The 110,787-nt window shown below is 63.4% G+C and carries 122 protein-coding genes and 3 pseudogenes (1 of these 125 only partly in view); 39 read left to right on the forward strand and 86 right to left on the reverse strand.

What is annotated here, in order from left to right; translation table 11 throughout:
• A pseudogene (locus tag JI739_RS18640) lies at positions 1–147 on the reverse strand (IS3 family transposase); the annotation flags it as partial.
• Here JI739_RS18640 and JI739_RS18645 point away from each other — a divergent pair.
• Positions 146–889 carry a TIGR04255 family protein gene (locus JI739_RS18645; RefSeq protein WP_236589872.1) on the forward strand — a complete coding sequence of 248 codons (744 nt, stop codon included), beginning with the start codon at positions 146–148 and terminating at the stop codon, positions 887–889. The pseudogene JI739_RS18640 and the gene JI739_RS18645 sit on opposite strands and share 2 nt — an antisense overlap.
• A 285-nt stretch (positions 890–1,174) precedes the next feature.
• Positions 1,175–1,738, forward strand: coding sequence for a hypothetical protein (locus JI739_RS18650; protein WP_201685458.1), 564 nt, complete (start codon positions 1,175–1,177; stop codon positions 1,736–1,738).
• Positions 1,739–1,975: 237 nt separating this feature from the next.
• Here the strand turns inward: JI739_RS18650 and JI739_RS18655 are convergent, their stop codons facing one another.
• From JI739_RS18655 to JI739_RS18700, 11 genes are all read right to left on the reverse strand, one after another.
• The gene (locus tag JI739_RS18655) at positions 1,976–2,614 is read right to left on the reverse strand and encodes a GIY-YIG nuclease family protein (protein ID WP_201685459.1); all 639 of its coding nucleotides are present in this window, start codon (positions 2,612–2,614) and stop codon (positions 1,976–1,978) included.
• Positions 2,615–2,667: 53 nt separating this feature from the next.
• Positions 2,668–3,876: a site-specific integrase gene (locus JI739_RS18660; RefSeq protein WP_201685460.1), complete on the reverse strand. Its 1,209-nt coding sequence runs from the start codon at positions 3,874–3,876 to the stop codon at positions 2,668–2,670.
• Between the two features lie 71 nt (positions 3,877–3,947).
• Positions 3,948–4,373 (reverse strand): hypothetical protein, encoded by a 426-nt coding sequence (locus JI739_RS18665; RefSeq protein WP_201685461.1) that lies wholly within the window; start codon positions 4,371–4,373, stop codon positions 3,948–3,950.
• Positions 4,374–4,536: 163 nt separating this feature from the next.
• Positions 4,537–5,943: a DNA primase family protein gene (locus JI739_RS18670; protein WP_201685462.1), complete on the reverse strand. Its 1,407-nt coding sequence runs from the start codon at positions 5,941–5,943 to the stop codon at positions 4,537–4,539.
• Between the two features lie 242 nt (positions 5,944–6,185).
• Positions 6,186–6,602 carry an antirestriction protein gene (locus JI739_RS18675; protein ID WP_201685463.1) on the reverse strand — a complete coding sequence of 139 codons (417 nt, stop codon included), beginning with the start codon at positions 6,600–6,602 and terminating at the stop codon, positions 6,186–6,188.
• A 118-nt stretch (positions 6,603–6,720) separates the two neighbouring features.
• Positions 6,721–6,852 (reverse strand): hypothetical protein, encoded by a 132-nt coding sequence (locus tag JI739_RS24735; RefSeq protein ID WP_255520287.1) that lies wholly within the window; start codon positions 6,850–6,852, stop codon positions 6,721–6,723.
• 195 nt (positions 6,853–7,047) lie between these two features.
• Positions 7,048–7,557, reverse strand: coding sequence for a hypothetical protein (locus JI739_RS18680; RefSeq protein ID WP_201685464.1), 510 nt, complete (start codon positions 7,555–7,557; stop codon positions 7,048–7,050).
• Between the two features lie 306 nt (positions 7,558–7,863).
• The gene (locus JI739_RS18685) at positions 7,864–8,274 is read right to left on the reverse strand and encodes a hypothetical protein (protein ID WP_201685465.1); all 411 of its coding nucleotides are present in this window, start codon (positions 8,272–8,274) and stop codon (positions 7,864–7,866) included.
• Between the two features lie 113 nt (positions 8,275–8,387).
• Entirely contained in the window at positions 8,388–8,696 is a 309-nt protein-coding gene (locus tag JI739_RS18690; protein ID WP_201685466.1) for a hypothetical protein, read from the reverse strand.
• A 413-nt stretch (positions 8,697–9,109) separates the two neighbouring features.
• Positions 9,110–9,835, reverse strand: coding sequence for a hypothetical protein (locus JI739_RS18695; RefSeq protein ID WP_201685467.1), 726 nt, complete (start codon positions 9,833–9,835; stop codon positions 9,110–9,112).
• 267 nt (positions 9,836–10,102) lie between these two features.
• Positions 10,103–10,453, reverse strand: a complete 351-nt coding sequence (locus tag JI739_RS18700) for a hypothetical protein (RefSeq protein WP_201685468.1) — start codon at positions 10,451–10,453, stop codon at positions 10,103–10,105.
• A 131-nt stretch (positions 10,454–10,584) separates the two neighbouring features.
• On the opposite strand from JI739_RS18700, the gene JI739_RS18705 reads away from it, so the two are divergent.
• Entirely contained in the window at positions 10,585–10,818 is a 234-nt protein-coding gene (locus tag JI739_RS18705) for a helix-turn-helix domain-containing protein (RefSeq protein WP_201685469.1), read from the forward strand.
• Between the two features lie 78 nt (positions 10,819–10,896).
• Positions 10,897–11,364 carry a hypothetical protein gene (locus JI739_RS18710; RefSeq protein ID WP_201685470.1) on the forward strand — a complete coding sequence of 156 codons (468 nt, stop codon included), beginning with the start codon at positions 10,897–10,899 and terminating at the stop codon, positions 11,362–11,364.
• 266 nt (positions 11,365–11,630) lie between these two features.
• Here the strand turns inward: JI739_RS18710 and JI739_RS18715 are convergent, their stop codons facing one another.
• The 4 genes from JI739_RS18715 to JI739_RS18730 form a co-directional block, all read right to left on the reverse strand.
• Positions 11,631–11,900, reverse strand: coding sequence for a hypothetical protein (locus tag JI739_RS18715; RefSeq protein ID WP_201685471.1), 270 nt, complete (start codon positions 11,898–11,900; stop codon positions 11,631–11,633).
• Positions 11,901–12,003: 103 nt separating this feature from the next.
• A complete protein-coding gene (locus tag JI739_RS18720; RefSeq protein WP_201685472.1) occupies positions 12,004–12,477 on the reverse strand; it encodes a thermonuclease family protein in 474 nt (157 codons plus the stop codon).
• A 397-nt stretch (positions 12,478–12,874) separates the two neighbouring features.
• Positions 12,875–13,162 carry a hypothetical protein gene (locus JI739_RS18725; RefSeq protein ID WP_201685473.1) on the reverse strand — a complete coding sequence of 96 codons (288 nt, stop codon included), beginning with the start codon at positions 13,160–13,162 and terminating at the stop codon, positions 12,875–12,877.
• Between the two features lie 119 nt (positions 13,163–13,281).
• A complete protein-coding gene (locus JI739_RS18730; protein WP_354003756.1) occupies positions 13,282–15,000 on the reverse strand; it encodes a recombinase family protein in 1,719 nt (572 codons plus the stop codon).
• Between JI739_RS18730 and JI739_RS18735 the strand changes: the two genes are divergently transcribed.
• The 3 genes from JI739_RS18735 to JI739_RS18745 all read left to right on the forward strand — a co-directional run bounded on the left by JI739_RS18735 (position 14,999) and on the right by JI739_RS18745 (position 16,421).
• On the forward strand, positions 14,999–15,391 hold the full coding sequence (locus JI739_RS18735; RefSeq protein WP_201685475.1) for a hypothetical protein: 393 nt from the start codon (positions 14,999–15,001) through the stop codon (positions 15,389–15,391). The genes JI739_RS18730 and JI739_RS18735 overlap by 2 nt on opposite strands.
• Positions 15,392–15,483: 92 nt before the next feature.
• Positions 15,484–15,960, forward strand: coding sequence for a hypothetical protein (locus JI739_RS18740; RefSeq protein ID WP_201685476.1), 477 nt, complete (start codon positions 15,484–15,486; stop codon positions 15,958–15,960).
• Positions 15,961–16,034: 74 nt separating this feature from the next.
• Positions 16,035–16,421, forward strand: a complete 387-nt coding sequence (locus JI739_RS18745) for a hypothetical protein (RefSeq protein WP_201685477.1) — start codon at positions 16,035–16,037, stop codon at positions 16,419–16,421.
• A 301-nt stretch (positions 16,422–16,722) separates the two neighbouring features.
• Here the strand turns inward: JI739_RS18745 and JI739_RS18750 are convergent, their stop codons facing one another.
• Positions 16,723–18,480 carry a DNA methyltransferase gene (locus tag JI739_RS18750; RefSeq protein ID WP_201685478.1) on the reverse strand — a complete coding sequence of 586 codons (1,758 nt, stop codon included), beginning with the start codon at positions 18,478–18,480 and terminating at the stop codon, positions 16,723–16,725.
• A gap of 332 nt (positions 18,481–18,812) precedes the next feature.
• On the opposite strand from JI739_RS18750, the gene JI739_RS18755 reads away from it, so the two are divergent.
• Positions 18,813–19,052: a response regulator transcription factor gene (locus tag JI739_RS18755; protein WP_201685479.1), complete on the forward strand. Its 240-nt coding sequence runs from the start codon at positions 18,813–18,815 to the stop codon at positions 19,050–19,052.
• Here JI739_RS18755 and JI739_RS18760 read toward each other — a convergent pair.
• Positions 19,045–20,112 (reverse strand): helix-turn-helix domain-containing protein, encoded by a 1,068-nt coding sequence (locus JI739_RS18760; RefSeq protein ID WP_201685480.1) that lies wholly within the window; start codon positions 20,110–20,112, stop codon positions 19,045–19,047. The two genes, JI739_RS18755 and JI739_RS18760, sit on opposite strands and share 8 nt — an antisense overlap.
• 6 nt (positions 20,113–20,118) lie before the next feature.
• Entirely contained in the window at positions 20,119–20,802 is a 684-nt protein-coding gene (locus tag JI739_RS24575) for a hypothetical protein (RefSeq protein WP_236589873.1), read from the reverse strand.
• A 381-nt stretch (positions 20,803–21,183) separates the two neighbouring features.
• On the opposite strand from JI739_RS24575, the gene JI739_RS18770 reads away from it, so the two are divergent.
• Positions 21,184–21,531 (forward strand): Bug family tripartite tricarboxylate transporter substrate binding protein, encoded by a 348-nt coding sequence (locus tag JI739_RS18770; RefSeq protein WP_201685481.1) that lies wholly within the window; start codon positions 21,184–21,186, stop codon positions 21,529–21,531.
• Between the two features lie 58 nt (positions 21,532–21,589).
• On the opposite strand, the gene JI739_RS18775 is transcribed toward JI739_RS18770, so the two are convergent.
• The 4 genes from JI739_RS18775 to JI739_RS18790 form a co-directional block, all read right to left on the reverse strand.
• Positions 21,590–21,916 carry a hypothetical protein gene (locus JI739_RS18775; protein ID WP_201685482.1) on the reverse strand — a complete coding sequence of 109 codons (327 nt, stop codon included), beginning with the start codon at positions 21,914–21,916 and terminating at the stop codon, positions 21,590–21,592.
• Between the two features lie 82 nt (positions 21,917–21,998).
• On the reverse strand, positions 21,999–22,937 hold the full coding sequence (locus JI739_RS18780; RefSeq protein WP_201685483.1) for a dimethyl sulfoxide reductase anchor subunit family protein: 939 nt from the start codon (positions 22,935–22,937) through the stop codon (positions 21,999–22,001).
• A complete protein-coding gene (locus JI739_RS18785) occupies positions 22,934–23,689 on the reverse strand; it encodes a 4Fe-4S dicluster domain-containing protein (protein ID WP_201685484.1) in 756 nt (251 codons plus the stop codon). The genes JI739_RS18780 and JI739_RS18785 overlap by 4 nt, the downstream gene beginning before the upstream one ends.
• Positions 23,686–26,595 carry a molybdopterin oxidoreductase family protein gene (locus JI739_RS18790; protein WP_201685485.1) on the reverse strand — a complete coding sequence of 970 codons (2,910 nt, stop codon included), beginning with the start codon at positions 26,593–26,595 and terminating at the stop codon, positions 23,686–23,688. Before JI739_RS18790 ends, JI739_RS18785 begins: the two co-directional genes overlap by 4 nt.
• 53 nt (positions 26,596–26,648) lie before the next feature.
• Between JI739_RS18790 and JI739_RS18795 the strand changes: the two genes are divergently transcribed.
• Positions 26,649–27,545, forward strand: coding sequence for a LysR family transcriptional regulator (locus JI739_RS18795; RefSeq protein ID WP_201685486.1), 897 nt, complete (start codon positions 26,649–26,651; stop codon positions 27,543–27,545).
• 595 nt (positions 27,546–28,140) lie between these two features.
• Entirely contained in the window at positions 28,141–28,749 is a 609-nt protein-coding gene (locus JI739_RS18800; protein ID WP_201685487.1) for a tripartite tricarboxylate transporter substrate binding protein, read from the forward strand.
• 261 nt (positions 28,750–29,010) lie between these two features.
• Here the strand turns inward: JI739_RS18800 and JI739_RS18805 are convergent.
• Both JI739_RS18805 and JI739_RS18810 read right to left on the reverse strand, forming a co-directional pair.
• Positions 29,011–29,172: pseudogene (locus JI739_RS18805) on the reverse strand (IS3 family transposase); the annotation flags it as partial.
• Positions 29,173–29,207: 35 nt separating this feature from the next.
• Entirely contained in the window at positions 29,208–30,308 is a 1,101-nt protein-coding gene (locus tag JI739_RS18810; protein ID WP_201685488.1) for an ornithine cyclodeaminase family protein, read from the reverse strand.
• A gap of 68 nt (positions 30,309–30,376) precedes the next feature.
• Here JI739_RS18810 and JI739_RS24875 point away from each other — a divergent pair, with 68 nt between their 5' ends.
• The gene (locus JI739_RS24875) at positions 30,377–31,204 is read left to right on the forward strand and encodes an NAD(P)-dependent oxidoreductase (protein WP_354003757.1); all 828 of its coding nucleotides are present in this window, start codon (positions 30,377–30,379) and stop codon (positions 31,202–31,204) included.
• 2 nt (positions 31,205–31,206) lie between these two features.
• Complete coding sequence (locus JI739_RS18820; RefSeq protein ID WP_201685490.1) at positions 31,207–32,184, forward strand: Bug family tripartite tricarboxylate transporter substrate binding protein; 978 nt, start codon at positions 31,207–31,209, stop codon at positions 32,182–32,184.
• 360 nt (positions 32,185–32,544) lie between these two features.
• Here JI739_RS18820 and JI739_RS18825 read toward each other — a convergent pair whose 3' ends face one another.
• Positions 32,545–32,799: a DUF2798 domain-containing protein gene (locus tag JI739_RS18825; protein WP_236589874.1), complete on the reverse strand. Its 255-nt coding sequence runs from the start codon at positions 32,797–32,799 to the stop codon at positions 32,545–32,547.
• 100 nt (positions 32,800–32,899) lie between these two features.
• Between JI739_RS18825 and JI739_RS18830 the strand changes: the two genes are divergently transcribed.
• Positions 32,900–34,219: a Rieske 2Fe-2S domain-containing protein gene (locus JI739_RS18830; protein ID WP_201685492.1), complete on the forward strand. Its 1,320-nt coding sequence runs from the start codon at positions 32,900–32,902 to the stop codon at positions 34,217–34,219.
• Between the two features lie 10 nt (positions 34,220–34,229).
• Positions 34,230–35,219, forward strand: coding sequence for a substrate-binding domain-containing protein (locus JI739_RS18835; protein ID WP_201685493.1), 990 nt, complete (start codon positions 34,230–34,232; stop codon positions 35,217–35,219).
• A 130-nt stretch (positions 35,220–35,349) separates the two neighbouring features.
• On the opposite strand, the pseudogene JI739_RS18840 reads toward JI739_RS18835, so the two are convergent.
• From JI739_RS18840 to JI739_RS18850, 3 genes and pseudogenes are all read right to left on the reverse strand, one after another.
• Positions 35,350–35,854, reverse strand: a pseudogene (locus JI739_RS18840) (MarR family winged helix-turn-helix transcriptional regulator).
• Positions 35,851–37,068, reverse strand: a complete 1,218-nt coding sequence (locus JI739_RS18845) for a Gfo/Idh/MocA family protein (protein WP_201685494.1) — start codon at positions 37,066–37,068, stop codon at positions 35,851–35,853. The pseudogene JI739_RS18840 and the gene JI739_RS18845 overlap by 4 nt, the downstream one beginning before the upstream one ends.
• A 385-nt stretch (positions 37,069–37,453) precedes the next feature.
• A complete protein-coding gene (locus tag JI739_RS18850; RefSeq protein ID WP_201685495.1) occupies positions 37,454–37,942 on the reverse strand; it encodes a MarR family winged helix-turn-helix transcriptional regulator in 489 nt (162 codons plus the stop codon).
• A gap of 136 nt (positions 37,943–38,078) precedes the next feature.
• Between JI739_RS18850 and JI739_RS18855 the strand changes: the two genes are divergently transcribed.
• The 5 genes from JI739_RS18855 (at position 38,079) to JI739_RS18875 (ending at position 43,265) form a co-directional block, all read left to right on the forward strand.
• On the forward strand, positions 38,079–39,041 hold the full coding sequence (locus JI739_RS18855; protein ID WP_201685496.1) for a PDR/VanB family oxidoreductase: 963 nt from the start codon (positions 38,079–38,081) through the stop codon (positions 39,039–39,041).
• 135 nt (positions 39,042–39,176) lie between these two features.
• Positions 39,177–40,415 carry an aromatic ring-hydroxylating oxygenase subunit alpha gene (locus JI739_RS18860; RefSeq protein ID WP_354003758.1) on the forward strand — a complete coding sequence of 413 codons (1,239 nt, stop codon included), beginning with the start codon at positions 39,177–39,179 and terminating at the stop codon, positions 40,413–40,415.
• A 1-nt stretch (position 40,416) separates the two neighbouring features.
• Positions 40,417–40,941, forward strand: coding sequence for an aromatic-ring-hydroxylating dioxygenase subunit beta (locus tag JI739_RS18865; RefSeq protein ID WP_201685498.1), 525 nt, complete (start codon positions 40,417–40,419; stop codon positions 40,939–40,941).
• Positions 40,942–41,259: 318 nt separating this feature from the next.
• Entirely contained in the window at positions 41,260–41,943 is a 684-nt protein-coding gene (locus tag JI739_RS18870; RefSeq protein ID WP_236589875.1) for an SDR family oxidoreductase, read from the forward strand.
• A 251-nt stretch (positions 41,944–42,194) separates the two neighbouring features.
• Positions 42,195–43,265, forward strand: a complete 1,071-nt coding sequence (locus JI739_RS18875; protein WP_201685500.1) for a YeiH family protein — start codon at positions 42,195–42,197, stop codon at positions 43,263–43,265.
• A 422-nt stretch (positions 43,266–43,687) separates the two neighbouring features.
• Here the strand turns inward: JI739_RS18875 and dmpG (JI739_RS18880) are convergent, their stop codons facing one another.
• From dmpG (JI739_RS18880) to JI739_RS18920, 9 genes are all read right to left on the reverse strand, one after another.
• On the reverse strand, positions 43,688–44,749 hold the full coding sequence (gene dmpG, locus JI739_RS18880; protein ID WP_201685501.1) for a 4-hydroxy-2-oxovalerate aldolase: 1,062 nt from the start codon (positions 44,747–44,749) through the stop codon (positions 43,688–43,690).
• A gap of 10 nt (positions 44,750–44,759) precedes the next feature.
• Positions 44,760–45,710 carry an acetaldehyde dehydrogenase (acetylating) gene (locus JI739_RS18885; RefSeq protein WP_201685502.1) on the reverse strand — a complete coding sequence of 317 codons (951 nt, stop codon included), beginning with the start codon at positions 45,708–45,710 and terminating at the stop codon, positions 44,760–44,762.
• Positions 45,711–45,724: 14 nt separating this feature from the next.
• The gene (locus tag JI739_RS18890) at positions 45,725–46,498 is read right to left on the reverse strand and encodes a 2-keto-4-pentenoate hydratase (RefSeq protein ID WP_201685503.1); all 774 of its coding nucleotides are present in this window, start codon (positions 46,496–46,498) and stop codon (positions 45,725–45,727) included.
• Entirely contained in the window at positions 46,495–47,289 is a 795-nt protein-coding gene (locus JI739_RS18895) for a 2-keto-4-pentenoate hydratase (RefSeq protein ID WP_201685504.1), read from the reverse strand. Before JI739_RS18895 ends, JI739_RS18890 begins: the two co-directional genes overlap by 4 nt.
• Positions 47,286–48,755, reverse strand: coding sequence for a 2-hydroxymuconic semialdehyde dehydrogenase (locus tag JI739_RS18900; RefSeq protein WP_201685505.1), 1,470 nt, complete (start codon positions 48,753–48,755; stop codon positions 47,286–47,288). The genes JI739_RS18895 and JI739_RS18900 overlap by 4 nt, the downstream gene beginning before the upstream one ends.
• A gap of 398 nt (positions 48,756–49,153) precedes the next feature.
• Positions 49,154–49,612: a cupin domain-containing protein gene (locus JI739_RS18905; RefSeq protein WP_201685506.1), complete on the reverse strand. Its 459-nt coding sequence runs from the start codon at positions 49,610–49,612 to the stop codon at positions 49,154–49,156.
• A gap of 43 nt (positions 49,613–49,655) precedes the next feature.
• Positions 49,656–50,636 (reverse strand): Bug family tripartite tricarboxylate transporter substrate binding protein, encoded by a 981-nt coding sequence (locus JI739_RS18910; protein WP_201685507.1) that lies wholly within the window; start codon positions 50,634–50,636, stop codon positions 49,656–49,658.
• A gap of 41 nt (positions 50,637–50,677) precedes the next feature.
• Positions 50,678–51,643, reverse strand: coding sequence for a Bug family tripartite tricarboxylate transporter substrate binding protein (locus tag JI739_RS18915; protein WP_201685508.1), 966 nt, complete (start codon positions 51,641–51,643; stop codon positions 50,678–50,680).
• Between the two features lie 61 nt (positions 51,644–51,704).
• Entirely contained in the window at positions 51,705–52,409 is a 705-nt protein-coding gene (locus JI739_RS18920) for an FCD domain-containing protein (protein WP_201685509.1), read from the reverse strand.
• 342 nt (positions 52,410–52,751) lie between these two features.
• Here JI739_RS18920 and JI739_RS18925 point away from each other — a divergent pair, with 342 nt between their 5' ends.
• The 4 genes from JI739_RS18925 (at position 52,752) to JI739_RS18940 (ending at position 55,633) form a co-directional block, all read left to right on the forward strand.
• The gene (locus JI739_RS18925) at positions 52,752–53,162 is read left to right on the forward strand and encodes a 2Fe-2S iron-sulfur cluster-binding protein (RefSeq protein ID WP_236589905.1); all 411 of its coding nucleotides are present in this window, start codon (positions 52,752–52,754) and stop codon (positions 53,160–53,162) included.
• Between the two features lie 4 nt (positions 53,163–53,166).
• On the forward strand, positions 53,167–54,111 hold the full coding sequence (locus JI739_RS18930; RefSeq protein WP_201685511.1) for a catechol 2,3-dioxygenase: 945 nt from the start codon (positions 53,167–53,169) through the stop codon (positions 54,109–54,111).
• 103 nt (positions 54,112–54,214) lie between these two features.
• Positions 54,215–54,406: a 2-hydroxymuconate tautomerase gene (gene thmT / locus JI739_RS18935; protein WP_201685512.1), complete on the forward strand. Its 192-nt coding sequence runs from the start codon at positions 54,215–54,217 to the stop codon at positions 54,404–54,406.
• Positions 54,407–54,706: 300 nt separating this feature from the next.
• Positions 54,707–55,633 carry a DMT family transporter gene (locus JI739_RS18940; protein ID WP_201685513.1) on the forward strand — a complete coding sequence of 309 codons (927 nt, stop codon included), beginning with the start codon at positions 54,707–54,709 and terminating at the stop codon, positions 55,631–55,633.
• A gap of 33 nt (positions 55,634–55,666) precedes the next feature.
• Here JI739_RS18940 and JI739_RS18945 read toward each other — a convergent pair whose 3' ends face one another.
• Genes JI739_RS18945 through JI739_RS18980 form a run of 8 tightly spaced genes read right to left on the reverse strand, consistent with a single transcriptional unit; the run spans position 55,667 to position 63,091 of the window.
• Positions 55,667–56,644, reverse strand: a complete 978-nt coding sequence (locus JI739_RS18945) for a Bug family tripartite tricarboxylate transporter substrate binding protein (RefSeq protein ID WP_201685514.1) — start codon at positions 56,642–56,644, stop codon at positions 55,667–55,669.
• Between the two features lie 38 nt (positions 56,645–56,682).
• A complete protein-coding gene (locus tag JI739_RS18950; protein WP_201685515.1) occupies positions 56,683–57,642 on the reverse strand; it encodes a DMT family transporter in 960 nt (319 codons plus the stop codon).
• Between the two features lie 6 nt (positions 57,643–57,648).
• Positions 57,649–58,389: an SDR family NAD(P)-dependent oxidoreductase gene (locus JI739_RS18955; RefSeq protein WP_201685516.1), complete on the reverse strand. Its 741-nt coding sequence runs from the start codon at positions 58,387–58,389 to the stop codon at positions 57,649–57,651.
• 27 nt (positions 58,390–58,416) lie between these two features.
• Positions 58,417–59,391, reverse strand: a complete 975-nt coding sequence (locus tag JI739_RS18960) for a PdxA family dehydrogenase (protein ID WP_201685517.1) — start codon at positions 59,389–59,391, stop codon at positions 58,417–58,419.
• A 13-nt stretch (positions 59,392–59,404) separates the two neighbouring features.
• Positions 59,405–60,229, reverse strand: a complete 825-nt coding sequence (locus JI739_RS18965) for an alpha/beta fold hydrolase (protein ID WP_201685518.1) — start codon at positions 60,227–60,229, stop codon at positions 59,405–59,407.
• Positions 60,230–60,251: 22 nt separating this feature from the next.
• Complete coding sequence (locus tag JI739_RS18970; protein ID WP_201685519.1) at positions 60,252–60,755, reverse strand: aromatic-ring-hydroxylating dioxygenase subunit beta; 504 nt, start codon at positions 60,753–60,755, stop codon at positions 60,252–60,254.
• Between the two features lie 18 nt (positions 60,756–60,773).
• Entirely contained in the window at positions 60,774–62,090 is a 1,317-nt protein-coding gene (locus JI739_RS18975; RefSeq protein ID WP_201685520.1) for an aromatic ring-hydroxylating oxygenase subunit alpha, read from the reverse strand.
• Between the two features lie 20 nt (positions 62,091–62,110).
• Positions 62,111–63,091, reverse strand: a complete 981-nt coding sequence (locus JI739_RS18980) for a Bug family tripartite tricarboxylate transporter substrate binding protein (RefSeq protein ID WP_201685521.1) — start codon at positions 63,089–63,091, stop codon at positions 62,111–62,113.
• A gap of 257 nt (positions 63,092–63,348) precedes the next feature.
• Here JI739_RS18980 and JI739_RS18985 point away from each other — a divergent pair, with 257 nt between their 5' ends.
• From JI739_RS18985 to JI739_RS24880, 8 genes are all read left to right on the forward strand, one after another.
• Positions 63,349–63,960, forward strand: coding sequence for a MarR family winged helix-turn-helix transcriptional regulator (locus JI739_RS18985; protein WP_201685522.1), 612 nt, complete (start codon positions 63,349–63,351; stop codon positions 63,958–63,960).
• A gap of 24 nt (positions 63,961–63,984) precedes the next feature.
• Positions 63,985–65,052: a DODA-type extradiol aromatic ring-opening family dioxygenase gene (locus JI739_RS18990; RefSeq protein ID WP_201685523.1), complete on the forward strand. Its 1,068-nt coding sequence runs from the start codon at positions 63,985–63,987 to the stop codon at positions 65,050–65,052.
• 2 nt (positions 65,053–65,054) lie between these two features.
• A complete protein-coding gene (locus JI739_RS18995) occupies positions 65,055–66,680 on the forward strand; it encodes an FAD-dependent oxidoreductase (protein WP_201685524.1) in 1,626 nt (541 codons plus the stop codon).
• Positions 66,677–67,702: an amidohydrolase family protein gene (locus JI739_RS19000; protein WP_354003759.1), complete on the forward strand. Its 1,026-nt coding sequence runs from the start codon at positions 66,677–66,679 to the stop codon at positions 67,700–67,702. The genes JI739_RS18995 and JI739_RS19000 overlap by 4 nt, the downstream gene beginning before the upstream one ends.
• A 28-nt stretch (positions 67,703–67,730) precedes the next feature.
• Positions 67,731–68,516 (forward strand): 2-keto-4-pentenoate hydratase, encoded by a 786-nt coding sequence (locus JI739_RS19005; protein ID WP_201685525.1) that lies wholly within the window; start codon positions 67,731–67,733, stop codon positions 68,514–68,516.
• Positions 68,517–68,527: 11 nt separating this feature from the next.
• A complete protein-coding gene (locus JI739_RS19010) occupies positions 68,528–69,469 on the forward strand; it encodes an acetaldehyde dehydrogenase (acetylating) (RefSeq protein ID WP_201685680.1) in 942 nt (313 codons plus the stop codon).
• Positions 69,470–69,480: 11 nt separating this feature from the next.
• Positions 69,481–70,509 (forward strand): 4-hydroxy-2-oxovalerate aldolase, encoded by a 1,029-nt coding sequence (gene dmpG, locus JI739_RS19015; protein WP_201685526.1) that lies wholly within the window; start codon positions 69,481–69,483, stop codon positions 70,507–70,509.
• 331 nt (positions 70,510–70,840) lie between these two features.
• Positions 70,841–71,248 (forward strand): GFA family protein, encoded by a 408-nt coding sequence (locus JI739_RS24880; RefSeq protein WP_201685527.1) that lies wholly within the window; start codon positions 70,841–70,843, stop codon positions 71,246–71,248.
• 199 nt (positions 71,249–71,447) lie between these two features.
• Here the strand turns inward: JI739_RS24880 and JI739_RS19025 are convergent, their stop codons facing one another.
• The 11 genes from JI739_RS19025 to JI739_RS19075 all read right to left on the reverse strand — a co-directional run bounded on the left by JI739_RS19025 (position 71,448) and on the right by JI739_RS19075 (position 85,796).
• Positions 71,448–71,903, reverse strand: coding sequence for a lysozyme (locus JI739_RS19025; RefSeq protein ID WP_201685528.1), 456 nt, complete (start codon positions 71,901–71,903; stop codon positions 71,448–71,450).
• Positions 71,900–72,376 carry a hypothetical protein gene (locus JI739_RS19030; protein WP_201685529.1) on the reverse strand — a complete coding sequence of 159 codons (477 nt, stop codon included), beginning with the start codon at positions 72,374–72,376 and terminating at the stop codon, positions 71,900–71,902. Before JI739_RS19030 ends, JI739_RS19025 begins: the two co-directional genes overlap by 4 nt.
• Positions 72,373–72,675 carry a DUF6127 family protein gene (locus JI739_RS19035; RefSeq protein WP_201685682.1) on the reverse strand — a complete coding sequence of 101 codons (303 nt, stop codon included), beginning with the start codon at positions 72,673–72,675 and terminating at the stop codon, positions 72,373–72,375. Before JI739_RS19035 ends, JI739_RS19030 begins: the two co-directional genes overlap by 4 nt.
• Positions 72,676–72,760: 85 nt before the next feature.
• Positions 72,761–72,982, reverse strand: a complete 222-nt coding sequence (locus tag JI739_RS19040) for a hypothetical protein (RefSeq protein WP_201685530.1) — start codon at positions 72,980–72,982, stop codon at positions 72,761–72,763.
• Positions 72,975–74,966, reverse strand: coding sequence for a hypothetical protein (locus tag JI739_RS19045; protein WP_201685531.1), 1,992 nt, complete (start codon positions 74,964–74,966; stop codon positions 72,975–72,977). Before JI739_RS19045 ends, JI739_RS19040 begins: the two co-directional genes overlap by 8 nt.
• Positions 74,966–75,358, reverse strand: a complete 393-nt coding sequence (locus JI739_RS19050; RefSeq protein WP_201685532.1) for a hypothetical protein — start codon at positions 75,356–75,358, stop codon at positions 74,966–74,968. The genes JI739_RS19045 and JI739_RS19050 overlap by 1 nt, the downstream gene beginning before the upstream one ends.
• Positions 75,355–76,374, reverse strand: coding sequence for a hypothetical protein (locus JI739_RS19055; RefSeq protein ID WP_201685533.1), 1,020 nt, complete (start codon positions 76,372–76,374; stop codon positions 75,355–75,357). The genes JI739_RS19050 and JI739_RS19055 overlap by 4 nt, the downstream gene beginning before the upstream one ends.
• A gap of 3 nt (positions 76,375–76,377) precedes the next feature.
• Positions 76,378–77,604 (reverse strand): hypothetical protein, encoded by a 1,227-nt coding sequence (locus JI739_RS19060; RefSeq protein WP_236589876.1) that lies wholly within the window; start codon positions 77,602–77,604, stop codon positions 76,378–76,380.
• Between the two features lie 65 nt (positions 77,605–77,669).
• Positions 77,670–81,302 (reverse strand): hypothetical protein, encoded by a 3,633-nt coding sequence (locus tag JI739_RS19065; RefSeq protein WP_201685535.1) that lies wholly within the window; start codon positions 81,300–81,302, stop codon positions 77,670–77,672.
• A gap of 3 nt (positions 81,303–81,305) precedes the next feature.
• Positions 81,306–81,713, reverse strand: a complete 408-nt coding sequence (locus JI739_RS19070; protein ID WP_201685536.1) for a hypothetical protein — start codon at positions 81,711–81,713, stop codon at positions 81,306–81,308.
• Positions 81,714–81,752: 39 nt separating this feature from the next.
• Positions 81,753–85,796, reverse strand: coding sequence for a tape measure protein (locus JI739_RS19075; protein ID WP_201685537.1), 4,044 nt, complete (start codon positions 85,794–85,796; stop codon positions 81,753–81,755).
• 26 nt (positions 85,797–85,822) lie between these two features.
• Here JI739_RS19075 and JI739_RS19080 point away from each other — a divergent pair, with 26 nt between their 5' ends.
• Complete coding sequence (locus tag JI739_RS19080) at positions 85,823–86,248, forward strand: hypothetical protein (protein WP_201685538.1); 426 nt, start codon at positions 85,823–85,825, stop codon at positions 86,246–86,248.
• A 55-nt stretch (positions 86,249–86,303) separates the two neighbouring features.
• Here JI739_RS19080 and JI739_RS19085 read toward each other — a convergent pair whose 3' ends face one another.
• The 14 genes from JI739_RS19085 to JI739_RS19150 are packed head-to-tail and all read right to left on the reverse strand — an operon-like array spanning position 86,304 to position 97,333.
• A complete protein-coding gene (locus JI739_RS19085) occupies positions 86,304–86,948 on the reverse strand; it encodes a DUF6441 family protein (RefSeq protein WP_201685539.1) in 645 nt (214 codons plus the stop codon).
• Positions 86,945–87,115: a hypothetical protein gene (locus tag JI739_RS19090; protein WP_354003760.1), complete on the reverse strand. Its 171-nt coding sequence runs from the start codon at positions 87,113–87,115 to the stop codon at positions 86,945–86,947. The genes JI739_RS19085 and JI739_RS19090 overlap by 4 nt, the downstream gene beginning before the upstream one ends.
• A 26-nt stretch (positions 87,116–87,141) precedes the next feature.
• On the reverse strand, positions 87,142–87,546 hold the full coding sequence (locus JI739_RS19095; protein ID WP_201685540.1) for a DUF6631 family protein: 405 nt from the start codon (positions 87,544–87,546) through the stop codon (positions 87,142–87,144).
• A gap of 13 nt (positions 87,547–87,559) precedes the next feature.
• Complete coding sequence (locus tag JI739_RS19100; protein WP_201685541.1) at positions 87,560–88,333, reverse strand: phage tail tube protein; 774 nt, start codon at positions 88,331–88,333, stop codon at positions 87,560–87,562.
• On the reverse strand, positions 88,330–88,530 hold the full coding sequence (locus tag JI739_RS19105; RefSeq protein ID WP_201685542.1) for a DUF7210 family protein: 201 nt from the start codon (positions 88,528–88,530) through the stop codon (positions 88,330–88,332). Before JI739_RS19105 ends, JI739_RS19100 begins: the two co-directional genes overlap by 4 nt.
• Positions 88,527–88,973, reverse strand: a complete 447-nt coding sequence (locus JI739_RS19110; RefSeq protein ID WP_201685543.1) for a hypothetical protein — start codon at positions 88,971–88,973, stop codon at positions 88,527–88,529. Before JI739_RS19110 ends, JI739_RS19105 begins: the two co-directional genes overlap by 4 nt.
• Positions 88,974–88,976: 3 nt before the next feature.
• Positions 88,977–89,279 carry a head-tail joining protein gene (locus JI739_RS19115; protein ID WP_201685544.1) on the reverse strand — a complete coding sequence of 101 codons (303 nt, stop codon included), beginning with the start codon at positions 89,277–89,279 and terminating at the stop codon, positions 88,977–88,979.
• 3 nt (positions 89,280–89,282) lie between these two features.
• On the reverse strand, positions 89,283–90,293 hold the full coding sequence (locus JI739_RS19120) for a major capsid protein (protein ID WP_201685545.1): 1,011 nt from the start codon (positions 90,291–90,293) through the stop codon (positions 89,283–89,285).
• 28 nt (positions 90,294–90,321) lie between these two features.
• Positions 90,322–90,699 carry a head decoration protein gene (locus JI739_RS19125; RefSeq protein WP_201685546.1) on the reverse strand — a complete coding sequence of 126 codons (378 nt, stop codon included), beginning with the start codon at positions 90,697–90,699 and terminating at the stop codon, positions 90,322–90,324.
• A gap of 12 nt (positions 90,700–90,711) precedes the next feature.
• Positions 90,712–91,995 (reverse strand): S49 family peptidase, encoded by a 1,284-nt coding sequence (locus JI739_RS19130; protein WP_201685547.1) that lies wholly within the window; start codon positions 91,993–91,995, stop codon positions 90,712–90,714.
• A gap of 8 nt (positions 91,996–92,003) precedes the next feature.
• A complete protein-coding gene (locus tag JI739_RS19135; protein ID WP_201685548.1) occupies positions 92,004–93,500 on the reverse strand; it encodes a phage portal protein in 1,497 nt (498 codons plus the stop codon).
• Positions 93,500–93,706 (reverse strand): phage head-tail joining protein, encoded by a 207-nt coding sequence (locus JI739_RS19140; protein ID WP_201685549.1) that lies wholly within the window; start codon positions 93,704–93,706, stop codon positions 93,500–93,502. Before JI739_RS19140 ends, JI739_RS19135 begins: the two co-directional genes overlap by 1 nt.
• 16 nt (positions 93,707–93,722) lie before the next feature.
• Complete coding sequence (locus JI739_RS19145) at positions 93,723–96,809, reverse strand: terminase gpA endonuclease subunit (protein ID WP_201685550.1); 3,087 nt, start codon at positions 96,807–96,809, stop codon at positions 93,723–93,725.
• Complete coding sequence (locus JI739_RS19150) at positions 96,809–97,333, reverse strand: elements of external origin (protein ID WP_201685551.1); 525 nt, start codon at positions 97,331–97,333, stop codon at positions 96,809–96,811. The genes JI739_RS19145 and JI739_RS19150 overlap by 1 nt, the downstream gene beginning before the upstream one ends.
• Positions 97,334–97,476: 143 nt before the next feature.
• Here JI739_RS19150 and JI739_RS19155 point away from each other — a divergent pair, with 143 nt between their 5' ends.
• From JI739_RS19155 to JI739_RS19165, 3 genes are all read left to right on the forward strand, one after another.
• Positions 97,477–97,743, forward strand: a complete 267-nt coding sequence (locus tag JI739_RS19155; protein WP_201685552.1) for a hypothetical protein — start codon at positions 97,477–97,479, stop codon at positions 97,741–97,743.
• 94 nt (positions 97,744–97,837) lie between these two features.
• On the forward strand, positions 97,838–98,365 hold the full coding sequence (locus tag JI739_RS19160) for a DUF3489 domain-containing protein (protein WP_201685553.1): 528 nt from the start codon (positions 97,838–97,840) through the stop codon (positions 98,363–98,365).
• Positions 98,366–98,465: 100 nt separating this feature from the next.
• Positions 98,466–98,834: a hypothetical protein gene (locus tag JI739_RS19165; RefSeq protein ID WP_201685554.1), complete on the forward strand. Its 369-nt coding sequence runs from the start codon at positions 98,466–98,468 to the stop codon at positions 98,832–98,834.
• Here the strand turns inward: JI739_RS19165 and JI739_RS19170 are convergent.
• Together JI739_RS19170 and JI739_RS19175 are read right to left on the reverse strand one after the other, a co-directional pair.
• Positions 98,798–100,069: a site-specific DNA-methyltransferase gene (locus JI739_RS19170; RefSeq protein WP_201685555.1), complete on the reverse strand. Its 1,272-nt coding sequence runs from the start codon at positions 100,067–100,069 to the stop codon at positions 98,798–98,800. The two genes, JI739_RS19165 and JI739_RS19170, sit on opposite strands and share 37 nt — an antisense overlap.
• Positions 100,066–100,236, reverse strand: a complete 171-nt coding sequence (locus tag JI739_RS19175) for a ParB N-terminal domain-containing protein (protein ID WP_201685722.1) — start codon at positions 100,234–100,236, stop codon at positions 100,066–100,068. Before JI739_RS19175 ends, JI739_RS19170 begins: the two co-directional genes overlap by 4 nt.
• 787 nt (positions 100,237–101,023) lie before the next feature.
• Between JI739_RS19175 and JI739_RS19180 the strand changes: the two genes are divergently transcribed.
• Positions 101,024–101,557: a hypothetical protein gene (locus JI739_RS19180; protein ID WP_201685556.1), complete on the forward strand. Its 534-nt coding sequence runs from the start codon at positions 101,024–101,026 to the stop codon at positions 101,555–101,557.
• Between the two features lie 116 nt (positions 101,558–101,673).
• On the forward strand, positions 101,674–102,051 hold the full coding sequence (locus JI739_RS19185) for a DUF4160 domain-containing protein (RefSeq protein WP_201685557.1): 378 nt from the start codon (positions 101,674–101,676) through the stop codon (positions 102,049–102,051).
• 28 nt (positions 102,052–102,079) lie between these two features.
• Here the strand turns inward: JI739_RS19185 and JI739_RS19190 are convergent, their stop codons facing one another.
• The 13 genes from JI739_RS19190 to JI739_RS19250 are packed head-to-tail and all read right to left on the reverse strand — an operon-like array spanning position 102,080 to position 110,354.
• A complete protein-coding gene (locus JI739_RS19190; protein WP_201685558.1) occupies positions 102,080–102,553 on the reverse strand; it encodes a hypothetical protein in 474 nt (157 codons plus the stop codon).
• A gap of 59 nt (positions 102,554–102,612) precedes the next feature.
• Positions 102,613–103,005 (reverse strand): DUF6362 family protein, encoded by a 393-nt coding sequence (locus JI739_RS19195; protein ID WP_201685559.1) that lies wholly within the window; start codon positions 103,003–103,005, stop codon positions 102,613–102,615.
• Positions 102,998–103,204, reverse strand: coding sequence for a hypothetical protein (locus JI739_RS19200; RefSeq protein WP_201685560.1), 207 nt, complete (start codon positions 103,202–103,204; stop codon positions 102,998–103,000). The genes JI739_RS19195 and JI739_RS19200 overlap by 8 nt, the downstream gene beginning before the upstream one ends.
• On the reverse strand, positions 103,201–103,668 hold the full coding sequence (locus JI739_RS19205; protein ID WP_201685561.1) for a crossover junction endodeoxyribonuclease RuvC: 468 nt from the start codon (positions 103,666–103,668) through the stop codon (positions 103,201–103,203). The genes JI739_RS19200 and JI739_RS19205 overlap by 4 nt, the downstream gene beginning before the upstream one ends.
• A gap of 41 nt (positions 103,669–103,709) precedes the next feature.
• Entirely contained in the window at positions 103,710–106,025 is a 2,316-nt protein-coding gene (locus JI739_RS19210) for a phage/plasmid primase, P4 family (protein ID WP_201685562.1), read from the reverse strand.
• Positions 106,018–106,266, reverse strand: coding sequence for a DNA-binding protein (locus tag JI739_RS19215; RefSeq protein WP_201685563.1), 249 nt, complete (start codon positions 106,264–106,266; stop codon positions 106,018–106,020). The genes JI739_RS19210 and JI739_RS19215 overlap by 8 nt, the downstream gene beginning before the upstream one ends.
• Positions 106,263–107,021, reverse strand: coding sequence for a hypothetical protein (locus JI739_RS19220; RefSeq protein ID WP_201685564.1), 759 nt, complete (start codon positions 107,019–107,021; stop codon positions 106,263–106,265). The genes JI739_RS19215 and JI739_RS19220 overlap by 4 nt, the downstream gene beginning before the upstream one ends.
• Positions 107,014–107,535, reverse strand: a complete 522-nt coding sequence (locus tag JI739_RS24580; protein ID WP_201685565.1) for an HNH endonuclease signature motif containing protein — start codon at positions 107,533–107,535, stop codon at positions 107,014–107,016. The genes JI739_RS19220 and JI739_RS24580 overlap by 8 nt, the downstream gene beginning before the upstream one ends.
• Positions 107,532–108,047: a DUF6511 domain-containing protein gene (locus JI739_RS19230; protein ID WP_201685566.1), complete on the reverse strand. Its 516-nt coding sequence runs from the start codon at positions 108,045–108,047 to the stop codon at positions 107,532–107,534. Before JI739_RS19230 ends, JI739_RS24580 begins: the two co-directional genes overlap by 4 nt.
• Before the next feature lie 12 nt (positions 108,048–108,059).
• Positions 108,060–108,701 carry a hypothetical protein gene (locus tag JI739_RS19235; protein ID WP_201685567.1) on the reverse strand — a complete coding sequence of 214 codons (642 nt, stop codon included), beginning with the start codon at positions 108,699–108,701 and terminating at the stop codon, positions 108,060–108,062.
• Positions 108,702–108,709: 8 nt separating this feature from the next.
• The gene (locus tag JI739_RS19240) at positions 108,710–109,534 is read right to left on the reverse strand and encodes an ATP-binding protein (protein WP_201685685.1); all 825 of its coding nucleotides are present in this window, start codon (positions 109,532–109,534) and stop codon (positions 108,710–108,712) included.
• Positions 109,531–110,043, reverse strand: coding sequence for a hypothetical protein (locus tag JI739_RS19245; RefSeq protein ID WP_236589877.1), 513 nt, complete (start codon positions 110,041–110,043; stop codon positions 109,531–109,533). The genes JI739_RS19240 and JI739_RS19245 overlap by 4 nt, the downstream gene beginning before the upstream one ends.
• 11 nt (positions 110,044–110,054) lie before the next feature.
• Positions 110,055–110,354, reverse strand: coding sequence for a helix-turn-helix transcriptional regulator (locus tag JI739_RS19250; RefSeq protein ID WP_354003761.1), 300 nt, complete (start codon positions 110,352–110,354; stop codon positions 110,055–110,057).
• Positions 110,355–110,620: 266 nt separating this feature from the next.
• On the opposite strand from JI739_RS19250, the gene JI739_RS19255 reads away from it, so the two are divergent.
• Positions 110,621–110,787, forward strand: the 5' portion of a protein-coding gene (locus JI739_RS19255) for a GDCCVxC domain-containing (seleno)protein (RefSeq protein WP_201685568.1). Its footprint extends 67 nt past the window's final position; only the first 167 of its 234 coding nucleotides appear in the window; its start codon is at positions 110,621–110,623; the stop codon falls past the right edge of the window.

Here is a 110,787-nt window from a genome sequence, read left to right on the forward strand (position 1 = left end):
TTCCAGCAGCGTCTGGGGCACGCAGCCGATCTTCGGCGCAATCGATTCGACTGCCGCCCACAACGACGGGTATTCCCCCCGGTGCTCCTGCACCATCCTCACCGCGCGCTCACGCACCTCCGGTGAGAACTTGTTCGACTTGTTCATGGCTCAATCCTCTCAGATGGATGAGCCTCCTGGAAACCCGGGGCGATTCATCCGCTTCACATCGAAAGTGCCGGCGGCCACCGTGCTGCCGGGCCTCTTCTTCTCAAAGCTGGTGGGGGTCGGACAAATCGAACCGCTGCCAGCGGCGCAGTTGCCGGAGCAAATGCGAGCTCTAGATCCCCAACTCGCATTCGCACCACTGAGCAGAATCGGGTGGAAGGAGCAGTTTGCGATCCTAGTCGGGGAGCGCTCACTAGTTGTTGGGTGCAGGATGCCTTACCCAGGGTGGGTGGCATTCAAGCCTGCCATTTTGGAAGTGCTGGGCGTTCTGAAGGAGGCCCAGATTGTCACCCGGGTCCACCGCCACTCACTCAAGTACATCGACCTCCTAAACACGGGGGACGATGATGCTGAGGCGCTGAGGCGACTGAATGTGTCTGTTCGCGTTGGCAGTCACACAATAGCGTCTGAAAACACCGCACTGCGATCTGAGCTTAAGCGTGGTCCCTTCTTGCAAGCTGTCCAAGTTGCCTCCAGAGCTGTGGTCCAGCAAGAAGGCGTAGGCACTCGCACAGGGGCCCTTATCGACGTCGATACCTTGGCCATAGCCGAACTCGAACCTGCCGAGTTTTTCGCGAACCTGCCAAGCTCACTAGAAGACCTCCACACAGCCAACAAGCAGATGTTCTTCGAATGCTTAACAGAATACGGCTTAAGCCTTTTGGAGCCGAAATATGACTAGCCCTCAAGTCCGGATCCAGCTTCCGTCGTTGTATGGCGCGCCGTCGTTAAGTCACAGCGAAGCTGCCGCGCGCTACGCTTGCGGAACCCGCCAGTTTGCCGTTGTTTCTCTGGTGACGAACATGAGCGCCACCCAGGTCCGCTACGGGACCGAATTGGGGGCAAGGATCGTCTATGGGACAGAAGCGCCAAGCGTCCGCTCTGTTACGAAGAGGGAAGACCAAGTGTTTCGCCGTGCAGCGCTTCGCGGTGCGCGCATTATCCATGGCGGTGCTCTCGTCGCGAAATGACAGCTGATGAGGCGTACGCGATCCTAAGCGGACATTGCCAGTTCGAGGTTGGCAAGTTCTATGGCCACGTCGAAGGTCTTAGCTTAGGAACGGGCCTGCTTTATAACGACGTACGCGCTCCTGAGTTTGACCAGGAGCAGTCGGTCTTCATGACGGTCGAGCGTCAGGCGTACGTGCTAACTCATGAGTGCGACATCGATCCAGCGAACGAGCGAGCGTTCAATGATCACCTCCTGATTTGCCCCGTTATCCGAGTTGAAGATTTTGTCGCCGAGTTCGAAGCCGAGTTCTCGAATAGAGATGCGCTCGTCGGTTTCCTCGCTGCGGCCGCGCGCCGCCAGGTCAGTCGCGTTGTGTTCTTGCCTGCGTCCCCAGGATTGGAGCAGGGCGGGTTCCTCTACCTCAACGCGCTCGCCAGCACTCACGTGTCAGTGTTTTCCCACCAAAGACCGTTTGCCGCCGTATCGGCATTTGGTCTGCAAGTCATCGACTACGCGCTCCAAAACCATCTACTCCGGCAGAAAGCTGAACGCCTCGCGCTCGGCGAGTACGCGCATTGAGCGCTGGTTTGTAGAAAACACAGCTGCTTTGTAGAAACGCCCCAGAACCCGAAACGGGCGCTGGGGCGCATGAAGACTGGTGGCCTGGGGCGGAATCGAACCACCGACACGCGGATTTTCAATCCAAATGACAACCATTGTTCTAGTTCGTAAAATGAAGATTTGCAAGGGCTTTTCTAGTTCTGCATCGCCGAACCGAACCCTGCCGAACCTTCCCCGAACGCGTGCCGAACTTCTTCAGGAGACGGGTTTGTCCGTCCCAAGTACGGCCTGGATAGCCAGCAAGACTTCCTGAGGCGTAGTCACGAACCACTCAGCGCCGGGTGCATCAGCTTTTCGTCTGCCGCGCACCTTCAGCAAATACTGGATAGCTTTCTCCAGGTTATCGGCGTCCGGGTGTGGGTAGGTCCCCAAGATCTCTGGTTTTTCTGGCATAGGCGTGACCTGCTGCATGATCCGCGCCTCCGGATTGGCACCTTTTCCGATCTTGATGGGGTATGGGCCGCTGCTGCGCTTATAGGCGGGGAACGTGTACCAGTAGATGGCAGGGGCAACACCAGCTTCCTGCTGTTCCTTCTCCTCTTCAACTTCGATCGCCGCATCATCTTCCGTGGCGGCAAGACCGACGACAACGACCCCCTCAACCTTCGTTGCAGCGAACACCTCGGGGTGCTCCCGGACTTCAATCCCCATTCTTATGCGCATCCTGCGGCGGGCTTCGCTAGGGTCGCCGTCATAGAGGGACAGCATGTGCTGATGGAAGTCTGGGTAGCTCTCCCAGATCACTTTTGTCAGGCTTCGGTAGGTGAGTGGCTCGGCGCTTTGCGTCAGAACCGCCACCATCTTCTGCCTCAGGCTGGTTGCATCGCCATCCATGCTGTCCTCCATTCAAGAAGGCCCAACTCTAGTGCGTCGGGCCGGTACGGTACTTAGGCGACCGCGAATGCCGCGGCGTTTGACGCCTCCTGGGCCGCCTTCATCGACAGGTGGGCATAGCGCTGGCTCGTCCGAGCGTCGGCGTGACCGAGAAGCTTCTGCACCTCGAACAGGCTTCGGCCCGCAGACACCATCCGGCTCGCGAACGTGTGCCGCAAGTCGTGGATGCGCACGTTTGCCGGAATCCCCGCCTTCTTCCGAATCCGGTACCACTGACGCGTAATTGTCGTGAACGGCTTCCCCGTGGCTGGCGACGGGAACAGGAAATCCGAAGTTCCTTCAGCATTGAGCTGGTCGATGATCCAGAGGGCGCTCTTGTTCAGAGGCAGCGGCTTGTGCTTCTTAGACTTCGAGTTCGTCGCAGGGATGCGCCAGACATTGTTCACGAGGTCCACCTGCTTCCACTCGGCACAAAGCGCTTCATTGAGGCGGGCACCAGTGGCCAGCAGGAACATCAAGATCAGACTGACCATGCGGTTCTTGTCCGTCTTCAGGACCTCTACCAGCTTCTCCACTTGGGCATCGTTCAGGTAGTTCTCGACCTGGTTGTCCAGCGTGAACAAGGGGATGCGTGTCAGGACGTTCCTCTCCAGCATCTCCCATGAAACAGCCAGGTTGCACACTCTCCGCAGTAGCTGCACGTGCTGATTCACGGAGGCCTTCGCGCACCCTTCCGCAACCAGCGCGTTCTGGAACTGCTGGACGGACAGTCGAGTGATCTTCCCTAAGGGCAGGTGGCCGAACTTCGCTCTGATCCTCAGGCGGTAAAGCTGTTCGTCGCGCGCGACCGATCGCTTATGAACCTTCGCGTAGGGGAAGTAGTGGGCGCTCATGAACTCGTCCAAGGTGATGCTGCCATTGCCTTCTGCGGCTCCAAACGCAGGGGCGCCAGCAGCATTAGTCATGCGGCCATTCGACGTTTCCGGCAGGAAAGCCTTCTCCGTCGGCACGGCCTTAAGCTGAGTTAGTTTCGCCCTTGCCTCCTCCAGCGTCATCTCGGTGGTCCGGCCAATCTTCTGGTGGCAGGTCTTGCCGGCTTGCTTGTAGCGCCAGTAGTAGGTGCCCTCACCGGGGCTGGTGGCCCGCACCTCGATATAGAGGCCCGAGCGCTGGGGATCTACGATCTCGATGCGCGCCTTGCCATCAGGGCAGCGCAGGCGGTGGTCTACGTAGGTTTGGTCTAGGTCCTTGACTACTGCCATAGGTCTCCTTTTGAAAAAAAAATGGTCTGCGCCAACGCCTGATACTGGGTATCAGGACGCCGGTAACGTGACTAGTGGAGGGACGCGGGAGCCCGAGCAAGGTCGTCGCTCAGGCGGTACTTGAAGTTGCACGTCTTCTCCGGATTGAGAAGCGTGATGGGCAGCACGCCGTGTACGGCGAAGTACTTGAAGCACATGCCGATCGCGATGCGGTCGCCTCTTTTCCAGTTGTCCCAGTCGGGAGGGGCGGCCAGCCCAGGCGTGTCGTAGATCGCGTCACGCTGCAGGTACTGAGAATTGCGCCAGAAAAGCTCCCAGGCTCGACGAAGCAGCGCCTCCGAAAGCCAATAGCGGCCGTTGCTTAGTCCGGATCCGCGAGTTGGATGTTTCTGTAGCTTGATCTGCGCCAGAGCTAGCTTGCTCCAACTCGGGGCGGTGCTCGCTACCGGTGCAGAGCGGTCAAGAGTTTCAGCGGGGTTGTTTGATGTGAATGTCATTCGGATCCAAGTTGTAAAAGTAAAAAAGAAGGCACGTGCAACGTGCGTTCCGGCGCAGGGGCGTCAAGTCCCCTACCTGCAGGAGAGCGGATATGACGAGGGACGCTGGGGCGTTCGGATCGTCTAAACGGTCGGGCTCGAAATCGATAACCACTTTTCCCACTTACAAGGCGGTGAGTCGGTCTTTGTAGGCTTCCTGAACCGCTATGCCGCGGATGATTTCGATACCGTCCAAGAGCGTGAAGCGCACCGGCAGTCCGATGCGGTGCTCCATCTGCTCCTTTAAGCTGCCCTTCGCATGGGGTTTTCGACCGTTTTCATTGCACCAAGCCTTGTACGAGGCGTAGAACGCCGAGCGGCGCTCGAGCAGGTCGTCACGGAGAGTGCAGCATTCGTGGATGAACTCGTCGACCGAACTTGTTGAACGGCGCCATTTCTGCATTAGCCGATCCTGGACGGATGAGGGTGAGAAGCGGTTCTGCTGCAGGAGTCGCACGCCCCCTTGAAGTGCCCAGTAGGCGATCCCAGACATCTCCTGCCCGATGATCCGATCAGCCAATCCAGGATCGAGCGGTCGGCCCGAGCGCAAGAGGCTGTTCGGAAACTCAATCAGCAACCAACGCGAGAAGAAGGCCTCTGAGTGGTCTTTGGTGGTGATGAGATGGTTGGACGTGAACAGATGCGCCGCCTCGTTCTGGAACATGACTACCGGTCGCGTCGGCTGACGGCCGGAGATCAAGTCACCACCAAGCACCGACTTGAGGTTCGCGGCGGGGATCGCCTGCCCTTCCGGGAGTTCTCCCACTACGTTGAGCCGACTTCCTATTAGGCTGGCCAGGTAGTATTCGTTGTCCCACTTGAAGGGAGAAACGGCCGAAGTGAACGCCGACGGAACCAACTGCCGCAGGATGCGCTCCATGGTTCCCTTCCCTGCACGCCCATACGGATCGTAAAAAAGGGCCGCTTTCTGGAAGCGAGGCATTAGACCCAAGAGAATCGCTCCGGCAATCTCTTGGAGAAGGCAGATCTGTTGCTCCTGCTCGTCAATTGCCACTGATCTGAACGTCTCGTCTAGAAATTGCGAGAAGTTCGGTGTGGCCACCCGTGCCGGCGCGAAGTCCAGCATTACCCGCTGGCGATGCTCTGGCAGCAGGGGCTCTGACGAGAGTTGTTGACCTGCAATGGTGTAGAAGCTGCCGAGAAAGGCGGTGCCGACTGGCGCGTCCCGAAAAAAGCTCGGCTGAGTTGCGATCGCGCTCACCTGCTCCGCAATGCCCGTGTAGTCGGACCACTTTTCACAGTTCTTGTTCGCGTCATTCAGCTCTGCTATCAGCCGTAGGAGGTTTTGACGCTCATAGGGCACCCAGAGGTTCGATTGCGCGTCGAGCACGTAAAGTTCGCCCTGATGTATGACAGGTCGCCAACTTTGAACGGTGAGGTAATCCAGTGTGTGCAGTGCGTACCGGTGGTGCGAGGTTGCCTGTGCCTTACGACTCGTAAAGGGCGTCATCATCGTGATCGCGGCATTTCCAAGGTGAGGTCGCATATCATTGGCGTAATTGCTAATCATTTCTTGCTCCGTTGAGTTTGTGAAACCCACTGAGGCCAGACGACCGGAGCAGTAGTACCAAGGCACCACTGTCGTGTCGCAGCTCAGGGGTTGAGCGTCCCCTGGCTCGCATGAATACGTTTGATTTATATGCGGATGGTGTGAGAGAGAGGCCTCGCCAGGGCCAAGGACTGGCGCTCGCCTCGACTGGGGGCGCCACCGGGACACGCAGGTGAAACGGCTGACTGCGTCTCATGGCGACCTCAATCGGTGGCCCGCCAGATAGCGGCCGCCTCCGGGTGCTGCGCCGCGTAGTCACGTAGCCAGTGGTACTGGCGGGCGCACGTGCTGGCGACCTCCTCGTCGATAGCGAAAGACAGGAGGCTGTAGGCATAGAGGCATGAGGCAATCCCGAAGGCGTCGGCTGAAAGGTCACCCTCGTAGCCGTTCGCACAGACGACGTGGAACGACTCGCGGCCGGTCGGCACCATGTAGAAGCCGCCATTGCTCAAGATGAAGAACTCCCAGTGGCCGCCGTCATAGTCCTCTGACAGCGCAGCGGCGTTGTCGAACGCGAAGGGCTCCACCATCAGGGGGAAGCGAATACCAAACAACTTTGACGTGTGTGGTCCGCGCTCGGACTCCTGCAGCTGCTCGCGGTAGATCGGACATGTAGACATAGAAACTCCATGAAGTAAGTGCCCCCCTCACGCGGACGCACGTATGCCTCCGCGCGGGGCGAATACGAGGTCGCGAAGGGGGGAGAAGGAGGAAAGGGGGAGCAGCTAGGGCGAGTGCCTAGCGTCCCTCGACGCCCGGACCGGCAAGCAGTTCGGCCTCGTCAGCAAGCACTTGTCCATACGCTTCGTCGGGCAGATCACGGGCGAGCACTAGATCAAGAACGTCGGTCAGGCAGTCTTCGAACTCCATTTCGGGTTCTCCTTTGCAGTAGGTTGAAGGACAGATAGCCGACGGTGGAGATCACCGCCGCCAGCACGGACGGGAGTGGGAAGAGGACGAACACCACGCACAGAGCGATGAAGGCGATCGCGTGCAAAGGCGAGAGAACCGCAGCGATCAGAACCACTGCGGCAAAGGCGGTGAGAAAAATCAGCATCTATCTCCTTACTCAACCTGGTCGCCATGTGGCTCGGTCTCCCAAGGAGGAACACCTACAACTCCGCCAACCTTCTTTTGGTTTGCGCGTATCGATGGCTTGCTGACGTCAGGATTGAGATTGACTCCGGAAGCAATCAACGCCGCGACTTGCTCCATGAAGATCTTGTCTGGTGCGCGTAAGTAGCAATGGGCTTGATCGGGCGACGCAGATACGAGCCCCTCAGCCTTCAGAACTGCCAAGAGGAACCCGGCGCTGTTGACCGATTTGCCAACCTTGAAAAGAGGCAGCAGGAGCGGGCCCGGGATCGCTTCGTGTTTGCCTAGAAGCTTTTTGATGTCCGTGGTGGACACCCACTCTTTGCTGTAAACGCCCTTGCCGCTTGTCTTCCAGATGCGAACGCGCACGTCGCTGGCATCGCTACACCCAACGTGATAGGTGATGGCGGTACGCCCCGAGAGGGATGGACAGGTTGCGATCTTTAGAATGCGTAGATCAGACGCGGTCTTTTCAGTCATTAGGATCTCCTGAGTTTGGTTTAGGGTGTTTCGAAGGCCGAAGTCCTTCATTTCAGATACGTCGGTTTTCTCGCTTTCTGAATCGCTCAGACGATTAGCGTTAGGCATGTTGTGCAGCCCAGGGATGGCCCGGATCCAGCCCTGGCCCCAGCGAACACACCTGTGGCCACTAACGTGGTTACGGGGGCGGCTGCCGGGGGATTGGCGGGACCCGGGTCCATCGCGCGTTCGACGGGCAGGCAATAGAGGCCGTCCAGAAACAAGAAAGCCACCCGAGGGTGGCCGCTGGTGGGTCAATGAACGTGCTCATGGCTCGTGCGCCTCGCTGGAGGGCACCGCATGCATCGCACACATGGCGAGCAACTCTTGATCTATGCCCTCTTCCTTGGGCACAAACACCTCCACCCCGTAACCGTCGTCACTGAGCACAAAGACGATCTCATAGCAGGTTCGGTGCTTCTCCAGAACCTCGAAGGACGGGGTGAAGTCAGGCGTGTCAAAGCGAGCGCTCGTATAGCGGTTGGCGAGGAGGTCGAAGCCAAGCCGCTCGTTGAGCCGTGCCACGGAGTCGCCCGGCTCCACCACAAGGAAGTAGCCCATTGCATTCGGATCGAAGGGCTCGTCTTCCTCCAGCATGGCGAATCGCCGCTGCGCAAGTAATCTGACTTCGGCATGGCGGACCGAAGCGACCTGCTCCGGGTCGGTCAGCACTTGCATCTACGGGCTCCAATCACATGGGTCCTCATGAAGTTTTCCTTTCTTAAAAATAAAAACGCCCGAGGCAAGCCAGGAGCGTCAGAGGTAGGGGCGTGGACGGTGCGGGATAACTGCTAAGGCGCGTCTTCCCCGCTTGGGCAATGGCGCAAGCAGTAGGCGAGGAGGTTGCAGTCAGTGCCTGGGCTTTTCGGGACGAACACCCAATAGCCAAACCCTTCGCCATTGACGATGAAAGTCAACTCGAACCAGCCGGCGTAGATCTCGACGTTCTCGGGGGCTTCCTCCTCCAGACTGAAGCCCAACTCTGAGGAGAGATCTTCTAAAGAGTCACCGGGTGCCAGTACGAGGATGTTCACGATGTCGCCCAGCGCGCAGGGGCCAGCCTCACTCAGTTGAATGAGCCATGCCAAACGGTCACTCAATTCAGGCACCTCGATCGGCGCCCTTCTAATCTGATCTGTGCTGCGGAAGGTGCGAATAGTGCTTCACCTTTGGTTGACCCAAAAAAAACGCCCTAGGAGCAACCTCGGGCAACCGCCTTGAAAGCAGATCGTCGTCAAAACTCTTGACTGTGGCGCCACCGCTGAACACAGACGGCAACTACACCAGCGGTGAGCAGCAGCGCACAGGTAGCGAGCAGGGCTTTGATAATCAGCGCCATCACTTGCACCCAGACACTCAGAGCGCCGAGCTTGAAGAAAGACAGAGCAGCTACGGCTGCAGGGATAATCCAGATCAGTTCAGTTCTCCTTCGAAAAAAAAAGCGCCCGGTCTTTCGAACAGGCGCGTGATGATGACGAGAAGACTCAGATCCTCTCGCGAGCGGACAAGCTAGCTAGCGATCTCGGCTTGGCCCACGGAAAAGGTCGGGCAACTCTCCGCGAAGCTCAATCTGCTTGGAACTTCCCCGGCCTGACGGAGCGTGCTGTTGGAGCGTTTCCCCCTCTCCTTCTTGCCTTCCACCCCTTCGGCTCATCGAGATCGCGATGACCACCGCGGAAGTGCCGAGAAGGATCCAAACGAACTCTCTAATCAATGTTCCTGCGAGCAGCGGATCGTTAGAAGTACCGAGCAGCGGCCGCACAACGTTCTTCACCATTACCCCGCCCTGATCCCAGGTCGTTGCTTCCCTCGGCGGGAACAGAGAGGCCAGCAGTAAGAGAAGCGCCCCAGCCAACAGGACGTACCGACGCTTCAATAGCCCCCAGTACCGTCGAGCGGATTGATCAACCTTGTTGATCGTCACACCTGCTGCAACTAGGCGCTCAAGAGACTGCGCTTTTGACTTTGCCAGAGTCTCCTGAGCGCGGATGACAGCCGCCTCCCTCCTCTCCCTCTCTTGCGCTTCATCCTCCGGCGTCTGTTTAAGCTTCACGACTCCGAAGACGATGAGTCCGCCAACGAACAGGGCACATCCGAGTATCAGAAGTGTTTGCTGCTGGGAAACGAGCCCGACGTTATGGACCCGTCCAAAGCCGGTAGACACCGTCGTGTCCATGTTCATCGCGAAAAGTGCCAGCAGCGCACCGAGCGTGATCAAAGCTTTCCAAGCAAATTTCAAAATAATCTCCTCCAAAAATGGTCTGTGTGAACCAGCAGTGCAGATCCTTGTGACACCAGAGAGGCAGCACACCGCGGAGCCCCCTCTAGTACAGATATCAGAATTAGAGCAAAAGAGGCTCGGCACGGCCAGTGGGGTTTCGCATCCGCAGAACCAATCAGATCAGCGCCGCTGATACGAGGGAGGAGCACTCCCGATCAATCCCTCCAGATGCTCGCGCCGCAGGGGTACGCTCCTGGACTCGCTCTCGGACTCATGCGATCTGGATCATTTGGGACCGCAAGCTTGGTTATAAAGCATGCACAACCCCGTACTTGACAGGCAGCTTTCGTACGAGTTATTCATGAGTGCGCGAGGGCTCGCGCTCTTGTTGATCACGCGGAGGCTGATCATTTGTGCATAGAGAAAACCTCGGCCCTCCCTCTCCTTGGTCTTCACCAAGATCGGGTGCAGTTCGAGGAGCTTTTCCCAGGAGGGGTCATCCAGGTTGTCGCGCGCTTCCGCGACGTCGTAAATGGCCTTTGCATAGGCTCGACAGTCTTCTCCGAACGTCTGCGCCTGAACCGTGGTTGCGTACGCCACCATGCAGCTGAGACCAAGTCCAACGAGCTTCTTCATCCGTGGTTCCTTCAGGGTAGTTGCGGGGTGAGAGAAGACGGGCGCAGCTCCCGCAGGCGTTTTCAGCCACTGCGCGCCGTATACGAATTAGTGTTTATGTGAATTAGAGCAGATGAGGAACAGTCTCCGAAGTGAAGGAGACCCTCAGTCAGCGATTCGGCAGGTGCGTGCGGCAGCTTCGCAACGATGCGGGCCTGAGCCAGATCGAGTTCAGTGAGCGCTGCGGCTTCTATCAAACGTACCTAAGTAGGGTGGAGAACGGGAAGGCCAACCCGACCCTGAACGCGATGGAAGTTATCGCGAACGCGCTCGGCCTCACCATCTATGAGCTGTGGCGCCATGTGGAGCACATGCCTCGGCCATAGCGCACGGCGTCACCTCGAAGAGAATGGGGCATGACAGCAGCCTTGTCCCTTCGAGCTAGCGATTCCGAGAGGCGCGCCTTGGCGATTCACGAGGCTGGACACCAAGTGGTGGCGGTCGCCGTGCGGGTTCGCTCACGGGGCGTGAGTCTCTCTGGCGACTATGGCCAGTCCCGCGATGGATTGAACCGTCACCTGTACGAGCCGGAGGAGGCGCGGTATTGGGAACTTCTAAAGAAGGAGATCCAAATCTTGCTGGCAGGCGAATGGGCTGTGCGCATCTTTTACGACCGTGCCAAGGAAGACTCTGACGCATACGGATCGGAGAACGATTGGAAGGTCCTCGGTCCGCTTCTGCGCGAGCTCTCAGAAGATTCCGACGTACCAGTCTTCGCGCTCCAAGAGCGGCATGAGAGCGCGGTATTGAACTGCTTGACTGATCGCTGGTGCTTCGTAGAGCGCTTGGCGGGCGAACTTTTGGAGACTGAGAACCTCTCGGGCGAACAGGTGACTGCACTGCTGCAGGACATGCCTTCTTTCTCAGGCTGATGCGCGCGAGGCTGCATGCAGAGAGCCGATGCGACCTGCGGGTCCGAAGTGACTTTGAACTTCCGCCTCTGTTGCACAGATCGCCGCCGTGCATCCACTTCGGCGAGCCCCTCAGGAGCCGTGACATGCAGGCTCAAGTCAAGCTGTTAGGGACTGCCTCGACAGCTTGGGCTTGGCTCCACGACCACATCCCAGTCACCAGCGCGACGTGAACGAACACCGTGGCCGCTCCTTAGTGCCGACTTCCCTTGTCGATAGCTGGGGCGCTACTTACATTCGATGGCCATCTTGTCATCCGACATGATCATCAAGCCATGCATTGTCGGAATGCCGATTGGCGCGTTCGTTTGAGAAACGACGTTGTACCCGGCCGGGCAGACCTCACCTGCCCTCTTGAAGCATTCGGCGACAGTGCGCCCATATCCGGCACAGTCCATCGTGTATGCCGTCTTCCCGCTCGGGCCGACAAACTTCTGCGGCTCTACAGACGCGCAGCCGGAAAGCGCCAGCAGCCCAAGCACCAGTGCGAAGCGCATTTGATCCTCTCCTATAGGTAGTCGCCGGATAAGGCAAGCTCGGAAGCCTGTGCAGAAATCATAACAATCCGAAGAGAGAGGGTTGTTGTTAGCCAGCCGGCGGTCAGCGCCGGCGTGCCTTCTGACGCCACTCCCATGGGGGCTGAGGTGAGCGGTCTGCCCAGAGGCCCGCGCCCCGTGCACGAGCTTGGGCCTCAAGCTGGGTGAGCCTGCTATCGGTTTGGTACTTGGTGTACGCCCAGGCCATTCCGCGGCGAACCATCTCCGCATTGGCGTCAACACCGCCGCACTCGACACGCGCCACCGCCCTGCCGTAGCGGTCGCTCGTGACTACGCGTAGACGCGCGGATCTCCGAAAACAGAGATCGGCGAGTGCTTGGCGGCTGCGGTGCCCGAACGGCTGCTTCTTCTCGGGCGCGTCGATCTCAGCGAGACGCACCTTCACCTGCCGGTACGCGCCCGGCGGGCCGCAGCGCGCGGTGACGGTATCGCCGTCTGCCAGGCCAACCACGAGGCACGGCTCGCCGTAGGCCGCGGAGGACAGCAGGAACGCCAGAAGCCAAGCCTTCTTAGTCATGCGTAATTCTCGCGGGTAAGCCTCTGTGGATGGGGCTCTCGTGATCGACAGTACTGTCAGCGGACTGCAGCACAGGCTATCCCAAATGCTTGAGGCGCGGTGAGCAGCGATCGCGTGAGCACGCCCCGGCTATCGTCGGTGAAGGCGGGAGGCTCACCCTACGCGTCGTCCATCTGGCTCACTGCAGCCGTGAAGCGTGCGTCAGGTGTACTCCGCTTATCCGACGAACCGCCTCAGGACACAGGAGAAGGATTTCCTTCCCCCTCCACGCGGTTCACACGCTGCCTCAGCCTTTCCTCCGGAGGTTTCCATGGGCCAGACACCGGACCGCTGGCCTTTTCGAGCAGGTGGTTCTAGTGGAAGTGGCGAGAACCGCCGAACGTAATCTGGAGAGGCCTCAAAAGTGAGTTCGTGCCTCTGCTTCCGTCGCGCAGAGCGTGGGCGGCGGCACACCGGTTTCCGAAGTTCCGAGCGACGCCTCAAGCGCTGCGCCATTCGCGGTCAGGTTAAGCCGCCGAGAAATGCTCTCCTCCTCCGCAGCAAGGGCCAGGTTCCAGGCCCACATGCCGATCAGCAGGGCGACTCCCGCGAATACCGCCGCTGCGGTCGTCTCGTCCTGGGTCCGTGCCCAGAACAGTAGCGGGAGCTCGAAAGCCAGAGCTGCGACAAACTCGAAAGAGTTCATGGAGGCCTCCTAAGAGGCACAGACTAGCCGTTTTGATCTAATTCGACAAGCTCAGCGGGCGAAAACGACATGCGCCCCATCAGACGGCAGCCGATCGGCTTGATCCCGAGCTGCCTTCCTCAGGGGCTTGCTGCCGGCCTGTCCGGCCGAGGCTCGGAGATCGTCCGCTTGTGGCTGGCTCGCCGAAGGAGCATGTAGGTTCCCAGGTGATCGAGGTCCGCAAGCCGATACCGCTGCACCTGGTGGAGGCTCTCTGGGCGCAGGAGCATCGGAAACTCGTACCGGGCCACCTCGGGCACGAGGTAGTAGCCCACGGGAGTGCCGGCGTCGCCAGCGAGACCGATGAGGCGGTAATCGCTCCGGGTGAGCCGCCGGCGCTGGACGAACCAGGCCGGCTCCTTCGTGAAAGAACGCCGCCAGGCGAGCGTGAGTTGAAGAAGCACGTGATCGTCGATGTGCAGGGTGAAGGCTTGGAAGTCGCACTCGACTGCGCAGCCGAGAGCGGCAAGCTGCTGCGCGATCGAATCCTGCAGTGCGACGGTCAGCTCCTTCGTCCTCCGGGTCCTCAGCCTCCCCGCGGCCTCTGGGTCCGTCGTCCGTCCGGCGAAGGCATAGGCGGCCTCCATGCTCCCGAACGTCTTCAGGTACGTCTGGCTGGGTGCGCACCCGTGCGTGACCAGATCGGCCGCAGATAGCTCGGGGCAGCGCCTCAGCGCGTCTGACAGGTCCGCGAGAAGCCGGCCCGCTCCTCGGCGAGGACGCGTCCGCATCGACTTCTTTCTCTGGACCCTCTCCCAGGTTTCCAGATCGATGAGCGGCTCGATTGCGTTAGGCACCCTCACCTGCTTCTCTGGTGGCGCTGGCCGTGGGCCGTGATCGGTCCTGGTCAGCGTGCCCCAAACGTAGGTCCCGACGAACAGCTCGCACGAGAGCAGCGAGGACACGATCCGCAGCGTGAACGGACCGCCGGCACGGGTGCGATGGCCCTCAGCGGCGAGCAGACGCACGAGGTCGTTCACTGTCGCGGGCGTGTTCGCGTACAGGTCGTAGATGCGCCGAAGAAGGGTGATCTCCTCTGGAGGGCCAGGGACCAGACGAATGCGGTCCGATTGGATGCCCTTGCGCTCGTTGACGCCCAACAAGGACCTAGGAACGCCTTCTCTCGTGACAGCCTGTCGAAGGAGGCCAATCGCAGGTCGGCCGCCGGCGGAGTACCCCAAGGCGATCACCCGCTCCTGACCAGCGCGCGCCTTCACCGCCAGCTCTCTGCTGTACTCCGCGGCCATGGCTCTCTTTAGGCTCTTCACGAGCGCTCCGGTCGGCCCGGAGTCTGTGCCGAAGCTCTCAGCGACGTACACGACGGACACGCCATGCAGGCGGCAGTGGTACTCGTAGTAGGCGGACGCGTCCGTGTTCTGGAAGCGCCCCCAGCGGCTCACGTCGTAGACGAGGACGGTGCGATAGGGGCAGGCTGGGTCCATAACATCGGCGAGCAGGCGCTGCATGCCCTTTCGGCCCCTCACGTCTAGACCGCTCTTTCCTTGGTCCTCGTAGGTGGCGACGATCTGCAGTCCGTGGTTTATCGCGTATTCCTGGATCGCTGCTTTCTGGATATCCGGGGAGAGGTCCTGCTGGTCCGTAGACATGCGGATGTACTGGGCTGCGCACGAGTGGGGAGGAATGTTCATCCGCGCTTCGTAACGGGCCGGCGCACTCAGTTCCAGGTAATTGGAATGTTCTAGGCGATTTCTGGCCTGTCTGTGGGGTTGTCCACTGCTTCCTTGGCGCACAAACTGCAGGAGATCGCTTGCCCCGCCCAACGGCATCTGGAACCCCATGCGCTTGGTCAGAAATTCGCGTCGCGTCACCGAAGAGCAGTTTCAGGCGGCGTGCGATGTCGCTGCAGCAGTGTTCGCTGGTCAGCTGACGACAGCTCAAGGCGTTCAGCGGCTGGACGAAGAACATGGCGTCAACCCTACAAGTGCCGGAGACTTCATCTACGACTATCGCTGTCTTGTTGAGGGTCGCGGATTCCCGCGGGGGATGAGCGCCGCAGCAATGCACCACTTCCTGGCGCAAATTCATATGCAGCATGGGGATGTCGGGCTTTCAAGGGCGCTTGGTGCACTAGAGCAACACATCCAGTACTTCGCGAGCCGAGGAAAGAGGCTGAAAAGCCAACAGGCGGTTCACGACGCCTTCCTCGCCTGTCTAGCGAGCCGCAACTAGGAACGTGCCGGGGCGCTGATATCGTTGAGTGATGTCCCACCTAGAAGATCTGATCGCCGAGTACTACGACTGGGTACCTTGTGAAGCGGAACATGAAGGTAGGACGCCTCAAGCATGGCGGCTGGGAAATGGAGTTGGACATCGTTGCATTCCATCCTCAGACGAAGCACCTCGTGCACCTCGAGCCCTCGATCGATGCAAACTCATGGGAGGTTCGCGAGGCCCGCTTCAAGAAGAAGTTCGAATCGGGCGAGAAGCACATGTTCGAGACTGTCTTCCCGTGGCTGGATCCGACAACGCAGGTGGAACGGATTGCCGTGCTCGTTTCGCATCCTAAAGGCAGGGACACGCTCTGTGGCGCCAGAATCCTGTCGATTGACGAGCTTATGGCGAAGATCTCAGAGAGGATACGAACCTGCGGGATCATGGCCAAGAACGCGATCCCCGAGCTGTATCCGCTCTTGCGAACTGTCCAGCTGACACTGTCCGGCTACTACGGCGTGAGGCCGCATGAGGCAATCGCGAATTTTAAGGTGGGTGCTCGGCTTCCTCGTGCCGGTCTCACTTAGCGCCTCCGCGAGCATCCATCCGCCAGCTCACAGGAGCAGAATCCCCGTACCACTTTCCGCCCGAGGAGCCCATCGTGAAGGGAAGCCGTGACCACACGAAGTACGTCTTTGATGGCCAGACGCTTAGCAAACGACGTCTAGTGTTGGCGCTCGTCAAGCGATACGCCCAGGACAACCCGCCCATGAACTTTTCGCATCTTCTCGAAGCGTTTCCAGACGAGCTCCAAGCGAAGAGTCCGACGCAGTTTCATAAGATTCGGTGTGTCGTTCGCCGACTCCACGATGTCCCACAAGATGCACACAAGCGATTTTTCTGTCGCGTTGGCGAGCCGCTGCAACTAGTGGATCATGTTGTGGTCGTTTCGGGCGAGTGGAACAAGCACAACATTCAGAACGTGCTCGCACATGCTGCTGCACTGGGATACGCCGTTGAGGTCACACACCCCCCGATCAACCACTGACCCTGCCCGCAGACGCTCATTGGCGCACTCGAGGCGGAAGCAGTCGGGATTCAGGGGCGCCTGAACAAGCGCTGGCGCAACACAATCATCATTTATGTCAACACCTCGCCGAGACCCAGGCTCCCCCGCTGTTAAGGGCGCTCAGCGTTTGGATGATCTTCAGCTTCTGGGAACGACCCCGACCTCACATGCGCGCCGGATCGGCCAGCGGCCTTCATAGCATCGCGCGACGGTTGGGGTCGTGTGGGTGTCCATCTCCAGGAGTGCACAGGCCTCACGAACCGTAAGGGGTAGGGGGAAACTAAAAGAGCTTGGGCTGAATCACCGGCGACTCCTCTACCTGCGCCTTCTTGAACGTAGTGGCTCCTTGAGACAGATCGGGATAAAGAGCTTTTTCCGTGCCACTTAGGAGCCCGTCAATGGAGAGGATTTGGAGCTTCGGGAACTTGTGCCCGGTAGCGGGACTGGTGTAGTAGCCGGCCTTTACAGCCTCTACGCTCATTGGTTTGGTAGGGCTAGATAACGTTAAAAACAGCCCGATGTCGGCTTTTTCGCGAACAACTACGTGGGCCAAGTCGCGGATCATGGCAACGTTAACGTTCTCCCCTCCCTTCACCGACACAATGATCTTTTTGTGGCCCTTCGCCTCATCCTTAAAGTAGATGATCCCGTCAATTCCGCCATCTGCGCCCTTCTTCTTGCCTTGGTAGGGCTGCGCGTTCACGAGCGAACACGCCCACCATTGGAACTGATACTTATCTGCTAAGGCCAGCGCAGCTGCACCCGCAATGTCTTTCGGTGTGCCGTGCACATCGAACGATATGCCAGGAAACGCGTCCTTCAACCGTTTCTCAATAAGCGAAATTGACAGGTGTGTGACGTCGATTCCTGTCCAGGGGCGCTTCAGCTTCTGAGCTGCATGGATCGTCGTTCCGCACCCGCAGAATGGGTCAAGCACCGAGCCGCCCTCGGGGCAGGCTGCCTCCACAATTCGCTCCAGCAGCCCTACTGGCTTCTGAGTGGGATAGCCTAGCCGCTCGGGGTCAGTAGTCCCCAACCAAGCCACATCCGCGTCAACAATGTCGCTGGAACCGAAGACAGTCCCTTCCGTGTACGGCTGCGCGGCCCATATGTCCTGAAGGGCCTGGCCGTCATCAGGTTTCAAGTAGCGGACCGGGACTGGCCATGCGTTGCCTTCGGTAAACTCGATTAAACCGACCTGGTAAAGAGCTTCGAGTTTGGCGAGTACCCCAAACGACTCGAACTCTTCGTCGTCCATCTGTTCCGCCAAGAATCCGGGGATCGCCCAATGCCGACCCTTCGCAGTCGGGTCAACATTTCTCCAAGGCATGCCAGACTCACCTTTCCGTATTCCTTCACCGGTCAGGACGTTCCCACCACTGGTGAATTGCATCTTCCCCGACCCAACATCGAGTGTGTAGCGCTTCTCTACGTGCTTACGCATGTACGGTCGCTTTACAACCTTGAAATAGTAGTCATTTGATCGGGTGTAGAATAAGATCACATCGTGAATGGGGCCGAACTTCCTCTTTGTGTGATGCGATCCCGTTCGTCTCCAGATGATTTCGCTCCTAAAGTTCTCGACACCGAAAATCCCATCCAAGATGATCTTCAGGTAGTGACTGGCTGTTGGGTCGCAATGAAGAAACAAAGAACCTGTTTTTTTTAATATGCGCCTGAGCTCCAACAACCGCACGGTCATCATCGTGAGGTAGGCCATCATGTCGTTCTCTTTGAGATACTGACGCAATGCGCTCAACATCTCAGCGACGCTAGTATTCCCTGACTGCAGGACGTCGTCAAACGCCTGCTCTGCGCTTTCGTTCCAATGCCAAGTGTCCTCGAATGCCTCAATTTGGGCCTGCGATTGAGCACCACTAGGAGTGCGAAACAGTATGTTGTAGGTTGCCTTGCTGTTGAAGGGAGGATCCAAGTAGACGAGGTCCACGCTCTCAGATGGAATTGACTCTCTGAGGACTTCAAGATTGTCCCCGTAGTACAAATGATTCGAAGCTTGTTGGATCTGTTTTACGGACATCTAATCCCTCTGCAAACCGGCGACCACGGCAGGTTCCCTGAATGATTATGGCATCCTGCTCTGCGAGGCAGGCAGAAACAAAATTCGTCTATGCGGGGTATGTTCAGAGTGAACGTATCCTGTTCCACATCCCGAGAAGGCCCCCCCGCTTCGCGGTCGTGGGTGGCGATCACATCGTCGTCTCCGGGCTGAAGCAGTACTTCCCGGAGTTCCCCGACCTGCAGGTGATTGGGAAGCCTACGATTCGCCGCACGCAATCGACTAGTGATGGCAAAGCCCGTCGACGTCTTGCTCGTTGGGGACTCCATACTTGGCCTGAGGGGACGGATGCCATGGCGAAGATCAAGCAGGCATCGCCGCACACCCAGCTCGTGGTGTTGACAGGCTACCCCGCCAGCAGCTTCGAAGCCACCTGCCGCAAGGCTGCAGCACAGGCGTGCATGCACAAGGATTGCGCGCCGCAGCAGATGTTGAGCGTCACCCAAAAGCGCGCCTTGAATCCCGACGACTCTCAAACCACGGCCGGCCCGCATCGATCGGCAAAACTTGTGCACGCGCGGGAGGCTAAATAACTCTGAGTGCCGGCCGCTCTCGGACCGGTTTTATGGGCTGCTGAACCAGAAGTTCGCCGATAAGCAACTCCACCTCATCCGGTGGCAGATGGAGCGACCTCGCGATGCTGTCTCGCGTGAGTCCGTCCTTCCAAAGCTCGTCAAACACCATTCGCCACAGCACCGACTTTTCCCGAGCTCGCCCTTCAGGCTCTTTGCTGCGGTAACCCAAATAGCTAATCTGCTTTGACAGACTTTCGTAATGCCAATCGGAAATTAGCTTCGCGTCGTGCGCTCGGCGTGCCAGCGCGGAAACTGAGACGCCCCAGCGTTTCTTAATACTCAGCAACTGAGAAAGCGATGGTTGCCGCGGCACATAGGCAATCAGGTCGCTTTGCTGGATCAAAAACGCTGATGCAAAGCTATCTGCTTCACGCTCCAGATTTCGGTCAAGCGCAGTCTGTCCGTGTAAGTGGAGGCATAGATGTGCCACTTCGTGCGCTGCATCGAAACGACTGCGCTCCGCTGACTTAAACGTGTTTAGGAATACAAACGGCACTTCTTTGTGCCAGCACGAAAACGCGTCAACGTTCTTGTGCTGCTCTGCCAACACAAAGACGCGCACGCCCTTTGATTCAAGCAGCTTGATCATATGTTCGACAGGCTGCGTGCCGATGCCCCAATGACTGCGGAGTGTCTCTGCCGCCACCACCGGATCTTCGTCGCGAAGATTGAGTAGATGCGGTTTCGGCAACTCGAAGCGCTCAGCGATCCAGTCGTGAACCTCAAACGCGAACGACCCGGCCGCCAACGCCGCGTCTCGCTGGCGAGCGGACAACGTCGACAGGCTGCGAAAGCTCACCGCCTCGGGCCGAAGTACTTCGCACTCGTTCTGATAGAAGAATTCAAACGGAAAGTTCAACGCCCGCGCGAGGGCGAGCACTGTTTCCCGCGAGGGCTCAGTCTTTCCACCATCCAGCCGAGTAAGTGTAGGTATGCTCAAGCCAGCTAGCTCGGCCAGTTCCTTCTTGGTTAGCTGTCTCCGCTGACGCGCCAGAGCCAACCTAGTCGCGCTGAACATGCAACTTCACTTCTTCTGAATCTTCACTTCGTAGTCAGCAGCACTGTCGCCGCCCAAATCGCCGATCTGGCGCGCATGTGGGGTCGGGTCGTAGTCCCGGTCCACCACAAAAATTCGCTTCGAAAATCCTTCAAACTGGTTGCCCTCGAACAACAGAGGGCACGACACCTCTGCCCGCAACTTCTTGCCTGAGGTGCTCACGCACATCAGCCAGACCTCGGGTACCACGCCGCGAACCTGTTCCTGCGTACCTTCGTCGCGCTCGAAGAGCACCTTCTGCCGCTGACCGTCATAAACCAGCTTGCGGGCACCGGAGCCCTTCTCCGAAATGGGCTGTGGGTCGCGCTCGGTGCACGCCATGTCCACGTTCTGGAAAACGAACTGGACGCCCAGTTTGTAGTTGATGGTCGCCTCTATGCCACGGTTGCGCACCATCTCCCAGCCGAGGGGCAGCAGGTTCAACCGCTTCGCTGCGACTCCTTTGTTGTACGCGTTGATACCGGGAGCGTTCACTGGCTCGACAGCCATCGTGTCGGCCTTCGCAGTCGCCGATGCGTCCGCGATCTTGTCGATGAGCTCTGGCGTGAAGCCGACCCCGAATGCCGTGAGCGCCTGCCTCACTTCAAGGTCACCTTTGATGATGATTTCCGACGCGTCCAGGCGCTGGAAGGTCGAGTCGTTTGCGGCCATTCGCGCATCCATGATGAGTTCGAGATCTGGAGTCTAGTCGACAAATCTGATCATGCATGCAAATTTTTTTCGCGCCCTGCACGGCCCGCAACCGGCTCGCGAGTCAGGCGGCCGGCCCCTCCTGCACCGCCAGTAGTCCTTCAGTCGATCGGCCGAATCCAATCTAGACGTCCTACAGCGAAAAGCCCCTGATCCATTACAGATCAAGGGCTCAACATTCTGGTGGTGGAGGTTCAGCAGGAGGAAAACGAACCCTGTCCTGGTGTTTGGCGAGTCTCGGCTGTTCGCGGCAACCTTGAAACTCCTGGGCGCCGGGTAGCAGCGCCGCAAATGACCCCGCCGTTTCGCTGTGACTGAACCGGCTTCTTCGTCCCGGGCAACGTGCAGCAATTCGTCAAGGACGGCCGCCCGCGCCTGATCGCCTCCTCCGGCCCGAAGCGCTTCCCGAGCACGCCGGACGTCCCCACACTCAATGAGCTGGGCTACAAGGACTTCGAGGCGACCTCATGGATCGGGTTGCTGACGACCGGTGGCACGCCCAAGCCCATCATCGACCGCTACAGCCGCGAGCTGGTGAAGATCCTCCACATGCCCGATATCCAGCAGAAGCTGCGCGAGATGGAGTTCGAGGTGGTGGCCAGCACGCCGGACCAGTTCGGCGCCTGGATCAAGACCGAGATCGGGCGCTGGGGCAAGGTGATCAAGGACACGGGCGCGAAGGCCGAATAGCGAGGGGTCGAGCATGTGCCGCAGGTGCGCGTGCGTCTCCCACGGCGAGCTGCTGAGTCTAGGCTTTGGGAAGCTTCATGAGCACGATCGGAGATAAGCGGAGCGTCAGCCTGCGACGACTCAAACTGAAGTCTTCGTTCCCGAGGTGGCCTGGCTCACGATCGGCGAACCCTCGTCCAGACGGAATGGAGCGCGCGTGCCCAGGTGCGGTGGGCAAGGTGCACGCCTTCGAACCGAACTGCGAGAGTGGGATCCCTTCACGCTCGGAATCGAATCGGTCGCGGTCGATCTCGGGGTTGAACTCCTGCAGGAAGGCGCTGACCGTATCGATCGACTTGGCGGTGAAGTCATGAATAGTCCGGCGGCCACCTCCGCTCATCATCATTGGAGCGGGGGACGGGAAGCGGTGATAGTCCTGCGGATACGCGGGAGCTTCCCGGCGCCATTTGGCTGCCTTCCGCCGCCCATCACGAAACGACTTGGTAGTAGATGTTCTGCGGATGCTGGGCCTGGGCGAAGAAGAACCAGCGCTCGGCCAGCAGCCCGCAAAACTGCAGCGGAAAGGCGATCAGGCACGCAGCCGGCGAGTAGGCCCACACGCCCCAGGCCAGCGCCAGGATCGGCACGGCGAACGTGAACACCTGGAAAAGGATCCTGGTGTTGCGGACCACCCGCACCGAGGCGCCGTGGAAGAACTCGCGGGTGTTGAAGGAGCCGCCGGTCATGCCCATCGACTTCTGCACGACCCGGGCCGCGTGGATGCCGATGGCCGTCTGGGTGGTGGATTTGGGCTTCAGCCGCGCATTGCGCCGCAATGAGAGCCCGCGGGTGATCCAGGCCAGGGCGGTCACGCCAATCGCCCAGGCGCCGGCCCCGGTGGCGAAGCGCATTTCGCCGCCCAGCGCCGCGAGGCCGCAGGCCGCCACCAGCCCAGAGGCAAGGCCCAACATTACATAATTAACAATCGTGAGCGGGTGCGCCCACTCCTGGATGAACCGGAGGCAGGCATAGATCATGGCCGTGCAGTACCACAGCAGCAGTGCTCCGGCGATCGCCAGCCAAGGCAAAGCGGCCGCGAGCGTGTTGCCGCCGCTTCCGTAGGTCATCGCCACCGCCCAGGCGCCGACGACTCCGATGAAGAGCGGCAGCACGATCACTTCGCGGGACATCCAGGAGGTGCGCCACATCAACGCCGCGCGCCAAGCCCTCATCGGGTGTCCGAGGTGGAAGAAAGAAGCGGCGAGCGCCGCAACCAGCATGAAGGTGGCAACCCACAGCATGGCCGAGGTCGCGCCGGAGTTGCCCGGCGCGATGCCCGCCAGCGTCGCCAACGCCAGCGCGACGACGAGGCCTTGCGCGGCGCCGGCGATGGTCGTGAACAGGATGATGGAAGCAGCGGGTTTCATCCTGGGCCCTTGTCGCCGACAGCGGGCACGCGCCGGCCTGGCACCGGCTTGGACTTTAGAAAGTCGCTCAGCCGGAACTCGCTGATATCCTGCGAACAGGTCGATGTCGTGACCCGGCGCGGAAGGTAGTGGTTGGCAGGCTGCGTGTCCCATTCCGGCATAAGCTGATAGCCGCCGCGCTCGCGGATCGCCTTGGATACTTCCGATTCCGGGTCTTTTACGTCACCGAACAGGCGGGCGCCGGTCGGGCATGCCTTTACGCACGCTGGTTTGCGATCCTGCGGCGCAAGGTTCTCGTCATAGATGCGGTCCACGCACAGCGTGCACTTGGTCATCACCTTGCGTTCCTCGTCGAACTCGCGCGCACCGTATGGGCATGCCCAGCTACAGTACTTGCAGCCGATGCACTTGTCGTAGTCGACCAGCACGATACCGTCGCTCGCGCGCTTGTAGCTGGCACCCGTCGGGCACACCGGCACACAGGGGGGGTCCTCGCAATGCAGGCAACTCTTGGGAAAGTGGATGGTCTGGGTGTCAGGGAAGGAACCCGCCTCATAGGTCTGGACCCGATTGAAGAAGGTGCCGGTCGGGTGCGTATCGTAGGCATTCAGGTCTGCCAGAGGGCCCGCCGCGCCCGAGGTATTCCACTCCTTGCATGATGTCACGCAGGCGTGGCAGCCTACGCAAACATTGAGGTCAATTACTAATGCCAGCTGCTTGGCCAGCGTCTCCGGTACTTCGGCCTGGCTCATGATTTTTGCCTTGCAAAATAGGCGACGATCTTTCGTGCGCCGCCGAGAACGCCCGGGGTATTGGGCATCGTTCTCACCTGCGGAAAGGTTTCCTTGCTTTCGTCGGGCTCTGCCGGTCGGATGTTCACGCGCACGTCGTACCATCCGGCCTGCCCAGTGATCGGGTCCGAGTTACTGATCCTGCCCTGCGCAAAATGGAGTTCCTCAGTGATCAGGTGGTTCAGCAGAAAGCCCATGCGCGACTCGTCCGCCGCCGGCGCGAGTTGCCAAGACCCTGAGCCCTTGCCGATCGCGTTCCAGGTCCAGACAGTGCCCGGCTCCACTGCGTCGCTATAGCGCACCATGCAGCGCAGCTCGCCCCAGGCGCTGGTCACCCAACACCAGCCGCCGTCGCTGACGCCGGCCTGCTGAGCGGTCACGGGATTCACGTACAGATAGTTGTGGCTGTGGATCTGACGCAGCCACGCGTTCTGAGAATCCCACGAGTGATACATCGCCATGGGCCGCTGAGTGATAGCCGAAAGTGGGAAGCGTTCGGTGTCCACGCAGTCGTTCTCCAGCGGGGCATACCAGAAGGGCAACGGGTCGAAGTAGGTGGCGATACGCTCGCGCAGGGCATCGGGCGGCTGTCGACCGCGGCTCTTGCCCTGCGCCGCGAGCCGGAAGCTCTGGAGAGTGTCCGAGTAGATGGCAAGCTGGATTGGGTCGTTGCGCTGCCGCCACCCGTACTCCTTGGCGAAGTTCAGGTAAGGCTGGTTCCAGTTGCGCATGTACTGCTGGTCTTCCCGCATGTGGTACTGGAACACGCAATTGTTCTTGCCGTACATCTCCCACTGCTTCGGGTTGGGATCGCCGCGCAGGTGCTCGGTGCCATCCTTGCCGCGCCACCCCATAAGGAAGCCGACGCCGGGCTGCGCCTGAAAGTTGACAACGAAGTCGGGATAGTCCTTGAACTTGCGCGAGCCGTCCTCGTTAGTGAAGGCCGGAAATTTGAGCCTCGAAGCCAACTCGATCAAGACTTCCTGGAACGGCTTGCAGTTGCCGGCGGGTTCGACCACCGGAACCCGCACAGAGTCGGCCGGCCCTTCAAATTCAGAGATCGGCCGGTCCAGCATGCTCATTACGTCATGCCGTTCGAGGTAGGTTGTGTCCGGCAGCACAAGGTCGGCGAAGGCCACAGTCTCGCTCTGGAAGGCGTCGCAGACCACCAGGAAGGGGATCTTGTAGTTGCCGTCCTCGCCGCGCTCGTTGAGCTTCTTGCGCACTTCCATGGTGTTCATTGTGGAGTTCCACGCCATGTTCGCCATGAAGATCAGGAGCGTGTCGATTTCGTACGGATCACCGCGAACGGCGTTGGTGATCACGTTGTGCATCATGCCGTGCGCAGATAACGGGTGTTCCCACGAAAAGGCGTGGTCGATGCGCAGCGGCGTGCCGTCCGCGTGCACCGCCAGTTCATCGGGGCTGGCCGGGAAGCCGAGAGGCGCGGCATTCAGCGGTGTGTTCGGCCGGATCATGGCGGGGTCATTAAAGGCGCGGTAGTTCGGCACTATGTGCCGCGGGTAAGGCGCCTTGTGTCGGAAGCCGCCCGGCACGTCAATGGTGCCGAGCACGCTCATGAGGACGGCCAGCGCGCGCACTGTCTGGAAGCCGTTTGAGTGCGCCGCCAGGCCGCGCATCGCGTGGAAGGCAACCGGCCGTCCCTGGGTGGTTTCGTGTCGCTTGCCCCAGGCGTCCGTCCAGGGGATCGGCAGTTCAAAAGACTGGTGCAGAGCCGTCTCGCCCATTTCACGCGCCAGCGCCTTTATGCGGGCGGCTGGGATGCCCGTGATCTCCGCCGCCCATTCGGGCGTGGTGGTCGCCACCCGATCGCGCAGAAGCTGGAAGGCAGGCGCCACGCGTGCTCCGGCCGGCAGCCTGTAGTTGCCCTCGAGTGCCAGCAGACGGCCTTCCTCCACGCCTTCAGGGTAGGCGTGCACCACGCCGCCGCTCGCCAGGTCCCACGCCAGCTTGTTATGCGGGTTGCGGCCGTCGCCCGGCGGGCCCGCGGCGGGGTCGAACGCGAATAGTCCCTCGCGCTCGCCCTCGTCCAACGTCACGAGCTGCGGCGCGTTTGTGTAGCGCTGGAGGAACTCGCGGTCGATCAGGCCGGTGGTGATCAACTCGTGTAACAACGCCATGAAAAGAGCGCCATCGGTGCCGGGCCGGATCGGGATCCATTCGTCGGCGATAGCGGAGTAGCCCGTCCGCACAGGGTTGATGGAGATGAAGCGGCCACCGGCGCGCTTGAACTTGCCCAGCGCGAGCTTCATCGGGTTACTGTGGTGGTCCTCCGCCGTCCCGATCATCACGAACAGCTTGGAACGGTCCAGGTCCGGACCGCCGAATTCCCAGAAGCTGCCACCGATCGTATAGATCATGCCGGCGGCCATGTTGACCGAGCAGAAGCCGCCGTGCGCCGCGTAGTTCGGCGTGCCGAACTGGCGGGCGAACAGGCTGGTGAGGGCCTGCATCTGGTCGCGACCGGTGAACAGCGCGAACTTCTTAGGGTCCGTCGCGCGAATCTTGCCGAGCCGCTCGGACAATATGCCGAAAGCCTGGTCCCATGAAATTGGTTCGAATTCCCCATCCCCCCGCTGGGAGCCCGCTTTGCGCAGCAGCGGCTGCGTCAGGCGCGCAGGTGAGACCTGCTTCATGATGCCGGAACTGCCTTTGGCGCAGATCACCCCCCTGTTGATCGGGTGGTCCGGGTTGCCGTCGATGTACCGTACCTCGCCGTCGCGCAGGTGGACGCGAATGCCGCAGCGACACGCGCACATGTAGCACGTGGTGGTCTTGACCTCCGTCCCGACCGCGGAACTCGCGGTCGCATCGTGCAACGGCTCGCTCGAGAGGAATTTGAACATGCGCAGATGCTAGGCCGTTGTCCCAGCTGCCTAAGCTCATAATTCGGTTCTTCGTGAACCAGAAAACCGATCAGAGACTTCGCGTCACGCTGCGCCAGCTGGAGGTGTTCGCCGCGGTCGCCCGCGGCGGCACGACGCGGGCCGCGGCCGAGGAGATCTCCCGCTCGCAATCGGCGGCAAGCAACGCGCTCGGCGAGCTGGAGGCCGTGCTCGGCGTGCAACTGTTCGACCGGGTCGGAAAGAAGCTGGTCATCAACGAGAACGGGCGCGCCCTGCTGCCCAGGGCAGCCAGCATCGTGGAGCAGGCCCTCGAGACCGAGTTGCTGTTCACGACCGCGCACGCCGCGCCGCTACGGCTGGCCTCCAGCTATACGATTGGCGAGTACCTGCTGCCCGGGTTGATCGCGACCTGGAAGGCGACACACCCGCGCAGCCACGTGCGGCTGCAGATCGCCAACACCCATGACGTATTTGAGTCAGTTGCCTCATTCAGCGCGGACATCGGGTTCATCGAGGGTACGCACACGCACCCGGAGCTCACGGTCCGGCGCTGGAGGTCCGATGAATTGGTGATCATTGCCTCACCGGACCACCCCCTGGCGGGCCGACGGGCCACTGGGCGGCTCCTGCAGCAGGCGACCTGGGTGCTGCGCGAAACGGGCTCCGGCACGCGAGAGGCATCCGACCGCTGGCTGATTCCTCACTTACCGCAGATCGAGGTGGAGTTGGAGCTCGGCAGCAACGAGGCGGTGAAACGGGCCGTCGCTTCCGGCATCGGCCTGGGCTGTCTTTCGCGTTACGCCGTGAAGGAGGCCATCGGCCAGGGCTGGCTGGTAGAAGTATTCACGTCGCTGCCCGCCATGCAGCGGACGCTCGCCATCGTGCTGCATCGCTCCAAACGGCTGGGCGCCGCCGCCACGGGTTTCCTGCAGCACTGCGTGCACTCCTGAGGCCGCGGTCGCGCACGGAAATAACAGGTTTGACTTTACTTGAACGGAAATTGCGTGCAGCGCTCACTCAGCAGACATGTCCGGCTCCGAGATTTCCCTCCGTCAGTCCATTCCTGCTGCCGACCTCGTGCCTGATTTCAAGGCGGCTGAGACCCGCGCCTTGACCTGGGTGCCGCTCGCGTGCCAGAAGCTGGACCAATGCCACTGCGCTTATCCTTGCGCGAGTGAACGAACGGACTTGCCTGGCCTCCGTCCGCACGACTTCCAATGGTGGAAGCATGGATCGTAGATATGTCGTTCCAGACGCTTCCGCGCATTGTTACGGGCAGCTGCGCTGTGCGGTCAATGAACCACGTCCATTGAGCAAGGGGCAGTGAGCTATCAGCCTACGTTCCCACGTAAATGGACGTGGGAACGTAAAGACAGACGATCTGGAAGACCTCAGGCGCGGGCTGGTGTCGGACACAAGGGTGATGGGCACAGCGTGTTATTGACCGCTTAGGCATTACCTCGTGCGCCTCTCCTTGCGGCCAAGGGCCTCCGCACCCTCGCCGGGGGGGCCGTTCACGCAGCGGATCGTGTCTTAGCTGCTCTCATGCGAGCTGTTCACGGGCACGTACGTGTGGGGCTTGATGGAGAGGACCGAGGTAAGGCAGAAGGAGTTCCGTTCGCTTCCCCAGGTTTGGGCTCTCATGGTCATTTAGTTGGCGAACTGTTTAGCTCACGCGCCAAGTTGAAGATGACGCATGTACCATATAACGGTGGCGGGCCGGCGGTAGTGGACCTAATGTCAGGCCACATTCCCACGGGTTTTATGACACTTGGTTCTCTATCCCAGCAAGTGCGCAGCGGAAAGATCAGACTGCTTGCAGTCGCCAGCGCAGGACGTGTCGCGGCATTCCCGGATGTCCCGACGTTCGCAGAGCTTGGCTACAAAGAGCTGACAGGTGCGACTTGGTTTGGTTTGGCAGGACCCGCACAGTTGCCGCGAGAAATCACGCTAAAGCTAAACTCCGCTGTTCGTAAGGCACTAGCCGACCCCGATGTTCGCGCAAAGTTGAACGCCGAGGCCATCGAAGTGGGCGACTTAGACCCTGAAAAAACTGCTGAATTTTTCCGGGCAGAATACGCGCGTTGGGCGCCAATCGCCCGCCAAGTGCCGAAGAAGGCCGCTGGTCCAACACCTAAAACAGAAGCTCGTTAACTCACTGCTGCCCAAACTCGTATCGGCCAGTTGCTTCTAGCGTAACGAGCCATAGCTGCAGCTTTTGCTGAAGCACCGGCTGGTCCGTGGCGATCATAGGGTAGTGAGTGCTCGAACGAGCAGTTCCGTCAGGTGGCTGCTGGTGGTTATTTGCCGCGGTCTTCGTCTACTGATCCCGTGTGCACTCGTCAAACGGCGGTTGCAATTCGATCGAGGCGAGCGCCGGGGCATGGGTTCCCGTTGATCATTGTGTAGGAGTTGTTCGGTCCGCGCCCCCGCGAGGCGCTCTTGCGTCCGGATGCTGACGTATTTGCGATCCGCGATCGGAGTGGCAAACCAGTTGCCATCTCTCTCAGGCTGCTTGGCGTACAGGGCCTGTTCAAGGGCGTCCGGTAAGAAGGCTATCCGCATGGATGCCCACCCGCGCGCCGTTCGGCGACTCGCCGTCGCCGGGTATATCAATCGCGAATGTCCTGGAGGAACCACTCGGTCGGCAATTCGCGTCCCATGCCGACGGCGCGCGCCTTGCGGTAAACCAGGCCGCCCGCCGCCGAGAACTGCAGGCCTTGGTTGCCTATGTTGTGATAGAAGGTGATCTCCTGATCGCTGCGCTGCCCTGGGACGCGTCCGAACACCAGGTCGCAGTAGTCCGGATAGTCTCCGCCGAATCCGCTCGCGCCCGTCGGCTCAGGCAGCCGCCGCATTTCCTCCTCGGTTCCGGCTATGAAGGCAACGGGGCTGTGGCCGACCTCGCAGCGCACGCGGTGACTCTCGGCGAGCTTCAGCCCGCCGACGCCCTGGCGAATCTTGACGTCGAAGCGCGCAAGCGCTTCGCGGCTAACCTCGGCTGGGCCCAGCATCGCCACGTGCATGCCGGGCTCAAGCCACTGCGCGTCGAACGTGGGCGACATGCTGTCGGTGCAGGTGGAAAGAATGTCCGCCCCACGCACGGCCTCTCGCGCGCTGTCAACCGGGGTGACCTCAATGCCGAGCTTTTCTCCCATCTCCTGTGCGTAGAGCTCGCGGTTTGCTCGCGTGGGGCTGAAGACCTTAACGCGTTGGATCGGCCGCACAGCGCAGAACGCTTCGAGAAACGTGCGCGCCATGCCGCCCGAACCCAGCATGCCGACGGTCTGCGCGTCTCTGCGCGAAAGGTGCTTCGCGCCGATCCCCGCGCCCGCGCCGACGCGCATGTGCTGCAGCAGCCCGTCGTTGATGATGGCAAGCGGCTCGCCGTTCTTCGTGCTGAAAAGGAAGATGAGCCCGCAATACAGTCCCGGCTGCACGCAATACTTGTTCTCGCGCCACACGCCGGAGGCGTTCTTTGGCCAAGTTATGACATCCGACTTCATGCGAATGGCGAAGATGCCATCGTTCGCGCCTTCCATTGTGCCCCAGCGGTAGTAACCGTCTTCACGTTCGCAGGGGACGTACATGTCCAGGCGCGGCCGGTGGATTGCGCCGCCGGACGGAAGCTGCCGAAACGCGTGCTCGAGCGCATCGATACATTCGGACATCGACAGCAGCTGCTCCACCACTTCGTTGTGAATGAATAACATTCCCGCTTCTCCACCAGCTCACTGGATAAGATAGAGGCGCCAAGTGTATCGACATCGAGAGGCAGCCTGTGACTGTGACTGAGATCAGGAGCGTGGGCATCGTAGGGCTCGGCAGCATGGGCAGACCGATCGCTCGACACATTGCCCGGCGAGGTTTCCAGACCGCCGGCTACGAAGTCGATGCAGCAACGGCGCAGCGGGCGTCGGGCGAGGGCATCGCCTTAGCAGCCTCGGCGGCCGAGCTGGCCGCGGCAAGCGACCTTATCGTCGTGCTCGTCGGGTTCGATGCCGAGGTCGAGGCAGTGATTCTTGGAGAGGGCGGAGTTCTTTCCCGCATCCGCCCGGGATCAATCATCGCGGTCTGTTCGACCGTTGCGCCTCAGACGATGAATGCTCTCGCACATGAGGTCCAGCGCGAGGGCGTTCACCTTGTAGATGCTCCCCTTACTCGTGGGGAGGAGGCTGCGGAAAGCGGGAAGCTACTCGTCATGGTCGGCGGAGAGTCGCACGCAGTGGAGCGTTGCCGGCCGGTTTTCTCGGCGTTTGCCGATCCGGTATGTCACTTGGGCGCCCTCGGCGCTGGCCAAATTGGCAAGCTTGTCAATAACCTCATCCTGTGGGCATGCATGTCGGCCAACTACGAGGGCCTAAAGCTCGCGAGCGCACTCGGAGTTGAGCCAGAAGCTCTGCGGCGGGTGCTGGTCCAATCCAGCGCCAGCAACTGGTCGCTTCAGACGCGGGCCGATGAGAAGCCGGTTCCCTGGGCAGAGAAGGACATGACCATTGTGCTGAAGGAAGCCGACCTTGCCCACGTGAGTTTGCCGCTATGCGGGGTGGTAAAAGAGGTAATCAAGGGCTTCAAAATCGAGCGCGGGCTTCCGCTACTGGGGATCTGACGATGCTTATCAATCGCCGTGTTGCAATCGCCCTTTGTGGACTTTCTTTGCTCCTGCCTGCCCAGCTGCCTGCGCAGGAGGCTTACCCGAGTAAGCCCATCCGCCTCATCGTCCCGTACGCGCCCGGCGGCAACTCCGATACCCTTGCGCGCATCCTTTCCGACAAGCTGGCTGCTCGCATGGGGCAACCGATCGTGGTGGATAACCGACCATCCGCGGGGTCGATTCTCGGCACGGACCTCGCTGCTAAGGCTCCTCCAGACGGGTACACGCTCGCCATGACCGACCCAGGCCCGATGGCGATCAATGCAGCTTTGTTCCGCAAGCTGCCCTACCAGCCCAGTAAGGATTTAGCGCCGGTAGCGCTTCTTGCTTCGGTGCAGCAAGTTCTCGTGGTGCACCCTTCGGTGCCAGCGCGGTCCATGCAGGAGCTCGTCGCCCTTGCCAAGGCAAAGCCAGGTGGGCTCAACTACGCTTCCTTTGGCATAGGCAGCATCGGCCATCTCGCGACGGAACTCATCAAACGCACTGCTGACATCGACCTGGTGCACGTACCCTACAAGGGAACGGCGCAAGCCACTGCTGCCCTCCTTGCTGGAGAAGTTTCGGCTATCGTCCTTGGCGAGCCGGCAGTACTCGGGCACATAAAAGCTGGCCGAATGCGTGCGCTTGCTACCCTTGGCGGAAAACGTTCGGTGTCACTCCCCGAGGTGCCGACGATGGCCGAATCAGGGATCCCAGGATTCGACATCACCGTATGGTTCGGGGTAGTGGCGCCAGCGCGTACACCCGGCGAGATCATTGCCAAGCTAGCGGGCGAAATCTCGCAGGCGTTCGCCGAGCCTGACGTTAAGGAAAAGTTGTCAAACCTCGGCTTTGAGCTAAGGACGGGCACACCGGTGCAGTTTAAGGCTCTGGTCGAGACAGAAACCCGGATGTGGGCCGCTGCCGTCGAGGCGTCTGGCGCTCGCCTCGATTAACGCTTGCAGCCGCCGCTAACGCGAACTCGTAGCCCGCGGTGGCTGACAGTCTCCAGCCCTGTGGTCGATAAGCGTGGGACACGGTTCGTGGCCCGCTCTGGACTATGCCACCTTACGATGAACTGTGACACAGCGAACGGAGAAATGCCGCGTCAGCTGAGCGTGGAACCGATTCCATTCCTCCCCACAAGGGCAGTGCCGCACGGAGTCGTCCACCAGCACGTCGCGCGGGCGGCAATGGGGACGCTTGTCCACCGCCACGCAGGTGATTTGCGCGTGCTGGGGCGGCGTGGCCCAGCTGCCGCGCACGATTGAAGTCCGCGAGCACGCCGTCGCAATCGAGGAAGAGTTGCCGCTCGCTCATCGCCCGGGCGGCGCCACGGTCCAGCCCACCAGCCGGACCACGAGCGGACGCATCAGCAGCACCCCCATGAAGGCCACCGGCCAAGCCACCGCATAGGCCTTGATCACGCGCCATGCATAGCCGCTGCCGGCGCCGGTGTTGTAGGCGGTGAGGGCAAGGCACAGCAATATGCAAACCAGCGAGGCCATGTAGAACGAGAAGGCCACGGGCGCGAAACGGGAAGGCAAGCGGTGACGGATCATCTGTTTCATCATGGGCCGATATTTTTGATTGCCTTGGGAAAAGCCGGTCGAATATACTTAGCCCTCAAAGTATATTCCCCTTCATCCTTCCGCCACAGGAGCCCCTTCCATGATCACTGCCGAAGAAAACGATTTGCTGTGCCGCGTCGAGAACGGCGCCCCCATGGGACAGATGATGCGCCGCCACTGGGTGCCCGTGTGCCTCGCCGAGGAGGTGCCCGAGCCCGACGGCACGCCGGTCAAGGCGCGCATCCTGGGCGAGGACCTGGTGGTGTTCCGCGACAGCGAAGGCCGCGTCGGCGTGCTGGACGAGCAGTGCCCGCACCGCCGCGTCTCGCTGGTGTTCGGCCGCAACGAGGAGGGCGGGCTGCGTTGCCTCTACCACGGCTGGAAGATGGACGTGCAGGGCAACGTGCTGGAGATGCCGTCCGAACTGGCCGCCAGCCGCGTGGCCGAGAAGATCAAGCACAAGGCCTACCCCGTCAAGGAATGGGGCGGCCTGGTGTGGGCCTGGATGGGCGAGAAGGACGCCATGCCCGAGTTCGTGCCGCCGCCCTGGGCGCCGACCGCCGAGGTGCGGGTGTCCATCGTCAAGGCGGTGCTGCCGGCCAACTGGGCGCAGATCCTGGAAGGCGCCATCGACTCGGCCCACAGCTCCAGCCTGCACAGCTCGGACATGGTGCCGGCGAAGGTGCAGGGGGCCGAGGCCACCGACAAGGCCTGGCTGCGCCCCTCCACCGACAAGGCGCCGCGCCTGCAGGTGCAGCGCGGCGGCTACGGCTTCCGCTACGCGGCCATCCGGCGGCCGATCTTCGATGCCGAGACCCACGACTACGTCCGCAGCACGGTGTTCGTCGCGCCCTGGACGGTGCTGATCCCGCCGAACAACCTCTACAACGTGGCCAACGTCAACGTGCCGGCCGACGACACCCACACCAACTTCTACTTCATCGCCTGGGGACATCCGTCGCAGACGCCGGAGACCGAGACCTGGCGCAAGTTCCTGGGGCAGACGGTGGGCGTGGACCTCGATGCGTACTACCGTCCGCTGCGCAACTTCGACAACCGCTTCTGGCAGGACCGCCAGGCCATGAAGGCCGGCAACTTCACCGGCATCAAGGGCTTTCCCAACCAGGACATCGCGATGTGGACCACCATGGGCGCCATCGCCGACCGCACCCATGAGCGACTGGGCGCGAGCGACGTGGCGGTGGTGCAGTTCCGTCGGCAGATGCTGGAGGCGCTGCAGGCTTTCAGGGATGGCGGCCAGGCCATCGGCACGGGCGACAACGCGATTCCGGGCAGCGTGTGCGCCTACCAGAGCGTGATCCCCAAGACGACCGACTGGCGCCAGTTCGAGGCCCGCTACGTGTGGCCGGGTGCCCAGGAAGCCACCGAGAACGACAACGGCTACCTTGTGAAGGCCTGAGAAGGATTCCATGAGCAAACTCCAGATTTCCGTCGCCATGGGCGACTACGACCGCACGCGCGCCCTCTTCGACGGCCGGGTGCAGATCGACGGCTGCGATCCCGTCTACATGTTGCTCAGCCCGGAGGAGATGTTCTTCCGCGCGATGCGCAGCCGCGACTTCGACGTGACGGAGCTTTCGTTCTCCAGCTACCTGGTCAAGCACTCGCGCGGCGAGAGCCCGTACGTGGCGGTGCCGGTGTTCCTGTCGCGGGCGTTCCGCCACACCTCGATCTACGTGCGCAAGGACCGCATCGGCAAGCCCGAGGACCTCAAGGGCCGCCGCGTCGGCATCCCCGAGTACCAGCTCACCGCCATCGTGTGGGCGCGGGCGCTGCTGCGTGACGACTACGGCATCGCGCCCGAGGACGTGACCTGGGTGCGCGGGGGCATCGACACGCCCGGCCGGCCCGAGAAGATCAAGCTGGACCTGCCGCCCGGCGTGAAGGTCGAGAGCGCGCCCGAGGGCAAGACGATCTCGCAGCTGCTCGACGAACGCGAGATCGACGGCTTCATCGCGCCCCGCCCGCCCAGCGGCGCCGCCGTGCACAACCCGAACGTGGGCTGGCTGTTCGACGACCCGACCGCGGTGGCCAAGGACTACTACCGGCGCACCGGCATCTTCCCCATCATGCACGTGGTGGGCATCCGCAAGGAGCTCGCGCAGCAGCACCGCTGGCTGCCGGCCGCGGTGTTCAAGGCCTTCAGCGAATCGAAGGCGCGGGCGCTGGAGCTGCTGGCCGACACCTCGGCGACCAAGGTGACCCTGCCTTTCGTGGAGGAGCAACTGAAGGCCGCGCGCGAGACCATGGGCGAGGACTACTGGGCCTATGGCGTGGAGTCGAGCCGCCGCACGCTCGAGGCACTGGTGCACCACCACCATGCACAGGGGCTGTCCGCACGCAAGATGGCGATCGAGGAGTTGTTCGATCCGTCGACTTACGAGTCGTACAGCATCTGATCGCGGGGGTAGGTGACTTCGCATTGCGGGGCGTGCCCCCACCCGAGCCCTCCCCCAGCGGGGGAGGGAGCCGGGCGTTCCTCCTTCCCCCTCTGGGGGAAGGCCGGGATGGGGGCACGCCCCTGACGCCCTAGACCTCCTCGTCCTCTTCCTCGCCGCCGTCTTCCTGCGCGAGGTTCTCGATCATCGTGATCAGCGCCTTGCGTAGGATCGCCACCGTCTTGTCGGAAAGCCCCCGCACGCTCGCGTGGTTGACCTCCTCGGCTAGTGGCACCAGCTTCTTCTGCAGCGCGCGGCCGGCCGGGGTGAGGAACACGTGCATGTTCTTGCGGTTGCCGGCGAGCTGCCGGCGCTCGATCAGCCCCATCTGCTCCATCGCCTTGACGGCGCTGAAGGTGGTGGGCTCCATCACGCCGGCCAGGTCGCTCAGCTCCTTCTGCGTCAGCCCGTCGCGGGTCCAGAGGATGCGAAGGAAGGTCCAGTGGGCCGAAGGACACCCCGTACGGCGCCAGCCGATGCTGCAAGGCACGCATCTGGGCGCGCGCCACGTCGCGGATCAGGTGGGCCAGGCGATCGTCGGGCACCGACTCGCGCCAGTGCTCGAGCAGTTGCAGGGTGTCTTTGGCGTGTGTCATGGGGGGGTAGGAATGGCGCCAGGCGGCAGCTCGGCCTGGTGGCGCAGGATGATATTCCCGCCCCCGCGACCCGACTCGAGGATCGCCAGGCACACCTCCACCGTGGCACGCGACCAGGCGCCGTCGTGCAGCGGCACCCTGCCCTCGCGCGCCACCGCCCACAGTTCGTCGATCACTTCGCTGCGCGGCACTGCCGGCACCGGCAGTGCCTCCATCCGCACGCCCTCTTGGTCATGCACTTCGACGCCGAACGGCGTGAGGCGCAGGTCGCCTGCGTCGCAGCACACCAGCACCGGTCCGAAGTGCTGGAATGCCGTCGGCGGCGAACCGGCATCGGGCACCCAGGCCGAGCCGCCGAAGTTGCGCTCGGCCTTCAGCCGCGCCTCCTCGGCCTCGTCGGTGGCCTCGCGCAGCTTGCGCCGGGTCTGCTGGTGCGCGCCGGGCGGCTTCGGACGGCCCATCTCGCCGATGCCGTCCATCTGCGCATCGCTGTCGTAGTAGCCGTGGCCGTTGTAGCTGAGGCTGGCGAAGGCGCCCGAACGGAACGACAGTAGCGCCGAGTAGGCCCCCTCCGTCGGGCGCGCCGGGTCCCAGCGCCCGGTGCGCGCGAATACCGAGTCCACCAGCCCGCCGCCGAGCAGCCGCACCACGTCCACCTGGTGCGCGGCCTGGCTGAAGACCACGCCGCCGCCCCGCGCGGTGTCCAGCTCCTCGGGCCGGCGCGGGCGGTACAGGAAGTCGGTGAAGTTCATCGCATGGATCGCGCGCACCGCGCCGAAGCGGCCACCCTCGACCATGCGCCGCGCCTGCAGCACAGGTGCGTTGAAGCTGTGGCTGTGCCCGACGAGCAGGCGCGTGCCGGCGCGCGCGCAGGCGTCCATCATGCGGCTGCAATCGTCCAGCCCGAGGGCCATGGGCTTTTCGACCAGCACGTGCTTGCCGTGGGCGGCGGCCAATCGCACATGGTCCACGCGCAGCTGGTGCGGCGTGGCCACGTACACCCACTCCACCTGCGGGTCGGCGCACACCTCTTCGGGTGAGCGGCAGGCGCGGCCGGCGAACTCGCGCGCGAAGGCCTCGGTGGCGCTGGCGCGCGGATCGAAGGCGGCGACCAGGCGCACCCGCGGGTCGCGCGAGAAGGTCGGCAGCATCAGCGTGAAGGCGCGGCCCAGGCCCAGCACGCCCAGCCGCAGCGGTGCGGCGCCGGCGTTCACAGGCCCAGGCCCCGCATGTCGTTCCTGCGGAGCGGGACGCGAGCCCTGGGGAGTCCCCGCCTGAGTACCATCAGGTAACGATCCGTCTCGATCGCCAGGGGATGCAGGGGTTCGGCTTCTGACATGGAAACTCCACTACCCGGAGAGGGGATTAGCACGCTTGGGCAGGCATCAAGCTAATCGTACATTTAGCGACTACGAGCAGAAGTGCCCCTGGCGCGGACACTTCGTTCATCGCGAGCGACGGCCATGCTCTCCGCAGGCGCTGATCGGCGGCCAGCTCGATTTCCTTATCGCCGCGCTGCAGAGACGTTTGCCGGCACCCATGGGATCACCGTTCCGCCGGCAGCGGCGGGTACCCCCCGCAAGGAAGCCCTCGAGGAGCTCAGGGACCTTCCTCGTTTAGCATTTCATTGGCCCGGTGCTGGAGCTTTGTCAGAGCACGCTCGAACGCCTCGCGCTCTGCTTCCGACAACGCGCTGAGAAGTTTCTCCTGCCGCTGCATGACTGAAGGAAAGCTTTCCCTGTAGAGCGCCTTACCTTTGGTGGTGAGCTCCAAGATGACCTTGCGAGCGTCGTTTTCATCGCCCCGGGTACTCAAGTACCCCTTTTCAGCAAGTGCCGCGGCCGTCCGGCTGATCCAGCCCTTGTCCGTACTCATCTCGGAACTCAGCGCATTTACAGTTATGGGAGCGTTTCGCGCCAGCGCGGCGATAAGCCGCCATTCGGCAAGAGACACGTTTAAGCGCTTCGCATAGAAGCGCATGGCTCCTTTGCCGAGGGTGTTGGAAAGGACCAGGAGCTGATAAGTCAGCAGGTCCTTGTAACTCTGCTCGCTACGATTGCCGACCAGCATCTGCCCCTTGGCCTGCATGCCGAACACTCCCACAAAATTGTCTTGACAACATCCTAACACAGGCCTAATATCGCTGTCATCACAACATTTCGACGGCAACACCTTGTAGGTGCTGTCGTGGCTCGGCTAACCGGCTTGGAAGGTGGACAGTTCGATGCGAGTCAAAATAGCAGCCATCGTGGAAGAGACGCCTCTGGTCAAGTCCTTCGATCTGGTGAGTGCCGATCCCGCGGTGCCGCTACCAGCGCATACCTGCGGAGCGCATATCGCAGTTCCAGTCGTGCTGCCGGATGGCTCCCGCGACACGCGTTCCTATTCCATCGTGAATCCGCCAGCCTACCGCGGCTTCTATCGGCTGGCGGTGCATCGAGAAAGGGAAGGCAAGGGTGGCTCTGCCTACATGCACGAGCAACTGCGAGTTGGGGATGAGTTCGAGATCGACGCGCCGAAAAACCACTTCGAGCTCGTGTCGAACGCCGCTGAATACATCCTGATTGCAGGTGGGATCGGAATAACGCCCATCCTGTGCATGGCGAGCCAGCTAGTCGTGGAAGCTCGGCCGTTCACCTTGCATTACGCCGCCCGCCAACCCGAACTGATGGCCTTTCGTAACGACGTGCTCGGCAGGTGCGGAGAACACGCAAGGCTCTGGTTCGATGGGGGAGATCCGGCCAAGGGCATGGATCTGAATGAGATCCTACGCGAATGGCGCCCGGGCCTGCATGTCTACGTATGCGGCCCAGCCCGCCTGATCGATGCAGTGCTTGCCATTTCCGGCTCGTGCGGGTGGCCGGAAACGGCGGTCCACTTCGAACTATTCAGCAACCCAACGGCAACACAGGAAGACGATCAGCCAGTCGAGATCGTCCTGCAGCACTCTGGTCTAGTGGTGAAGGTGCCGCCTGGGAAGAGCATCCTTGATGCCGTCCTCGACGCCGGTGTGGATGCCGATTTCGACTGCAAGGTGGGGGAGTGCGGCTCCTGCCTGACAACAGTTTTGGAAGGCACGCCGATCCACCGGGACTACTACCTCAATGGGAGGGAGCGCGCGGAAAACAAGTCCATGTGCACTTGCGTTTCGTGGGCGAAGACCTCCCGATTGGTACTCGATCTGTGAGAAGGATCGAGGGTCCGCTGGTGCTCGCGAGTTCGTATTCAGTTTCAACAGGAGGCAATAATGCTTGTATCTAATGAAGCCACTGACAGGGCGGCTCTCAAGCGATTGGTCGACGAGGACCGGGTGCACACAAGCGTGTACTTCGACCCGGAGATCTTTCGGCTGGAGATGAAGCACATCTTCGAATCTACCTGGGTATACGTAGGGCATGAAAGCGAGGTTCCGGAACGCGGCGACTACATCACCACCTTCGTCGGCACTCAGCCGGTAATCGTGAGTCGTCATCGTGACGGCAAGGTGTACGTCCTCAACAATCGGTGCGGGCATCGCGGAGCGATCGTTGCAAACGATGAGAAGGGGAATACAGGCAGCAGTTTTCGGTGCGGCTATCACGGATGGACCTTTCGCACCAATGGCGAATTGCTAGCTGCGCCTCTCAAAAACGGCTACCCGGAACGCTATGACCTGCGCCAGAAGGAGTTCGGCCTCGTTCCAGTGGCAGTCGCCAGCTACCGCGGCTTCCTGTTCGCCAACTTGAGCGCCGCACCCGAGTCGCAAGTCGATCTTCCACATCACCTGGGACCGATGAAGTCATGCATCGACGCGCTCTGCGACCGCGCTCCCGAGGGCACGATCACACTCGCCGGTGGGGTTCAGAAGTACGTCCTATCGGCCAACTGGAAGACCCAACTCGAGAACCTGAACGACTTGTACCACCCGCCCTACTCGCATGAGTCAACCGTGCAGGAGGGGGGCAGGCAGTTCACTCGTCGATCCGGCGACAAGACGGGCCCGCAGATCCTTGACGAGGACCAGCACACCTCGATCTGGGACCGCATTGGGATCTGGGCGTTCGACAAGGGGCACAGCTTCTGCGGCCCGCTAAACAGTGAAAAGGCACGTGGCGGCGAAGTTGTTGCGCGTTACAGGGCCGCACTGCTCGCAAAGCATTCGGAAGAACGCGTGAACCAGATCCTTGAGGAACCATTCCACAATGCGATCTTCTACCCAAACCTTTGCATACAGCTGTTGTCAAACCATATCCGAGTACTCCGACCGATTGCCGTGGACAAGACGGAAATCAGGGTGTACCCGGTGCGCCTTGATGGAGCGCCCGAGGAGATGTACCACGAAGTCATCCGCTACCTCAATGTCACTCATTCTCCTGCGTCTATGATTCAGACCGATGACTTAGAGATGTTCCGGCGCATCCAGGTAGGGGCGCACGCGCAGGGTGCCGAATGGGTCGTGTTCGGGCGTGGCTATGGTCAGGATGTCCCTGATGGCGGAGGGCTGAAGGGATTCGGCACCAGCGAAGTATCGATGCGAAACCAGTACAAGGCCTGGGTCGATTACATGTGCCGAGGAGTTTGAGATGAATCATCCGCGAGAACAATCATTCGACACAGGCACGGCGAATCTGCAGCAGATCAGCGAATTTCTAGTGAAGGAGGCTTCCCTGCTCGACGAACGCCGGTTCGAGGAGTGGATGGAGTTGTTCGACGAGACCGGCGTGTATTGGGCACCAACCAGTCACTCCCAGGTCAGTCCGCTGACCGAGGTCTCGATCTTCTATGACGATCGGGTTCTGATGAAGCAGCGGATCACGCGATTGAGGCATGAACGGATTCACATTCAGTCGCCGCCCTCTAGAACTGTCCACATCGTGGACAACCCGGTGATTTGCGAGCAGCGGCCGGAGGCCGGCACGCTCGTCGTCAGCTCAAAATTCATTATGGTGGAGTACCGGCCGAGCGTGCCAGAAGGCGTGCAGAAGTTATTTGCCGGTGAATACCGGCACACCTTGCGGCGCAACGGGTCCAGTTTCCTCATTCTCGAAAAAAAGGCGACGCTGGTCAACTGCGACGCGGTTTTCGCCCCCATGGCGCTGTACTTCTGATCTGGGAAATTCGGGGGTCGCGGGGGCAGCAAACCGTGGTTGCCCCCCCGATCTGAGTTCCGCGGATCTGGCTATCGAACTTTCCCGCATTGCGGATCACCTATTCCGGATCCATAAGCGCTGAATGTGCTCGAGATTCACAAGCACCATCGCTTCATTAGAAAGGTGCCGCAACTCTATAGCCGTGCAGCGTACGGCCGCTAAGCTCAACCGCTTTCATCCATGATCGTTCGTCGGACCTTCAGATCCATCCGCACGACAGCTTGAACGCATGGGGGGTGCAGTTGTGAAGACTCACAAAACTCAGGAGACTTGACGTTGGACCCGACACTACTTGCAGGAAAGCGGGTGCTTCTCACGCATGCCAATCACTTCATGGGCCCGGCGCTACGTGAGGTATTCGAGGACCACGGAGCCGAGGTCATCGCCGACGAGGACCCCTTGGAAGATGCCTTCGCGGCGACTCGCGTCGTTACGGCTGCGGGGCCGATCGACGTGCTGCTCGCTCACCTGGCGGAGCCCGCCCCCGTGACGCTGGCGCATGAGGTCACTGAGGCCGAGTGGCACCGTGTGTTCGGTCGCCTGGTGAATCCGCTGCCTTTGCTCCTTCGCGCGGTGCTGCCCCAGATGCTGGCCCGCAAGTCTGGGCGAATCCTTGTGATCGGCAGCGCCTCCGCATTGCGCGGCATGGCTGGCAAGTCCACCTACAGTGCGGCTCGCGGTGCGCAGCTGGCCTATGTGCAAAGCGTTGGCGTGGAGTTGGCCCGGCATGGCGTGCAAGTTAACGCCATTGCCCAGAACTTCGTCGAGAACGCCACTTACTTTCCGCCCGAGCTGCAAGCCACACCGGAATTCCAGCAGCGCGTCGATCGCGAGGTGCCCCTCGGCCGTCTGGTGAGCGCGCGGGAAGATGCCATGTTCTGCGCTTACCTGTGCAGCGATTCCGCCGGCTGCTTCGTGGGCCAGGTGTTCCCCGTATCCGGAGGATGGGCGGTGCGCTGATGAATGGCACACTGAATTGACGCTCGACAGGACTTGTGGCATGTGGCGATGCGGCCCGGCAAGCGCCGCCAACTCGATGAGGGCTGTCGTCGGGCATTCAGGACCACAGCACAATGGCGGAATGCGGTGACGCAGACCACCAGTACAGCGTTCCCAGCACAGCGCCCAGAGAGATTCCCCTGCCGCGGAAGCACGAATCAGAACTGATCCTCCCTCGACGTTTGCTTTCCGATCCACGCACTGTGTTTAGCATGTCCCGCTCGCCGCCAGCCAGCCAACCTTCGCCGCGCCGTCGTGCCTTGGCCGCCTCCATTCGCGCGCTGCGGCTCATGCCCGGCTCCGCCCTCGCTAGCCTATTCGCGTTGGCCGCAACCTTCGTCGCCACCCAGCACGGCGGCCCCCAGTTCCTTTATGCGCTGTTGTTTGGCGTGGCGTTCCACTACCTCAGTCGTGACCCACGGACCAGCCCCGGCATCGAGTTCTGCTCACGCGGGCTGCTGCGGCTCGGTGTGGCCCTCCTGGGCGCGCGCATTACGGCGGACCAGATCGCGGGGCTCGGGTGGTCTACGGCTTCGATAGTCATCGCGGGCGTGCTGACGACACTGGGCGTGGGCTTGTTGGCTGGCCGGTGGCTGGGCCTCTCAAGAGCGCAGGGCGTGCTGTCCGGCGGCTCGGTTGCGATCTGCGGCGCCTCCGCGGCCCTAGCGATCTCTGCCGTTCTGCCTCCAAGCAAGCACGGCGAGCGCTTCACGCTCATGGTGGTCGTCACAGTTACTGTGCTCTCAACTGTGGCGATGGTGCTGTACCCGCTGGTCGCCACCGCGCTGCAGTTGCCGCCACAGTTAGCCGGCCTGTTTCTCGGCGGCACCATCCACGACGTCGCACAGGTCGTGGGCGCCGGGTACACGCTGGGCCAAGAGACGGGGGACATCGCCGTCGTGGTAAAGCTGTTCCGCGTCTCGATGCTCGCGCTCGTTGTTCTTTCAGTTTCTGCAGCCGTGAAGGCGAGCCGACCGCGCGCCCAAGCCGAAACGTTGCACCGCTCGGCTGGCTCTCAGCAGCCACTGGTGCCCTGGTTCTTGTGGCTGTTTATTGCGGTCGTGATACTCAACACATTTGGCGCGCTCCCTCTCCCCGTTGTGCAATTCGCAAACGACATCTCGCGCGCATCCTTGGTGGTGGCGATCGCCGCCCTTGGCATGAAGACCTCGTTCCGAGAGCTGGCTCGGGCGGGCTGGCGGCCCATGCTGCTGATCCTTGCCGAAACCGGATGGCTGGCGGGGCTCGTGCTGGTGTGCGCGTGGGCCCAGTTGCATTGGTAGAGCCGTTGCAGCGGCTCGAAGCTAACCGGCAGAAAGCCCGCCGCGCGCCGCACCGAAAGCTCAGCCGTGGAGACGCCCTTCGACGCTGACTCCACCATCTCCACCATCAGGCGACGACGAGATGCACCAGGAGCGGGTTGCGCTTCGACGCGAACGGCCGGTGGACACCGCTGGATTGGAATGCGCATCAGCGATGCCAGACACGATCTGGCGGGAATCGCGCGCAACTAGGGCGCGACGCGACTGGGCCCGATCACAAAACAAGACTTGCTCGACCGGGCCATCCCGTCGCGCCGGGGTATGACGTTGACGCGAAGCGGTCAGATCTCGCGCACGGCCTCGGCGGACGGTGCCCGCGCGCTCTGGCAGGGCACGTGGTTGGAAGCGTTTCCGCAAGAGCACAGGAAAGCGGCCGTTGGGCTCTATGCAGCCTCGCTCATCACTGGCTCCGAATGCATCCGGTCATGTTCCTGGCGCTTGAGCAGGTCCAGCGCGACGTCGACGATCATGTCTTCCTGGCCGCCGACCATGCGCCGCTTGCCCAGTTCGACCAGGATGTCCACAGCCTTGAGGTTGTACTTCTTGGCCGCTGCCTCAGAGTGCCGCAGGAAGGAGCTGTACACGCCGGCATAGCCCAGCGCCAGCGTCTCACGGTCCACGCGTACCGGACGGTCCTGCAGCGGGCGCACGATGTCGTCGGCCGCGTCCATCAGCTTGTACAGATCGCAGCCGTGGTTCCATCCCATGCGCTCGGCTGCGGCGATGAACACTTCCAGCGGCGCGTTGCCCGCGCCCGCGCCCATGCCGGCGAGGCTGGCGTCCACGCGATCACACCCCTCCTCCACCGCGACGATGCTGTTCGCCACCCCAAGGCTCAGGTTGTGATGCGCGTGCATGCCGGTCTGCGTCTCGGGCTTGAGCACGTCCTTGAAGGCGCGGAATCGGTCGCGCACGTCGTTCATGTTGAGGGCGCCGCCCGAATCGACGACGTAGCACACGGTGGCCCCGTAGCTCTCCATCAGCTTGGCCTGCTGCGCCAGCCCTTGCGGCGTGTTCATGTGGCTCATCATGAGGAAGCCCACGGCCTCCATGCCCAGGTGGCGCGCGTACTCGATGTGCTGCTTGGAGATATCGGCCTCGGTGCAGTGCGTGGCCACGCGCACGATGCGTGCGCCGGCGTCGTAGGCGGCCTTGAGGTCGTGCACGGTGCCGATGCCGGGCAGCAGTAGCGTGGCGATCTTCGCGTGCTTGACGACGCTGGCCACCGCCTCGATCCATTCGAGGTCGGTGTGCGCGCCGAAGCCGTAATTGAAGCTGCCGCCCTGCAGCCCGTCGCCGTGCGCGACCTCGATCGAATCAACCTTCGCTTCGTCCAGCGCCTGGGCGATCTGCCGGGCCTGCGCAACGCTGTACTGGTGGCGGATGGCGTGGCTGCCGTCACGCAGCGTCACGTCCGAGATGTAGATCTTCGTGCTGGCGTTCATGATGATCTCCTCAGGCAGCGACCGTGGCGTGCACCATGCGGGCCGCCATGCGTTCGGCGGTCTGCAGGGCGGCACTGGTCATGATGTCCAGGTTGCCGGCATAGGCCGGCAGGTAGTGTGCGGCGCCTTCCACTTCCAGGAAGATCGACGTCTTGATGCCGGAAAGGCGGTCGCCGACGCCCGGAATCTTGAGGTCGGTCACGCGGTCGAACTGCACCTTCTGCTTGAGGCGGTAGCCCGGCACATAGCGCTGCACGGCTGCGGCCATTTCCTCGACCGAGCGGGCAATGTCTTCCTCGGTGCCTTTCTCGCTGAGCGTATACACCGTGTCGCGCATGATCAGCGGCGGCTCCGCCGGGTTCAGCACGATGATCGCCTTGCCCTTGGTGGCCCCGCCGATCACCTCGATCGCGCGCGAGGTGGTTTCGGTGAATTCGTCGATGTTGGCCCGGGTGCCTGGGCCGGCGCTCTTGCTCGAGATGCTGGCGACGATCTCGCCATAGGAAACCTTGGCCGCGCGGTTCACCGCCGCAACCATCGGGATGGTGGCCTGGCCGCCGCAGGTGACCATGTTCACATTGGCCGCGTCGAGGTGCTCTTCGCCGTTAACAACGGGGATGCAGTACGGGCCGATGGCCGCCGGCGTGAGGTCGACCAAACGGATGCCCGGCTTCAGCTTGCGCAGCAGCGCGTCGTTCTTCAGGTGGGCGGAGGCACTGGTGGCGTCGAAGACGATGTCGATCTCGCCGAACACGTTCATCTTCACCAGCCCTTCCACGCCTTCAGCCGTGGTGGCGACGCCCATCCGCTGGGCGCGCGCCAGGCCGTCAGACGCCGGGTCGATGCCGACCATGGCCGCGATCTCGAGATGCTGGCCGTGGCGCAGGATCTTGATCATCAAGTCGGTGCCGATGTTGCCGCTGCCGATGATGGCAGCCTTGAACTTGCGCGGAGTATTCATGAGGTGCCCCTACTTCACACTGTGGTATTGAACTCGACCCGACCCAGGCACTGCATTTCAAGCAGCACGTGCTGACCTGGGTTCAGCGGCTCGGCTGCGGTGGCCCCGCCGGCCATCACGATCCATCCGGCTTGCAGCGGCTCGCCAGCCGCAGCACTCATCACTGCGGCAGAGACCAGCGAGCGCAAAGGATTGCCCAGGATCCCAGCGGTGCTGCCGACCTGGCGTGCAACTCCGTCTATGGAGAGCACCAAGCCGAGGTTGCTGAAATCCTGCCCCGGCGCGTGCCACGGACCGATCACGTAGCCTGACGATGACGCGTTATCGGCGATCACGTCGCCCAGCGAGAACTTGAAGTTCTCGAACCGGGAGTCAATGATCTCCAGCGCGGGCGCGATGGCGGCCACCGCCTCCAGGGCCTCGGCCATGCTGGGCTTGGCCGGCAATGGCTGGCGGAGCAAGAAAGCGAGTTCAGGCTCCACCCGAGGGTGGACGAAACGCCCCAGCGAGAGAGGGGCCCCATCGGCTTCCGCCATCGCGTCAGTAAGACGCCCCCAGATCACGTCGTGCACCCCAACCTGAACCATCTTGGCGCGGCTGGTAAGGCCCATCTTGACGCCAGTGCGGTGCTCGCCGCGCTGCAGGCGGCGCGCTATGGCGGTCGCCTGTACCGCATACGCGTCCTGCATGGACAGCCCCTCGGCCTCGGCGAACTGCGGGATTGCCCGCCCGTAGAGCGCTGCGTCGTCCAGGCGTTGTGCCAACAGTGAAATGCGTTCTTGGTTCATTGGCCCTCTTTGGCGAAAACGGCTCGCACGGAGCCCAATCCTTGAATGCGCGCTTCGAACACATCGCCCGGACGGGCGGTGACCATCGGGCCGAGCGCACCGGTGAGCACCACGTCACCTGCTTTCAGGCCGCGGCCCACCTCGGCCATCTTGTTGGCCAGCCACAAGGCGGCGTTGAGGGGGTGGCCAAGGCAGGCGGCACCCGCGCCTATGGATACCTGCTCGCCGGCGCGCTCCATGACCATGCCCGCCAGCCTGAGGTCCAGGCCATGCAGCGGCACCGGCGTATTGCCCAACACAAACGCGCTGCTGGAGGCGTTGTCCGCGACGGTATCCACGAATCGGATGTTCCAGTCGGCGATGCGGCTGCCCACGATCTCAATCGCAGGCAGGGCGAACGCCACTGTGCGCAGCAGTTGTGCGACGCTGATGCCCGGGTCCGGCAAGTCGTGCTCGATTACAAGCGCGACCTCCGCCTCAACCTTCGGCTGCATCAGCCTGGACCAACGCACCGGTTCGCCATCGGCCACCGCCATGTCGGCGAACAGCATCCCGTAATCGGGCTGGTCAACTCCGAGCTGCTGTTGCACGGCCCGTGCAGTCAGGCCGATCTTGCGACCAATGAGGCGTCCGCCTTCCTTCAGCCGGCGCTCTGTGTTGAACGCCTGGACTGCATAGGCATCCTGCTCTGTCAGTGCAGGGAAGGTTTCGCGCAGCGGCGGGATGGCGGTGCCGCCGGCGGCCCCGTTCCACAGCAGGTTCGCAGCCTCTTCGATCTCGAGCCTATTCATTGCGCCTCGCCATTGAACTTGATGCAAACATTTGAAAGCTCGGTATAGAACTCGAGCGAGTGCACCCCGCCCTCGCGCCCTATTCCCGAGGCGCCCGAGCCGCCAAACGGGGTGCGCAGGTCACGTACAAACCAGCTGTTGACCCAAACCACACCGACCCGCAACGCACCGGCGAACCGGTGTGCACGTGCCACGTCGCTCGTGTAGACCGATGCAGCCAACCCGTAGGGCGTGTCGTTCGCCATCCGCAGCGCCTCGGCTTCGGTCTCGAAGGGGATAACCGCGCAGCAGGGGCCAAAGATCTCTTCACGCGCTACCCGTGACTCATGCGCAACGCCGGTCCACACAGTGGGTTCGACCCAGGCACCTGCCTTCAGCTCATGCGAAACGTCCGGCACACCACCCCCGCAAACGGCCGTGGCGCCCTCCGCCTTCGCGAGCGCGAAGTAATCTAGGACTTTGCGCTGATGCTCTGCCGAAATCAGTGGACCCAGCGTCGTCGCGGGATCCTCCGGCCGGCCGGGCCGCAGCCGCGCTGCCGCGGATGCGAGCCTTTGCACCACGGCATCGAAAATGCGGCGCTGCACGTACACGCGCTCGGTCCCGAGGCAGACTTGCCCTGAGTTTTCAAACACAGAGCGGGTGAGCCCCGCGATCGTGGCGTCAAGGTCCGCATCATCGAACACGACGGCCGGATTCTTGCCACCCAACTCCATTGACACCGGCTTAATGCCGGCAGCGGAGGCGCGGATGATAGCCGCGCCGGTACGGGTTTCACCGGTAAACGTGATTGCGTCAACGCCTGGGTGTGTGGTCAGGAACTCGCCAGCGGATTCGGGCCCGAAACCGTGGACGACGTTGTACACGCCCTTGGGGATGCCGACGCTGTTCATCACCTCGCCAAGCAGTGCTGCCGTGGCCGGGGTCTCCTCCGAGGGCTTCACCACCACGGTGTTGCCGCAGGCCAGCGCCGGCCCCACCTTCCAAGTCATCAGCAACAGCGGCAGGTTCCACGGACAGATCACCGCCACGACGCCTTTGGGGCGACGCAGCGCGTAGTTCAGCGTGGGTTCGCCGTCCGGCGCATGGCTAGTGAACGTTTCCGTCGCCACGTTGCGCACCGCGTCGGCAAACACCCGGAAGTTCGCCGCGCCGCGCGGAATATCCAGATGCGATGCGAGCGATCGAGGCTTGCCGGTGTCTGCCACCTCGGCGGCGACGAAATCCTCGGCGCGCCGGTCAATCTCGGCCGCAACCGCGTACAGCAGGTCACAGCGCTGGGAAAGCTTGAGCGCGCCCCAGGGTCCCGCTAGAGCATCGCGTGCTGCGTTCACTGCGTCGTCAACGTCCTCCCTGGTAGCCTCGCTGACTTGGGCGATCAACGACCCGTCAACCGGATTCATGTCGCTAAAGCTGCGGCCACCGCGCCCCTGCCGGTATTGGCCGTTAATAAAGTTGAGTATCACTGCTTGTGGTCCTAAAAAGAAAATAGCGGCGGGGGACCGCGAGCGCCAATGCGCTGAGCTCACTCGGCCTTTAGACGCATGCGCCGGCAGTCCTCGGAGTTACTTAAAGGAGCGACTCCAACTCGCTCTCTGGACGGCTTCTTGGCGACTTCGGCGCAAGAAGAATTTTCACCATCTTGCGTCGCTTTGGCCTCAGCCCTCCGTGATATGGCTACGCGAAGATGGAGATCTCCAGAACCGCTGCCGCCGTCCTCGCTGAACCGACTGCCGATCCGAAGCCGGATGTGCGGGAAGGCCATTCACATTCACCCACGTACATCTTCTGGACTTGATCGTTGGCGATGTCGGGCCAAGGCTGACCGCTTCCCTTCACTCATCTCGACCGCCGCCGTCGGGCATCAAGCCTTGAAAACGACGAAATCCTTGCCAGCGAGCTTTTTCGGCTCGTGATCGATCCGTTTGCCGGCAGCGCCCTTGACGAAGGATTCGACTTGGAGGATCTCCAGAACCTCGTCCGAGGAACTTTCGAACCAGTAACTCACCCCGCGCGGAATGAAGACTCCCTCGTGCGGCCCGAACTCACCGAGCAGTACGTCCTTTTCGCCGTAGAACCTGACCCGCCCTTTTAGGACGAACCAGAGTCCGTCCATCGCGCTGTGGGAATGCAGGTTGTTCTCGCCGCCCTTCTTCACAAGCTGTACTGCCGCCAACATGATGTCGCTGCGCGCCAGCACCACCACCCCCTTGACGCGATCCAGCTCGGGCTTCACGTAACGGAACACCTTAGCCTGCGTACCCTGCTGCTCAGGGCTTTCAAAATCTTCTGGCCTCGGCTGTTCGTCTGCGGCTGCATTCATTGCGTCTCTCCTTGATTTCAATTAAACCAACTCACTGCTGGCCTCAGTTGGCTTGCGGCTTGATGTTGGCCTGTTCGATCACCTTGGCCCACTTCGTGCGGTCCGCGACAGTGCGGGCAACCAATTCGGCAGGTGTACTTCCAAATGGCGCGAAGCCACCCTTCTCGAGTTGTTCCCAAACGTCCGGCGCCTTGATGATCTTGACGACCTCGGCATTGAGGCGGTTGACGATCTCCCTCGGGGTGCCCTTCGGAGCGTAGAAGCCCCACCAATTCACCACTTCGAACCCGGGATAAAACTCGGCTACTGTTGGCGTATCTGGCAGCGCACGCAGCCGCTTGGTGGAGCCGACCGCCAGCCCCTTTAGCTTGCCCGAACGGATGTGCGGCAGGCCCTGTGAAACACCGAAGAACATTGCCTGCACATTACCGCTCAACAGGTCTGGAAGCGCCTGGCCGCTGCCCTTGTAAGGAACGTGGTTTAGCTTAATTCCGGCGATTGAGCTGAAGTGTTCCATCGCTAATTGATGGCTGCTACCATGGCCCGTAGACGCGTAGTTGAGGCCGCCAGGGTTCTGCTTCGCCTTCGCGATGAAATCCGAAAGGGTATTGACTTGCAGGGACGACGGCACAGCCAGCATGAACTCAATGTACGCTGCTAGGGAAACCGGCTCAAAATCCTTGTCCGGGTTGTAGGCGAGCTGTGGATAGAGCAGCGGATTGATTGCGAACTGGATGTCGGTTGCGAGCAGCAGCGTGTGGCCATCTGGGGGAGCCGTGGCGACGAACTGGGTGCCGATGTTCCCGCTCGCGCCGGCTTTGTTCTCGACAACGAACTGCTGCCCCATCACCTGCGACAACCGACTGGCGACTAAGCGGGCCAGCAAATCGCCGCTGCCACCGGCGGGATACGGGACGATGATGTGAACCGGCTTGGACGGATACGTGTTTGCCTGTGCCAGGCCGACAGACGCCAGGGCTAGTCCAGCAAGCAGTACTGCGCTCAGGAATTTCAAAGCTTTCATAGGGTCTCCTGCTCTTTCGGGGGGGCCACACATGGACGCGGTCAGTCGGCCTTGATGTTGGCCAGTTTTACTGCCCGCTCATATTTCTTCAGGCTCGCTCTCAGGTTCTCCGCGTACTCGGAAGGACCGCCGTACGTCACGCTGATGCTTGTGTTCTTAAACTGTGCAATGAACTCGGGGCTGTCCACCGCCTTCTTGATGGCTGAAGCGAGCTTGTCGACAACGTTAGGCGGTACGCCGGCAGGGGCAAGAATGCCTACTTCCGAAGCATATTCGTAGCCCTTGACAAACTCGCCGATGGCCGGCACCTCCGGAAGGTCGGCCAGGCGCCGGGCTGAAGTGGTGGCCAGCGGCACCAAAGTACCGCTGCGCAAATGGGGGCCGGCGGCGGTTAAGGTCGTGAACGCCACAGGCACATCACCAGCGAGCACCGCTGGGAGGGATTGCCCACTACCCTTGTACGGCACATGCGTCATGTTCAAACCGGCGTCCGCCTTGAACACCTCCATCACAATGTGATGGATTGTGCCGACTCCAGAGGAGCCATAGTTGATAGCGCCGGGCTTTGCCTTGGCACTGCGAATCAAGTCGGGCAGTGTTCCAATCCCAGCCTTGGCATTGGCTACCAGCAACATGGGATCGGACGTGACGCGGGCAATCGGGGCCAAATCCTTCAGCGTGTCGTAGGGAAGCGCCTTTTGAATATGCGGCGCGATCACCAGCTGCCCTGTCTCGCCGAGCAGCAAGTTATAGCCGTCAGCAGGCAGCTTGGCGAGATGTGCGGTAGCGAGCACCGCACCGGCGCCGGGCTTGTTCTCGACCACGAACGGCTGGCCAAGGATTTCGCTCAGCCGCGTTGCCAGCCCTCGGGCCACCATGTCGGGACCGCCACCGGGCACATACCCGACGATGATCTTCACCGGCTTGACCGGATACTCCTGTGCGACCGCGTAAGAGACTCCCGCCAGCAAGGAGCAGGCGATGGCCAGACGTTTCAGGTACTTCATGGTTCCTCTAGAGTAAAAGTAGGGCAGCTAACGCCAGCAGCGAAACCGTCGCGGCCGGCGCTCACTCAATCAATTGACCGTTCCGAATGACCAAGAGAGCCCGATTGATGTGAGTTGCCAGCAGTGCGCTGGCCCGATCGGCGTCACGCGCCATTACCGCGTCAAAGATGGTCTTGTGCTCCTCGTGAAGATCATCGCTTGGCGGCGCTTTCAATGTGGACAACCTCCGGTAGCGCTCGGCCTGCTGGTAAAGCACCTCTCTGCTTCGAAGCAGCCGCCTCGAGCGGCACGCCGCCACGAGGGCCTCGTGAAACTGCCGATTGCAGAACTCCCAGCCTTCAAATGCCCCAGCGGGGTCCGCCCGCAGGCGCTGCTCCGCTAGCGTCAGCTTGTGGAACGTACTGACCACGCCGGCTTCCCAATCGTCCGTTCCTGCAGCGATACTCTCGCGCAGCGCCTCCCCTTCAAGCAGCACGCGAATGCGCGTGAGGTCCGCAAGATCCTCTAGCGAAATCGGAGCGACGCTAAAGCCACGCTGGGATTCGGACTCGACGAGCGCGTCGGCCACCAGCAGCGCCATGGCTTCGCGCAGCGTCCCCGCGCCCACCCCGTATCTCGACTTAAGGTGCTCGACTCGCAGCTTCTGGCCTGCCGATAAATGCCCAGCGATGATGTCCCGGCGCATCCGTTGGTAAGCCGCCTCGATCAGGCTACGAGGCGGACTGGCAATTGCGTTGGGCTCGGGCGTGACCAGAGAAGGTGACATTGGGCGGAGAGAGTTCGCGGGTTGCTGACTCGCCAGAAGTTCTTCCTTGGCGAGACGACAACGCCAATGTATTCGGAAAAATCTCGATTTTTCTTAGGGATAACGAGAAGACCAAAAATTCTCGATGAGCTTGGATAATCACCGCTAGCGATCTTCCCCGTGGCTGCGCTGTGCAGCCACCGGGAATATCTCCTGCATATTGACTCGACCACGGCCAGGACTACCCGGCCGCAGCTGCCGGATACCCTTAGCTGAGGCGACATGGAGCCCCTTATGGAACGCTGTCTACCCGAACAATTAGGGGGCCAAGGCGCTGCCGTGATATCTCACGAGACGCCGGCCCTGCCGCACACCACAGCAGCATCGCGAGCGGCGGCCGCGTCTGCGGCCAAGCATGACGTTTGTCTCGCCCCGACTGGCGAGACGTACACGTGCTCAGAGGCCGAGAGCCTGCTGCAGGGCATGGCGCGCCTTGGGCGCAAGGGCATACCGGTCGGTTGCCTAAATGGCGGCTGTGGGGTTTGCAAGATCAGAATCATCGCGGGCAGGGTGCGCCGCATCGGCGCGATGAGTCGGGCGCATGTCTCTCAGGATGAGGAAGCGCAGGGAATCTGCCTGGCATGCCGCGTCGCGCCCCTCGGAAGGGTCGAGGTAGCGGTGGTGGGCAAGATGAAGAAGGCCTGGAGCGATCAGTGGATCGCTGTGTCTCAGGTCGATGGGTCAAAACGCGAGATCAATTCAGACAAGGAGTGAAGTCATGGGTGTCATGCGCATCGGACACGCCAGCCTGCGTGTCATGGACACGGCGGCAGCCGTCAAGCACTACGAGAACGTGCTCGGGATGAAGAAAATGATGGAGGACGAGCACGGAAACGTATACCTGAAGTGCTGGGACGAGTGGGACAAGTACTCGCTGATCATCACGCCCTCCGACCGAGCCGGCCTCAATCACGTGGCGTACAAGGTCAAGCGGGACAGCGACCTTGATGCGCTGGCCGACCGGATTCAGGCCTATGGCATCAAAACGAACATGCTGCCTGAAGGCGCGTTGCCGGCGACTGGCCGCATGTTGCAGTTCAACTTGCCCAGTGGCCATGAGATGCGCCTCTACGCGAGCAAGGACTGTATCGGCACGGACGTCGGCTCTATCAATCCGGATCCCTGGCCCGACGGCTTGAAAGGTGCGGCGGCCCATTGGCTCGACCATGTGTTGCTCATGTGCCCCTTCGACCCAGCTAAGCAGGTGAACACGGTTGCCGATAACACCAGGTTCTTTCTCGAGGTGCTGGACTTTTTCCAGACCGAGCAGGTGACCGTCGGTCCGCAAGGGGCATTCCAGCTGGCTTCGTTCATATCCTGCTCGAGCAAGCCGCACGACATCGCATTCGTCGGCGCGCCGACCGCAGGACTGCACCACTTGTCATTCTTTTTGGACTCCTGGCATGACATTCTCAAAGCCGGCGACGTGATGGCAAAGAACAGGGTGCGAATCGACATCGCCCCGACGCGACACGGCATCACGCGCGGCGAGACCATCTACTTCTTCGATCCAAGCGGCAATCGCAACGAGACCTTCGCTGGCCTCGGCTACCAGGCGCAGCCCGATCGCCCGGTGACGACCTGGACAGAAGAAGAGGTCGGCCGCGGCATCTTCTATCACACCGGAGTGCTGCCCGGCTCCTTCACCGAGGTGTACACCTGAGCTTGACTGCCGACCAGGGCAGCAACGAGTTGCTTTGCCCTGGTTCATTGAAGACTAACGAGCCGAGGTCTTTGCGCCGCGGCTCCCGCTTTTTGGAAGAGCCATGCCGTTTGCACAGATTTTCCTGATACAGGGTCGAACCGAAGAACAGAAGCGCGCCGTGATCGAACAGGTCACCGAGGCGCTGCATCAGGCGGTTGGGGCCCCAAAGGAAACGATCCGAGTCTGGATCCAGGAAGTGCCAAATACGAACTGGGGGATCGCGGGTCAAACCGCGAAGGACCTGGGGCGCTGAGTGCCGGAGCCCGGCCTGCCTGTGGGTCCCGGCGCATCCAGACGCGGCTTGCTACCGTGGGGCCTTTCTAGAACTATTGCGACATCACATTCAGCCCGGACGCGACTCCCTGCCATACCGCCCCACGAGTGACGTATTTGAGGCGCCAACGCGCCGGATCTATAGCGCGTCGGCCGCGCCGCGGGCACAGAACTTAGAGGATTGGATGGGCCACGTCGTAAACCGCACCGGGGCCTGTGCCCTGGGCGAGAGCGCGCGCCAATGATGATAGCCGCTCCCGCCGTGCCTCCGGAAACACTGTTGGGAGTCACGCTGGCCCTGCTGGCAATGGCGGCTCACGGCACATCCATGGTCGTCGCGTCGTTCGCAATGCGTCACCTGAGCAGCGCGCCCGGGTCAATGTTGGCGGCTGCCGCGGGGCTGCCAGCAGGCTTGCTGGCGGGTGCCGGGCAGCTTGCTTTCGGCAGCGGTGTGGAACTGCCCAGTCTGCGCGCGGTGCTTGGGTTCATTTTGGCTGGAGTGTTCTCGACGTACTTGGGCCGCTGGCTGATCTTTAGGTCAATAGAGCTTATGGGCCCTAGCCGTGCCGCCGGGCTGCAGAGCACCAGTCCATTGATTACCGCGTTCTTCGGCTGGTTGCTGCTCGGCGAGGTGCTCGGGCCACTGGGCTTCGCGGGAATTGGGCTGGGGATTGCGGGTCTGTTCGCCATGAGCATGGGCGGTCACGGTCTGCAGCAGGGGCGCACCAAAAGCGTTGCTGCGCGGCACCGTGGCTTTCTGCTAGGCAGCCTATTAGTGGGCCTGGGATCCGCCGCGGCGTACTCCGCCAGCCATGTATTCCGCGCGGCTGGGGTTCGGGAGTGGAATGAACCGCTGTTGGGAGCCGCGATCGGAACGTTCGCGGGTTTGGCGGCCCTGCTGCTGGCCAGCCACAAGCAAATGACAGGGTACCTGCGTGAAATTGCGGCGCAGCCCGTGTGGGCCCGCGTCTATGTAGCGGTTGGCTTCATGCAATTCGTTGGGCAGTCGCTTGTCACCGCCTCGATGAACTACATTCCCGTCAGTCTCGTGGCCCTGATCTCGATGTGCACCCCTTTATTAGTGATGCCTCTTAGCTATTTCGCAATGGGCAAGCAGGAGAACCTCTCTCTGGCCGCTGTGCTGGGGATCTGCCTCACCTTGTCCGGCATCGTGCTCGTGGTCCTGCATGGCCGCCCACAACCCTGATTTCCGGATGAGTTGTGCCTGCCACCGCCTTCCTTATTCCGGCTTCAGGTCTGCGGCCCTGGCGGCCTTGGCCATCGCTTCCACTTCGCGAGCCAGCACCCGGCTGGTCTCGGCCGGACCCGCGCCAATCGGCTCAACGCCTCCGGCGTGCAGGCCCTTGAGCACATCTGGATTCTTCACCACCTCTGTGAGTTCGCGGCTGATGCGGTCGATAGCGAACTGCGGCGTGCCGGGCGCGGCCAGCACCACCAGCACGGGGGCGAAATCGAAGCCGGGCACGAGGTCGGCGATTGGCGGGATGTCGGGCGTCATCGGAGAGCGGCTCGCCGCGTTTGACGCCAGCAGCTTGACCTGCCCGCTCTGCACAAACCCGGAGATTGACGGCAGCGCAGCCACCGAGAAGTCAACTTGCCCGCTCACAAGAGCAGGCGTCGACTGCCCGGAGCCCTTGTAAGGCACGTGACGAATGTCGAGGTTGAGCGCGGATTTCAGCGCCTCCATCGTGAGGTGGTGATTGCTGCCGATGCCGGAAGATCCATAAGTGTAGCCGCCAGGGTTCTTCTTCACCGCCGCAAGGAATTCCTGCAGGTTGCTGACGCCGGTTTTCGGGTGCGCCACTAAGTAGAGGGCCGTGCGGCCGACCAGCGCCACCGGCAGCAGGTCCTTGCCCAGCTTGTAGTTGGTCGTCTTGTTGATCAGGGGACTGATCGACAGCATCGCACCGTCAGAGACGATGAATGTATGCCCGTCGGTCGGCTGGCTTTGCAGCAGCGTGTTGTAGGCCGCCGAACCGGCGGCACCTGGCTTGTTCTCGATCACCACTGGCTGGCCGATCCTGTCGGTGAGACCGCGTGACAGAACCCGGGCAATGACGTCCGGCTGGCCCCCGGCGGCGTAGGGAACAATGAACTTGATCGGCTTGCTGGGATAGGCCTGCGCCGCGGCCACCGAAGGCAGCAGCAGGGAAGCGCCAGACATGAGCGCTGCGGCCACGAGATTTCTACGATGCATATTTTGTCTCCTACAGGTGAGGCGGGAGTTGTCGATAGTCACACGGCGGGGCGGCCATACAACAGCACCAGCGCAATGCCGGCCACGGTGATGCAGATCCCAAGAACGGTTGCGCGGGACAGATTTTCCTGCTTACGCAGGACGAAATAGCTGATGGGCATCACCACCAACGGCGTGCACATCGAAATCAGGGCCGCCAAACCGGCCGGGATGTACTTCATTGACGCGATAACCAGCACTTGGCCAACGAACTGCAGCGCACCCACCGCGAAGTAGGTCCACGCACCAACGGGTTGAGCCCGAATTTCTCTGACATAGGCGGCGAGCTGATTTCGGCCGGCAAGCAGCAGGGCCCCCAAGCCGGCCAGGGCTCCTAACATGGTGCCGAGCAGCGGCTCGTCCCATTCGCGCACGGCCGAAGCGCGGAACACGTTGCTGCCCGAATAAGCTGCCGCCGCGCCCAATCCGAATAGCATGCTGCCGAACACAAACCCGTTTTGGCGAGCTGTCCGGGTCATGCCGCCCGCTCCCGACGCAGGCGCCACGCCCACACTGATAGCCCCAAGGCCGGCTATGCCGAGCGCGATGCCGAAGATGCCAGCACCACTGAGCGTCTCGGCCAGGAAGATCCAGCCGAACAGTGCAGTGATCAGCGGACTGACGCTCTGCACGCCCGCGGCGCGGCTTGGGCCGATCGTCTCGATCGACCGGAATACGAGCCACCGTCCAAGATAGGTGGAGAAGATTCCGGCCACGATAAACATCAGCACCGCCCGCAGGCTCGGCGGCTGCACATCCGCCCCAAACGACAGCTGCAGTGCGACGCACAGCACGCCGGCTGGGACACTCGCCATCGCGGCCACGATGGAGCCCGGCCCGCTACCGAAGCCGCGGACCAAAGAAATCCACAGCATGCCGGCACTGAACAAGAGCATCGCCAGGGAGGCCAGCGCGCAGCCCAACAGGACCTCCGGCGATACAGCGGGCAGAGCGATCACGGCCGTTCAGCGCAGCATGCCGCCGCCGTCCACCGCCAGCACCAGCCCGGTGATCCAGGTTGCCTTGTCCGAGACGAGATACGAGACCAGCTCGCTGACGTCCTCCGGCTCTCCCACCCGCTTGAGCGGGAATTCGGCGGCCCGAGCGGCCAGCAGCTTGTCGTATTCCGTCGGGCTCATGCCAGCGGCCAGGTAGATGTCGCTGCGCACGAGGGCCGGTGCGATGCAGTTGACGCGCACCCCGTGCTCGGCCGCCTCTATGGCAATCGCCTTCGTGAACGCTTCCACCGCGCCCTTGGACGCCGAATAGGCGATGGAGCCGGCGCGCGGACGCTGCGCCAGGGTGCTGCTGAAGTTGAGGATACAGCCCTTGCGCGCCTGCACCAGGGGAAGAAAAGACTGGGTTACATACATCGTGCCAAAAACATTGATGCGCATCATGTTTTCGACCTCATCCATATTGACCTCGACGAAGGGCGAGCGCTGCAGGGCGACGCCGGCGCAGTTCACCAGCACATCGAGTTGCGCGTAGCTGGAGACGATCCAATCCTTCAAGCGCCGCACATCCTCGCGCGAGCCGATGTCGCACTGGATGCCAGCCACGCCACGCTTCCTCATCGCGTCGAGCTTGTCTTGGCGCCGGCCGCATACCGCCACATCGAATCCATTGCGCTTTAGCTTCAGCGCAATGTCCTCGCCCAAGCCAGCGCTGCCGCCGGTCACCAATGCCACTTTCCTGTTGCTCATCGACTCCTCGATCGTTTTAGCGGCCGTTTAATCGGTGGCGAGCGGTCGGCCAGTGGCCAGCGCAGCGGCAGTCTTCACCGCCGACAGCATGCTCTGGTGCTGCGCCACACCGCGGCCCGCGATGTCGTAGGCGGTGCCGTGCGGCACGTTTAGCATGACGAACGGCAGGCCGATGTAGACCGTGCAGGCGCCTTCGAAACCCACCGTTTTGATCGGAATTTGGCCTTGGTCGTGATACATGGTCACCACCACGTCCCACTGGCCCTGGACGCACTGGCGGAATACCGCGTCGGGCACCAGCGGTCCCTGAGCGGCGATGCCCTGAGCCTGGGCCCGCGCGACAGCCGGGGCTATTCGCTCTTGATCCTGAGGGAACATTGCGTGCGGGTTGATGCCAGCCACCGCGATGCGCGGACGTTCGAAGCCCCACTTGCGCAGAGAGGCGTTCGCCATCTCGATCACCTGGAACACGCGCTCCGGCGTCGCCGCAGCCACTGCCTCGGTCAGCGGCACGTGCTCCGTCAGCGGAACCACGCGCAACTTCCCGCTCATGCGTAGCATGAAGGTGCCGGCTGGCTGCAGCTCGTCGATGTCCTGCACGCGGCCGGTGGCCTTGAGCGAGGCGCTCTCCACCGGGCCCATCACCAGCGCCTGCAGGCTGCGCTGGCGGCCGAGCGCTTCCCCACGCTCTATCCAGCCCAGCACCGCGTTGCCGGAGGCCGCCGAGGCTTTCCCGAAGGCGCAGGTGGACACGTCGAAGCCGCCCGGATCAACAACGCCGATCGTGCCGACGGGCAGTTGCTGCGCAGGATCGGTGACCGCCTCAAAACGTGCGGATAGGCCGCACACCCGCGCGGCGCGGTGCACCACGCCGAGATCGCCGACCAGGACCGGGCGGCATAGACCGGCGAGCTCGCTGGCCGCCGCCGTCCGCACGCACACCTCGGGGCCGATGCCGGCGGGGTCACCGATCATCATGCCGATCACCGGCAGGTCGCTCATCGCACACACTCCTTCAGGCGGCGAAGAAGTCCAGCACCAGCTTGGCGAAATCGTCCTTGCGCTCGATCTGCGTCCAATGGCCGCACTTGCCGAACATATGCAAATCGGAGTTCTTCAGCAGCGAGTGGAACTTGATGCTGTTGGTCGGCGGCACCACGTTGTCATCGCGGCCATGCACGATGAGCGCGCGCTGCTCGATCTTGCGCAGCTGATCTTCCGGCGTGGCCAGTCCCTTGATGTGGCGTTGGCGCGGCGCGGCGAACATCCTGGAAAACGACTCCTGGTACCCGGGCCGCACGCTCGCTTCGAAGCGCGAGCGGACAAGGTCATCGGTCATCATGCTGGTGTCGTAGGCGAAGGACATCACGACCTTTCGCATGTTCTCGACCGAAGGCTCGTAGCCCCAGACTGCGTCGAGGCCGGGCGTGAGCTCGAACTCGACCCCTGCCGCTCCCATCAGCACGAAGCGCTCCACCCGTTCAGGGTAGCGCGCCGCGATCGCCACGGTCAACGCACCGCCGAAGGAGTTGCCAACGAAGCGCGCCTTCTTCACGCCGACGGCATCCATCCACTCGGTCAGGTGGCGAATCCAGAATTCCAGGTCGTACTGCTGGTCGGGCTTGCGCTCGGTGTAGCCGAAACCGGCGATGTCCGGGGCCAGCACGCGGTACTTCTGCGCCAGCGGCGGAATGGTCAGGCGCCAGTTCGCATACGCGGTGACGCCCGGGCCGGAGCCGTGGATCAGGATCACCGGCTCGCCTTCGCCGGCCTCCAGGTAGTTGGTCTTCAGGCCGGCGGCCAAGACGCTTTTGCCGATTTCGGGATCGCTGTTGGACATGATGCGCTTTGTCGTGTTCAGGTCAGATGATGAAGGTGAGGTTAGGTAGCACTTCGTCGTTGGCGGCCAGGTAGACGCGCTTTTCCTTCATGCGCAGCACGCCGTCCTCGCGCACCAGTACGTGGGTGACGCGGCCGGCCCAGTGCTGGGTCCTGCCGTTGCGCACTTCCGTCACCAGCACACGCGACGTCACTGTGCCACCGGTCTCCCGCTGGTAGTCGTGACCGAGGACGACGTTGCTGACGATCCGCGACAGGCGCGACTTGGGCGACTGCGCATGGGCGTGCTTGGTGCTCAGGCGGTACAGGCGCTCGTCCAGTTCTGGCCGGTTGTCATTGATCAAGGCGATCTGCTTACCGACCTCCGAGTCATCGCTATTGCAGGGCACCCAGTACAGCAGGTCCTGGGTGAACAGCTTGAACCATTCTTGGTATTGGTGGGTGTCGGCGAGCTCGGCTTCCTTGAAGAGGAAGAGCTCGACCTCGCGCAAAGCCATCCAGCTGTCCAGTGCGGTGTCCTTGTCCATGGGGTATCTCCAATTCAATCAATCACGCGGCTGGGTCATCAACTGGAGCCAGAACTTCATCTGTCCGCGTTGCGGCACTTCGTCGGTGATGCGGCCCACAACGCTGCCGTCGGTGTCGACGTACTCGCGGTGCATGCCGCGCGAAATCTCGATCCACGGGTTGAACTCGGCCTGCATTCCGCGCTGGACGCGCTCGAAGATCTCCGCGTCGTCCGGCGAGCCCGAGCCGGCCGGGCCGTAGAACGACTCGTGCTGGCGCACGCGCATCGTGTTGATCTCGTCGCTCACACCCCCGAGGCGCACCATCGACATGATCACTTGCGTGAGACCGGGCGCGACCGGAACGATGATGCGGACCTGGTTGCCGATCAGCTGCAGATTGGGGAAGACGCCCAGGTGTGGGTCGCCGGACAGGCTGATCAGCACCTCGGCCCGGTCCTTGCCGTACGCTTTGTGCATGTCTTCCACATACTGCGTGCCGCCCGGCACCTTCGCCAGAAAGGCCGCGTGCTTGCTGTAGCTCTTGAGGCGCTGCGCGCGGAAGTCGAGCATGGCGTGGCCGTGCCCGAAGTCGCGGGTGAGCGTCAATGCCGCATCGCTGAACGGATCTTCGCGGTGCATCGCGCCGATGCCGGCCTCAGCATTGCGGGCCCAACCGGCCACCACAGACGCGTGAACGAAGTTCGGGTGGTAGCCGTCCATGCCGACCAGCTTCCAATTTCCCTGGTACTCGGTCTTGTTGACGCCGGCGTCAAGGAAGATTTCGCCCGTCGGCGAGGCGTCCACCAGCATGTCGAACTGGGCAGCGGCGCCACCCAGGAATTCGGCCAGCGATTCGCCCTCGTGTTTCAGACTGGCAAAGAGGAAGCCCCGGTGGGACGCCACGCGCGGCACCCGAGACAGCCCCATGTCCTCGAACTTGAACTCGGGACCATAGCCGCCTGGCTCGGTGACTTCGCGAAGTGCACCGGTCAGGTCGTACACCCAGCCGTGGTACCAGCAGCGCAACATCTTGGTATTGCCCGACTCGGTTTCGACCACTGCGGCTGCGCGGTGACGGCAGCGGTTGATCAGCACGCGCACCTCCTGGTCCCTGCCCCGCACCATGAGCACTGGCGTGCGCCCCATCATGCGTGCCTGGAAATCTCCCGCCTTGGGCACTTCACTCTCGTGGCCGATGTAGATCCAGGAGGTGTGGAAGATGCGCTCCATCTCCAGGTCGAAGATCCTCTGGTCGGTGTAGATGCGCGAGTGGACTCGGCCGTCTTGCACCAGGGAAGCAATGGCCGCGTCGGTCGGCGTCGGCTGGCTCCAAATGGCGGCGGACTGGTTCATGCTTTGCCTCGATGAGGTGGTTAATCGGGTTCGACTTTGGCGGCCTTGACTGCGGCCTGGTAGCGCGGAATGTCGCGCTTGATCGTCTCCGCCAGCGCCGCGGGCGTTGACGTGGGCGGTGGCTCCACGCCGGCAGCATGCAGCTTGGCGATGGTGTTGGGGTCCTTTTGCGCGCGTCCAATGGCGGCCGCGAGTTTGTCGATGACCGCCTTTGGAGTGGCGGCCGGGGCGAACAGTGCGTTCTCGCCAGGAAAGTGGAAGTCCTTCAAGCCGGCATCGCCCATCGGTGGGTAATCCTTCAGGATGCTGGCGCGCTCGCGCGTGTTGGCCGCGAGGATGCGCACCTTGCCTGCCTTGGCGAACGGCGCGACTGAGTTGAAGGCCGCGATTGCCATGGACACCTGCCCCGCCGCCAGCGCCGGAACCGACTGGCCGGTGCCTTTGTACGGGACGTGCAGGATGTCCAGGCCGAGGCCGGCCTTGAAGGCCTCCATGGTCAGGTGGTGCAGGCTGCCGATCCCTGAAGACCCATAGCTGTAGAAGCCCGGTTTGGCCTTCACGGCCGCCACAACTTCGTTGATGTTGGTGGCGGGAAACGACTCGTGCACGGTCAGGAACAACGCTGATGTGGACAGCATGGAGACCGGCGCCAAGTCCTTCTCGAAAGAGTAGGGAAGCTGCTTCTTGATCAAGGGGTTGACAGCCCAGTGGCCGGCATCGCAATCAATCAGCGTGTAGCCGTCGGGCGTCGCTCTCTTCACCTGTTCGATGGCGGCGATGCCGCTGGAGCCTGGCAGGTTTTCGACGACTACCGGCTGACCCAGTTCGGCCGAGATGGGCTGCGCAAGGATGCGCACGACGATGTCCGGGGAGCCGCCGGCCGCGTACGGCACGACGATTTTGATGGTTCGGCTGGGGTATTCCTGAGCCCGCACCGGGAATGCGAAGCCCGCCGTGGCGGCGGCGCCGAGGAAATGACCGAGAACCTGGCGGCGTTTCATGCGTGTCTCCTGAGTGGACCTGTTTGGCAGGCTGCAGTCCGCGGCGAACTGTACGCCGGTCTGGGTTGAATGTAGCATTCAACCTTCAGTTTGTGAACTATTCAAAAGCCAAATTGTACGAGCATTGGCGGAAACCCTAGGCCCGCTGACCTGGCAGAGATAGACCTAGCTCGGCAGCGGGGTCGCGGAACAAACGCTTCCACGTCGCGCGTCTAAGCTGCCATAATCCGGATAATTCAAATACCGAAATATTCTGAATGCAAAGCTCAAAAGAGAAGTCGATCAAGCGTGCTGCCGGACAGCCGGCGCTGCACCTGAGCGACCAGGTCGCCGCGAGCGCTGCCGTGGATAAGACGCTTGATGGCTCGGCCTTGTGGGTGCTGCTAGCCATCTATCGCGCTTTCGCCATCCTGGACCGTGACCAGGCGGAGGAGGTGGCGGCGATGGGGCTGACTCCGCTGCAGTTCAACATCCTCACCACCCTCCAGCGCACGCGACAGCCGACGACGATGGGCACGCTGGCCTCCATGCTGGTGGTCAAACCTAACAACCTCTCCGGGAACATCAGTGCGCTTGCCGAGAAGGGGCTCATTCGGCGCGAACTGAACTCAGCGGACCAGCGCTCGCTGCTTGCCGTCCTCACCCCCGACGGTGAGGCCTTCCTCAAAGAGCACCTTCCGGCACACTGGCTGCGGCTGGAGCGCCTCATGGGCGGCCTCACCCGCGAGCAGCGCCTGCAGATGGTGATGCTGCTGAAGCAGCTCACGACGTCGATCCAAGAGGAGCAGGAACGGGAGAGCGAGCGCGAAATCGACGTCGAGAAGAAGGTTCCAGCGCGCCCGCGCGGCAGGGCCCTCGAAGTTACCTGAGTCCGGACTACATCGGAGACAGCCATGGCAGAAATCCTCGGAGTGGGACTGTCCCACTATCCCCCCCTGTGCACGCCCGACGAGATGATGAGCGGCATCCTGCGCATGACGCTGAAGGACCCCGGCATTCCCGCGGAACTGAAGTCGCCGCAGAACTGGCCGGCAGCGATGCGCGAGGAATGGGGCGACGACCAGGGCACGGCCGCCGCCGCCCGGCATCGTGCCGCGCTGGTCGAGCAGTTCCGACGCGTGCGCCAGGCCATAGACGACTTCGCCCCTGACGTGGTGCTGATTTGGGGCGACGACCAGTACGAGAACTTCAAGGAAGACATCATTCCCCCGTTCACGGTGTGCGCCTATGACGACATCGATCTCTATCCGTGGCGGCACGCCCAGAGCTCCTCGATGATGACGGGCAAGCCGAACGCCTGGGGCGAAGGCCCGGAGAAGTTCTATCGCCTCAAGGGCCGCCGAGACATTGCCAAGCACCTGACCACCGGCTTGATCGAGCAGGGCTTCGACATGGCCTATGCCTACAAGCCGCTGCACCACGAGAGCCTGGCGCACGCCTTCACCAACGCCATCCTGTACCTCGACTACGACCGAAAGGGCTGGGACTACCCCACGATCGCGGTGCCCATCAACTGCTACGGGCGCAAGGTGATCTCGGCGCGCGGCTTCCTGGCGAACATGGACGCTGAGCTCGACCTGGACCCGCCTGGCCCGTCGCCGGCTCGCTGCATGGACATGGGTGCGGCCACGGCGCGCGTCCTGCGCGATTCACCCTGGCGCGTCGCTGTTGTGGCGTCCTCGAGCTGGTCGCATGCGTTCCTGTGCGACCGCACCTCGCACCTGCGACCCGACACCCCGGCCGACCGCGCCCTGTTCAAGGCACTGAACGAGGGCGACTACGGCTACTGGTACAGGCAGACCACTGAAGAATTCGAAGCCGCCGGTCAGCAGGAACTGCTGAACTGGTGCCCATTACTGGGCGCCATGCGGGAGCTAAAGGCGCAGCTGAAGTGGAGCTCCTTCACAGAGACTCACATCTTCAACTCCAACAAGGTCTTCGCGGAATATCGCGTCGTCTGACGATGTCCACGGCACCAGCAGTTGTGGTGGTCGGCAGCGGCCTGGCCGGGTATACGCTGGCCACCCAGCTGGCCGCTCTCGGTTATCCGGGCTCGGTCACGCTGGTTGGGGAGGAGGCACACGCGCCTTATGACCGCCCTCCCTTGTCTAAGGAATACCAGCTCGGCGACGAATCGGCCGTGGCGCTGCAGCCCGCGCTTGCACCACGAGTCCGCTTCATGGCCGGTCAGACGGTCGTGGCGATCCACTCAGACGCCCGCGAGGTCGAGCTAGCCGATGGCCGCCGGCTGCCCTGGGACCGGCTGGTGCTGGCCACCGGCACCCGCGCGCGTCAACTCCCTGGCATAGAGCCAGGGGCCCAGGTGCTCACGTTGCGTACGCTGGACGATGCACGCGCCATCCGCGAAAAGCTCCGCAGTGGCGCACGACTGGCCGTGATCGGCGGCGGTCCGATCGGCCTCGAACTCGCAGCCTCTGCGCATCAGCTCGGCGTCAAGACGACGGTGATCGAGGCGGCCGAACGCCTGATGGCGCGCAGCGCACCCGTCGCGATCGCCGAAATCCTGTTGCAGCATCATCGGGCCCACGGCGTGCAAGTCGAGCTGAATGCCAAGGTGATTGGCATCAAAGGGGGGAACGTCGAGCTGGCGGGCGGCCGCCGCATCGAAGCCGATCTGGTGGTGGTCGGGATCGGTGTCGTCGCGAACGATCAACTCGCCCGCGCGGCCGGGATCGCCGCCGATGACGGCATCTTCGTCGATGCGCTGTGCCGCACCACGCACCCGGGCGTCTATGCGATCGGCGATGTCACACGCCAGCGCAATCCGATCAGCGGCCGCTTCGAGCGGATTGAGACCTGGTTCAACGCGCAGGGGCAGGCGCTGGCTCTGGCGCAGCAGTTGGCCGGTACGCCCCAGGCGAAGCCCTATGACGACGTGCCATGGTACTGGTCGGACCAGGGCAAGCTGCGGCTCCAGTGCGCCGGGCTCAACCAAGGCGAGGTGCAGGCCAGCCGCGGCGACCCGGCGGGCAGCTACCTGCTCGGGCAGTGGTCCGCCGGCCGGCTGGTCGGCGTGGCGGCGATCAATTCACCGCACGACTTCAACCTGCTGCGGCGGCTGATCGGCACCGAGGAGAACATCACGCCCGAACAGTTCACGTCCGCTCCCGACCTGCGCTGGCTGCAGCAGCATCACGCGCCGCCCTCAGCGCGCGCCCTCGTGACTGCACCGGCTGCTGCCGAGCCGGATTCCGCCCGGTCAGAGCAACCTGCCACCTCTTCCGCCGCACAGCCCACCGGCCTGGCAGTCTGCCCGCTGAATGACATCGACGAGGGCGGCATCGGCAGCACCTATCTGGAAGACGGAACCCGCATCGCCATCTACCGCGTTCGCGGTGAGGAAGTGTTCGCCACCGATGACAAGTGCACGCACGGTGCATCATCGCTGTGCGATGAAGGCACGCTGGAAGGCCACGTGATCGAGTGCGGGCTGCACCTGGGATCGTTCGACGTGCGCACCGGCAAGCCAGTGTCCACTCCTTGCACCAAGGCAGTCCGCACCTATGCGGCGCAGGTCCGCAATGGCACCATCTGGATTGCCACCGAACCCAGCGGAGAGTCCTCGTGAAGCACAGCTGCGGCCTGGTCGACGTCCACACCCACTGGGTTCCCGAGCACTTCCCGAGCTACGTCGGCGCGCGCAAGAGCGTCGCCTGGCCCTCCATCGCTCCGGGCAGCCATGCCTGCGAGCGGAACGTGATGATTGAAGGCAAGGTCTACCGCACAGTCCCCGACACCTCGTGGGACGCCGCCAAGCGCGCCGCTGAGATGGCAACGATGGAGGTTACCCACCAGGTCGTCAGCCCCATGCCTGAACTGCTGTCGTATTGGCTGGAAGCCGACGATGCGCTGGCGCTCACCCGCTACATGAACGATGAACTGGCGGCTTTGCAGCGCGCCAATCGCGGGCAACTGACCTGCCTCGGCGCCGTGCCGCTGCAGGATGTGGACATGGCGATTCGGGAGCTGGAGCGCGTGGTCGGTGCGCTGGGTTTGGCCGGTGTCGAGCTCGGCACCAACATCAATGGCAAGCCGCTCGGGCATGCTGACCTCCAACCCTTCTTCGCCGCCGCCGAGAAGCTCGGCGCTGCCATCTTTGTGCACGGGCTGCGTCCCGCCGGCATGGACCGGCTGGTGGGGGCGGGGCTGGAACAGGTGGTGGCGTTCCCGGGCGAGGTCGGGCTGTCGGCCGCTTCGCTGCTGACGTCCGGGCTGCTGGTGCGCCACCCCGGCCTGCGGATCGCCTTCAGCCACGGTGGCGGCGCGCTGCCGATGATGTTGCCGCGCTTGCAGCACGCCTGGACGCAGATGCCCGGCGTGCGCAAGCTGATGGAGCAGTCACCGCGCGACATGGCACGCAAGCTCTTCGTCGATGACCTGGTGTACGACAGCACGGCGATCCACTATCTTCTGGCGACTTATGGCAAGACGCAGGTCATGGCCGGGACCGATTACCCGTTTGCCATCCTGGATCGTGAGCCCGCCAGACGCATCGATGATCTGCAGCTCGATGAAGCCACCGTCCGCCTGCTGAGACACGACAACGCCCTGCGCTGGCTGGCGCGGGAAAGCTTCGAAACGCCCGCTTGAGATCGGCAGCCCACCCAAAGGAATTCCCATGAGCACAGACGCCAAACACATGGAGGCCGCGGCAGCCGTGCTGAAGGCCCGCCGCGACCGCAAGACCATCGGCCGAATCTCCGAGAGCCACGGCATCGCCGGGCTGGATGCGGCCTATGCGGTTGCCGAGATCAACACCCGCACCCAAGTCGAGCAAGGCGCCCGCATCGTCGGCTTGAAGGTCGGGCTGACCTCTAAAGCGGTGCAGCAGCAGCTGGGTGTCGACCAGCCGGACTTCGGCATCCTGTTCGACAACATGGAGATCCTGAACGGGCAAAACATCCCGATGGAGCGGCTGCTGCAACCCAAGGTGGAAGCCGAAGTCGCCTTCGTCATGGCGCGTGACCTGCCCGGCACGACGCCAAGCTATGCGGAGTTCCTGGCGAGCCTGGCCTATGCGTTGCCTGCGATCGAAGTGGTCGACAGCGTCGTTACCGACTGGAAGATCACGCTGGTCGACACCGTGGCCGACAACGCCTCCAGCGGGCTGTTCGTGCTGGGCGACCAGCCGGTGGAGATCGGCCGGCTCTCCCTTGGCGATATCGGCATGCAGATGGACAAGAACGGCCAGCAGGTGTCGATTGGCACCGGCGCTGCCTGCCTCGGCCATCCGCTGCGAGCCGCCTTCTGGCTGGCCCGCACCATGGCCGCGCGCGGCACCAGCCTGCGCGCCGGCCAAGTCATTCTCTCCGGGGCACTGGGCCCCATGGTCCCGGTGGTCGCCGGCGACCTGATCACTGCGCAGATCGGCGCGCTCGGCAAGGTCGCTTGCCGGATGACCTGAAAGGAACCTCCATGACGAAACTTAAGGCTGCCATCATCGGCAGCGGCAACATTGGCACCGACCTGATGATCAAGATCCTGCGCCACGGCCAGAATCTCGAGGTCGCGGCCATGGTCGGCATCGACCCGGCCTCTGACGGCCTGGCCCGCGCCAAGCGGATGGGTGTGGCCATCACGGCCGAAGGAGTGGAAGGGCTGGTGAAGATGGACGTGTTTCGCGACATCGACATCGTCTTCGACGCCACCAGCGCCGCCGCTCACGTGAAGAACGATGCGCTGCTGCGCAAGCTCAAGCCGGGCATCCGCCTTATCGACCTCACGCCGGCGGCCATCGGCCCGTACTGCATTCCGGTAGTCAACGGCGAAGAGCACCTCGACGCGCCCAACGTCAACATGGTCACCTGCGGCGGCCAAGCCACCATCCCGATGGTGGCGGCGGTCAATCGCGCCGCAAAGGTGTCCTATGGCGAGATTGTGGCCAGCATCTCCAGCAAGAGCGCCGGCCCCGGCACGCGCGCCAACATCGACGAATTCACCGAGACCACCTCGCGCGCGATCGAGGTGATCGGCGGGGCCACCAAGGGCAAGGCGATCATCGTGCTGAACCCGGCAGAGCCGCCGCTGATCATGCGCGACACCGTCTACACGCTCAGCGAGAAGGGCAGCGAGGATGCCATTGCCCGCTCAGTCGAGGAAATGGCCGCCGCTGTGCAGCGCTATGTGCCGGGCTACCGCCTCAAGCAGCAGGTGCAGTTCGACCGCGTGACTGACCTCAAGATCCCTGGCGTCGGCGACCGCCTCTGCGGCATAAAGACCTCGATTTTCCTGGAAGTGGAAGGCGCCGCGCACTACCTGCCGGCCTATGCCGGCAACCTGGACATCATGACCAGTGCCGCCCTGCAGACGGCCGAACGCATGGCAGCCCGGATGGTGCGCAGCACCGTCGCCGCTTGAGGGCCATCACTATGAACGGCAAGAAGATCTACATCTCGGACGTGACGCTACGCGACGGCAGCCACGCGATCCGCCACCAGTACACCGTGGCCCATGCGAGCCAGATCGCGCTCGCGCTCGACGAGGCGAAGGTCGATTCGATCGAAGTGGCTCACGGTGACGGCCTGCAGGGCGGCAGCTTCAACTACGGCTTCGGCGCCCACACCGACCTCGAGTGGATCGAGGCGGTGGCTTCGGTGGTCAAGCACGCGAAAATCGCCACGCTGCTGTTGCCGGGCATCGGCACCGTGCACGACCTGAAGGCAGCCTACGAAGCCGGCGCCCGAATCGTGCGCGTGGCGACTCACTGCACCGAAGCTGACATTTCCAGGCAGCACATCGAGTACGCGCGCGAGCTCGGGATGGATACTGTCGGGTTCCTCATGATGAGCCACATGAACACGCCCAAGGGCCTGGCCGAGCAGGCCAAGCTGATGGAAAGCTATGGCGCCACTTGCTGCTACGTGGTGGACTCTGGCGGGGCGCTATCCATGAACGACGTCCGAGATCGCTTCCGCGCCTTCAAGGACGTGCTCAAGCCGGAGACGCTGACCGGCATGCACGCCCACCACAACCTCAGCCTCGGTGTCGCCAACAGCATCGTCGCGGTGGAAGAAGGCTGTGACCGCGTCGACGCCAGCCTAGCCGGCATGGGGGCGGGCGCGGGCAATGCGCCGCTGGAGGTGTTCGCCGCCGCTGCCACCCGCATGGGCTGGAACCATGGTTGCGACGTGATGAAGCTGATGGACGCCGCCGACGATATTGTCCGGCCGCTGCAGGACCGCCCTGTGCGCGTCGATCGTGAGACCCTGGCCCTGGGATACGCCGGTGTGTATAGCTCTTTCCTGCGCCACTCCGAAGCCGCGGCGAAGAAATACGGGCTGAAGACGGTCGACATCCTTGTTGAACTGGGGAAGCGCCGCATGGTTGGTGGCCAGGAGGACATGATTGTGGACGTGGCGCTAGACTTGCTCGCGCAGCAGGGAAGGAATGCCGCCTGACGGTGGTTCACCTGCAGCGTCAATCACCTGCAGGCTGTGCTGACATAGAGCGAGGCTGGGCATAGGTACTTCATTGTCTGGTGCGCACCGGATTTTTCAGGGCTGCGCTTCTGTGTACAAATGCCACCCGCCGAGCGTGGAACTGCAGGACATAGGGACGTGAAGACGCAGCTGAGGCCAACAGGCGTATAACTTCCAACCAGCGCTCCGATGCTTTTCGCGTTGATCGGCAGACCCGTTGAACTTAAGGCTATTGCTGCTGGCATTTGTTTTGTGAGTTCGACCATCTCCCTGTCGGCAACCGTGCTGTTCTCTTTTCCGGGATAGTTTCATGCGAAGACAAGCCCAATGCGCCTGCGGTGCCGTGAAAGTCACCACAGAGGGCGAACCCAACGTCGTCATCGCCTGCCACTGCATAGATTGTCAGCGCCGCACTGGCTCGGTGTTCGGTACTGGCGCTTACTGGCCGGAGGAAAGGGTAGGTCTCAGCGGCGCGACGAAGCAGTTCTCACGTGCGACCTCTCTGGGCCACACATTCATAACAAACTTCTGCCCGACTTGCGGGACCTCCATGTACTGGAGTTCCGGTCGCAATCCGGGCGCCATCGGCGTGGCGGTGGGCGCCTTCGCCGACCCGAATTTCCCACCGCCAGTACGCTCGGTATGGGAGCAGACGAAACACGCTTGGGTACAGGTCAGCGTGGCGCAGTATCACTTCCCGCAGGGTCGAGAGGGGTGAAGCACGCCGGCCATGCAGCCGTTTTCGAGTTGTGGCAAAGCAGCAAGTATCTCTCAAAGAACACGGTGGCCAGCAATGCGACCATGCCTGACCAGCTTGGCAGATGTCCTGGTTCACTGCGTTCAAAAACTTCAGTTAACCGGAAGTGCTGTCCCGCAGTTACTGCGGGTGTCCGGGCCTGCGCCTCAGTAGGGGCGCTTCAGATCATGAGCGCTGCTTCGGCCCTCCGTCTTGCCACCAAACCTGGCAAGACCTTTCCGCCACCGTAGATCCAACGGCTGAGCTCCTGAGCTGCTGCCGCCCAGTCTCTCTGGTTGATGCGTCGGCGCAGAGTCGAGGCCTGTAGCCGGCCCGCACCAAGGTTGAAAGTGAAGTCCACAATGGCTGCGAGCCGACCCGGCGTTTCGGTGACTAGCACAGGGCAATACCGCAACGTGGCGTTCAGCGCGATGGTTAGGTCAATCGCCAGATAGCGTTCGCCCTCCTCCTGGGTAATCGGAGGGTGCTTCGGATCACAGAGACGGCCGTAGCCAATCGTCCGATAGCCCGCGGGGCAGATGTACGGGTGCGCGCGGGCAGGATCGTGCTTTGCCACGCGGTGGAAGCCTTCAAAGAGCTTGGCCAGGTCGATGGCCGCTCGAGGGACCTCGATCATGCACGCACCCGGTCAAATACTCGGCCAAGGAACCAGAAGTTCAGCACTCCGGCCCATAGCGCCTGATCGGCATCTGTCCAAGTATGGAGAATGGCACCTCCCCATGCGGAGCCGGCTGAGACGGCTGCTGCAAATGCCGCTATCTTCGCCGCGCAATACAGCGCCATGAACCAGTAGGTGATTACCGGACGCACGCTGATCGAGAGCGCGTCGGCCCAACGAGCGCCAGTCTTCTCGCCCTGTACGCGAACCGCGTCTCGCAGAGCCTCGATGCTGCCAACGTTCCAGGCCGCATCAGCACTAGCGCCGATTTCGGCCATCCGCTGCGCGCCCCGGATCTTTTCGAACTCCAGCGCTTTGTCCTGCAACGCGAGCTCGTGACCGCGCTCGCCTTTGCGGTCCAACCACTTCAGGATCTCGGGAGCCAGGCGGAATGCGCCGCCCAACAGACCTCCCAGCAGTGTCTCGATCATTGGCCACCTCCAAGCAGCTTCAGCTTGATCGCGGCGCCAACTAGGAGCGCCGCCAGGACACCAGTCGTGACGACCTTGACGGTCGTTTGCCACGCGGTGCGGCGCGCATCGCGCCAGGCATCGAGCAGGTTGCGCAGCTCACGGATGTCTCGGGCGGCGTGGCCGTTTTCCAGGCCGAGATGGGAGAGGACACGCTCGGCTCCGCGCTCGGCGGCGCGATCGAGCAGTTCGTCGAAGTCCTCCTTGCGCAAGACAAGCATGTTCTCGATGAGGGCTGGATGGTGATCAGTTTCAGTCATGGTGGTCTCCAAAAATGCGAAACCCGCCCGACGCGTGAGCATCAGGGCGGGTCTCAAGGGTTGAATCGCGAGGATCAGTGGCTCGTCAAATCTCGATCAGCTCCAGCGTTAGGGTCGGCGCGACGCCTTCGATGATCTCGTCACGCACGAACACGTTCTGTCCAATGGCGGCGATCCCGCGGGCCTTGATGCGGCCGCCACCAGGCAACTGCACGGTTACGACGCCGGTGCCGACTTCTATGACGGCGCCCGCCTGCAGCGGTGGCTCGGGAAGCAATTGGCGGAACTGCTCATAGAGGTTATGCATACGCTTGCACCCCCAAGGTCTGCCAGACCTCCGGCATACCCGCTTCAATTTGCGTCGAGCGCACAAGGCCGCGCCGCGTGACGCTTCCGTCCTGGTACTCAACGAAGGCGCCCGGCTCGATGACTTCGGTCTCAGGAAGCACGGGCAGACGCAGGCTCACCTCGATCTGATGCCCCGTGTCGGCCAGCACGGCGAGGCCACGCTGCCGCGCTGCGGCCGCCGCCGTGATCAGGGCGTCGATCACCATCGGCGCCAGTACGTCTCCCGCGGTGCCGGCGCGCGTTACCTGCCCGAGCACGCCAACGTCCTGCCCCGACACGAACACGCGGTTGTAGGCTGGCTTCTCAATCCAGCGCAGCGACTCGCGGGCGACTGCATCGACAGGCAACACGAAGTCGGGAGCGCGCGTGCCCCATTCCCATGGCGCGGCGGGATAGCGGTGTCGCACGCGCAGCGTCTTTGCTGAAGCGTGCGGCAGCAAGTAGCCACCTGCTGCCTGCGCTATGCTGGTGAGAGCCTCAATCCATGTGCCCTGGCGAGCAAAGGCGCCTGCCGGCACGTTCCAGTCGGTGAGCCCCCAGTCGACGGTCCAGCCGAGCGGAACACCATTGAGCGTGAGCACGTCGTCCATCAATTGGCGAGCGGTGCGGCCTTCCTGGTTTGAAAAGGTCATTACGGGCGCATAGGGCGCCGCCAGCACCGCGTTGTGCCCGCGCCCGGAGATCCGGATGCTTGACTCGCCGAAGGTGCGCTCGCGACTGATGTTCTCGGCAAGCACGCGGAACTCGGTGCCGTTGATAGTCACGCGCAGTTCCACCGGGCCGTCGGTGGGCTCTACCAGAGCCTGGGCGCTGACAGGCAGCGAGGCGTTGAAGCCCCAGGTCCAACTGTCCGCATCGAGACTTAGAGAGAGGCCCAGGGCTGGCACCAGGGCGTTGTCGGAGATGCGGTAGAGGCTGACGTTGTTGATCACCATGTAGACCCTCCTGATGGGGAGAATGGCGGTTTCGGTGGGCGGCTGCTCTGCGTTCGGCTCCCACGGACCCTCGTTGAACAGCAGGTCCGTGCCGCGATGCCCGAACGGGTATTCGAAGAGCAGGTGCGCCGGCCCGGCATAGGGCCCGGGCCCGGGCGGCGTTTCGCTCCAGGGAGGCAGGTCGATGCCTGGGGGCGGCGGCACGGCATCCTGGAACCGCCCGGCCCACCCCTTGGGGAGCGGCGTGGCGATCTGGTGGTCCGCCTGGTACAGGCGCGAGAGAAAGCGCGCCACCTGCCAGTGCGCGTCCTGGTTCGGCCGCTTGCGCCGGTCGCCATCCTGTTGGCGGAACGCGGTGGAGCACCGCGAGCCGGTTCCGTCGCGGAACGCCATCCGCAGGGTGCGCCAGACGGGTGTGGAGTCCTGGTGCGAAAGCCCGGTGCCCAGCCGGTGGCCTGTCCCGCCCTGAAACCGCGCGCTGGGCGTGACGAGCAGGCTGCGCGAGGTGCGCGGCTGCCGGGCGATCATGCCTGCAGGTTCTTTCTGTGCCGCCTGGAACTGCGCGGCCCACCCATGTGGCGAGGCAGTGGAGTCCTTGTGCCCCGTAGCGAAGCCCCCGCTCTGCGCCCCCGTCTCTTGCCACGGGGCGCGCGTGGCACTGACGGTGGGGCGCTGCGTCATCGTCAGGTACTTGGCCGACGCGGCGAACGCCGGCCCAGGGAACTGACCCGTGACGCGCACCTGCGCGATGTAGCTGACCTTCGCGCGCAGCGAGGGCAACGGCAGCACGCCCGCGACGACCGCAGTCGCGTCCTTGTCGGACTCGCCGTCGCCAGGCGGCTCGGCCCCGAACACCAGGTGCGGGCTGGGAGCGGCCGACGACCAGAAGACGAGGCTTGCAACGCCAGGCGGATCCGGGTCAGCCGGCGCCGACGTGCCCGCTCCCGCCCCTCCAAACACAAGGTCCGGGTTAGGCTCCCCCGTGCCGGAGAAGACGATGTCGGCCATCAGGTGAGCTCGGCGCTCATCAGCATAACTTCACCACCAGCGTACAAGGTGGCCTTGTCCAACTCGACCTCCCAGTCGCCCGCCCCGAAACCCGCGTCGGCGTCGAAGCACGTGTCGCCGTCGCCATTCACGAAGCGCGCCCAAGTGGGCGCACCCGTGGCGACGATGAATCCGTTGGCCGACTGTGTGAGCTTCAGGGCGGCGTTCTCGATCACCCCTGCGGGTTGCGTGAGCGGAATTTCCGTCAGCATTTCGCTGGTCGGCACGCCGCTGGCCGTCTCAGGCCGCGTGCCCCCGTAGATGCGAACGGCGGGATTGCCCGCACCCGAGTTCAGGTGCTGGAGCGATCCGTTGAGGCGAAAGACGTTGTGGGTGGCGGTGATGGTGATCACAGCGGCACCGCCAGGACAGAGTCCGCCACCACGGCGCGGAACCCGCCCGTGTGGTCATAGCTGAACACGGTAAAGGGTCGCTCGAGCGCCACCTGATTGAAGGTGTAGGCGCCCGTGACCGGATCGCTCCATGTTTCGCGAGCTACGGTCAGCGTCTTCTCGTCAACCAGCACCACGCGCCTGCACACAGGCGTGTTGGTGGAGCCGGCCTTTTGCTTCACCGTCCCGGTGATCTTGCCGCCGCCACTGTGGTTGATGTTGTGACGATTCAGGTTCGCCGGCATGAATCGGGCCGCTGCCCCGCCCACTCGGTCTTCTCCGCGACTTGTGCGAGGCAGGTCAGAGCCCAGCATTGCCCGACCAGTGCCGGCGACAGGGACCTCGCCGAGCGTGATTGCGCTGCCCACATTGCCTTTGACGTGATGAATTCGCAAGGTGCAGCCATAACCGAAAATGGCGGGTCGCAGACTGGCAAAGTCCCGCCGACTCTCGTACACGACGACTGCGCCGGCACTGGCAACGCGGATGATCCAATACCAAGTGCCATTGATTTGCGCCTGTGCGCGGCGCGCGTCAATGCGCAGCGTCCGACGCTGCCCTGCGACTAGCCACGCAGCGTCATCCTTGAAGTCGGACCCGTGAAGGCTGTTGTATTCGCTTGCGCCGTTTGTCCAACTCGAACGCTGCCAGGAATGAAGGGTGCCGTTGTGGTTATATGCGAGCCGGTGCCCTTCGTAGTTGCCGGTTCCGTTTGCCCCGGTGTTCGAGTAGAGCCAGAAACCGAAATGCCAAGCTGACGACATCTTGGACACAAGCTCGATGTCCACTTCAAACCAAAAGTCTTGGGTGAAGTCGGCGTGGAGCATGTGCCAAAACGACTGGTTGCTGCCGTACACCAGGTCCACCGCTTCTGCTGTGGCATTGTGGGTCGCGGAAAAGCCTGAGCCGTTCCCGCCGACTTGAGCGAAGCCGGCAGGAATACCCGTGGCGAATGTCTCGTCAATCGGGTAGGGCACGCCTTACCTCCAGGGGCCGGTGATGTCGAACAACATGCCGCACGAATTGCCCTCGCCCGAGCCGTAGCCGCCCGCGCAAGTGACGTACATCATCTTGCGACCGGGCTGGCCGATGACGTTGTCCAGCACTTCGCGGTGTGCATAGGGTGCGTTGTGCATGACGTAGTGCGGGCCGGGTAGCAGCCCCCGCACATGGGCTGGGTTTTCCTCGCGCAAGTAGATCGGGTGTGCGATGACGCCCATATCCGGCCCGTTCGGGAAGGTGATGCCGCCCGTGTAGCCTGAGCGGATGGAACCGATGTTCTGTGTGTGCATCATCGACAGCATCGAGAGGCGCATATGACCGCCTGTCTGATGCCATGCCCGCATGGCGTACCGGCCGTTGAAGTCAAACATCCACGGCGCCCCGCCGTTATCAAACCAATAGGTGACCGAGTTGGCTGCGTTCGACCATCTATCCGTGGCGAACAAAAGGCTGTTGTAGTTGTCGCCGGCCTTGAAGCTGTTGAACTCGCCGGCCGCATAGAACATCCGGCCGTCGTTCTGATTGCGCGGGGCCAGGAAGACATAGAAAAGGCGGTCATCACCGACAATGAACCAGGTGCGGGCCATGTTGCCGCCGTCGCCGCTTGACTCGGAGTACGAGCTTTGATTAGTCCAAAGGCTCGCGTAGTACCACTTGTTCCAGCCGTAAATGCCGCCGGTGCCAGTGCCACCGTTGCCCTGCTCGTTGATGTTAGGGTTGTTGGGGTCGAAGGGTGCGCGGCCTCCCGGCAGGAACGTGTCGACATCCGACATTGATTCGGCGATCGTCACGCGGGCGAACTTGGCCCAGGTCGTCGTGTAGCCGACCGGCATACCGTCGTCCACGCGAATGAAGGGTCGCGAGCCTTGCACGTTCGGCGAGCGATAGACGCGCTTTTGGGTGCCGGTGTAGGCGATCTGAAAGCCCAGCGCAGCGGCCTTTGTGCTGATCGTCCCAGTGGCCGGCGTCACTGGCGTCGAGCCGGTAGCCAACACGAAACGCAGCGTGAGCGAGTCGACATAGGTGATGCGGTACTGGCCGTTGTAGGCCGCCTGCTCTGCGCCTTCCACTTGCAGGATCTGGTTGACTTCGTAGCCGTGCGCGGTGGCATACGTGACAGTGGCGGTGTTGCCCTCGCGCGTGATGCTGGCCACCGTGCGCAGGTTGAATCCGTTGACCAGGACGGCGTCGAGCAGGTTCGTCACGTCGCCCCAGTTGTTGCTCAGGACGGGCGCGCCGCCCATGCCGCTGTGTGCGTATTTAACGCTAGTCATAGTGTGTCAACGTCTCCGCGAATGAGAAGGGTGAATTGATCGTCCGGCACAGTCTCCGGTCCTTGTTGCACGGTACGGACAACCCACACCGGGAATTGCGCCCCGACTGTGTTGAACCGCATCACGTTGCCGACTGCCCAGCCCGCGCCCCAGCCGAGGGGGTCGATGCTGAAATAGGGCACGCCGGTCGCCGGGTTGATCGGCGCGCAGACCGACGTGACGGTGCCGCTCGCGATCACGCCCACGTTCTCGCCGATCACGTCGAACGACGTGGTGTTGGTGAACCGAATGATCCAACGCTCGCTGATCGCGCCGCGATTGGTGACCGCGATGGGGAACTGCGCCACGTTGTAGGTGGCGGTCGCCACAGCCCCCTTGACCGTGTCCTGCCAGGTGCCGTCCCACGATGCCTGGTCGAACACGATGTTGGTGCGCGCGAACAGGTCGCCTGCGATCAGCGCACTGGACACGTAGCTGCCGGCCGGGTAGTTGTGCGTCAGGGCGCGGGTGAAGCTGATCTCGCCGTTGATCGACGCCTCGCGGACCACAGCCATGTCCTCGATGCGGTGCTGCACCGTCACCGGCTGGGCATAGCCCGCCACGTTGGTGAAGGTCACCGTGCCGGCCTCGAGGTCGGCGGTGTAGCCCGTGTTGACCACCTGCCCGTTCGAATCGATCACGCGCACCCGGCTCAGGCGCACCCGGCCGCAGTTGATCGTCTGGTTGTTGCTCACCGTGGCGGTGATCGCGCCGGTGTGGCCGACGACGGCGAAGCCGCCCGCGCGGAAGATCGGCACGCGGCCGTCGGAGGGCAGGCGCACCGGGTCGATGCCCAGCAACTCGGCGTCCAGCGGCAGGTAGCTGTAGCTCACCGTGTTGTACCGGATGCTGTTGATCATCACCAGGTCGGCCGGGATCGTGGTGAGGCCGGCGATCTGGAGGTGCGACAGGTCCGTGTTCAGTTCGGCTGGGCCGGATGGGTTGACGAAGTAGAGTTCGATCACCCCGTATTCGTAGTCGACGCGCCCCTTCACACGGGTGCCGTTGATCTTGCCGTCCACGCCGGCGGCGACATTGAACGAGGTGCCGTCCATCAGGGTCCCGAGCACCGAGAAGCTGCCCGGGCGCAGCGGCGAGGCAGCCGTGCGGAACACGGTGTAGGAGGTCGCGAACGGCGCGGTCAGGCCGGCTGTGGGCGGCGCAATGACGCCGCGCCAGTTGGACACTGTCGGTGCCTGCCCCGCCACCCAGTAGCTGAGGGTGAGCACGCCGGAGGCGCCCGCAACCGAGCCGGAGGGGGTGCCGCCGCCGGTGGTCGGCGACGGATCGCGCACCAGCGTGTTGTCGGGCAACTGCTTGTACAGCACGCCGCCCAACATGAAGTTCGCCCCGCGCAGCGTGTAGTTGGGGACCATCTCCGTGCGCAAGCAGCACGCGTTCGCCTTGATGCTGATCGAGTCCGCGCTGGCCGTCGAGTTGGAGTAGGACACGCTGACCGCGCTGGCGAGGAGCTCGCACTGGCGCGACCGGTTGTTGTTCGTGTACTCCTGGATGTCGTTCCAGCGTTGCTGAGTGGTGCCCTGGTGCCCGTATCCGGAGCCGATCACGCCATACCACTGCACGTTCCGCGACGGGCCGGAAATGTCGAACTCCGACACGGGCACCACGCTGTTGTTCTCGATGGTGCCCGCCGCGTAGTCGATGGTGCCGCAGTTGACGTTCTGGTTGTTGCCCGGGTCCTTGAAATACAGGACGCCCGCCCCGTTGTCCCGCACCAGCACACTCACCACGCGCTCTTGGAACAGGAGCTGGTTGGTCGAGAAGCCGAGCCCATACGTGAACTTGACGCTGGCGTAGAAGCGCACCGAGCCGGGGCGGATGTTGGTGGCACCCAGGTAACCGCTCAGCACGTCCACCGAAACGGAGGTGGTGATGTCGCCGTCGATGTCCAGCAGGAAGACGGTGCCCGCCGGCGGCATCGCGTTGGGGCTGATCCGCACCACGCCCTCGGTGTAGTCGACCGAGCCAGTGGCGTCGCCGGTGAGTTGGCCGAGGCCATTGTCCGTTGCCGTCTTCATGCCGCCGTGGTCCCACTTGATGATGGCGCTGCCAATCTTGATGGCCTTCTCGCCCTTCTCTTCGCTCAGGTCGCCGCTGGTGTTAAGCGGGAAGTAGACCTTGCTGCCGTGCGACAAGAGCGTGTTGGTGGCGGGCACCGTGTTCACGGCCGACGCGGACTGGATGATGATCCGGCTGCCGACGTCCGGCAGCGCGCCCAGCGTCACGACCACCGAGCCGGTGGTGAAGCTCAGTGTGCCGACTCCGTAGGCGGAATCCAGACCCTTGATCGCGCCGCTGCCGTCCTCGCGCAGCGTGTACCAGCGGCCCTGCGCGAGGTAGCTGATGGCCAGGGTGCGCTTCAAAGGGATGTCGTCCAGCACGAAGGCATAGCTCTGGCTGCGCGACTCGATGGTGACCGGGATGGCCCGCTGGTCGGTGATGAGGTCCGGGACATCGGCGGGGATGAACGTAACCGCGTGCGCCGCGCTGCTGCCCTCGCTCGAGAAGACGCTCGGGGCCGCCAGCGTGACGATCCCGTTGTCGTAGTCCACCCGACCGACTTCCGTGCCCACGTTCATCAGCCGCCCACCCGCGTCGGTGAGCGTCACGCCGCTGCGGTCGATGCTGAGCGAGCCGGGGTAGATCGGCGCGCCGACGTGCATCGCCTGCGAGTTGTTGAAGATGAGGTTGAGGGTGCGGGTGATCGCGGCGCCGGTGGCAACCAGCGCTGCGCTGACACCGTTGGAGCGCACGTCAGAGATGGGGGTTTCCGTCTGCGCGCTCGGCACAAGCTGCGTGAACATGCTTGCGGCTTTCACCGTCAGGTCACCGAGGCCAGCGGCGTCGACCAGCGGCACCACGCCGACGTAGGTGCCCGCGTCCGCGACAGTCGTGTCCCGCAGCTTGGTGCCGCTGGCTGCGCGCTGGAAATACCGGCTGGCGGGCGAGCCCGCGAAGTCATAGCGCAGCGCGTCGCTTAACTCGACCGTGACGATGTTCGCCTTGTAGTCCGTAGCGGCGCCGGACTGGTCAAACGTGAAGGTGCGCTCCTTGGCGCTCACCGCCGTCGCCCGCACGTACTGAACCTTCTCCGTGGACAGGCCCTCGTTGTGAATCAGCACCAGCGTCTGGCCCACGTTGGGCAACTGCTCGGACGGGCGCTGGAACAGCTGGATGACGCGCTGACCGACGATGTGGTTTTCGTACATATAGCCGCCCCACTCGGGGCCGCGCGTCAGGTAGGACTCGATCCGCGAGGCTGCCTGGGTCCGGGTGTCGAACGTGTTCTTGGTCGAGAACAGCGTGACGCTCACGCGAGGGTCTTGCGGCGGATCCGCCACGATGACGTTCGCGCCGAAGTAGGTGTCGGTGTCGTCGGTCTGGATGCCCAGGAAGGTCTTGCGCAGACTGACGCGACCACCGGCCCGGTCAAGCTCGGAGATGTCCGGGAAGATGGCGTTCGAAGTGCCGTCGGCAATGGCGTTGCCCGTCGGCGCACCGCCTCCTTCAGGCACATCCGCCATCACGGCGGACTTGAGCAGCTTCACGTCGCCCGATTGAATGGGCATGGTTCAGATCTCCAGAAAACGCAGGGTGAGGCGGTAGAAGTCGCTGTCGGAACGAGCCGGGATGCCCAGCACCGGCTCGCATTCCACTGGGGTTTCGCCGTGGCGGAAGGCGACGGTGAAGGCCCGGCCGTCCGCGAGCGCCAGGAGAAAGCGCCCGCCGTTCGCCGTCAGCGGGATGGCGGCCCAGGCACGCAATTGCTCCACGCTGGCTCGCGTCACCCACGCCATGTCGGGTGCTCCTATGAGGGTGATCGGACGGCCCGCCTGGCGCACTGCCGACTGGATCAGCAAGGCGCCGGTGATCAGGTAGGAGGTCGCGGCCACGGCCGGGGACCAGGCGTGCTCGTCGGCCCACAGCAGATCGTCGGGCAGCAGCAGGACCACCTCGTCTGCGAGGTTCTTCAGTTGCATGGGGATGAGGAGGAGGCGAGAAGTGGGAGAGAAAGCGGCTCAGGCCGCCCGGGCGCGGGCGAGCTCGAGGATCTGCAGCAGGCGTGACTCGTCGCGCTGGTCGATGCTCGCTTGTACCCGGCGCTCGCCCGCGGCGAGCTCGACGCGCACCGTACGGGACGGCCCGGTCGGTTCGGCCGGCAGCACCGGACGGGAGAGTGCGGACGTCACCGGGGGCACCAGACCACCTGTGGCAAACCCCTGCACTCGCTCGGCAAGCGCCCGCGCCGGCAGCGACAGGTTGTTGATCGCCTCGAAAAAGCCGGCGCCGAAGCGGCTGACTGCGTTCTTGTTCACCACGTACTCGCCGGGCGTGAGCATCGCAGGCACCGTGTCCGACTTGGCCATCCCGCCAGCCCGGAAGAAGTGGCCCTGGTGGCCCTCCATGTAGTCGATCAGCTCCCGCTCCATGTCCTTGCCCATGAGGAGCGGCTGCGCCATGGCTTGACGCCAGGTCTGTTTGATCTGATCGAGCTGCTGACGCTCGTTGCCGGTGAGGGTCTTGCGGTGCAGCAAGGTGGCAAGGACCTGCCGATCCTTGTGCGCCTGCTTGCCGTGGATGTCCATGGTCTTCCAGCGCATGTCCAGGCTCACGGCCGCGCCGTACTTCCACTGCAGCCAGGCGGAATACTCGTCCAGGCCACGCAGCCCGAGCTCGATCATCTTCTGCGCTTCGACTGCGTCTCGATTGCGTTTGACGCCGCCGTCCTCTCCGCCGCCACCGATCCGCGCCAGGACGTCCTTCCCACCCGCACTGGAGATGACTGCGCCACCGCTGGCGAACTTGGCGATGCCAGAGGCGAGTTTGGAGAGCGTGCCGCCGCCGTACTTGCGCACGGCCGCCTTGCGCAGCACGAAGGCACCCGCCTCCAGGGTGCGCGGCACGGTGTCGTGGTGACCGGAGCCAGGGACTGAGCCGCCCGCCATGCGCGGGAACGCCGACGCGACCGGGCCGCCGGTGGCAAACTGGCGCACCCCCTGCCCTACCAGGCCGCCCGTGGCATTCGCCTCCACCTTGCGCAAGGTGATTGTGTGGGTGCTGGCGGTGGTCAGGCCGTTCAAACTCTGGATCTCGCTGCGCACGGAAGCGACGTTGCTGCCCGCAACGTGCTGCGACTCGGTGCGCACGCGGTCCAGCGCCCGGATCTGGCCTTCGACGTTGGTGATCGCCGCCTGCGCCTTCTCGGTGGACACCTTCAGTTCTATCTGCGAGGTCTCCACAGCATAGGCTTTCAGCTTGTCCAGCGCCGCCTTTGCCTTGGAGACGTCGGCGTCGACCGGCAGGTTTTTACCTTCTTTCAGGAGCTGCTCGTACTGCTGCAAGTCCTTGCGCGCCTGTTCGAGGTCGGCCTTGATCACCAGCAGCCGTTCCTTGTCGGCGAGCGCTTTGTCGAGGTCTGCGATCGCTTGCTGAAAGCGCGTGGTATCGGCATCCAGCGTGAGCTTCAGGCCGTCTTTGAGCTTGGCCGTGATCTGGTCGATCTGGGTTTCGGTCTGCGCCAGGGTCTGCTTGATCTGATCGCGGGCTGCGACGGCGGATTGGGCGGCCTTCTGGTGCGCCGCGCCTTGGGCGTCGAGCGTCTTGTTGAGGATCTCCTGTGATTCGCGGATGCGCTGGATGGCTTGGTTGACCCCGTCCTTGCCCTGGGCAACCTGCGCATCGGCGTCTCGGGTCTTCTGGGCCAGCTCGGCGCGCAGCTGGTCGGCTTGGCGCATCAGGGTCTCGGCCTGTCCATATTCCTGCCTGCGATAGGCCTCGCGCGCCTGCGCCTCCAACTGCGCCGCCTGAGAGGCACCCTGCTCGGAGGCCTTGCGGGCCTCTTCGGCGCGCTTTGCCTCGCTGGTCTGGCTGTTGGCCACCTGCGCGGCCAAATCCATCGCCTTTTGCGCCAGCTGCCGAGCCTGTTCGAATTCGCCATGGGCCAGCGCCGTGCGCGCCTTCTCCTGGTACTCGGTGATCTGACGCTTGCGATCTTCTGTCGCCTCATGCTCCGAGAGGCCCGCGCGGCGGATCTCGCGGATACGCTCCTCGGTCGAGAGCGAGAGCTGGCGCTTTTCCTCCTCGATGCGCTTGACCTCCGACAGGTGCCGGTTGGCCTCGGCGTTCAGTGCATCGATGTGCTGACGGTATTCGCCCAGGGCCTGGGTGAGCGTCTGGCGCTTGGTGGCGAGAATTTCATTCTCGACCCGCAGGACGCCGGCGCGGCGCTCGTCCTCGGTCGTGCCCTGGCGCCGTGCGGCCTCGACTCTGGCTTTCGACTCATCGTCGACCAGCTTGAGTGTCTCGGTGGTCGCCTGCCGGCGCAGGGTGGTCTGCTGCGTCAGAGCATCAGCCAGCAACTGGGTCGCTTTCGCGATCAGCGCCGCCTCCGACTGCTTGGAGAGGTCGAGCGCGGTCTGCTCCTGTTGGTACCGGGCCTTCACGGCCTCGATCTGCCGCTGCAGGCTGGCTTCCGCGATCGCGGTGAGACCCTTGTAGGCCTCGGCCATCTTCCCGGCGGCCTCGGCGACGATCTGGTTGGCTTTGCCGACCGCCTGTTCCACCTCCCCCAGCCGTGATTTCAGCTTCTCCAGGGCGGCGTGCACGGCTTCGATGCCGCGGCCGACCGCTTCCTGCGTGCCCTGGCGCACCGCCTCCAGGCGCCGGGCGATCTCTTCGGCCGTGGACGCCGCTGTGTTCATTGCGCCCTGGGCGGCACCAGCGCCCCGATTGGCCTGTGCATACATCTGCGCAAAGATCTGGTTCATCTCCGCCAGCCGCGTCTGATGCCGCTGGGTGGCTTGGGCGATCGTGTCAGACGTGAAGACGGCGGCAAAGACCTCCCAGCGGTAGCGAAGCTGCTCCACCGCCTTGACCAGCACCTCCACCATGAAGATGCCGGCCTTGCGCACGATCTCGAACTTCTGGGTCAGCCATGTTCCGATCTCCCAGCCGACGAGGAAGGCGCCCAGCACGGCAAAGGCGGTCTTCAGTACGCCGAGGCTGGCCGCGGCCGCCGAGACGGAGAGATTGGCCCTCGCCCAGGCCGCGGCAGTGGCGTTGGCGGCCGTCACGGCCGCTGCGCCAGCGGTCTGCCATGCGGTGACGAGCGCCGGGATCAGGCGGTAGATCAGCACCGCGAGTCCGATTTCGGCGATGCGCTTGAGCCATTGCATCACCGTCTCCAAGTTCTGCGCGAGCCAGGTGAGGGCTTGCGAGAGCTTCTGGGTGATGCCGGTCGACTCGTCCAAGCGGCTCACCCACCGGCCGAAGGCGTTGCGCAGGCGCTCGAAGGCCTGGTTCACGGTCTGCGGCAGCTGAGCGTATTCGGTGGCGAGCTTGTCCTTCTGCGACATCAGCGCGTTTACCACCACGTCGGCGGTGATGCGCCCCTCCTCCGCCAGCTTGCGCAGCCGGCCAATCGGCACGTTCAGGCCGTCGGCGAGCGCCCGAGCCAGCCGCGGGCTGTTCTCGACGACCGAGTTGAATTCCTCGCCGCGCAGCACGCCTGAGGCCAGTGCCTGGCCGAACTGCAGCAGTGCAGACTGCGCTTCGGTGGCCGAAGCACCGGACAGGCGCAGCGCCTGCGAAATGCTCTCGGTGATGGACAAGGCATCCTGCTGCTCGCCGCCCAACATGCGCACTGCCTGCTGCAGCTTGCCGTATAGAGTGGCCGTCTCCTGGATTGGCACGCCGATGCGCTGGGCGATGTCGAACAGTTCCTTCTGCGCCGTCGTGTATTCCTGCTGACCGGCCGTGGCCAGCTTCAGGCGCGCGGACATCATGTTCCAGGCGTCGGCGACCTGAACGATCTCCTGCAGCTTGCCGGTCGCCCAGCTGATCGAGAGGAATGCCAGCAGCTGGGTCTTGGCGGTGGCGACCTGATCGCCGAAGGCGGAGATGCCGGCCTTGACTTCTGCCAACCCCGCAGCGGCCTTGGCGCCAGCGGTCTTGGCGCTGCTGGAGAGCTCGCCCAGACTGCGCTCGGCCGACGTGATGGCCCGCTTGAGCCCCTCATCGGCGCCTTCGAGGGCCACCAGTACGCTGATTCGGTTTGTTGCCATCGGTCAAACGTCCAAAATGTAGTTCTATGGCTGAACAGAAATCGATCGAACTCGCGGAGATCGGCAAGGTGATCAATCAGGCCCGCGAACTGGCGATGCGCTACCGGGACCTGACCGGCCGGCCGCTCGGCATCACCGGTGAAGTTGCCGAGTACGAGGCCGCGCGCCTGCTCGGGCTTCAGTTGGCTACGGTGCGCCAGGCCGGCTACGACGCCATTCGGACGACGAGCAGCGGGACGCACCGCCTTCAGGTCAAGGGTCGATGCGTCCTCACCAAGAACCCCGGCCAACGCATCGGCAGCATCGACCTGGACAAGGAGGGGGATGCCGTTTTGCTCGTCTTGCTGGACGAAAACCTACAGCCCACCGCGGTGTACGAGGCGGCCCGCGCTGCGGTGGAGAACGCCTGCGCGCGCCGGGATCCAAAGCTCGCAACGAGCGCGGCGCGCTGAGCGTCAGCAAGTTCAAGTCGATCGGATCGAGGGTCTGGCCCGTCAGCGCCTGATGTCACGCTAGCCGTCGCAGCCCGCTCTCAATTTGTGCGGCCAGACGCGGCACTCGGCCTGCGACCAAGCGTCGGACGTCCAGCCTCCGTTTCATTACCACCCGCGGCACCAGCACCGCGATCGGCACGTCGGCGCCACGCTTGATGCGTTTGACGCCTTCGGCCTTGCGGTAGCGCCTCTTGAATCCAGCCAGTGGCCGCTCGTGCTCCTGGATGTTCTCGGCCATCAGCACGATATTCCCCTTGGCGTTCTTCACAAAGTAGGCATTGCCACCGCGCATCAGCTCGGCAACCTGCGCCTTGAAGCGCTTGCGGCCGACCCGCCCATGCAGCGGGATCAGCATCCGTCCGCCGATTTGGCCACCGGTTTCGTGCACGCCAGACCACGGGATGCGCGATCCCACATAGAGCGCGGGCAGCCGCTTCGTGTCTTTGGCGAGCACCTTGGCGGTGAAGCCTTTCAGGAAGGACTTCTTGGCGACTGCCATCTTGCCCGCCACGTGCTCACGAACCTCCTGCTTGATGTCCGTGGCCTCAGTCGCGATCGCGCGCGCCACGGCCTTGCGGACCTGCTCGCGGAACTCACCGCCCCAGCGGCGCAAATGCGCCTGCGCCGCGACGCTGTCGATGCGGATGGAGATCTTCATCGTGATTGGGCGCGGTCGGCGAGCCGATCGAGCGCCTGGTCCAGGTTGCGGGCCTCGCCGCGGGTGCCGATCGCAAGCAAGGACAGCAGACGCGCGTCGCGCGCAGCGTCAGAACGCTCGCAGGCCGCCAGGAAGCCGCGGAACTGCCCAAGCGTGTAGCCGAGCACGTCGGGCAGGCGGTGACCGTGGTCGATCAGGCGTTGGACGGCGTCAAACCAGAGGCCGCCCCTGGTGTCGGCGCGAGCTGCTTGGCCTGCGCGAACAGGCCGTCCAGCTTCGGGAACACCGTCCGGGTAAAAAAATCCGCATTCACCTCGATCACCTTGGCCGCCAGCAGGATGGCCTCGTCGGCGGCAAGTTCGTCGACCCAGGCGCGCGGCTTGCCCACCGCGATCCCGACCGCGGTCAACAAATCCTCGCCGTGGTCGCCGAAGAGCAGCAGCCAGTCGATTTCTCCGCGCCTCAGGTGCGCCATCGCCGGCGAGAGGGCGCGCAAGAAGGCGGGCATCTGGCCCACCTTCAGGGGTTTGATGGACAAGGCTTCGCCGCTGATCGTCAATTCGACGCCTTGGGGGACGAGGGTTTCCAGATCACTCATGCCTCACCCCGCCTCACAGCTGGACGATGCGGCCGAACTGGCCCAGCACCGCGTCGAAGGGTTTGCTGGAATCGGCCAGCAGCGATCCTTCCATCTCGAACTTGTTGTATTCGTCGGAGATGAAGGAGATTTCCTTGAGCGGATCGAAGGCCACCCGGTACAGCTCCACCAGCACCTTGGCGTTGCCCTGCGCGGTGTTCAGGCCTTCCAGGCGCAGGTAGCGCTCCGGCAGCGGCTGCGTGAAGATGCCGATCTCCGTTGCGGCGCCGTAGCCGTAGCTCGCCTTGAAGGGCAGCACGTAGGGCACCGCGGGCGAGCCGCCGTCGTTCAGGCGCAGGAACTGCACCGCGCCAAAATCCAGGTCCGCGGTGTAGTCGACGCCCGCCACCAGGGTGGCAGGGGTGGCGCTGCTGTCCTTGACCACCAGGCTCGAGACCTTGGGATGGGCGAAGAAGTAGCGGTCGCCGACCACGGGCGTGGCGCCGCCAGTCGGCTCGTCGGTCACGGTGCCGGGAACGGCGGTGACGTGGTTGCCGTACAGGGCGAGCGCGAGGTTCTCCTTGGTGAACTCCTCCAGCGTGAGGTTCACGGTAGCGGACTTCTGCTTGACCATCCGGTGATCCAGCGTGCGCTGGCCAGTCTGGCTCTCATAGTGCTCCAGCACGTCGGTCTTCAGGGCGAGCTTGAGCTCGGCGACGTTGCCGGGCGAGCGCACCTCGATCGGCGCTCCGGCGGAGTCGCGTTTGCCGAGAAAGACTCGGCCCTGGAAACTGGCATAGGTGCTCATGGGTTGGGTTCCTTACTTTGGGCGGATTGGGCAGCGCGAAGCGGCTGGCTCTCTGTTCTGGCGGCTGGCAGCGCACGGGCGCTGCCGATGGACAGCAGCCATCGGGCAAGGTCACCATCGACTTCGATGCGCTCGCCAGGCTGGTGCTTGCGGCCCGCATGCGTGTGCGGCCCGGTGAGCAGAAGTTGCGTTTTCATGTCACCCTGGTGAGATCGGTGGCGAGCGTGCGGTACGTGATGCAGTAGCGCGCCGGAATCGCCGCTGCGACCGCGTCGGCGTCCTCCACGTCCCACTCGCATTCGACTTCCTTGATCCCGAGCGCGAGGCCACCGAGGTTCACGTCGGCCATGAGCGTCGCATGTGCCGACGTCAGCAGCTGGTCGGCTTCGGTTTCTGGTGCCGCGGGAGCGACCGCGCGCGCCAGGGCGGTGATGCGCAGCGTCAGCTCGCGCGTGACCCGCCCGTTGGCGCGCTCGGTGATGGCTTCCAACTCCGGGAACACCACCAGCGCCGGGCACTGCTCGCGGCTGATCGCCACCGTCGGCGAGCGGTGCAGCGTGGCGCCCAGGCTCGCAGCACTCGGGCGCAGCGCCGCCACCACCGCCAGCAGGATCTGCTCGCGGATCGAGTTGCGAGCCATGGCTTACAGCCGGGTGAGCTTGGCGCGCATTTCCGAGCCGTCGCCAATGGCCCGGACCTCCCGCACCTGGAAGGTCATCCCGCCGATCTCCACGTTCTCGCGTACCGACAGTGCCGTGAAGGCGGTGTCCGGGTAGGACATCACGTAGTCTGTGCTGGTGGTCAGGCCATCGAAAACGGTGCCGTCAGGCGCGTCGAAGCCCACCAAATGGGTCTGCGCCGGCGCGCCGGTCGACGGTCGCCAGGTGCACTGCTTCAGAAAGCCCGCATTGGCTGCAGCTTCGTACAGTTGGTCCAGCAAGCCCATGCCTTAACTCACGGTCAGCTTGACCAGGACACCCGGGCGATGGCACATCGGCAGCGGATTGCTCTGGGTATGCAGATCCGTTCCGCGCTCGAATTTGCGTGGCGCCTGCTTCGCATAGAGCGGCTGGCCGAGCGTATTGACGGTCTCATTGAAATCTGCCGGCGCGAAATAGCTGGCGAAGGTGTCAATGGTTCCCAGCGGGAAGGCATGGGCCTCACCCGGCGCGATGAAGCGCTGCACGTCGCCATTCAGATTGGTAGCTTGGCCGCGGTACTCCTCGAACACGATGCCGCCGAAGGCAAAGCCGGTGCGCACGTCGTCGCGAAGCATGGCGCCCTGCGCATAGTTCTCGTAGGCCTTTTCGACCTTCGGGTGCCCGACGAGCTTGGCGAAAAAGTCGGGCGAGCACAGGCACCGCACGCCCGTCATGAACTCGCCGCGCAGGTTTTCTTCGATATGGGCCGTCACCTCGGTGCACTTGTTGCGCACGTTCGTGCTCTCGGTATTCAGCTGGAAGTTCACCACCCCCGGCGTGATGTTGAAGACCGAGTACAGGTTGTGCAGCACCGATCCATCAGCATCCAGAATCACGCCCTTCAAGGCGCCCATGCGCAGGTGCTCCAGCGTGATCGAGTGCTTGTTGCGCATCGACTCCAGGTGCATGGCCATCACGCTGGCAATGCTTTCCATTTCGCTTTCCGAGCCGAAGGACCGCACGCCCTGCACCTCCTCGGGCAAAACAACGTCTTCCAGCGGCACATGAGGAACCACGAACGAGTGCAGCTTGCGCTTGTCTCGGGCGTTGACCGTGGAGGGACTTCCCACGGGGAGGGTGGGCAGCAAGTTCAGAGTGCCGTTGCGCTCCTCGATCACCACCGAGCGAGTTCGCACCGGGCGGGCTGGAAACAGGTTCAAGGCCTCGAGTCGCCCATACCGGTTGGGCAGCAGATTGATGGCCGCCGTGAGGGAGGCCATCCCGAAGGCGGCATTGTCGAATGGGTTGTTAAACGGCATGGGGATATCTCCTCGGGTGATCGCTGGGTCAGGCGCCGACGCGCACCAGGATGCCCAATGACTTGAGCTGCGCGATGGCTGATAGCCGCTCGGCCTGCGCGATGCCAGCGGGCCAGCTCAGAGCGTGGTCGGCGACGATCGCGTGGCGCGCGATCATCAGACCGTCGCTGCGGTCGGCCAGAGAGGCGTCGGCCGGCTGCATCAGCACGCCGACCGCGTATTGGCTGCCGTCGGTGGCGGACGGGTCGATCTGCTTGATCTTGCCGGTGGCGGTGACCATGCCGAGCACGGCGCCCAATGGCAGCGTCTGGCCGCCAGCGATGGTCGCCTGGTCGCGCGAATACAGGTTGGGCGCCTCGTACTTGAGGAGGTCGCCCAGGTTCAGGGCTTCGTTGATGACGGGCATGACAGACTCCGCTTAGGTGTTGGAGGCGCCCAGGCGGCTCTTCACGGCCTGGATCAGGGGGTTATTGGGGGAGGCAGGGTTGGCCGCGGCCAGAGCAGACTTGGCCGGCGCGTTCGGATCGATGCGGCTCACGATTTCCGGCGAGCTGTCGGCTTGGGCCGCGAGCAAGTGACTGCGCACTTTCGCCGGCGGCACCTTGGCTTCCAGGAAGCCTGTGACCAGATCGGAGCGGCCAGCGAGTGCACAGGTCTGGGCGATTTCGACAGCATCCGCGACGCTGAAGGTTTCTGCCGAAGCGATGGTGGGTGCGCTGGCAGTGGCCGGCGGCGGTTGGATCTGACCGGCGGCTGCGTCCGCAACAAGCGGCGCCGGCGCGCCGGCCTCGGCGTGAGCATTCATGGGATGGTCCTTCTGGAGCTTGAGTGAAGTGCCCGAGCCACTGGCAAGCAGGATCGGGCGCGAGGAAATGGATGCGTGCAGCTGCGCCAGCGCGTCATCAAAGCTGCCCACGGCGTCGGCCAGACCCGCGGACACAGCGTCCTGGGCGAAGTAGAGGCCGGCCTGGGTCGCGACCACAGCATCGGCGCGCAGGCGGCGGTGCTTGGCCACGGTCTCAACGAAGAGGCCATAGACCCGGTCCACCTCGGCCTGCAAGAAGGCCTGGGCTTCCCCCGTGATCGGCTGGTGCGGGTTCAGGTCGTTCTTGCGATCGCCGGCAAAGACGGCCGTGTAGCGGACCCCGTCCTGCGCATCCTTCGACGACTGGTCGACGTGCATCGCGATCACGCCGATGGAGCCGACGCCGCCGGTGCGCGAGACGAACATGCGCGAGGCGCCGGACGCCAGCGCGTAGGCCGCCGAGAACGCCATGTCGTTGGCCACGGCCCAGACCGGCTTCTGGCCAGCGGCGGATCGGATGCGATCGGCCAGATCGAACACGCCGCCCGACTCGCCGCCCGGGCTGTCGATGTCCAGCAGGATCGCGGAAGCATTGGGGTTGGCCAGCGCCGCGTCAAGCTGGCTCGCGATCGCGGCATAGCTGGCCAGCCCCGATTCGGCTTCCAGGCCGACGGTCCGGCGCACCAGCGTCCCGTGGATCGGGATGACAGCGATCTTGTCGTTGGCACTCGCGGTGCTGGCGGAAGGCCGCTGCGGTGGCGCGAAAGCGCTAGGCGCCGCCAAATCTGTGACGCCCACCCGCGGCCCCAGCACGGACAGAATGACATCGAGTTTCGGGCGATGAATCAGAAGCGGCGCACCAAACAGGCGCGCCGCTACGTGCGGCAACAGGGTCATGGTCTCTTTCAGGCGGCCGAATCGAGCTCGCCGGGATTTGCAGTTGGTTCGGAGCTGTCGCCGGATCTGGAGGTGCGCCGCGGATCGGAGTCAAAAATCAGGCCCAACGCATCGGCGCGGGCGTTGTCAGCGGCGATCTCGCGGTCCACGTCCTCGGCGTCGTAGCCGTTAGCGGAAATCGCTTCCGAGCGGCTCATCACGCCGGCACGGATCGCCGTTAGCATGGCTTTGAACTCCTTTTGAGGGTCGACCCACTGCCACCCCTGGGGTATCCACTTCACCTGGAGGTATTGCCGGCGGCGCGCGGCACTGCCACGCGAAAACCCGGGCGCCTCGATCGCGCCGGCCAGCACCGCCTGCTTCATCCAGGCTGCCCACACCGGCCGGCACAGCTGATGGACCAGTACCGAGTGCTGGATCACTTCACAGCGCCGCCGGAACTCCAAGAGGCCGGCGCGGATCGACGAGTAGTTCACGCCCGTCAGATCGCCCGTGAGTTGCTCGTAGGTGATGCCCAGCGCTGCGGCTACGGCACGGAACTGCGTGCGCAGGAATTCGGCGTAGGAGCCGCCCACGTCGGCCGGGTCGGAGAACTTGATGTCCTCGCCGGGTTCCAGGATCTGCATGGTCCCGGGCTCCAGCCCCGCCAGCGCTGCGCCGCTGGCGTCGGCCACGCCCTCGCCCATCAGGTTGTCCTCCGGGTTCTGGCGGGTGACGAAGCCGGCAAACATCGCGGCGGTCTTCTTGCGCACAAGTTCGGCGTCGTCGTATTGGTCCAGCTCGTTGAGCTTGACCAGTGCACGGGACAGCCAGGGCTCGCCGCGGATCTGCCCCGGGCGCAGGACCCGGTAGAGGTGAATGACCTCCCGGGCGTCGACCCGCACCGTCTCCAAACCACCCTGGCCGGACATCGGCGCCAAGCGACCATCGTCGGGATGCGAACGGTACAGGTGGTAGGCGACGCGCCGGCCGAGTGCATCGAATTCGATGCCCGAGCGCACCACGGTGCCGGACTCCAGGTCGGTGTTCAGGTACATCGGCAGGTGCTCGGGCTCCAGCACCTGCAACTGCAATGGGACCACCAGGCCATCTTCCGGGCGGCGCGGCCGCAACCGGATCAGGCACTCACCGCCCTCGAGCATCGCCCGGCAGGCGAGTGCCTGCAGGCCATAGAAGTCGGTCTGACCAGCTGCATCGGCTTCTTCCGTCCAGTCGCGCCACAGCGCCTGGACCTCAGTCTTGAAGCGCTCGTCGCTGGACAGGCTTTGCGGTTTGATGCCGGTGCCCACCGCGTTGGCGACGAAGGCTTCGATGCCGGCCTGGGCCCACGCGTTGCGTCGCACCAGGTCCCGGCTTTTGCTGCGCAGCTCCGTATTGGTCGCCAGCAGCGCGGCCACTGCGCCGGGATTGTCGGGCGTCCATGCGAGCGAGCGGCGACCGCGGCCAGCCGCCTCATGGACCGGAGGCTGCCCGAACAGGCTGCGCAGTTTGGAGGTCCAGGACATCAGAACCCCTTTGAGGTCGTCAGCCGGATCTGGCGCTTCGGCATCGCCCCCGTCTGGCGGGCGAGTTCGGCTTCCACGGTGCGGATGGCAGACTGCAGCTCGTCGACGGAGCGGTACTCCACGGTCTTGTCGCCAAAGCTCACGCGCCGCTCTCCAGTGGCCAGCGCGCGCTTGAGCGCATCGAGCTGCGCGGTGGTGTAAGGCATTTCTTGTCCTGTTCTTTCATCGGGTAAGCCAGCGGCTCTTGATCACGCGCCGTCCGGATGTGCGGGCCCCAGAAGCAGCAAGGCCACCGGAGTCGGTGGCCTTGTGGGGGTCGCCAGCCTGAATCGGTGGCGGGGTCTGTGGCTGTCGATCGATGCCGAGTTGTCGTTCCAGCTCGCGCCAGTGGCGCTCCTCAAAGCGATCCAGGCCGGCGGCCGAAGCGGCGGCGCGGGCGTAGACGTAGCAGTCCAGCGCCTCATTGCGCTCGCGCATCTTTTGCCACTCGCGGATGGCAAAGCCGTTGCGGTCACGGCGGGTGATCAGCTGCTCGGCGCACAGCTGCTGGATGTACTCCGCATCGATCCTGGGCAGGTGAACGAACCCGGCCGGATACGTGGTCGTGACGCCGTCCTCGGCGACGTCGGCTGCCTTGCGCAGGTTGTTGTAGAACTCCAGCTTGGCGATGCCGACTGCGACCGAGAACACTTTGATGCCCCGGCGCAGCTTCTTGCCGCCTTGCGTGACATCCACGGCAGTGGGAGTGCCGATCAGGGCCGCGCCACGCGCTGCACCCTTGATCGGCATCACACGCGAATCGCGGCAGGCACGCACGAAGCTGTAAGCCTCCTGGGTGGCGAAGCCAGTGTCCAGGGCGAAACGGGCCAGTGGCAGCGCCGCTCCGGACTCGTGGGTCCAGGTCTCGGCGAGCATCTCGGCCAGCCGCTTCCAGACTGCGTCGCGCGCCGTGTCGCCCATCAGCACACGGTGTTCCACCAGCCAAGATTCCTTGCCGCGACCAAAAGCCCAGATCGAGGCTTCGAGGCGATCCTTCTGCACGTCGGCGCCGCCCACCAGGAGCAGGCCGCCGCTGGGAACGGAGCCGATCCGGTAGTCCTCGCGACGCTCGACCAGCCGCTGCCAATCCGGCGCTTCGCCCTCCTCGACCCAGGTTTCACCCAATTCGGTGTTCTTGAAGGTCTTGATCGCAGCCGCGGATCCGGACTCCTTGTTCACTGCGCTTTCCCAGGCCGCGGCCGTGTCACGCCAGCTGCGCCAGCCAACCGGGCTGTACAGGGACGATAGGTGAAAACCCGCCGTCCTCGTCGTGCCTTTTCCGGCTGAATCTGGCGCCATGGCCCGCCACTCGCCCTGCTCCAACATCCGGGTCTTGTGGTGCTCGGCAATCGGCACCTCGCAGGATTCACAGACGTAGGCCGCGGTATCGGGCGCCCCCTTGTCCCAGCGCAGCTGCTCAAAGCGCAGCCACTGCCGGTGGTCGCAGTGCGGACAGGGTACGAAGTAGCGTCGCTGGTCCGAGGCCTCGTACTCTCGCTCAATGGCGCTCGCCCCCGAGATCGTTGGCGTCGAGACAATGAAAATCTTTCGGCGCGCAAAGGTGCGCGTGCGCGCCTCGGCCAGCGAGATCGCATCGCCTTCGCCTTCCACGTCCAGCGGGTAACCGTCGACCTCGTCCAGGAACAGGTAACGCACCGGCATCGAGCGCAGACCGACCGCGCTGTTGGCGCCGGTCATGACCAGCACCCCGCCGCGGAACTCCTTGGCCAGGATGGTGTTGCCCGAGTCACGCGAGCGCGCCGGGGCGATCAGCTCGGTCAAGGCCGCGGACTCCTCGATCAGCGGGTCAATCCGCTGCTTGGAGTTGCGCTTGGCCATGTCGACCGTGGGCCAGACAGCCATCATCGGGCCGGGTGCGTGGTGGATCACATACCCGATCCAGTTCGATCCCATTTCAGTGTTGTGGGTCGGGATCCATCCCTTGCCACACAGAAACAAATGCTTGGGCGAATCCACCGCGATGCAGCGCACCGGCACCGATTCGACCGGACGAATCGCGACGATGGCGCGTCTGCGGCTTTTCCACGGCCGCCCGTGGGCGACCGAGGTCATGCGATCGACCTTGCGCTCGAGCCGGAACATGGGCTCTTCTCGGTACGCAGTCCAGGAAACCCGCCACGCCTCACCGCTGGTTGAGTTCCTGCCATTGATGCGCGTGCGCTTGGGCGGGCTCTGGTACACCACCGGCTTGTAGCCGAGGCCGCGCAGCAACTCGACCATCGCATCCACCAGCCGTTTGTCGCTGTTTCCAAATTCGCAGCGCGACCCGTTCGGGGTGACGCTGCCGTCACTGTCCATCAACCCGCGCACCAGGTCCAGACGCTGTGCGCGCCCCGCCCGCATGTATGCCGCCGGAACGTGCTTATTGCAAAGCAGGTCCAGCTTCCGGAGCATGGTGGTGAACCACGACGAGCCGCAACCCGCCGCTGCGACGCCACCGTCGTCCATCACCCGGAACGTCGGATCGATGACGACGTTGGCACACCGGCCCTTGCGCCACGTGGGAAGGCGAAACAGCGCATGCACCCCGCAGTCGGCCAGATGCTGCACGATATCAGCGTCATCTTCATGAACGCTCAGATGGTTCATCCACGCTGACCCATCTCCCAGCCACAGCCCCAGCAGATAGGGATGGATCGGCAAGTCCCGATCCGGCAGTTCGACGGGCGCCGTGACATCGATCGAGTAGCGCCAGCGCTTGCCGTTGTCAAAGCGCTCCCGGCCCAGCATTTCAGCCGTCGTGACCACACGCTCCTTCAGGCCGGCATGACTGAACTCACGAACCGGCCAGCGGTGCTGCGCATCCGCCACCACGCGTTCGCCATCTTCGAACTCAAGCTCGTAGCAGGCGCGGTCGTACAGGACCTCCGACGCGCCGAGCACCTGAACCGGCCAACCATCTGGGTCGAAGACGTAGTCGCCCGTCGCAACCTCGCCCATGGTCGTCCAGCCCTGAGGCGTCGGTATCGGCGTCGACAGCGCCAGCGGCGCGCCGAGCTGCGCCGCTTTCATGAACACCACCCGCTCGACCGGTGAGGTCGGCGACAGGCAGTCCATGATCGCCTTCAGGTAGGGCGTCCTACTGGTGCGCCAGCGGCCCGGCTCCGCGGACGCCTTGCTGGAAAGCATGCGATGCCGGTCCGACCACTCGGAGACTGTGAGCAGCGGGTCCGGCGTCAGCCCTTCGCGCCAAGCGCGCTCGATCTCGGCGGCGCCTTCGTAGTTTTCGATGGTGTTCGCCTGCGACATCAATCCACTCGCGGGCGCAGTTCGCCCAATTCCTGCAGGTGCTCCCGCACGGCGGTCTCCAAGGCCACATGCATGGCGTGCGCGTCGCAGCCGAGCGTGGCGGCCAGCTGCGCAGAGATCCGCGCTGGCCAGTTCAACCAGGCATCGCGCTCGGTGCGCGCCAGCTTGAAAACATGGGCGATCGCCTGCGGCCGGTCGACCAGCTCCCCCTTCAGGCGCGCCAGCCGCACCTTGTTGGTTTGGGCCTTGACGACTTCGTTGACCGTGCGGGCCTGCAGCAGCGAAGTGCCGCCACTGGGCGGCGCCGGCGCGTCTGCGCCAGCCTCAAGCACCGCGACCTTGACCGCCTGCTTACGGGTGCCCGCCCGCGGTGTGTCGGTGTTACGTGCCCATTCGAGGTCGGCCCGGTCCGGGTCGATGGAGCCGTCCGCCTCGGGCGTGATCCGACCCGCGCGAATCGCCTTGTGCACGGCGGTGTCGGTGACCCCGCGGTGACGTGCGTAGGCGCGGATCGAGATTCCCATCGGTCTTTTCAATCATTTGTTCGGTACCCGGGAGGGTTTGGTGCGACATCTGGCGCCGGATGCAGGAATCAAGCAGAAAGCGCTTGGCTTCCTTCGGGAACAGAGCGTTCATCACGTCACGCAATCACCGACAAGGACCAACGATGAACGCCACATGCCCCGACACCCTCGCCAACAAGCTCGCTGAGGCCGCGCTCACGGTGCTGGTGCGCAGCTGCCGCCAGGAAGTCGCCGCCGCCAACCGCTACGAGCTCGAAGCAGCCTGCGCCGCGATGCGCGCCAAAAGCCGCGCTGTGATGGGGCAATTGCTGGACGACGCGCGCGCCGCGCCCTGGCTGGCTGAAGCCGCCTTCCACGCCGCCGCCCTGGATCTCGCGCAGGCCGGCATCGCCAGTCTGCGCAAGCGCTGAATCGCCGCGCGAAGCCAAGCAGAAAGCGCTTGGCTTCATCGCCGAGCAGCGCCTTCATCACATCACCCGATCAACCACCCCGAAAGGACAGCAGATGACCACCACGCAACTGACTCCGGTACAGCACGCGATCCTGGCCTACGCCCTCGAACACACCGAGGGCAAAATCGATTGGTTTCCCGCCAACATAAAAGGTGGTGCCCGCAAGAAGGTCCTCGAAGGCCTGGTCAACCGCGCCCTGATCACCCCGTCCGGCGCGGACTGGCTGGTCTCCGCCCAGGGCTACGACGTCATGGGGCGCTCGCGACCCGCGCCTGCGCCTCTGCCGGCAGACCCCAAGTTGGAAGCCGCTGTCGCCCAAGCCGAAGCCGAGTGGGCGAAAGACAAAGCGTCCGATCCTGCGCTCACCAAGCCACGCACCCGCGCGAACAGCAAGCAGGCCAGCATCATCGAAATGCTCAAAAGGCCCGAGGGCGCAACGATTGCCCAAATCGTCCAACTTACCGGATGGCAAGCGCACACGGTGCGCGGCACCTTTGCCGGTGCCTTCAAGAAGAAGCTGGGCCTCACCATTCTGTCGGACAAGGCCAAAGGCGAAGAGCGGGTCTACCGGATCGCCTGAGCCAAGAATGATCGAGAAAGAAGCCAATACCCGCTTGGCTTCTCCATCGAACAGCGTGTTACTACGGGTGTCGCAACGATCAACCCCCAGGGAGCCCGAGATGAACACCACCAAGCAAGTCCCCGCCACCCAAAACGAGAGCTGGGGCTTTTGGGGCGCGATGAACGAGGCGGCCGGCGCGGCGTGGCCGCTCGCGATGACCGTCGTCTCGCAGGCCACCGGCCAGTCGCTCGAATCGGTCCGGATCTTCCTGGACAGCCGCCACGGTCGCCACTTCGCGGACGACGTGCTGAATCAAATGCACGCCGGCCGCGGCCTCTCCGACGCGATCGACGCCGCAACGAAGCGGTGGATGGTCTGGACGATCGGAGGCCGGACCAGCAAGGACTATGGCATCCCGCGCGGCCTGCCCTACCTGACGGGCTTTGTAATTCACTGCGAAATCGCGGACGAATCACTCGCCGGCTGAGCGTCGAAGATGATGCCGTCCGACTCGCGGATAGCCTGTTTGCCGGTCCAGTCCTGCCAGCGGCGCACGATTACGTCCACATACTTGGGATCGAGTTCGATCAGCCGCGCCGCTCGCCCTGATTTCTCCGCGGCGATCAACGTGGTGCCGGAACCGCCGAATGGATCGAGCACCAGATTGCCAGAGAGGCTGGAATTACGGATGGCGCGCTCCACCAGTTCCACCGGCTTCATCGTTGGGTGCAAGTCGTTCTTGTGCGGCTTCTTAATCTGCCAGACATCGCTCTGGTCTCGATCGCCGCACCAGTGCCGCGTCGCCCCCTCCCGCCAACCGTACAGGATCGGCTCGTACTGGCGCTGATAGTCCGAGCGCCCCAAGGTGAAGGTGTTCTTGGCCCAGATGATGAAGGTTGACCACTTGCCGCCGGCCGTGCGGAACGCTGCCTGCAGCACATCCAACTCGCTGGAGGACATCGCCACGTAGATCCCGCCGCGACAGGATGCGATGGTCGGAGTCAACGCTGCCAGCAAGAAGTCGTAGAAACCGTCGCCAAGGTTGTCGTTCAGGATCGCGCGATCCTTGCCGCGCATCTTGTCCTTGGCGCTGTTGGCGTAGTTCACGTTATAAGGCGGATCAGTGAACACCATGTCCACCTGCTCGCCGGCCAACAGCCGCTCGTAGCTTGTCGCCACGGTGGCGTCGCCACACAGCAGCCGATGGCCACCCAGCAGCCAGAGGTCGCCGGCACGCGACACCGGAGTCTCAGCGACCTCAGGCACGGCGTCGTCTTCGGTCTGGCCCGCGGCATCGGGTTCATCGCCCGCCATCAGTTCGGCGAGCGCGTCGGCGTCAAACCCGGTCAGCGCAATGTCGAAGTCGTCGTCGTCCAGTGCGGCGAGCTCGATGCGCAGCATCGCATCATCCCAGCCCGCGTTCTCGGCGATGCGGTTGTCGGCGATCACTAGAGCGCGCCGCTGTGTAGGGCTCAGGTGATCCAGCACCACCACGGGCACTTTCTCCATCCCGAGCTTTTGGGCAGCAGCGAGTCGACCGTGGCCGGCCACGATCACGCCATCGCTGGCGGCCAGGATCGGGTTGGTGAATCCGAACTCGGCAATCGATGCGGCGATCTGCGCCACTTGGTCAGCTGAGTGTGTTCGCGCATTCCTTGCGTACGGCAGCAGTTTTGCCGTCGGCCACCGCTCGATCTTGTCGGCGAGCCAGGACGCGGTCATTGCGCCGGCTCCGGGATCACCAGTCGCTGCGACTCAAGGCCGGCGATCCTGGCCACCTGCTCCTGGGTGTGCGCCCGCGGATTTCGGGCGTACGGAATCAGCGCGCCGACCTGGCGGTACTCGACGTTCAGCGGGTTCAGGGTTGGACCTCGAAAAAGGCGCTGCACGGGGCAGGCTGCAACCTGCCTCGCACCGCGAAAACTGGATGTAGAAACGCCTCCGCGAGGGAGGCGTCGGCCCAGCGATGCAATCGCTGGCGGGCTAGAAAGGACCCGGGTGCAAACCTGCAAACCCGCAAACTCCGCAAACCTCTATTTGCAATCGGACGCTAGGCGAATGCTGCGCTCGTCCCCCCCGCATTGCGAAATGCGGAGGAAGGACCCCTTTTTCCTCGGGGCCGGCGCCGCTGCGCTCACCGGTGTCCTGACCGTGCCGGAATATTACGGCAGAACACCCCGATTTGTTGCACGCCTCGGAGTCCGTCATCCTCGCTCACGCGCGCAGCGACAGCAACTGCACCGACCAATCTCGCACAAATCCGCCGAATCACGCGATGCGAGTACGCAGCTACGCCTTCGACGGGCACTGACGGATTCGACGGGTCATGTCGAAACCTCCCATGAGGTGTGCGCGCGTCACGCGCGCGTAAGGGACTTACGACGTAGTCCGTCGAATCCGTCAGTCCGCATGCGTTCACGTTGCGCGTATGGGCGTGCAGGCGGTCATGTGAGCGCGTGGGCGGCTTCGAAGCAACCGAACCCGCGGACGATGACAAGAAGGCTAGGCCGAGCCGGATTGGACCGCGCGTCTGCAGCAGGGTGAGTGTCCCGGCGCCGCGGCCGATGCGCTGCACGTCACCAGCGGCTGCCGATACTTCCCCTATACTTTAAGGAACGTGTTGACAACGAGTTGCATAGTCTGTATCGTGCATCTACGTCAGCCAAGGAATACGCCATGACCCCATCAGAGGATGCGATCGTCGTTTTCACCGCCCGCAGCCCGGAGCGCATCGTGCGCGAGGGAGGCTCCCAATCATGGGTACTCAATGCGGCTCGGGCGAAGAACTGCCAGTGGCTGGTCTGCACCCAGAATCGCCACAACCCCAACCACGAGTTCTCCGACGCAACGGAAGCCCACGGCGCCGGCTTTCTGGTCGGCAAGGCTTCAGGCATCCGGCCTTCGCAGGAGCCTGGGAGCGAGGATCGTTGGCTGGTCGCGATCAGCCAGTTCGCGCGGATCGACATGCCGAACCTTTGGGATCACGGACGAAACCCGGTGCGCTACACGTCACTGGTGGAGCTGGGTATCGACCCGTCTACCCTGAAGTGGGAAGAGATGCCGAAGGCGGAGGCACCCTCTTCCTCACCTACGAAGGCTCTGGACGCTGCTCTCCTAGGGGCAAACCTGACCATCGCCGAAGCGAAGAAGGCGCTCGCCGCCACGTTCGGCGTCTCACCCGAGGCCGTGGAGATCACGATCAGGGGCTAAAGCAGAGACAAGAGGATGAGAGATAACCGAAGACGGGGGACGCGCGGGCGCCGCATCTTCGGCGGGTTCCGATTTTCCAGTCAGCCACCAACTTCACGCTATTTAGCTTTTGCGCCATGAACCTTGATCAAGAGGTGGTCGAGTTGCAGCGGCAGCTCGCCACAATTGACTTGCTGTCTCGGCCATCGCGCCCAACTCGTCCCGGCTGGACCGAGTTCCTGGTGCTAAAGCGTGGTGATCTCAAAGTAAAGATGTACCAGGAGCCCGGTCACGCGCTGCCTCATGTGCACGTTGACTACGGAGGCCGCAATCATGTTGCGTCGTACTCCATCGACCCGACAGAACTTCTCGCGGGAAATCTGGATAGGAAGTACGAGCGCGCCGTAACAGAGTGGATTGCCGCCCGTAGACCGCAACTCCTGGATGTGTGGCGAGCTGCACAGCTTGGAGGGGAGACGCGGGAGCTGATCGTGGCTCTCGCCGGCGATCCATAACCTGCCGGGTCGACACCAACCCGGCGCGCTAGATGGAATTTCGCGGTATCACTTCAACCCGAGAAAAAACACCAGCCCTGCCAGCACGACGGCCGCCAACCACGGCGGAGACGGAGACGAACAGTGACGGCCGTCCGGCATCTGCGGGTTCCTTGCCCCGCAAAAACCGATCAGTGACGTTTTCGAACGATTCGGCCATGTCGTCGTAGCCGGGACCCGCGCTCACGAAGAACACTCCACCACCCTGGTTGAGTTCATCCATGTCCTTGGAGTGAGCAGCATGAGCAGTGCTATAGGCCTGTTCGAAGATCGCGTCAGTCTTGCAGATCCGCAGCTCTCGAAGGGATGCGATGGGGATGATTGTTTTGCCGTGCACGATGGACGTGCCACGACGGTAGGGCTTCACTATCTGCCGGGTGATCTCCTGCTCCTCCAAATCTCGTGCGAGCACCCGGAGGTTGGCGTCGCCTTCTTGGCGGACGAAGACATGAAAGTAGTGCATCTGGCCCTCCTATCGCGCATGATAGGAGGGCGCTCAATCGTTCCGAGATTCCTGCCAACTCACCTCCGCGCGTTGAGGCACTCCGCGACCGTCTCCATCGCCAGCTTCCACCGCCGCCACGCCGTCGTGCGGTCGCAGGCGAATCGAATGGAGATATCCCGCCAGCAGTACCGCTTCGCTCGCATCCACACCAGGTGCCGCTGCTCGACCTCGAGCCACTGCACCCAGCGCATCGTCTCCAGCATGCGGTCGATGTCGACTGGGCTCGGTGGGAAGGGCTTGTACTCCCGCTCATTGGCCGCGAACGCCTCCCACTCCTTGCGCACGAAAGCTGGCCAGGAGTTGAAGTAGCCCTGCACCCGCACCGGCGGCAGCCGCCGTCCGGTGCTGGCCGCCTCCTCGAAGCGGGCTGCGACGCCGTCGACGGTCCAGACACGTCGTGCATCAGCCATGGCGACCTCCCGATCCGTACAGGCGCTCGCCGATGCGGCGGATCAACTGGCGTTCAAAGAAGTCCAGGCGCTCGTCGCTTTCTGAGATGACCAGGATGTTCTGGTCCTGCCAGCCGCGGTGTTTGACCGCGTCGAGGTCCACCGGCGTGGGCTGCATGCGGCCCAGGGGCGATTGGTAGCGGGGCTGCGGGATCTTCATGCGACCTCCTGGCTCGCGATGGCCCAGTGCAGGAGCGCCAGGGCGTCGGCCTCGTTGTCGTCGGCCACGGCATGGCCTTTGACCCGCATGGCGGTCATCACCTCCTCCTTGCCCGCATTGCCTTTGCCGGCGGCGTGCTTCTTGATCGTGCCGACCGGAACGCCTTGGTATGGGATGCCGTGGTGCTCGCACCAGCTGGTAAGCGTGGCCATGAGACCGCCGTAGACGTGGGCGGCGTCGACGCCAACATGCCGGCGCACCTCCTCGAAGTACACGGCGTGGATGTCGGTGGCCACGCCCTTGAGCTCGGTCAGCCAGCGCTTGAAGCGCAGGTAGCGCATCCCGCCGCCTTCGAAGCGTTGCGGTCGCAGCGTCACGAAGCCGTGAGCGATCTGCTGATCGCGCGGGCGCATCGCCCAGCCGGTGGTGGTGCCCAGGTCCAGGGCAAGAATGGTCGTGGTCATCGTTGTCAGTCCTTGTTCAATTCGGTGTGTCGACCCGTCGCTCAGTTGTCCGCATAGGGGGTGTAGGCCGCAGTGGGTGGGTGCTTGAGGCCAAGGCCACGGAAGCCGCGCAGGCCCGTGGTGTTGCGCCACTTCTCGATGCCGCGCGTCAGCAGCAGATCGGCGAAGCGCTTTTGCGATCCGATGAATTCACCCGCCGAATCCGCCCATTGCTTCCAGTCGGTGAAGAGTTCGGCCGTCAGTGCCTTGGCGTTGGGCTCGCGCAGGCAGCGCTCATCGATCCAGCGTCCGAGCGCATCCTCGGCTTCGAAGTACTCCTCAGTCGCCTCGACCACCTGCTGCGGTGGATCAAGCCGCCCCAGGCGTTGCCACTCGAGGCAGCCCTGCACCGCCCAGGCCAGGATCCCGTTGCGCTCGGCCAGGAGTTTTTGCTGCAGATGCTTGTCGCGGCGCTCCGGCGGCACGGTGATCGTGAAGGGGATCAGGTGCAGCCGCCGCTTCATCGCCTCGTCGATGTTGCGGATCGCCGGCTTGTGGTTTCCGGCCACGACCAGCTTGAACTGCGGGAAGAACTCGAAGAAGTCCTGCCGCATGAAGCGCGCGGAGATCTTGTCGCCGCCCGTGAGGTTCTTCACCTTCGACTCGGCCCAGCGCCGGCCCTGCTCGGTCTCGATGGCCGCCACAAAACGCGCACCGCGCAGACCTGCCATGTCGGTCGGGTGCCGATCCGTGCGCGTTTCCATGAACGTGTCCATCGGCGCGTTGGTGGCGTAGTCGCCCAGGATCGTGGCCAGCGTGTTGACGAACACCGACTTTCCGTTCGCGCCCGTGCCATACAGAAAGAACAGCGCATGCTCCCGGGTCGAGCCGGTCAGCGCGTAGCCGGCCATGCGTTGGAGGTAATCCTGCAGCGCGGTGTCGCCGCCCGTGACCTCGACCAGGAATTGCCTCCAGATCGGGCAGTCGTCACGCGGCGTGGCCGTGGTGATCTTGGTCATGCGGTCGGCGCGGTCGTGCTGGCGCTGCCGCCCGTTCTTGAGATCCACCACGCCACCGGGCGTGTTGAGCAGCCACGGATCGGCATCCCATTCCGCGGTGGTCGCCGCGTGCCTGCGATCCGCGCGCGCCAGCCGCTCCACACCGCCGACCGTGCCGGAGCTGGCCAGCTTGGCAGCGATCTTGGGGTTCTCGGCCTGAACGGCGGCGTGGCGGCAGACGCTTCGGATCAGGTCGGTGGCGGCCAGCGTGTCCTCGGTGCGCCAGCGATGACCGTCCCACACCAGCCAGCGGCCCCACGCCGCAACGTAACGCCAGTCGCGCTGATAGCGCCGGGTGAAGGCCAGCGCCAGGGCGTCCTCCGTCCCCCAGACGGATTCGTCACTGCTGGCCACCGGCTCGGCACCATCGGCGATGTCGTGCATCTGCAGGCGCGGCCCATGGGTGAGGAAGGCAGAGACGTCAAAGCCTTCGGTTACCGCATCGGCCGCGTCCCAGCCCTCGGCCGCTTCCTCGGGTGGGTAGAGGATGTGGCAGGTCTTCGCACCCGCCGACAGGATGGCTTGCGCCGCTTGCGCCGCGTAGTCCCAGCCCGGTTTGTCGCGGTCCGGCCAGATCAGCACGGTCTTCCCGGCCAGGGGCGACCAGTCGGTCTTGTCGATCGGCGCGTTTGCGCCGTGCATCGCGGTGGTGGCGCAGACGCCCAGATCGATCAAGGCCTGCGCGCACTTCTCCCCTTCCACCAGTACCACCTGGTGGGCCTGGGCGAGCCCCGGCTGGTTGTACAGCGGCCGCGGATCCGGTGGCGCGGTCTTGCGCCGCTTGGCGTCCCAGGGCCGGAACTCCTTGCGCCGCCCGGGCGGGTCGTAGCGGTAGACGACGGCGATCAGTTTCCCGCTCGCGTCCAGGTAGTCCCACTTGGCAGTGGCCTTGCCGAGGTCGTCGATCGCGGCTTCCTCCTTCGCGCGCCGCGGAGGACGGCGCGGAGTGGAGGCGATCCGGCCCACGAGATCGGCAGCGATCTCCAACACGCGCGGGAAGTCGCTGCGCGCGTCGATGCTGTGGTGGTCTGCCAGGATGGCGAACACATCACCGCCGGCCCCGCTTGCGCGGTCGGTCCACAGACCCGCCTTGTCGCCGGTGAGGACGATCTCCAGGCTGTCGCCGGGGCTGCCCAGCACGTCGCCGATGTAGAACTTGCCGCTCCGCACCTTGCCTGCGGGGAAGAGATCGAAGAGCACCGCCTCGAGCCGCGCCAGCAAGGCCGCTCGGATCCCGTCACGCTCGGCGCTGCGGTCGACCTCGATGGGCGCCTCGCAGTCGTTGAAGTCCAGCGGATGGTGCTGGCTCGGCTCATGCATCGAGCACCTCGCTCCCAGCAGCAGCTGGCGACGGCAGGCCACCCTGCACGCGCTGCCAGTCAGCAAGCTCCGACAGCTTGAAGCGCACCGCGCGCCCGAGGCGATAGAAAGGGATCGCGAGCCGATCGCGCTGCTGGGCGTGCGTGAGGAAGTACATCGGCAGATTCATCGTGTAGGCCGCTTCGCGGGCGTCGACGAAGGGCTCACCGGCGATCGCCGGCGGGAGTGATTTGGCTTTCATGCTTGGAGACTCCAGCAGCGGTCTGCCCATGCGCAGACCTTGCATTCGAAGTGAGTGGATTCGGAGAACGAGCGCGGCAGCAGCTCGCCAGCCTCAGTGGCGGAGATCACGCGCGCGGCACGGTCCGACATGCGCTGGGCGAGCGCAGGGTCGAAGGGGATCAGCTCAAACCACAGTTCTTGCGTGTTCTTGTTGATCGCGCAGAACAGCGCGGGATTGCGGCTGATCCCCTCGACGGCAGCCTCCATGTAGGCCTGGTAGGTGGCGACCTGTGCGGCATAAACAGGCTTGCTGACCGTGACTCCGGATTTGGCACACGCCCTCCAGTGCTTGTCGGACATGGTCTTGCACTCGAAGAGCATCGGGTAGCGAAGACCCAGATCCTCCGGTCCGTTGGCCACGATGCCATCGACATGGCCTCGGATGCGACCATCCGCGACTGCAAAACCGAACTGTCCGCCGTTGGCCCTGCGGGTGTGCAGGTCGAAGCCCGCCATGCGCAGCCACCGCACTGCGAGATCTTCCAGTTCATGGCCCACTTCGAACACACGCAGCGTGCGTCCGGTGAAATCGCGCCCGGCATCCCTCGGAGCTCCGGCATATTCGTACTGCAAGGCGCGCTCGCAGGAGACGCCCAGACGTGACGCTCCGAGGTACTGCCGGCGTGGCTGTCCATCGCGCTCCACGGCGAGCGCCTGGTCGATGTGGTACGTCACCCGTTCGTGAAAGGTGGAATGCGAATTGAAGTCAAGCATCGAGGTGCCTCCAGCTCTTTCGGTACTTGATGTTTTCGATCGTGCCGACGCTCACGTTGGTCAGCTGCGCTAGGTCGGTGAGGTGACACCGCCCAGCGGCGAGCAGTTTTCGGATGGCCTGAACCTGGGCTGGTTTCAGCCGCGCCGTGCCGCTGCTATCGCCTCGGGCCGCACGTCCTTTGGCTTTCATGTCCGCCAAGTTTTCGGCGTGGGTTCCAAGCCAGAGGTGCTTCGAATTGACACAGCGCGGGTTGTCACAGAGGTGGCACACGTGCATGCCCGCTGGGATGGGCCCGCGGGTGAGTTCCCACGCGACTCGATGCGTCGTGGCCTTCTTCCCGCGCAGCTCGCGGCCCTCGGGGTCGCGCCTGATCTGGCCATACCGACCGCGAAGCGTTGAGCCGAGCCACAACCAGCAGCCTTCCTCGCCTGCACTGGTGTCGACTCGCGTCCAGAACCGCTCAGCGAGAGACCGCTTCTTCCTGCGTTGGATTTCGGTTTCGGTGGCGATCACGGCGTGGTCTCCCAGGGCAGGTCGTCCTCCATGTCGGCGAACGGGTTCTCCTGCAGCGGCGGCGCTGCTTCGGCGGCCGGACGGCGAATCGGGTCGTGGACCGTGGCGTGGCCGGGCATGCGCACCGGCGGGTACTTGCTGCGCTCATGCTGCGTCGCCATTTCGTCGACGTAGCCGGTGACAATGGCGTCGATGACGGACAGCGCCTCGGCCTCCGAATACGCCCCAAGGGGCTTGTCGAAGCCAATGGCGGCCGCCGCCTCGCCGAAGAACTTCAGGCACCGGCGCATGGCGTCGCGTTCCAGGGGTGTCGCGTCAACCACGGCAGCCTCCGGCGGCACGTCGCGCTCCAAGGCGCGAGCCCAGGAGCCGTAGCACTGGTGGAACGCGGCCTGGCAACGCTGCGAGCAGAACACCCAGTCCACCGGGTAGCGACGCGGATCGCCCACCGGGTGTCGGATCTCGGTGTGCACGAATCCGCGGGCTTGCCTGGAGCAGACCCAGCATTTCATGGGCGCTCCTCATTACTGCGCCCAGGCGGGTTTGCCGGTCGGAGCCGACTGGGCCGGACGCGCTGCGGCGTACGCTGGCGTCGCCTGCGCGGGAGTCCCGGAGCTGCCACCGCCCGTGGGCGCCTTGACGGCGCCGCCCATCAGGGCTGCATAGTCTTTGTGGTCCGGCTCGATCGCGAGCTTAACCACGTTCCGGTCTTCGCCCTTTCCGTCCTTCTCCACATCGACCCGGGCGATGAATTCCAGTCCGTCCAGATCGGCGAAGCTGTTGATGCGGCGTGCGGCCGCTGCCTGGGCCGAGTTGTCCTGAGGGTGAACGCGGCGGGCGCTGTTCAGCGCCGCGCGGATGAAGCTGCGGCCCATCTGTCCCCAGGTCGGGCCCTTCTGGGAGTGCAGGCCCACGTTGGACCACATCTTGCGTTTGGCATACGGGCCGCCCGTGACGACGAACTCGCAGGCCAGGTACACCGCGCCGGTGTCGAAGGACTGGGTGGCGTAACCGCCGGTCCAACCCTGGCTGTGGTCGTCATGACCACCGGGCTTGATCGTCATGCGCAGCGGCACGATGGTGCCCTTGGGGATCAGGTCGAAGGCGCCTTGCTGCGCGTCGGCGTCGTTGAAGTCGTTCCAGTTGCTGGCGGGATGCGTGTTCATGGATGTCCTTAGATCGATTCGTTCTGCCGTGCCGGAGCGTTCTGTCCCAGGCACTTGGCGATGAGTTTTCCGAGGTGGGGCTCCTCGATGGCTTCCAGCCGGCCGCTGCGGTCCTTGCTCGGATAGCCGAAGGCGTTGTCGGCACGAGTGACGAACCCCCTATACGGCGTGCCGTCGTCGGCCTTGAGGATCGCGAGCGTCACCACCTCGTCCAGGACGCCGGGCAACTCCAGCGCGGTCTTGCTGCCTTCGAGCTGCAGCTGGTAGAAGCGCCGGTTGAAGTCGTCGGTCTTTTCTTCCAGGATGGCGACGTAGATGACGTGCTTGTCGCGCACGTGCTGCAGGTGCGTGAGCGCCGTGATCATTTCCTGGCCCAAAAGGCCGTAGGCGCCGCGGCTGTCCGGCTTGCCAGACTTCTCGCTGAAGGCCTGCGGCTGGGTCTTGCACCAGGCGAAGCACAGGCGCGAGAGCACGGTCAGGCTGTCGACGAAGTAGGTGTCGTACCGGGCCAGCTGCGCCGGATCGCCGAACCTGGTGCAGACGTGCTCGAAGTGGGCTTGCGAGAACGCCTGATCGGCGTTGGCCGTGGGCATTGGTCCGGCGAGGAACACCACCAGGTCGCGGAACTCGGGCCAGGTGCGCGGGCGCACCGTGTCACCCGGCCAGTCGCGCACCGACAGGTCGCCCGCCTCCAGGTCGACGAACAGGGTGGTGTCGGCCGACAGGGTTCGCAGCTGGGAGGTCTTCCCGACACCAGGCGCCCCCACCAGCGCGATCTTGGCGCTGTGGCGTTCCTTCAGCCGCTCTTCGGCGGAGATGATGGGCAGCATCAGGCGCCTCCTTCCGGAGCCTGGAGGGCGAGCCGGTAGCTCGGTTTGCCCGGCTTGACGGTGCGGGCGGCGGCGAACTGCTCCTTGAGGGCCGGCGGCCAGTTGTTGAAGCGGCTTTCGGAGATCGAGTAGTCGACGTCGATGTAGTCCTGCACGCGGTCGCCGGCGTCGGCGATGCGGGCGGCGATGGCGGCCAGCTGGGTCTGGTCCCAGGACACCTTCTTCGGGAGATCGACGCTCACGCGCAGCTCGCCGTCGCTCAGGTGGCACACGCCGAAATCGCGTCCATTGACCAGACGTGCCGCCTGCGCCCGCTCGGCGTAGCGCTGCTCCATTGCGGTGTGCATGCGGTCCAGAACGGCCTTGACCATGGATTGCAGGGCGAGCAGGTTGGCCTGGGCTTCTTGCAATTGCGCGGGCGGCAGCGCGGCGATCTGCGCCACGCTCATCTCCGCCAAGGGCATGGCCTGCTCGAGGTGAACGGGCGCGTCGAATGCGTGGGAGGTGGTCATGTGCCGGCCCCTCACTTGCACACGCGCTCGGAGGTCGCGGCGTGCAGCGCGCTGCGCTCGTACTCGGCGATGAGCTCCAGCGGGTAGGTGACCCGCTTGGAGAGCTTCAGATAGTGCGGGCCCCGGCCCTCGGACCGCCACCGTTGCAGCGTCTTGGCGCTCACGCCCCAGCGCTGGGCCAGTTCGCTTTCAGAGAGCACGCGCCGCTCGTGCGGACGCATCGGATCGGGCAGCGCGAGATGGTTCGACGCACCGCGGTTTGCTGGTGTTGATTGCAGCATTGACACCCCTTTCGTGTAGGTGAGGAACAACGCTGGGCAGTGTCGAAAACGGGTGGCGAACCGTTAAGGAACTGGGTGGCGAACTGAGCGGAAACTTCCGGTTCGCCATTGGCAGGCGGGCGTCAGATACCCATGTGACCGCACGGCCTGGGATCGCGCTAAGCTGGCGCTATGTCCATCGCCTGAGCCTGTCGTTCACGGTCTGCGAACGGGTGAAGTGAGATGTCTTACCCGAAGGCAACTTGATAGACGATGGCGCCCAAATCGCCTTGTTGGCTGGCAACAGAGGTACTTCTATGACAGCGGTGACGCTCGAATCGACCTTGACCTGTCCCGAGTGCGGGCACGTCAAGACGGAAACCATGCCGACGGACGCCTGCCAGTGGTTCTACGAATGCGAACACTGCGGCGTCGTGCTGCGCCCCAAACCAGGGGATTGCTGCGTGTTTTGTTCCTACGGCAG

Source organism: Ramlibacter aurantiacus (genome assembly GCF_016722895.1).
GTDB lineage: Bacteria > Pseudomonadota > Gammaproteobacteria > Burkholderiales > Burkholderiaceae_C > Ramlibacter > Ramlibacter aurantiacus.

Coding starts and splice junctions, on each gene's coding strand:
- JI739_RS18645 (WP_236589872.1), top strand. CDS start 146: ATGGCTCAATCCTCTCAGATGGATGAGCCTCCTGGAAACCCGGGGCGA.
- JI739_RS18970 (WP_201685519.1), bottom strand. CDS start 60,755: ATGGACAAGGACACCGCACTGGACAGCTGGATGGCTTTGCGCGAGGTC.
- JI739_RS18865 (WP_201685498.1), top strand. CDS start 40,417: ATGAATCATCCGCGAGAACAATCATTCGACACAGGCACGGCGAATCTG.
- JI739_RS19165 (WP_201685554.1), top strand. CDS start 98,466: ATGAACACCACCAAGCAAGTCCCCGCCACCCAAAACGAGAGCTGGGGC.
- JI739_RS18755 (WP_201685479.1), top strand. CDS start 18,813: ATGGCGAAGATCAAGCAGGCATCGCCGCACACCCAGCTCGTGGTGTTG.
- JI739_RS18665 (WP_201685461.1), bottom strand. CDS start 4,373: ATGACATTCACATCAAACAACCCCGCTGAAACTCTTGACCGCTCTGCA.
- JI739_RS18910 (WP_201685507.1), bottom strand. CDS start 50,636: ATGAAAGCTTTGAAATTCCTGAGCGCAGTACTGCTTGCTGGACTAGCC.
- JI739_RS18725 (WP_201685473.1), bottom strand. CDS start 13,162: ATGAACTCTTTCGAGTTTGTCGCAGCTCTGGCTTTCGAGCTCCCGCTA.
- JI739_RS18720 (WP_201685472.1), bottom strand. CDS start 12,477: ATGACTAAGAAGGCTTGGCTTCTGGCGTTCCTGCTGTCCTCCGCGGCC.
- JI739_RS19105 (WP_201685542.1), bottom strand. CDS start 88,530: ATGAAAACGCAACTTCTGCTCACCGGGCCGCACACGCATGCGGGCCGC.
- JI739_RS19120 (WP_201685545.1), bottom strand. CDS start 90,293: ATGCCGTTTAACAACCCATTCGACAATGCCGCCTTCGGGATGGCCTCC.
- JI739_RS19125 (WP_201685546.1), bottom strand. CDS start 90,699: ATGCCCGTCATCAACGAAGCCCTGAACCTGGGCGACCTCCTCAAGTAC.
- JI739_RS19210 (WP_201685562.1), bottom strand. CDS start 106,025: ATGCATGAGCCGAGCCAGCACCATCCGCTGGACTTCAACGACTGCGAG.
- JI739_RS18885 (WP_201685502.1), bottom strand. CDS start 45,710: ATGAATACTCCGCGCAAGTTCAAGGCTGCCATCATCGGCAGCGGCAAC.
- JI739_RS18930 (WP_201685511.1), top strand. CDS start 53,167: ATGGGTGTCATGCGCATCGGACACGCCAGCCTGCGTGTCATGGACACG.
- JI739_RS19075 (WP_201685537.1), bottom strand. CDS start 85,796: ATGGCAACAAACCGAATCAGCGTACTGGTGGCCCTCGAAGGCGCCGAT.
- JI739_RS18850 (WP_201685495.1), bottom strand. CDS start 37,942: ATGCAGGCCAAGGGGCAGATGCTGGTCGGCAATCGTAGCGAGCAGAGT.
- JI739_RS19070 (WP_201685536.1), bottom strand. CDS start 81,713: ATGCAACTGAAGAACCTCGCAGACGAGGTGGTCCTGCTGCTGCCCGAC.
- JI739_RS19085 (WP_201685539.1), bottom strand. CDS start 86,948: ATGAAGATCTCCATCCGCATCGACAGCGTCGCGGCGCAGGCGCATTTG.
- JI739_RS19220 (WP_201685564.1), bottom strand. CDS start 107,021: ATGCTTGACTTCAATTCGCATTCCACCTTTCACGAACGGGTGACGTAC.
- JI739_RS18980 (WP_201685521.1), bottom strand. CDS start 63,091: ATGAAACGCCGCCAGGTTCTCGGTCATTTCCTCGGCGCCGCCGCCACG.
- JI739_RS18670 (WP_201685462.1), bottom strand. CDS start 5,943: ATGATTAGCAATTACGCCAATGATATGCGACCTCACCTTGGAAATGCC.
- JI739_RS18685 (WP_201685465.1), bottom strand. CDS start 8,274: ATGCAAGTGCTGACCGACCCGGAGCAGGTCGCTTCGGTCCGCCATGCC.
- JI739_RS18775 (WP_201685482.1), bottom strand. CDS start 21,916: ATGATGATGAGCGGAGGTGGCCGCCGGACTATTCATGACTTCACCGCC.
- JI739_RS19005 (WP_201685525.1), top strand. CDS start 67,731: ATGAGCACAGACGCCAAACACATGGAGGCCGCGGCAGCCGTGCTGAAG.
- JI739_RS18975 (WP_201685520.1), bottom strand. CDS start 62,090: ATGAACCAGTCCGCCGCCATTTGGAGCCAGCCGACGCCGACCGACGCG.
- JI739_RS19180 (WP_201685556.1), top strand. CDS start 101,024: ATGACCCCATCAGAGGATGCGATCGTCGTTTTCACCGCCCGCAGCCCG.
- JI739_RS24735 (WP_255520287.1), bottom strand. CDS start 6,852: ATGGAGTTCGAAGACTGCCTGACCGACGTTCTTGATCTAGTGCTCGCC.
- JI739_RS19170 (WP_201685555.1), bottom strand. CDS start 100,069: ATGACCGCGTCCTGGCTCGCCGACAAGATCGAGCGGTGGCCGACGGCA.
- JI739_RS18800 (WP_201685487.1), top strand. CDS start 28,141: ATGCGAGCTGTTCACGGGCACGTACGTGTGGGGCTTGATGGAGAGGAC.
- JI739_RS19100 (WP_201685541.1), bottom strand. CDS start 88,333: ATGAGCACCTATGCCAGTTTCCAGGGCCGAGTCTTTCTCGGCAAACGC.
- dmpG (WP_201685501.1), bottom strand. CDS start 44,749: ATGAACGCCAGCACGAAGATCTACATCTCGGACGTGACGCTGCGTGAC.
- JI739_RS18700 (WP_201685468.1), bottom strand. CDS start 10,453: ATGAAGAAGCTCGTTGGACTTGGTCTCAGCTGCATGGTGGCGTACGCA.
- JI739_RS19145 (WP_201685550.1), bottom strand. CDS start 96,809: ATGTCGCAGGCGAACACCATCGAAAACTACGAAGGCGCCGCCGAGATC.
- JI739_RS19080 (WP_201685538.1), top strand. CDS start 85,823: ATGGCTGAACAGAAATCGATCGAACTCGCGGAGATCGGCAAGGTGATC.
- JI739_RS18905 (WP_201685506.1), bottom strand. CDS start 49,612: ATGAATGCAGCCGCAGACGAACAGCCGAGGCCAGAAGATTTTGAAAGC.
- JI739_RS19195 (WP_201685559.1), bottom strand. CDS start 103,005: ATGGCTGATGCACGACGTGTCTGGACCGTCGACGGCGTCGCAGCCCGC.
- JI739_RS19140 (WP_201685549.1), bottom strand. CDS start 93,706: ATGCCTTACACCACCGCGCAGCTCGATGCGCTCAAGCGCGCGCTGGCC.
- JI739_RS18945 (WP_201685514.1), bottom strand. CDS start 56,644: ATGCATCGTAGAAATCTCGTGGCCGCAGCGCTCATGTCTGGCGCTTCC.
- JI739_RS19010 (WP_201685680.1), top strand. CDS start 68,528: ATGACGAAACTTAAGGCTGCCATCATCGGCAGCGGCAACATTGGCACC.
- JI739_RS18960 (WP_201685517.1), bottom strand. CDS start 59,391: ATGAGCGACCTGCCGGTGATCGGCATGATGATCGGTGACCCCGCCGGC.
- JI739_RS19230 (WP_201685566.1), bottom strand. CDS start 108,047: ATGAAATGCTGGGTCTGCTCCAGGCAAGCCCGCGGATTCGTGCACACC.
- JI739_RS19160 (WP_201685553.1), top strand. CDS start 97,838: ATGACCACCACGCAACTGACTCCGGTACAGCACGCGATCCTGGCCTAC.
- JI739_RS18780 (WP_201685483.1), bottom strand. CDS start 22,937: ATGAAACCCGCTGCTTCCATCATCCTGTTCACGACCATCGCCGGCGCC.
- JI739_RS18810 (WP_201685488.1), bottom strand. CDS start 30,308: ATGTTATTCATTCACAACGAAGTGGTGGAGCAGCTGCTGTCGATGTCC.
- JI739_RS18675 (WP_201685463.1), bottom strand. CDS start 6,602: ATGTCTACATGTCCGATCTACCGCGAGCAGCTGCAGGAGTCCGAGCGC.
- JI739_RS19190 (WP_201685558.1), bottom strand. CDS start 102,553: ATGCACTACTTTCATGTCTTCGTCCGCCAAGAAGGCGACGCCAACCTC.
- JI739_RS18735 (WP_201685475.1), top strand. CDS start 14,999: ATGCGCTTGGTCAGAAATTCGCGTCGCGTCACCGAAGAGCAGTTTCAG.
- JI739_RS18760 (WP_201685480.1), bottom strand. CDS start 20,112: ATGTTCAGCGCGACTAGGTTGGCTCTGGCGCGTCAGCGGAGACAGCTA.
- JI739_RS18660 (WP_201685460.1), bottom strand. CDS start 3,876: ATGGCAGTAGTCAAGGACCTAGACCAAACCTACGTAGACCACCGCCTG.
- JI739_RS18835 (WP_201685493.1), top strand. CDS start 34,230: ATGAGCAAACTCCAGATTTCCGTCGCCATGGGCGACTACGACCGCACG.
- JI739_RS18965 (WP_201685518.1), bottom strand. CDS start 60,229: ATGTCCAACAGCGATCCCGAAATCGGCAAAAGCGTCTTGGCCGCCGGC.
- JI739_RS18985 (WP_201685522.1), top strand. CDS start 63,349: ATGCAAAGCTCAAAAGAGAAGTCGATCAAGCGTGCTGCCGGACAGCCG.
- JI739_RS18990 (WP_201685523.1), top strand. CDS start 63,985: ATGGCAGAAATCCTCGGAGTGGGACTGTCCCACTATCCCCCCCTGTGC.
- JI739_RS18855 (WP_201685496.1), top strand. CDS start 38,079: ATGCGAGTCAAAATAGCAGCCATCGTGGAAGAGACGCCTCTGGTCAAG.
- JI739_RS24880 (WP_201685527.1), top strand. CDS start 70,841: ATGCGAAGACAAGCCCAATGCGCCTGCGGTGCCGTGAAAGTCACCACA.
- JI739_RS18740 (WP_201685476.1), top strand. CDS start 15,484: ATGAAGGTAGGACGCCTCAAGCATGGCGGCTGGGAAATGGAGTTGGAC.
- dmpG (WP_201685526.1), top strand. CDS start 69,481: ATGAACGGCAAGAAGATCTACATCTCGGACGTGACGCTACGCGACGGC.
- JI739_RS18895 (WP_201685504.1), bottom strand. CDS start 47,289: ATGAATAGGCTCGAGATCGAAGAGGCTGCGAACCTGCTGTGGAACGGG.
- JI739_RS19135 (WP_201685548.1), bottom strand. CDS start 93,500: ATGTCCTGGACCTCCAAACTGCGCAGCCTGTTCGGGCAGCCTCCGGTC.
- JI739_RS19200 (WP_201685560.1), bottom strand. CDS start 103,204: ATGAAGATCCCGCAGCCCCGCTACCAATCGCCCCTGGGCCGCATGCAG.
- JI739_RS18830 (WP_201685492.1), top strand. CDS start 32,900: ATGATCACTGCCGAAGAAAACGATTTGCTGTGCCGCGTCGAGAACGGC.
- JI739_RS19155 (WP_201685552.1), top strand. CDS start 97,477: ATGAACGCCACATGCCCCGACACCCTCGCCAACAAGCTCGCTGAGGCC.
- JI739_RS19245 (WP_236589877.1), bottom strand. CDS start 110,043: ATGACCACCTCCCACGCATTCGACGCGCCCGTTCACCTCGAGCAGGCC.
- JI739_RS18920 (WP_201685509.1), bottom strand. CDS start 52,409: ATGTCACCTTCTCTGGTCACGCCCGAGCCCAACGCAATTGCCAGTCCG.
- JI739_RS18825 (WP_236589874.1), bottom strand. CDS start 32,799: ATGAAACAGATGATCCGTCACCGCTTGCCTTCCCGTTTCGCGCCCGTG.
- JI739_RS18890 (WP_201685503.1), bottom strand. CDS start 46,498: ATGAACCAAGAACGCATTTCACTGTTGGCACAACGCCTGGACGACGCA.
- JI739_RS19235 (WP_201685567.1), bottom strand. CDS start 108,701: ATGAACACGCATCCCGCCAGCAACTGGAACGACTTCAACGACGCCGAC.
- JI739_RS24575 (WP_236589873.1), bottom strand. CDS start 20,802: ATGGCCGCAAACGACTCGACCTTCCAGCGCCTGGACGCGTCGGAAATC.
- JI739_RS19115 (WP_201685544.1), bottom strand. CDS start 89,279: ATGGGCTTGCTGGACCAACTGTACGAAGCTGCAGCCAATGCGGGCTTT.
- JI739_RS19205 (WP_201685561.1), bottom strand. CDS start 103,668: ATGACCACGACCATTCTTGCCCTGGACCTGGGCACCACCACCGGCTGG.
- JI739_RS18750 (WP_201685478.1), bottom strand. CDS start 18,480: ATGTCCGTAAAACAGATCCAACAAGCTTCGAATCATTTGTACTACGGG.
- JI739_RS18650 (WP_201685458.1), top strand. CDS start 1,175: ATGACAGCTGATGAGGCGTACGCGATCCTAAGCGGACATTGCCAGTTC.
- JI739_RS18875 (WP_201685500.1), top strand. CDS start 42,195: ATGTCCCGCTCGCCGCCAGCCAGCCAACCTTCGCCGCGCCGTCGTGCC.
- JI739_RS19030 (WP_201685529.1), bottom strand. CDS start 72,376: ATGATCGAGACACTGCTGGGAGGTCTGTTGGGCGGCGCATTCCGCCTG.
- JI739_RS18680 (WP_201685464.1), bottom strand. CDS start 7,557: ATGACTGAAAAGACCGCGTCTGATCTACGCATTCTAAAGATCGCAACC.
- JI739_RS19040 (WP_201685530.1), bottom strand. CDS start 72,982: ATGCATAACCTCTATGAGCAGTTCCGCCAATTGCTTCCCGAGCCACCG.
- JI739_RS18655 (WP_201685459.1), bottom strand. CDS start 2,614: ATGGATGGCGATGCAACCAGCCTGAGGCAGAAGATGGTGGCGGTTCTG.
- JI739_RS19130 (WP_201685547.1), bottom strand. CDS start 91,995: ATGACCCTGTTGCCGCACGTAGCGGCGCGCCTGTTTGGTGCGCCGCTT.
- JI739_RS19185 (WP_201685557.1), top strand. CDS start 101,674: ATGAACCTTGATCAAGAGGTGGTCGAGTTGCAGCGGCAGCTCGCCACA.
- JI739_RS18955 (WP_201685516.1), bottom strand. CDS start 58,389: ATGAGCAACAGGAAAGTGGCATTGGTGACCGGCGGCAGCGCTGGCTTG.
- JI739_RS18995 (WP_201685524.1), top strand. CDS start 65,055: ATGTCCACGGCACCAGCAGTTGTGGTGGTCGGCAGCGGCCTGGCCGGG.
- JI739_RS18820 (WP_201685490.1), top strand. CDS start 31,207: ATGCTTATCAATCGCCGTGTTGCAATCGCCCTTTGTGGACTTTCTTTG.
- JI739_RS19045 (WP_201685531.1), bottom strand. CDS start 74,966: ATGGCCGACATCGTCTTCTCCGGCACGGGGGAGCCTAACCCGGACCTT.
- JI739_RS19035 (WP_201685682.1), bottom strand. CDS start 72,675: ATGACTGAAACTGATCACCATCCAGCCCTCATCGAGAACATGCTTGTC.
- JI739_RS18790 (WP_201685485.1), bottom strand. CDS start 26,595: ATGTTCAAATTCCTCTCGAGCGAGCCGTTGCACGATGCGACCGCGAGT.
- JI739_RS19150 (WP_201685551.1), bottom strand. CDS start 97,333: ATGGGAATCTCGATCCGCGCCTACGCACGTCACCGCGGGGTCACCGAC.
- JI739_RS18730 (WP_354003756.1), bottom strand. CDS start 15,000: ATGGGGTTCCAGATGCCGTTGGGCGGGGCAAGCGATCTCCTGCAGTTT.
- thmT (WP_201685512.1), top strand. CDS start 54,215: ATGCCGTTTGCACAGATTTTCCTGATACAGGGTCGAACCGAAGAACAG.
- JI739_RS18915 (WP_201685508.1), bottom strand. CDS start 51,643: ATGAAGTACCTGAAACGTCTGGCCATCGCCTGCTCCTTGCTGGCGGGA.
- JI739_RS19215 (WP_201685563.1), bottom strand. CDS start 106,266: ATGAAAGCCAAATCACTCCCGCCGGCGATCGCCGGTGAGCCCTTCGTC.
- JI739_RS19110 (WP_201685543.1), bottom strand. CDS start 88,973: ATGGCTCGCAACTCGATCCGCGAGCAGATCCTGCTGGCGGTGGTGGCG.
- JI739_RS19095 (WP_201685540.1), bottom strand. CDS start 87,546: ATGAGTGATCTGGAAACCCTCGTCCCCCAAGGCGTCGAATTGACGATC.
- JI739_RS19025 (WP_201685528.1), bottom strand. CDS start 71,903: ATGATCGAGGTCCCTCGAGCGGCCATCGACCTGGCCAAGCTCTTTGAA.
- JI739_RS18785 (WP_201685484.1), bottom strand. CDS start 23,689: ATGAGCCAGGCCGAAGTACCGGAGACGCTGGCCAAGCAGCTGGCATTA.
- JI739_RS18715 (WP_201685471.1), bottom strand. CDS start 11,900: ATGCGCTTCGCACTGGTGCTTGGGCTGCTGGCGCTTTCCGGCTGCGCG.
- JI739_RS19065 (WP_201685535.1), bottom strand. CDS start 81,302: ATGCCCATTCAATCGGGCGACGTGAAGCTGCTCAAGTCCGCCGTGATG.